Here is a 112,412-nt window from a genome sequence, read left to right as displayed (position 1 = left end):
ACGACCAGGTCCTGCTCGAACACCTCGATCCCGTCGAAGCCCGCCGCCGCGGCGGCGTGCATCTTCTCCTCCAGGGTGCCCGAGAGGCAGACCGTGGCGATCGAGGTGCGCATCAGCGTCCCGCCCCGGAGACGGCCGGCTCCGCGGCGGCCTGCTCCTCGGCGACCGGCTCCGCAGCGGTCCGCCCCGGGCCGCTCCGGCCCCCGGCGCCGAGGGCGCGCAGCTCGGCGGCCTCGGTGCGCGAAGTGTGCAGCGCGTCGATCTCGTCGAGGGACTTCTTCGCCGTCTCCCGGGCCGTCAGCGCGGCGCCGCCGGAGATCAGGCACGCCACCGTGACGAACACGGCCACGCCCAGCCAGTTGTCGCCGGCGGGACCGGCCACGGCGGAGGCGAGGACGGGCGCGAAGCCGCCCGAGACCGCGAAGCCGATCTGCGTGCCCAGGGCCAGGCCGGTGACCCGCACCCGCAGCGGCAGCATCTCGGCGTAGAACGAGGGCCAGATGCTGTTGGCCATCGAGTAGGCGCACCCGGACATGACCGCGCCGAGCCCGAAGATGAGCGGCCAGTTCCCGGCGTGGACCGCCGAGAGATAGGGGTACATCAGCACGGCGGGGCCGAGAACCCCGGCGAGGAAGACGGGCTTGCGGCCGATGCGGTCGGCGAGCACGGCCACGACCGGGATCACGAACAGGGCGACGGCGTTGGCCAGCACGGAGACCCACAGCATGGTGGAGCGCTCGAGGCCGACCACGGAGGTGGCGAACGAGAGCGACCACACCGTGAACACCACGTTGACGGTGTTGATCATGGCGGCCGCGGCGATCCGGAGCACAGGGGCCCGGTGGTGCCTCAGGAGCACCCGCAGCGGGGACTCCGGCTCCTCGGCGGGCCCCTCGGCGCGGGCCTCCCGGAAGGCCGGCGGCTCCTCCAGGTGGCGGCGGATCAGGTAGGCGGCCACCACGACCACGGCGGAGAGCCAGAACGGCACGCGCCAGCCCCAGCTGAACAGCGCCTCCTCCGGCAGCAGGGTGAAGGGAATGAACACCGCGGTGGCCAGGAGGGTCCCGAACTGGGTGCCCTGCAGGGTCCAGCTGGTGGTGTACGCCCGCCGGTCCTCGTCGGCGTGCTCGAGCGACATGGAGATGGCGCTCGCCTGCTCGCCCGCGGCGGACAGGCCCTGGACCACGCGGCACAGCACGAGCAGCGCGGGCGCCAGCATCCCCACCTGGTCGTAGGTCGGGAGGCACCCGACGGCGAAGGTCGCCCCGCCGATCATGAACAGGGTCAGCATGAGCACGAACTTGCGGCCGAACCGGTCCGCCAGGGGGCCCATGACCAGCGCGCCCAGCGGCCGGACGGCGTACGCCACGCCCACGGTGCCCATGGCGAAGAGGATCGCCACGCCGGGGGACGTCTCGGCGGGGAAGAAGAGGTGGTTGAGCACCAGGGCGGCGGCGGTGCCGTAGACCGCGAAGTCGTAGTACTCGAGGGCGCTGCCGATCCAGCCGGCGAGGGCGGCCTTGCGGGGCGTCCTCGCGGACGGCGGCGGGGCCGTGGTCTCGGCGGTCGTCGCTGCTGAGCTCATGGGGATCCTTCGTTCGGAGTCCACAACACATCTAGCTCTCATATTGTGGAAACAACTTCTGTTGTGTGACTATGGTCTCTGTGAGCTGGTCCACATGTCAACCGCACAGCGAACGGAGCACCGCAGTGAGCACACCCGACCGGAACGTCGTCCTTCCTCCCCGGTGCCTCCGGTGACGGCCGCGGAGCAGGCGGGCACCGCCCGTCCGGACATGGTGGGCAAGGCCCTGCGGCTGCTCGAACTGCTGGGGGAGCACCCCGGCGGGCTGACCGCGGCCGAGGCGACCAGGATCTGCGGCTACCCCTTCAGCACCACGTACCGGCTCCTCAACGCGCTCGTCCGGGACGGCTTCGCCGAGCTGCAGGAGGACCGGCGCTACGTCCTGGGGCTGAAGATCTTCCGTGCGGCCCACGGCGTGGCCCAGCGCCTCGGGATCACCGGGACGGTCGTGCCCGTGCTGCGGCGGATGGTGGAGCGCACGGGCGAGTCCTGCCTGTTCGCCGTCCTGGACGGCGACCGGTTCCACACCCTCGCCAAGGAGGACGGCCCGGACTTCCGGGTCACCTCCGACCCCGGCTACCGCGGCGCGCTGCACTCCTCGGCCCTGGGGCTGTGCCTGCTCGCGTTCGCCCCGGACGAGGTGCGCGAGCACCTCCTCGACACGGTCGAGCTCGAGCCGCGCACCCCGAGCACGCTCACGGACCGGGACGAGCTGCGCCGGCGGGTCGAACGGATCCGGCGTGCGGGCTGGGCCACCCAGGACCAGGAGCACGACGTGGGCATGGTCGCCGTCGCGGTGCCCGTCCTGCGGCCGGGCGGGGGGTGCGTCGGCTCGCTCGCGCTGTCCGCACCGGTGTTCCGCCACCGGCTCGAGGACCTCGTGGACATGGTGCCGGCCCTCCAGGAGGCGGCCGGGGAGCTGGGCGCCCGGCTCCCCGGCTGACCGGCCGGCGCGCGCTCAGGGGACGGAGTCGCCGCGCGCCGCCGTGAGCAGGGCGTACCAGTCCTCGTGGTCCAGCCGGGACGCGAGCTCCTCCGCCCCGGCGCACGCGGCGATCCGCTCCGGGTCGGTGGTGCCCAGCACGGGACGGATCCCGCCGGGGTGCCGCATGAGCCACGCGAGGACCACCGCCTCGCCGGAGGCGCCGTGCGCGGCGGCGACCCGGTGGACCGCCGCCGCGGTGGCCGCGGCGTGCTGGTCCTCCGGCGGGATCGGCGCGCCGGTGTACAGGCCGCGGGCCAGGGCGCCCCACGCCTGCACCTCGATGCCGTCCGCCGCGCAGTACTCCAGGAGCCCCTCCGGGAACGAGTGCTCGGCACCCCCGGGGTGGTTGACGAGGATCTGCTGCTCCACGAAGCTGCGGTGCCGCAGGCTCAGCTCGAGCTGCACCGCGGTGACGGGCGTGCTCAGCAGCTGCTGGTAGCGGGACACCTGGCGGGTCGACATGTTGGACAGGCCCACGGAGCGGATCAGCCCCTCCTTGCGCAGCTCGTCCAGTGTCCCCGCGACCTCCTGGAGGTCGGCCAGCGGGTCGGGCCGGTGCAGCATGAGCCGCTCCACCGAGTCCACGCGGAGCCGGCGCAGGGAACCCTCGAGGCTGCTCCGGATCGTGTCCCGGTCCAGCCGGTAGTGGGTCGGCGCGCCGGGCGCGGCGGTGTTGCCGGGCAGGCGCACCCCGCACTTGGTCTGCAGGGTCGTCCTGCGCCCCAGCTCCGGGTCCTCGGCGAGCAGCTCGCCGAAGACCGCCTCGGACTTGCCGTTCGCGTAGATGTCGGCGTGGTCGAAGTCGGTGATGCCCGCGTCCAGCGCGGCGTGCACCGCGGCGCGGGCGCGGTCCACGGTCGCCGCGCTCGCCGGGGCGTCGTCCCAGGACCCGCCGATGGTCATGCAGCCGTAGATCAGGCGGGAGCTCACGGGCGGTCCTCCCCCTCGGGCACCCCGGCGTCCCGGGTGGGGCTCTGCTGCTCCGGGCTCTGCTGCCCGGTGCCGTGCTGCTCGGTGCCCCGCTCCTCCAGGCGCTGCTGCTCCGCGGACCAGCGCAGGCGGGCGGCCGCCCCGTAGGCGGCTCCGGACTCCTGCATCCGGCCCGCGCGCTCGTAGAGCCGGCCCAGCGCGGTGAAGCACTCGGCCTGCTCCGTGGCGGTGGCCTCGGTCTCCTGGTAGAAGTCCAGTGCCCGGTTGTACGCGGTGATGGCCTGGGTGTGCCGCTCGCCCAGTTCGTACACCCGCCCGAGGTTGACGTGGCACTGCGCCTGGTCCTGCGCCTCGTGCGGGGCGTCGAGGTACTGGCCCAGGGCGTCGAGGAGGTGCTCCTCGGCGTCGTGGGCGCGGTCCAGCTCGAGCAGCAGGCTGCCCAGGATCAGGTGCGTGCGGGCCTTGTGCTTGCCGCTGCCCGGGATGCGGCCGAAGAGCCCGAGGGCGTGCTCGTAGGCGGTGAGGGACCGGCCGGGACGGTTCATCCCGAGGTAGAGGTGGCCCAGGTTGTAGTGGCAGGCGGCCTGCTCCTGGAGGGAGTCGCTCTCCTCCTCGAAGAGCGCGATGGCCTGCTGGTAGGCGGTCTCGGCCTCGTCGAGCCGGCCGCGGTCCTCGGCGTCGAGGGCCCGGGTGAAGAACCCGTGCCCGTCCTGGGGATAGCTCATGCGGATTCCTTTCTCGGCCGGGTCTCCCACGGGGTGGCGGGGGCTACGCAGGGTGCGGGTCCCGTGGACGGGGGGTCCGCCGGCCCAGCGCGAACCACAGTCCCGCGCCGGCGACGGGGAACGCGAGGATCACGAGCAGCCACAGCAGGCGCAGCACGGGGTCCGGGGCCGGGCTGCGCAGCAGGGAGACCGAGGCGGCGACCATCAGCGCGACGACGACCGCTCCGGCCGCCGTCGCACCGCTCTCCCACGCTCCCGTCCGCACGGCCTCGGCGCCGCCGGCCGCGAGGACGGTCAAGGTGCTCATGCATCGATACTGGCACCGCGGGGGCGGGTGGACAAGGGCGGGCGCCGGGCCGTGCCGGTGTCCGGTCCCCCGTAGAGTGGGCTCCGTCACCGCTCAGCACGCTGATAAAATATGCAGGACGATCGCAACCCCGAGGAGAGTCCACGATGTCCACCTCCGACGACCGCCCGTACGACCAGGAGTCCGCCCACGAGGAGCCCGCGGCCGGGCGCTCCGGCGGACCGGACACCGACGACACCGGGGTGGAGCGCCACGCGCCCAGCTCGGCGACCGAGCTGTGGGACCACAACGCCTACGGGCGGGAGGACGGCGACATCGGCGGGTCCGCGACCTCGAGCCCGGCCGACACCCGGGACCCGCGCGGCGGGGCCCCCGCCTACAACATCGACGCCGGGGACGACGACGCCGTCCGGCACGGCGACGACTCCGGCCGCGACGACGGCACGGACGTGCGCCGGACCGGCGAGTCGCTGACCGGGGCGGACGCGACCGCCGGTGACGGCCGGGCGAGCGTCGGCGACGAGGGGCCCGAGGCCCGGCGTGCCGGCCGGCCGGACGCACCGTCCGGCACCGGCGACCAGGCCTTCGACCAGGAGGCGGCCGACCGGGAGGGGGCCGTGCAGGAGGCCAGCGCCCGGGACGCCACCGTGCCGGAGGCCGGCGCCCGGGACGCCACCGCCGAGGACACCGGCCGGGGCCCGGCCACCCCGGACACCGGCGGCCGGGGCCCGGCGGGGCGCGGTGCCGGCCGCCACGCCGCCGGGGACGAGGACCCCGGCCCCGGGGACGCGGGCTCCCTGCGCGGTGCGCAGCCGGGGCAGAGCCCCTCCGTGGTCCGGCACGAGGAGCGCCTGCAGGTCGGGACGGAGCGGGTCGAGACCGGGCGGACCCGGCTGCGCAAGTACGTGGTGGAGGAGCCGGTGCGCGCCGAGCAGACCCTGGCGTCCGAGGACGTCGAGGAGATCCGCACCCCCGTCACCGAGGAGGAGCGCGAGGCGTTCCTCGGCGGCGCGGAGCTGCCGGTGGGAGAGGACGAGGTCATCCTCTACCGGGAGGTGCCCGTGGTGCGGACGGTGCGCGTGCCCTACGAGCGGGTGCGCCTGGCGGTGCGCCGCACGGAGCGCACCGAGGCGGTCGAGGAGACCGTGCGCAAGGAGCGGATCGACGTCGAGGAGGACTGATCCCTCCCGGCACGGACGCGGCCCCGCCCCCCGCCCGGGGGGGGGCGGGCCCGGGGGGGGCGCGGGGGGGCCCCCCGCCCCCCCCCCCCCCGCCCCCGCCCCCGCCCGGGGGCGGGCCCGCGTCCGTGCCGGTGCGGATCGGGTGTTCACCCAGCGCGGAGCCGCTCCCGGGGGCTTGTGCCCCGCCTCACGGGAGTGCAGTAATGATCAGTGAGCTGGTCGTTCCGGTCCGTGCGGTCCGGGACCGGCCGGTGCCGACGACGTGACGACGACCGGGAGGTCCACCATGCGCAAGAGGCTGAACAGGATGCGGAAGAGGACCGGGGAGCAGGCGCCCATGGCCCCCGGCGTCCCCGGCAGCGAGACCGCCCCGGTCGCGGAGCCCACGACCCCCCGCCCGCCGCTGCCGCCCAAGCCGGACCAGGGCACGCCCGAGCCCGTGAGCCCCACGGGCCAGGACACCGGGGCCGACCCGACTCTCAACGCCCAGGGCGGGGAGTACCTGACCACCGCCCACGGCGCCCGGCGCAGCGACACCGACCACTCCCTGAAGGCGGGCCGGCGCGGGCCCGTGCTCCTGCAGGACCACCACTTCCGGGAGAAGGTCAGCCACTTCGACCACGAGCGCATCCCGGAGCGCGTGGTGCACGCCCGCGGCGCCGGCGCCCACGGCGTGTTCCGCTCCTACGGCACCGCGAGCAGGATCTCCTCCGCGGCGGTGTTCCAGAAGGACGTCGAGACCCCGGTCTTCGTGCGGTTCTCGACCGTGCTCGGCTCGCGCGGCTCCGCCGACCTCGCCCGCGACACCCGCGGCTTCGCCACGAAGTTCTACACCTCCGAGGGCACCTGGGACCTCGTGGGCAACAACATCCCCGTGTTCTTCATCCAGGACGCCATCAAGTTCCCGGACGTCATCCACGCCGGCAAGCCCCACCCGGACCGGGAGATCCCGCAGGCGCAGTCCGCGCACGACACCTTCTGGGACTTCGTCTCCCTGCACACCGAGGCCCAGCACCACACGATCTGGAACATGTCGGACCGCGGCATCCCCCGCTCCTACCGCACGATGGAGGGCTTCGGCATCCACACCTTCCGGCTCGTGGACGACGCGGGCCGCAGCGTGCTCGTGAAGTTCCACTGGAAGCCGAAGCTGGGCGTGCACTCGGTGCTGTGGGAGGAGGCCCAGATCGCGATGGGCATGGACCCCGACGTGCACCGCCGGGACCTCGCCGACGCCATCGAGGCCGGGGCCCACCCCGAGTGGGAGCTCGGGGTCCAGGTCTTCGAGGACAACGAGGAGCAGACGTTCGAGGGCATCGACCTGCTCGACCCCACGAAGATCGTCCCGGAGGAGCTCGCCCCCGTGGAGCCGGTGGGGCTGATGACGCTCAACCGCAACCCCTCGAACTACTTCGCCGAGACCGAGCAGGTCGCCTTCAACCCCAACAACCTGGTGCGCGGCATCGACGTGACCAACGACCCGCTGCTGCAGGGCCGGCTGTTCTCCTACCTGGACACCCAGCTCAGCCGGCTGGGCGGGCCCAACTGGACCCAGCTGCCGATCAACCGCCCGCACGCCCCCGTCAACGACATGCTCCGGGACGCGATGCACCAGACGGCGGTGCACTCCGGGGTCGCGCCCTACCACCCGAACTCGCTGGACGGGAACAACCCCTTCCCCGCCGACGAGCCGGCCCGTCCCTTCATCGACCACCCGGCCCCGGTCGCGGAGTCGGTCAAGGAGCGCGGGAACCCCGTGTCCTTCGAGGACCACTACACCCAGACGCGGCTGTTCTGGCTGTCGATGAGCGACGTGGAGAAGGAGCACATCGCGCAGGCGTACACGTTCGAGCTCGGCAAGTGCTGGGAGCAGTCCGTCAAGGAGCGCCAGCTGCAGTCGCTCGCCAACATCGACGAGAAGCTGTGCGCCGTGGTCGCGCGGGGACTGGGGCTGCCGGCGCCGAAGCCCACCGTCAAGCACGGGCGGATCACGCCCAGCCCGGCCCTGTCCCAGGTCGGCGGGCAGTGGCCCCTCGACGGCCGCCAGGTGGGCATCGTGGTGGGCCCGGACCCGGACGAGAACGACCTCGCGGCCGTGGTCTCCGCGATCGACGACGCCGGGATGGTGCCGCTGGTCGTCGCCCCGCACGGCGGGCCGGTGGGGCGCGGCGGGAAGCTCGTGGCCCACCGGACCTATCTCACGGCGCGCTCGGTCGAGTTCGACTCGGTGCTCGTGGCCGGCGCCGTCCCCCCGGCCCCGGACGCCCAGCAGGGCCTCGACGCGAAGGCCGGGGCCGTCTCCGCCGGCGGCGTGGACCCGCGCGTGCACCTGCTGCTCGGCGAGGTGTTCCGCCAGGCCAAGGCCATCGGCTCCTGGGGCTCCAAGGGGCAGGTGCTCGCCGCGGCGGGCCTGCCCGAGGGCGCCCCCGGCGTGGTCTCCGGCAAGGACTCCGCCGCCGTGGTCGAGCAGGTGGTCACGCTCATGAAGAGCCACCGCGCCTGGGAGCGGTTCCCGGTCTCCGGCCGCCTCTGACCCGCCCTCCTTCCGCGAAGTCACCGCTTCTGCCCGAGACCGCCGCCGACCTGCGGTGTCCTCGGGCAGGAGCGGTGACCTCGGCGGTCGGGGAGGGGCTCAGAAGCGGCCCAGCTCCTCCCGCAGCGCCGAGCCGAGGTCGGGGTGGCGGAACCGGTAGCCGCGGTCGATGGCCCGGTCCGCCGAGACCCGCTGGTCCGCGAGGGCCATGAGCTCGGCGCCCTCGGACCCGAGCACCAGCTTCGGCCCGAACCCCGGCGTGGGCAGCAGGGCCGGCCGGCCGAGGACCTTCCCGAGGGTCCGGGCGTAGTCGCGGCCCGTCACGGGCATCGGGGCCACGGCGTTGACGGGCCCGTGCAGGCCGGGGGAGAGCACCGCGTGGGCGAACAGGCCCACCACGTCGTCCAGCGAGATCCAGCTCAGCCACTGGTCCCCGGAGCCGAGCCGTCCGCCCAGCCCCGCGAGGAACAGCGGCAGCTGGGCCTTCAGGGCGCCGCCGGCGGGGCTCTGCACCACCCCGGTGCGCATCGTGACCACGCGGGTGCCGATGGCCTCGGCCTCCTGGGCGGCCCCTTCCCACGCGGTGCAGACCTCGGCGAGGAAGTCGTCGCCCGGCGGGGACTTCTCCGTGACGGTCTCCCCGTGCGTGTCCGCCCCGTAGTACCCGATCGCGGAGCCGTTGACCAGCGCGGACGGGGCCTCGTCGCCGAGCGCGGTGAGGGCGCGCACCAGCAGCCGGGTGCCCAGCACCCGCGAGTCGTGGATCTGCTCCTTCGCCGCGTCCGTGAGCCGGCCGCCGATGTTCCGCCCGGCCAGGTTCACCACGACGTCCACGCCCCGCAGCGCGGCGGGGTCCAGCGTCCCGGCCGCCGGGTCCCACGAGATCTCGTCGGGGGTGCGCGCCTCGCGGCGCACGAGGCGCAGGACCGTGTGGCCCCCGGTGCCGAGCAGCGCCGCCAACTGGACGCCGATGGTGCCCGAGGCCCCCGTGACGGCGACGGTCAGGGGCCGGCCGGGATAGCGGCCGTGGAAGTCGAGGTCGGCGGCCAGCCGCCGGGAGCGGGCCTCGAACTGGCGTCCCAGCGCCGGGCTCATCAGCCGGTCCCCGAACGCCCTGCTGCCGGGCAGCGCCGCGTACTCCACCGTGTCGGTGACCAGGGTGCCGCCGTGCCCGTCGTCGTCGAACCGGTGGTGGTGCTCCCACGAGGCGAGCGGGCCCTTCACCATCCGGTCCCGGAACTCCCGGCCCGGGACGAAGCCGTGGTGCTCGGCGGTCCAGGGCACCGAGGCCAGCCCGTAGGAGCCCGGCACGGCGACCCGGAGCCGCGACCGCGTGCCGTCCCGCAGCGGGGGCGAGGACTCCTCCACCACGGACCCCGTCCAGGCGGGGGTCAGCCGTGTGAGCGCCCCCGGGCGGGCGTGCCAGGCGAAGACGTCCTCGACGGGGTGGGGCACGCGGGAGCTGAACGTGAAGGTGGTCATGCGTGCCACTCAACCCGCAATGCCCCGGTTCGTCCAGGACCTGGCGCCGTGGGCCGTCCGTGTCCCGCTCCGGGCCGCGGGGCGGGCGCCCCTGCGCCCGGGCCCCGTGCCGCCCGCTTGCCCCGGGGCGGGCCGTCGCCCAGAGTGGGGACGTGCAGACCCCCGGACGCATCGCGCTCATCCGCCACGGCCAGACCGACTGGAACCTCGAGGAGAGGCTCCAGGGCGCCACGGACGTCCCCCTCAACGACACCGGGCGGGAGCAGGCGCGGGCCGCCGCCCGGCACCTGCGGGCCGAGGCCCTTGGCTGGGACGTGCTGGTGTCCTCGCCGCTGGGCCGGGCCGTGGAGACCGCGCGGATCATCGGCGGGGCCCTGGGCCTCGAGCTCGCGGCGACCTACGACGAGCTCGTGGAGCGCGGCTTCGGCCCGCACGAGGGCTCGCGCCTGGCCGGCCTCGAGGGGGCCGCGCGGGAACGGATCCTCTCCGCGGGGGAGCCGGCGGAGGCGGTCGCACGCCGCGGCCTGGCGGCCCTGCGCCGGATCCGCGACGACCACCCCGGGCGCAGCGTGCTGGTCGTGGCGCACGGCTCGCTCATCCGGCTGACGGTCTCCGAGCTCAACGGGGAGGCCCATCCCCGGGTCCGCAACTGCGAGGTGGTCCCCGTGCGGACGGAGGTCCTCGGCGCCGCGCGCCTGCGAGATGACGTGTCGGAATCCACCGCACCCTGACAGCCCCGGCTTCGTTCAATAAGCTGAGGCCATCAGGGACGGTCCCACGAGGTGCCGTCCACCCCCTGCGGCGGCGACGGTGGCGCACAGAACGCGCCCCCGGCCGCCCACGGCGACGAAGGCGTGATGCGGCTGTGGCCTCTGACCAGTACACGATCCCCGACGAGGACCGGACCGAGGCGATCCGCGTGATCCCGAGGGCCCCCGAGTGGACCGGGGACCGGGAGTGGATCAACGAGTACTACCGCCACGTCCCGCAGGACGACCTGCTGGCCCGCACCGAGGACCAGCTGCGCGAGCGCGCCGAGCACCACCACGACGTGGGCCGGACCCGGGCGCCGCGGGAGATCGCCGTGGGCGTGCGCCAGGAGGACTCGACCTCCGTGGTCTTCGTGGTCACCGAGGACGTCCCCTACCTCGTGAGCACCGTGTCCGCGGAGATCGCCGCCAAGTGGGGCGGCGCCCGCCTGCTCATCCACCCCGTGCTCGTCGCCGCCCGGGACGCGGAGACCCACGAGCTGCGCCGGCTCCAGCAGGTGCCGGACTTCTCGGCGACCTCCAGCGGCGACACCACCGCGCTGCCCAGCCTGGCCGGCTTCCGCTCGGACGGCTCCACCACGCACGTCGTGGAGTCCTGGATCTCCGTGGAGCTGTCCCGGCAGATCTCGGACGACACCGCCCAGGAGCTCGTGGACCGGCTCTCGAGCCTGCTCGAGGACGTCCGGCGGGTCGACGACGACCAGGTGGAGCTCAAGGAGCGCGTCGGGCAGCTCGCGGACGAGCTCGACCGGCTGCGGCAGCTGGACCTGCCGGAGGGCGGGCACCCGCCGCTGGTCGGGCCGTCCCAGGAGTTCCTGCGCTGGCTGCCCCGGGGCAACTTCATCCTCATGGGCTTCAAGGAGTACGACCTCGAGGACACCGGTGACGGGCTCTCCCTGGTCAGCCGCCCCGGGACCGGCCGGGGCCTGCTCGTGGAGCACGACGCCAGGCCGCACCGGCAGGTCCTGACCGGCCTGGGCCGGGAGCACGCGCGCGAGGCCGGCACGCTGTTCATCACGAAGGCCAACCGCCGCTCGTCGATCCACCGCCGGGAGTACCTCGACTACATCGGCGTCGCCAAGTACGACGACGAGGGCCGGATCGTGGGCGAGTACCTGGTGCTGGGGCTCTTCACCCGCCGCGCCTACAACACGCCGGCCCGCGAGACGCCGCTGATCAAGGAGAAGATGGCGGAGGTCGCCGAGCGGTTCGGCTTCCTCGAGGACTCGCACTCCGCCCGGGACCTCATGGGCAACATCGAGGACTACCCGCGCGACGAGCTGTTCCACATGACCGCGGACGAGCTCTACGACATCATGCGCGGCGTCATGGGCCTGGACGAGCGGCGCCAGACCCGCCTGTTCCTGCGCCAGGACCACTTCGGGCGGTTCATGTCCGCGGTCGTCTTCCTCCCCCGCGACCGGTACAACACGTCGGTGCGCCGGCGGATCGAGGAGGAGCTCGAGCGCACCTTCGACGCCGAGTCCATCGACTTCGACGCCCGGCTGTCCTCCTCGACGCTCGCCCGCCTGTTCTTCCGCATCCGGCTGCCGTACACCGGTGAGGTGCAGTCCTTCGACCGGGAGGGCCTGGAGGCGCGGCTGCGGGCCGCGGTGCGCTCCTGGCCGGAGGCGCTGGCCCGGGCGATCCACCGGAACTTCCCGGAGGAGCTCGCGCGCACCCACGCCGAGAACTGGGCGGAGGCGTTCCCGGACGCCTACCGGGCGGACTACGAGATCGAGGAGGCGCTCCTGGACCTCCAGCGCTGCGAGGAGCTGTGGGGACGGGACCCGGACCTGCCCGCGGAGGTGCGCGTCGTCGACGACCCCGCGGGCGTGCGGCTGAACATCTACCTGACCCGTTCGCTGTCCCTCACCGCGCTGCTGCCGATGCTGCAGAACCTCGGCCTGACGGTCCTCGACCAGAAGCCGTACGAGGTCGCCCCCGCCGACGGCCGGCACTTCCAGCTCTACGACTTCGGGGTGCGGCTGCCGGAGGGCGTGGACGCGACCGGCCCGGAGGACGCCAAGACCGAGGACCTCATCGAGGACACCCTGTGCGCGGTGCTGGCCAACCGCTCGGAGTCGGACTCCCTGAACCGGCTGGTGCTGACGGAGCGCATGACGTGGCGGACCGTGGCGGTGCTGCGCTCCTACGTCCGGTACCTCCTGCAGCTGGGGCACCCCAACTCCTTCGACTACATCGCGGACACGCTCCTGGCGTTCCCCGAGGTCACCCGGGCGCTCGTCGAGTTCTTCGACGCGAGCTTCAACCCGGCGCTCGACGACGCCGTGCGCGCCTCCCAGCGCGACGCCGCGCAGGGCCGGCTCACCGAGGCCCTGGACGAGGTGCCGACCCTGGACGCGGACAAGCTGCTGCGGGCCCTGGCCGAGATCATGGCCGCGACCCTGCGCACCAACGTGTACCGGCACCGCCCCACCATGGCGTTCAAGCTGGACCCCCGGCGGATCAGCACGGCCCCGCTGCCGCACCCGATGTTCGAGGTCTGGGTGTGGTCCCCGCGGGTCGAGGGCACGCACCTGCGCTTCGGGCCGGTGGCCCGCGGCGGCCTGCGCTGGTCGGACCGCCGCGAGGACTTCCGCACCGAGGTCCTGGGCCTGGTCAAGGCGCAGATGGTGAAGAACTCCGTGATCGTGCCCAACGGGGCGAAGGGCGGGTTCTACCCCAAGCAGCTGCCGGAGCCGGCCGTGGACCGGGACGCCTGGGTGGCCGAGGGCCGGGAGGCCTACAAGCTGTTCATCGCCTCGCTGCTGGACATCACCGACAACCTCGTCCGGGACGAGTCCGGCCGGGACGTCGCCGTGCACCCGGAGCAGGTGGTGCGCCGCGACGGGCAGGACTCCTACCTGGTGGTGGCCGCGGACAAGGGCACGGCGTCCTTCTCGGACACCGCCAACGCGATCTCCGCGGAGTACGGGTTCTGGCTCGGGGACGCCTTCGCCTCGGGCGGCTCGGTGGGCTACGACCACAAGGCCATGGGCATCACCGCCCGGGGGGCCTGGGAGTCGGTGAAGCGGCACTTCTTCGCCCTCGGCGTCGACACCCAGACCGAGGACTTCACCGTGGTGGGCGTGGGCGACATGTCCGGCGACGTGTTCGGCAACGGCATGCTGCTCTCCGAGCACATCCGGCTGGTCGCCGCGTTCGACCACCGCGACATCTTCCTCGACCCCGACCCGGACCCGGCGGTCTCCTACGCCGAGCGCGAGCGGCTGTTCGGCCGCCCCCGGTCCTCGTGGCAGGACTACGACCCGGAGAAGATCTCGGCCGGCGGCGGCGTGTACTCGCGCACCGTGAAGTCGGTGCCGATCTCCCCGCAGGTCCGCGAGGCCCTCGACCTCGACGACGGCGTCGAGGAGCTCTCCCCGATCGAGCTGATGCGGGCGATCCTGACGGCGCCCGCCGACCTGCTGTACAACGGCGGGATCGGCACGTACGTGAAGTCGGCGCAGGAGACCTCCACGGACGTGGGGGACAAGGCCAACGACGCGATCCGCGTCGACGGCCGGGACCTGCGGGCCAAGGTCGTCGGCGAGGGCGGGAACCTGGGCTGCACCCAGCTCGGCCGGGTGGAGGCCGCCCTGAACGGGGTGCTGATCAACACGGACGCGATCGACAACTCCGGGGGCGTGGAGTCCTCCGACCGCGAGGTCAACATCAAGATCCTCGTGGACCGCATGGTCGTGGCCGGGGAGCTCTCCGCGGACGAGCGCGCGGACTTCATCGAGGCCATGACCGACGAGGTCGCCGGGCTGGTGCTCGAGACCAACGTGGCGCAGAACGTGCTGCTCACCACGGAGCGGGCCCGCGTGCGGTCCCTCAACGAGGCCTACATCCGGTTCATGCACTGGCTCGAGGAGGCGGCCGACCTCGACCGGGAGATCGAGTTCCTGCCCACCGACGAGCAGCTGCGCGAGCGGGTCCGCACGGGCCACGGGCTCACGTCCCCGGAGCTGTCCGTGCTGGCGGCCTACGCCAAGATCCAGCTCTCGGAGGCCCTGGTGGAGGGCGGCCTCGCCGAGGACCCGTGGTTCGTGGAGGTCCTGGAGGCCTACTTCCCGGAGCAGATCACGCGGCGCTTCGGCGAGCTCGTGGGCACCCACCCCCTGCGCGCCGAGATCATCGGCACGGTCGTGGCCAACCAGATGGTCAACTACGGCGGCATCCCCTTCGTCTACCGCGTGATGGAGGAGACCGGGTGCGGGCCCGTGGAGGTGGCCCGCGCCTTCGTGGCCGCGGTGCAGATCTACGAGATCGACCGCTACGCCCACCAGCACCGGGAGCTGCCCGCGGACGTGCCCACCGAGATGTGGGACCGGATGTTCCTGGACATGCGCCGCCTGCTGGACCGCGTGGTGCGCTGGCTCATCAACCGGGAGGAGACCGCCAACCCGGTCGCCGAGGTCATCGACCGCTACAAGCCCACGGTGGACATCCGGTTCCTCGAGGACCGGCTGCTCGGGGAGGACTCCCGGCAGCGGGTCGACTCCCGGGCGGAGGCCGCCGAGCGGCAGGGCGTCCCCGGCCCGCTGGCCACGGAGTGGTCGCAGCTGCTGGACGCGTTCGCGCTGCTGGACGTGGCCCGCCTCGCCCATGCCTCCGGGGAGGCGATCGCCGAGGACGGCAGCCTCGACGAGGAGCAGATCAAGACCATCGCCAAGGTCTACTTCCGGCTCTACGACCGCTACCGCATCGAGAGCCTGCTCAACCGGATCACCGGCCTGCCGCAGACCACGCGCTGGGAGAACCTGGCGCGGATGTCCATGCGGGAGGACGTCTACGCGACCCTGGTGGCCCTCGCCGACCAGGCCCTCGAGGCGCCCGGGCAGGACGCGCGGCAGAAGGTCGAGGCCTGGGAGGCCAGCAACGAGTCCCGGCTGAGCCGGCTGCGGGAGGTGCTGGGGGAGATCGAGGCCGAGGACACGGGCGAGGCCTCCGCCGAGCTCGCGTCCCTGTCCGTGGCGCTGCGGACCATGCGCAGCGCGCTGGCCGGGTAGGACGGCCCGTGCGGGGAACGGCCGCGGTCGTCGGCTCGGGGCCCAACGGGCTGGCTGCGGCCGTGGTGCTGGCCCGTGCGGGGCTCGACGTCACGGTCCACGAGGCGGCGGGCGCGGCCGGGGGCGCGGCCCGCTCCGCCGCCGCCCTCGGCCCCGGCACGGTGGTCGACCTCGGCTCCGCCGTGCACCCCTTCGGCGTGGCCAGCCCGCTGTTCGCCCGGCTGGGCCTGCACCGGCACGGCCTGGAGTGGCTGCACCCGCCGGTCGTCGCGGCGCACCCGCTCGACGACGGCCCGCCGGGCCTGCTGCACCGCTCGCTCGAGCGCACGGCGGCGGGGCTGGGTCCGGACGGCCGGGCGTGGTCCCTGCTGCACCGCGGCGTGGTGGAGCGCTGGGAGGAGACGGTCGAGTCCGTGCTGGGCCCGCTCGTGCGCGTGCCCGAGCACCCGCGGGCCCTGGCGTCCTTCGGCCTGCGCGCGCCGTGGCCCGCCGCGGCCACGGCGCGGGCGCTGTTCCGCACCGAGCAGGCCCGGGGGCTCTTCGCCGGGTCCGCCGCCCACGCGGTGCTGCCCCCGCGGCACGCCCTGACCTCCGCTTTCGGGACGCTGTTCGGCGCCGCCGCCCACGCCACCGGGTGGCCGGTCGCGCGCGGCGGCTCCCAGGCCGTCGTCGACGCCCTCGTGGCCGACCTCGAGGAGCACGGCGGCCGCGTGCTCCTCGGCTCCCCGGTGACGGACCTGGCCCGGGTGCGGCCGGCCGACGTCGTCCTGCTGGACCTCACGCCCCGGCAGGTGCTGGGCCTGCGCGGGCTCGAGCTGCCGGGCCGGTACCGGCGGGCGCTGGCCCGGTGGCGCTACGGCACGGCCTCCTACAAGGTGGACCTGCTGCTGGACGGCCCCGTGCCCTGGCGGGACCCGCGCGTGGCGCAGGCGGGGACCGTGCACGTGGGCGGGACCCTCGCCGAGATCGGCGCCGCGGAGCAGCAGGCCCGGGCCGGCCGGCTGCCGGAGCGCCCGTTCGTGCTCGTGGCGCAGCAGGGGGCGGCCGACCCGTCCCGGGCGCCCGCGGGCCGGGAGGTGCTGTGGGCCTACGCCCACGTCCCGCACGGGTGCGACGACCCCCGCGCGGGGGAGCGGGTGCTCGGCCAGCTCGAGCGCTTCGCCCCCGGGGTCCGCGACCGGGTCCTCGAGCGCGTGGACACCTCACCGGCCCGGCTGGAGGCGTGGAACGCGAACCTCGTGGGCGGGGACATCGGCGGCGGCTCCCTGGACGGGCTGCAGCAGGTGTTCCGCCCGGCCGTGCAGGCCGATCCCTACGCGACCGGGGTGCCGGGGGTCTGGCTGTGCTCGTCGTCGACCCCGCCGGGCGGCGGGGTGCACGGCATGGCCGGCTACCACGCCGCCCGCAGGGCGCTGCGGGGCCTGGCGCGGAGCCGGCGGGCCGCCGGCTGACCGGGGCTCAGGCGCCGATGCCGGCGTACGTCGTGGCCGCGAGCTCGCGGATCTGCGCCACGTAGCCGCGGGTCTCGGCGAACGGCGGGATCCCGCCGTGCCGCAGGACCGCCGTGGGCCCGGCGTTGTAGGCGGCGAGCACCAGGTCGATCTCCTCCTGGGCCGAGGCGGGCGCCAGTCCCCGCACCATGCGCCGCAGGTCCTTGAGATAGACGCCCTGGGCGCGGATGGCGGCCCGCGGGTCGAAGGGGTCGCCGCGCCCGTAGCGCTCCCACGTGTCCGGCATGAACTGGGCGAGACCCTGCGCGCCGGCGTGGCTGACGGCCCGCGGGTCCCACCGGCTCTCGACGTCCAGCTGGGCGGCCACGATCTCGGGCGGGAGCCCCGAGAGCTCGGCGGCGGCCAGGACGTCGTCGCCCCACGGCTCCGGCACGGGGGCGGTGCGGCTCGGCCCCTCGTCCGCGGGCGTCCCGCAGCACCCGGGGGTGTTGGCGTGGAAGAGCCCGCCGGTGCCGATCAGGAGCAGCACCACGGAGGCCAGCAGGAACCACGGGGAACCGCGCGGGGCAGGTTCCGCCGTGCGGGCTCCTCGGCCGCGGGCTTTCTCGGCGCGGGCTTCCTCGGCGCCGGCAGTATCGGCGCCGGTTCCTTCGGCGCCGGGGCGCGCGGGGTCCAGGACGGTGGTGGCCATCCGTTCCAGGCTAGGAGGACCCGGCCGTCCCGGTCTGCGGCCTCTTGGGGGGACAGCACCCGTCCCGCCCGGCGGGCGGGACGGGTCAGCCGGTGACCTCGATCAGGCCGCGGGCTCCCCGCTCGGCCTCCACGAGGGAGTGGTTGACGAAGGGGTAGGTGCCCGGCTCGGTGAACTCCAGCTCCACGAAGCCCCCCTGGGCGGGGGCGAGGTCGAGGGCCTGGGCCCCGCCGGACCCCGCGCCGCCGGGCTCCAGGAGGTAGGCGCCCTCCTTGTGCACGGTGTCGAACTGACCGCCCACCACGTGGAAGCTCAGCCCCGTGGACGGACCGGCCGCGAGGACCCGGATCCGCACCCGCTCGCCGGTGCGGGCGGTCAGCGGCTCGTGCAGGTACTGGGTGGCGTGCCCGTTGAAGACCGTCAGGCTGGGCACCCCGCCCGGGATCCTGGCGGGGTCCACGACCGCGTCCACCCCCACGCCGGTCCCGTCGCCGGCGGTCTCCTCGGGCGGGCCCAGGTACGTCTCGTTCTGCACGAGGAGCCAGTCGTGGTCCACCTCGGGGAGCCCCGGCGGGTCGATCACCACGGCGCCGAACATGCCCGCCGCCACGTGCGTGCTCATCGGGGCGGTGGAGCAGTGGTAGAGCCAGATGCCCGAGCGCACCGCCTCGAAGCGGTAGACGAGGGACTCCCCCGGGGCGACGGTGCGCATGTTCTCGTCGGGCGCCACCGTGCCGGCGTGGAAGTCCACCGAGTGCCCCATCGTGCCGCCGTTGCGCAGCGTGATCTCGAAGACGTCGCCGACCTCCCCGTGCAGCGTGGGGCCCATGTAGCGGCCGTTGTACGTCCACGCCCGCATGCGGACGCCGGGGGCGATCTCGTGCTCGCCCTCGGAGACGTCGAGGTCCACGCGGTGCACCCGCCGGCCGTCCTCCAGCACACCCTCCCCGACGGGCTCGAGCACGGGGGAGCGGACCTCGGCGTCCGCTCCCGGGGCGGCCGCGAGGTCCGCCCCGGCGGCCGGATCGGTGCCGGCCGGGACCGGTCCGGGCGCGCCCTGCTCCGGTCCGGCCGCGGCGCCGGGAGCGCCGTCCGCGCCGACCGCGACCACGTCGAGGGTCATGCCCATGCTGCGGTGCCCGACGATCGAGCACCACCCCTCCAGGGAGCCGTCGACCACGCCGGCCTCCACGGTCACCGTCCGCCCGGGGGCGACGCGCCCGGAGCTCGTGCCGGAGGCCAGGACGAGGTCGTGGACGTTGGTCGGGTCCTCGTTCGTGAGCTCGATCACGAGCTCGTCGCCGAGCGGGACCTCCACCGTGGCGGGCTCGAAGCGCATTCCCTCCCGGGCGCTGACCTGCACGGTGGTCGTCCCGCCCGTGGCCGGGGCCCCGGAGCCGCCGCCTCGCAGGTCGAAGCCTGCCGCGGCGGGGTTCGCGGCGATGCCCGCCGCGACGCCCAGGGCCACCACCAGCACTCCGGCCAGCGCCTCGCGGGCCGGCCGCGGAGGCGCGGCGGGGGCGACGGCCTCCGGTGCGGGCGCCGGCTCCCCGGTCCGGCGGGCCACGGCGGCCCGGCGCCCCGCCACCGAGATCCGGGCGGCGGAGACCATGAGCGGGACGAACGCGAAGAGCGCCGCGGCGCCCAGGAGGGAGACCACGGCCCGGACCCAGGAGGGCACCGTGCCCGGTGGGAGGGCGAAGAGCAGCACGCACAGGTTGACGACCACCACGCGGAACGTCCCGGCGCGGTTGATGGCCCGGTGGGCCGCCCGCACGGTCGCCGGGCCGCCTCCCATGGTCACCGGCAGGAGGTAGCTCATGGCCCCCAGCAGCACCTGGACCAGGAAGCCGGCCACGAACGGGACGGTCAGCTGTCCCAGCGCCGCCGCGTCGAACCCGCGCAGGCCCACGACGAGGGCGGCCGCGACCGTGGTGGCCGCCCACCACAGGACGCCGGCCGCCACGGACCAGCCCGCGTAGTCGGCGGGGCGGGCCCGCCCCGCGGCCTGCGCGAGCACCCCGACCACGGCGCCCAGCCCCGCCGCGTACACGACCAGTCCCGCCGCGGCGAGCGCGGAGGACCCCGCCAGCGCCGCGGTCCCGGTGAGCACCAGCCCGCCGGCCAGCACGGGCAGCGCGGCGGCGCCGACCCGGGTGGAGCGCTCCGGCAGGCGCGTGCGCAGGATCGTGGGCCACAGGGTGAGCACGGTCCCGGCGACGGTCAGGCCCACGAAGCCCAGGACGTTGACGGCCTCGTGGGCGAGGAGCAGGCGCGCGTGCCGGCCGGCGGCGGGGCCGGCGGCCAGGAGCGCGCCGAGGACGGCGCCGACCGGCAGCAGGAAGGCCGCGGTCACGTAGTAGCGCACGGTCACGGCGAACCGGGACGGCAGCGCCGTGCGCAGCTGCCGGAGCAGGGACGCGCCGTGCCAGGCCACCGCGGCGCCCACGGTGGTCGACGCGACGAGCACCAGGCCGTACCAGCCGGTGAGGAGGCCCACGACCAGCAGCGCGGTGCCGGCGTTGAGCAGCCCGATCCGGGCCAGCTGCCGGCCCCGGGCGTCGTCGGGCACCCGGTTCTTCAGCAGGGAGTCGGTGAAGTGCTGGGACCACACCAGGATCGAGTTGGTGACGAGCCCCAGGGTGACCACGTGCACCAGCAGCCACCGCGTCTCCGGGATCCAGCGGTGGAAGAGGACCACGAGCAGCAGGACCGCCATCCACAGGCGGACCGGCCGGCCGGCCCGGCGGTGCCAGGAGGACCGCCCTCCGGGGCGTGCGGATGCGTGCACGGTGCTCACCTGCTCTGCTAATTTGCGGATCAGATACCAGTATAGAGGGCGGTCGCCGCCGGACGTGCCGCCTACGATGGGGGCGTGACTGCCGAGATCATCGCGACCCTCGTCGCCGCCGCCCTGCTCGTCGTCGGGTGCCTCGGCGTCGTGGTGCCGGTGCTGCCGGGGTCGTTCCTGATCGTGGTCGGGCTGCTGGTCTGGGCGCTCACGGTCCAGGCCGTCGAGGGCTGGACCGTCCTGGCCGTGGGCTCCGCGCTGGCGATCGCCGGGATGGCCGCGAGCGCCGTGCTCACGGGGACCCGGCTCAAGCGCCGGCAGATCCCCAACCGCTCCCTCCTGCACGCCGCGGTCGGCGCCGTGGTGGGGCTGTTCGTCATCCCGGTGGTGGGGATCTTCGTGGGGTTCTTCGTGGGCCTGCTCCTGAGCGAGACCGCCCGCCGGCGCGACCTCCGGGCGGCGCTGGACGCCAGCTGGGCGGGCCTCAAGGCGGCCGGCCTGGGGATCGTCGTGGAGTTCGCGTGCGCGCTCGCCGCCTCCACGGTGTTCGTGCTGGGCGCGCTGGTGCTCTTCACGACCGCCTGAGCCCGGGCCGGGTCCGCGGTGCGGGCGGGACGGGCCGAGGGCCCGGACACCACGGGTGTCCGGGCCCTCGGCGTGCCGCGGCGGCTGGGTGCTCTGCGGCGGCTCAGCGCCAGGGCAGGGGGACCACCTCGACGTCCTGGCCGGCGGCCACCCCGCCCGGCGGGACCACGGCGATGACGTCCGCGTGCGCGAGCCCGCGCAGCATGTTCGCGCCGACCCGGTCCCGGGGGGAGACCGTCCCGTCCTGGAGGTAGCCGGGCACCAGAGCGGTGACCTTCTGGCCCGGCAGCTCCTCGGCCGCGGGCAGGGTGCGCGTGGCCGGGGGCTGGTCGCCGTGCAGCTTGGCCAGCAGGGGCTCGGCCACCGTGAAGATGCTGGTCATCGCGGCCAGCGGATTGCCGGGCAGGCCGACGACGAAGGGACCGTCCTCGGGCAGCCGGGCCAGGAACGTGGGGTGCCCGGGGCGCTGGGCGAGGCCGTCGAGCAGGAAGACCGCACCCAGCTCCAGGAGCGCGGAGCGGACGTGGTCGGCGTCGGAGTGCCCGGTCCCCCCGGTGGTGATGACCACCTCGGTGCGGGCGTCGAGCACCGAGGCCATGCCGGAGGGCGCTTCGGTCAGGGCGGAGAGCATCGCCTTGGCGGTGTCCTCGACGCGCCGGAGCTGGTCCACCGACCCGCCGAGCATCTCCACGAACGTGGGCAGCTGGGGGCCGAAGGCGTCCCGGACCTGGCCCGGCTCGGGGATCCCGTCCTCGACGACCTCGCTGCCGGTGAGCAGGATGGTCACGCGCGGACGGCGCCGGACCGGGAGCATGTCGTGGCCGCTGACGGCGGCGAAGGCGATGTGCGCCGGGTTGAGCAGGCACTCGGCGTGCAGGATGACGTCCCCTGCCGCGACCTCCTCGCCCGTGCGGCGGATGTTCTGCCCGTAGGGGATGTCCTCGGCCGAGGGGGCGTGGGCGGCGATCGTGAGCACGGTCCCCTCCTTGGACAGGTGCGCGTACTCGTCCCGCAGCACGGCCCGGGCCCCGGCCGGCACGAGGCCGCCGGTGACGATGCGGGTGGCCTCTCCCGGCTCCAGGTTGAGCACCGGCCGGTAGAGCTCCTTCGGCGGGATGGTCAGCATCTTGCGGGGATCCGTCTCCACGGGCTCGGGGAAGACCACCGTCCACGGCTGGGGGCCCGCCACGGCGTAGCCGTCCATGGCGGAGGAGGCGTAGTGCGGGACCGGGATCGGCGCGGTGACGTCCTCGGCCAGGACCTCGCCGAGCGCCTCGTGCAGGGGCAGCCAGTGGCTGGGCAGCGCGGCGGCGATCTCGTAGGAGAACTGCCGTGCCCGGTGCCACTCGGCGTCGTGGAGGGTCTCCACCTCCTCCGGGGCGCTCTCGGGCGTGCCGCTGTCGTCCTCGATGACGGGCAGCGCGTGCGTGTAGGGGCTGTTGGTGTCGTGGGGCAGGGGCAGTCCGGACATCAGTTCTCCTCGGGGGATCGGCGGGCGGCGGCGACGAGGCCGTCGACGGTCTGCAGGGCGCGGGCCAGGACGTGCTGCTCGTCCTCGCCCGCGGCCGCGGCACGGCCCACGTGGTAGCCGAGCAGGTAGGCGGTGGCCGGGACGGCGGGGCGCACGGTGCCGTGGGCGACCCGGCCGCTGAGGCCGAGCACGGCGTCCAGGGGGAACTCGGTGCCGGGCACGTCCAGGGCTCCGCGCACCGTCGTGATCCACCGCTCCAGGATCTCGTTCTCGGCCGGGCTCAGGTCCTCGGGCATGCGCTGCTCCTCCCGGGCGGTGGGCCGCCCGCTCGTGGTCAGGTCAGGTGGTGCCTCTGCACATCGTCCCACGTATCGACGTCCGCGGTGGCGTCCTCGGGCACGGTGACGTCCCGCAGGGGGAGCTCGCGCACGAAGGAGAACACGGACCGGTCCGCGGCGTCCCGCCCCGCGAACGCTCCGCGCAGCGCGTCGCTGCGGTAGAGGGCGGCGAGGGGCTGGCGGTGGCCGCCGGGCGGGACGCAGACGTGGCCGGCGGCGCCGGGGTCGCTCCGGGCGGCCGCCAGCAGGAGGGGCACCGCCCGCGACACCCCGGGCATGTCGCACGCCAGCGTCATGGTCCAGTCCGCGCCGGGCAGGTCGCCGAGGGCCCGCAGCCCGGCGGCGATGCCGGCCGCCGGTCCGGAGAACGGGGGGTCCTCGCGGGTCAGCAGCACGCCCTCGGGAAGAGCCAGGTCGGGGGGCCCGACGACGACGACGCCCGCCGCCTCCCGGACCGCGTCCAGGGTGAGCTCCAGCAGGGTGCGTCCTTCCCGCCGCAGCCGGGCCTTGGGCCGTCCGCCCAGGCGCGCGGAGCGGCCGCCGGCCAGGACCACGGCGTGGAAGACCGGGGCCGGACCCGGGGCGCTCATCCGGTCACCCGCCGGAGAAGGGCGGGAGGACGTCGAGCACCGCCCCGTCCGGGACGGGGGTCTGCGGGTCGGGGCAGGCCACGCCGTCGAGCAGGTAGCTGGACCGGGCCAGCACCTCGGCCAGCGGCGGCTGCCCCGGCGGAGGCTGCGGGTGCCGCCGCGCCAGCAGCTCCTCCACCTCCCGGCGGGGCCGGGCGGGCCGGTCCAGCGGCACGGTCTCGGCCTCGGTCCCGGCCGCGGCTCGGGCGGCCGCGAAGTAGCGCACCTGCATGTCGCCTCAGCCCCCGATCGCGCTCATGGAGCGCTCCGGCTGGACGTAGTCGGCGGAGTCCAGGCCCACGTGGTCCATCCCGTGGGCGGCCGGCTTGGCCCACATCGCGGCCCGCCAGCGCTCGGCCAGCTCCACGTCGCTCGCCCCGGCGCGCAGCAGCGGGAGCAGGTCGACCTCCTCGTGCGAGAAAAGGCAGGACCGCACCCTGCCCTCGGCGGTGATCCGGGTCCGCTTGCAGTCGGCGCAGAAGGGCTCCGTCACGGACGCGATCACCCCCACGGTGCCCAGCGGCTCGTCCCCGGCACCGGGGTCCCCGCCACCGGGGTCCTGCGCGGGGTCCGCGGCGGAGGCCGCGGGGCGCACGTCCCACAGCTCGGCCGGGGCGCCGTCGCGCCGGCCCGGGTGCGGGGACAGCCGGAACCGCTCGCCGAGCCGGTCGCGGATCTCGGCGGCGGTGACCATGTCCGCCCGGGTCCAGCCGTGGTCGGCGTCCAGGGGCATCTGCTCGATGAAGCGCAGCGCGAAGCCGCGCTCGAGCGCCCACGCGAGCAGGTCGGCGGCCTCGTGGTCGTTGACCCCGCGCATCAGCACCGCGTTGATCTTCACCGGGGACAGCCCCGCGGCGGCCGCGGCCTCGGCCCCGGCCAGGACGTCGGCGAGGCGGTCGCGGCGGGCCAGGGCCCGGAACGTCTCGGCGCTGAGGCTGTCCAGGGAGATGTTGACCCGGGTCAGTCCCGCCTCCGCGAGGCCCCGGGCGCGTCCGGCCAGGCCGATGCCATTGGTCGTCAGCGAGACCGGCAGCGCCGGGTGCGCGGCGCGCACCCCGGCCACGATCTCCTCGAGGTCGCGGCGGACCAGGGGCTCGCCGCCGGTGAGGCGCAGCTCGGCGATCCCGAGCTGCGCCACGCCCACGCCGACGAGCCGGACGATCTCGTCCGCGCTCATCAGCTGCGCGGCGGGCAGCCAGGGCAGGCCGTCGGCGGGCATGCAGTAGGTGCAGCGCAGATTGCACTTGTCGATCACCGACAGCCGCATGTCGGTGGCGCGGCGGCCGTGGCGGTCCACGAGCCCCGCCTCGGCCGGGGCGCCGCTCGGCGCCGGACCGGCACTGCGGACCTGCGGAAGTCCCAGGGAAACGCTCATGTCACCGCCTCGGTGGTTCCGTCCGGCACGCAGGGCTCCGGCGCCGGGATGTCCGCCCAGTGTATGCAGGCCCCGGCACGCCGGGAACGCCCCGTGCCGTCCCGGGCGTCATCTCCGGCGCACGGTCAGCCGTCGTCCCGCTCCGGCGGGGCCAGCGCGTCCAGCTGCCGGAGGGCCGCGGACCACCGGCCCTCCCGCTCGTCCGGCGTCTGCTCCCACCACGGCGTGCCGCGCTCGCCGAGGCCCAGCTTCGCGAGCCCCACCCGGTCCCGGACGGCCCGCAGCTCCTCCTCCGTGCCGTCCCTGCGCACCGTGCGGACGGCCGCGCGGGCCCGGCCCAGGTGGGACCGCAGCCGGGCCGCCGCGTCCGGGGGCAGGGCGGGGTCCTGGCGTCGCCACCGGCGCCCGTCCACCACGACCCACCGGCCGTCCGGCGTGTGCTCCACGTCCCGTCGCGTCATGGCCCCGATCCTGCCAGGCCGGGCTCGGCCCCGGCACCTACCCTGGGGGGATGAGCAGGCACGTGCAGCACCCGGTCCGCAGCGTCGACGAGCACCGCCGTGCGGTCGTGGACGCCCTGCGCGGCCTGCGGCCCCGGACGGAGACCGTCCCGCTGGCGGCCGCGCCGGGCCGGGTCCTGGCCGCGGACCTCGTGGCGCCCCTGAGCCTGCAGCCCTTCGACAACTCCCAGATGGACGGCTTCGCGATCCGTGCCGCCGACAGCCGGGCGGTGCCGGGGGAGGACGGGCGCACGCCGTTCGCCGTCGTCGCCCCCGTGCCCGCCGGCCACGTCCCCGGGCCGCTGGCCCCCGGGGAGGCGGCCCCCGTCATGACCGGCGCGCCGCTGCCGCCCGGTGCGGACGCGGTGGTGCCCGTCGAGGAGTCGCTGCCCGGGGGGTTCCCCGCACCGGGGACGCTCGTGCGGCTCCCGGCGGACCAGCCCGCCGGGCGGTTCGTCCGGCGGGCTGGCGAGGACGTCGCCGAGGGGGCCACCGCGCTGGTCGCGGGGCAGCGGCTCACGCCCGCCCGGATCGGTCTCGCGGCCGCCCTGGGGCTCGCGGAGCTGACCGTGCGCGCCCGCCCCCGGGCCGTGCTCTACACGACGGGCGACGAGGTCGTCGCCCCCGGCGCCGCGCGCGGACCCGCCCAGATCTTCGACGCGAACGCGGCGATCCTGCGCGCCCAGCTCGCCGAAGCGGGCGTCGAGGTGATCGGCGCCCACCTGGTCTCCGACGACGCCGGCGCCTTCGCGGCGCGCCTGACCGAGGACACGGCGGCACGGCCCGACCTCTTCGTCTCCTCGGGCGGGGTCAGCGAGGGCGCCTACGAGGTGGTGCGGCAGGTGCTGGCGCCCCACGGGGAGTTCGTGCACGTCGCGATGCAGCCCGGCGGGCCGCAGGGCCTGGCGGCGCCCGGCGGCGTGCCCTTCGTCTGCCTGCCCGGCAACCCCGTCAGCACCCTCGTGTCCTTCGAGATGTTCCTCCGCCCGGCCCTGACCGAGGTCGTCGGCGCCCCGGCACCGCGGGCCCGCGCCACGGGCCTCCTCGCGGAGGCCGTGCGGCCGCTGCCCGGCCGCACCCAGGTGCGCCGTGCCGTCTGGGACGGCGCCGAGGTGCGGATCGCGGGCGGGCCCGGCTCCCACCTGCTGGCCGCGGCCGCCCGGGCCAACGCCCTCGTGCTCGTGCCGGCCGGCGGGACCGAGCTGCCGGCGGGCACCCGGGTGGAGCTGCTGCTGCTGGACTGATCCGCCGGGGCCGGCCCGCCGCCGGGCGGCCCGGGGCCGGGGGCGCCTTGGTGTGCTGCCGCCGCTCGTTAGACTGGTCCGCGCCCCGACCGGACGATCGCACAGAACAGGTCCCCATGACGTCCCTGCTCGCCCCGCTGCTCCTCGCCGCCACCGCCGTGATCCAGGCGCTCGGCCGCTACGAGTACCACCAGAACGGCATCACCGTGGTGGGCCAGATGCTCTTCCCGATCTTCTTCGCCGTCCTGGCGATGTTCCTCGCCCGCCGCGGCGAGCGGGGCTCCTTCGGCACCGCGCACCTCGGTCTGCTCGTGGCCGGCGCCGTCCTGTTCGTGCTCACCCTGGTCGGGCAGAACGGCACCGTCCCCCAGCTCTACCCCTCCGTGTGGATCTACTACGCGGCCTTCGCGCTGCTGGCGGTCCAGGCCGCGCTGCGCATCGCGGGGACCCCCGGGCGCCGGCGCGGGGACGCCCCGGCCGAGGACCCCGCCCCGCGCGGCTGACCACCGCGGGGCCGGCCACCGCGCGGCTGACCACCGCGGGACCGGCGGCCGCGGGGCGGAGCGCTACCCGGCGGCCGCGGCTCCGCCGACGCGCTCGAGCACCAGTTCCGCCAGCTCCCCGGCCCGGGTCTCCGGCAGCCAGTGGCCGGCGTCGAGCTCCACGAACCGGTAGGGGCCCCGGACCTGCTCGGCCGTGAGCTCGGCGGCCCGCCGGCCCAGGGCGGGGTCCCGGCTGCCCCACGCGTACGTGGTCGGGACGTCGACGGGCCCGGTGCGCAGCCGGGACAGCGGCAGGGCGCGGTACCAGTTCAGGGCCCCGGTGAGCGCGCCGGGCTCCTGCATCCGGGCCGCGTAGCGGGCGGCGTCCGCGGCGGGCAGGCCGGACCGGCGCAGGAGGTCCTCGAGGCGCGGGCCGAGCAGCGCCTCGGGCAGGAGCGGCAGCTGGAAGGCCCCGACGTAAGCCGAGCGCAGCGCCTGCGGCGAGCGCGTCAGGGAGCGTGCCAGGGCCCGGGGGTGCGGCACGGAGACCGCCGTGAGGGACGCCACCCGGTCCGGCCGGCGGGCCGCGAGCGCCCACGCCACGATCCCGCCCCAGTCGTGGCCCACGACGTGCGCGCGCTGCACCCCCGCGGCGTCGAGCAGCGTCACGGCGTCCTGGACGAGCAGCTCGAGCCGGTAGGCGCGGCGGCCCCGCGGCCGTGCGCGCCCGGCACAGCCCCGCTGATCGGGCACGAGCGTGCGCAGCCCCGCGCGCCGCAGCGCGGGCGCCACCCGGGACCAGCACGTGCCGTCCTGCGGGAAGCCGTGCAGCAGCAGCACGGGCGCACCGTCCCGGGGTCCGTCGTCGCGCACGTCGAGGTGGAGGCCGCCGGAGGGGCGGCGGGTCGGCCGGTCCATCCCGTCAGGCTAGCCCGGCGCCGTCCGCGGACGGCGCCGTGGCGATGTGCTCCCCGTTCCGGCGAGGAAAGCAAGGAAATAGAAATTCATGACGGACCATGAATTCTGCGATTGATGCGTCATGAATTCTTTTTCACCGAATAGGCATTCATTGGTGCAGGAAAAAATCTCAATTCCCGATGCCTAATTGGATAGGTTGGCACCATGGTTGCCAGCCAGACACCGCCGGGCACCGACGGCCCCGCGTCCAACGCCCTGCTCAAGCTCGGGAAGTTCTTCACCCGCTGGGAGGAGTCCCCGGACGGCCGGGCCGTCTACCGCGAGGGCGGACGGGCCGGGGACGCCTTCTACCGGAACCGGTGGAGCCACGACAAGGTGGTCCGCTCCACGCACGGCGTGAACTGCACGGGCTCGTGCTCGTGGAAGGTCTACGTCAAGGACGGGATCATCACCTGGGAGGCGCAGGAGACCGACTACCCGTCGGTGGGCCCGGACCGCCCGGAGTACGAGCCCCGCGGCTGCCCCCGCGGCGCGGCCTTCTCCTGGTACACCTACTCGCCCACCCGGGTCCGCTACCCGTACGTCCGCGGGGTGCTCCTGGAGATGTACCGCGCGGCCAAGGAGCAGGTGGGCGGGGACCCCGTGCTCGCCTGGCAGGAGGTCGTGAACGACCCCGCGAAGCGCCGGGCCTTCCAGCAGGCCCGCGGCAAGGGCGGGCTGGTGCGCTCGAGCTGGCAGGAGGCCCTCGAGATGACCGCCGCCGCCCACGTGCACACGGTGAAGACCTACGGCCCGGACCGGTGCACCGGGTTCTCCCCGATCCCGGCGATGTCCATGGTCTCCCACGCCGCGGGGGCCCGGTTCATCAACCTCATCGGCGGCGTGATGAACAGCTTCTACGACTGGTACGCGGACCTGCCCGTGGCCAGTCCCCAGGTCTTCGGCGACCAGACGGACGTCCCCGAGTCCGGCGACTGGTGGGACGCGACCTACCTCATGATGTGGGGCTCCAACGTCCCGGTCACGCGCACCCCGGACGCGCACTGGATGGTCGAGGCCCGCTACCGCGGCACGAAGGTCGTCTCCGTCAGCCCCGACTACGCGGACAACACGAAGTTCGCCGACGAGTGGCTGCCGGCCCAGGCCGGCACGGACGCCGCCCTGGCGATGGCGATGGGCCACGTGATCCTGCGGGAGAACTTCGTGGAGCGGCGGGTGCCGTTCTTCGAGGACTACGTCCTGCAGTACACCGACCTGCCCATGCTGGTCACCCTCGACGAGCGGGAGGACGGCGCCGTGGTGCCCGGCAAGTTCCTCACCGCCGCCGACCTGGGCGGGGACGAGGCGGGAGCCTCCGACGCCGCGTTCAAGACCGTGCTGATCGACCGCGACGCGGGCACCCCGGTGGTCCCCAACGGGTCCATGGGCTTCCGCTACAACGAGCAGGACGAGGGGAAGTGGAACCTCGACCTGCAGGGCGTGCGCCCGGCGCTGTCCGTCACGGACGCCACCGCGGGGGCGGGGGCCACGAGCGTCGTGGACCTGCCCGCGTTCACCGACGCCACGAGGGAGGGCTCGGTGCTGCACCGGGGCGTGCCCGTCACGGAGGTCGCCGGGCGGAAGGTCACCACGGTCTTCGACCTCATGCTCGCCCAGTACGGCGTGGGACGGGAGGGCCTTCCGGGGGACTGGGCGGTCGGGCTCGACGACGTCGCGACCCCCTACACCCCGGCGTGGCAGGAGGAGATCACCTCGGTCCCCGCGCAGGCCGTGATCCGCACCGCCCGCGAGTTCGCGGCCAACGCGGAGAAGTCCGGCGGCCGGTCGATGATCATCCTGGGCGCCGGCATCTGCCAGTGGTACCACGGGGACGTCACCTACCGGGCGATCCTCGCGATGCTCATGCTCTGCGGGTGCCAGGGCCGCAACGGCGGGGGGTGGGCGCACTACGTGGGCCAGGAGAAGGCCCGCCCCATCACGGGCTGGGCCGCGATGGCCGCCGCCACCGACTGGACCCGCCCGCCCCGGTTCATGATCGGCACCGCGTTCTGGTACATGCACACCGACCAGTGGCGCTCCGACGGCTACTCCTCCGACTCCCTCCAGTCCCCCCTCGCCGAGGGGCACCTGAAGGGCATGCACACCGCGGACGTGATCGCGAAGTCCACCCGGCTGGGCTGGATGCCGTTCTACCCGCAGTTCGACGAGAACTCCCTCGACGCCGCGGACCGCGCCGCCGAGGGCGTGGCGCGCGGGGAGGCGCCGGACGAGGCGCAGTGGGTCGCCGACCGGTTGAAGTCGGGGCAGATGCGCTTCGCCGTCGAGGACGTCGACGCCCCCCAGAACTGGGCCCGCACTCTGGTGCTGTGGCGCTCCAACCTGCTGGGGTCCTCCGCGAAGGGCGAGGAGTACTTCCTCCGGCACCTGCTCGGCACCCACCACAACGTCATGGGCCAGGACCACTCCGCGTCCCGGCCGCGGGACGTGACCTGGCACGAGGAGGCGCCCGAGGGCAAGCTCGACCTCCTGGTCTCCGCGGACTTCCGGATGACGAGCTCCACCCTGCTGTCCGACGTCGTCTTCCCGGCGGCCACCTGGTACGAGAAGCACGACCTGTCCTCCACGGACATGCACCCGTACGTGCACGCCTTCACCCCGGCGATCAACCCGCCGTGGGAGGCCAAGACCGACTACGAGCTGTTCCGGCTGCTGTCCGAGGAGTTCTCCCGCCAGGCGCGGACCCACCTGGGGGTGCGCAAGGACCTCGTGGCCACCGCACTGACCCACGACACCCCCGGGGAGATCGCCCAGCCCGGCGGGCACGCGCCCGACTGGAAGAACACCGACCTGCCGGCTGTGCCCGGCCGGAACCTGCCGAACCTCAAGGTCGTGGAGCGGGACTACACGGCGATCGGGGACAAGTTCTCGGCGGTGGGCCCCCTGGCGGAGCAGCTGGGCTTCACCACGAAGTACATCACCTACGACGTCTCCCACCAGGTGGACCAGCTGGCCCGCCTGCACGGGGTCTTCGACTCCGGGGCCGCCGCGGGCCGCCCCGCCGTGGACACCGACGCGCGGATGGCCGAGGCGATCCTGCTGTTCTCCGGCACCACCAACGGGGAACTCGCGGTGCAGGGCTTCGAGACCCTCGAGAAGCGCACCGGGGTGGAGCTCGCGGACCTCGCCCGCGGCTCCGAGGAGAAGCGGATCAGCTTCGCCGACACCCAGGCCGCCCCGGTCCCGGTGATCACGTCCCCGGAGTGGTCCGGCTCGGAGACCGGGGGGCGGCGCTACGCCCCGTTCACGGTCAACATCGAACGGCTCAAGCCCTTCCACACCCTCACCGGGCGGATGCACTTCTTTCTGGACCACGACTGGATGAAGGACATGGGCGAGACCCTGCCGATCTACCGCCCGCCCCTGGACATGCACCGGCTCTTCGGCGAGCCGCCGCTCGGGGAGCGGGGGGAGCTGTCCATCGCGGTGCGGTACCTGACCCCGCACAACAAGTGGTCGATCCACTCGGAGTACCAGGACAACCTGTTCATGCTCTCCCTCTCCCGCGGGGGCACCACGGTGTGGATGAGCCCCCAGGACGCCGCGCTGATCGAGGTCTCCGACAACGAGTGGGTCGAGTGCGTCAACACCAACGGCGTCTACGTGGGCCGGGCGATCGTCAGCCACCGGATGCCGGCCGGCGTGGTCTACGTCCACCACGCCCAGGAGCGCACCATCGACGTGCCGAAGTCCGAGGCGACCGGCCGCCGCGGCGGGATCCACAACTCGGTCACGCGCATCCTCGTCAAACCCACCCACATGATCGGCGGCTACGCGCAGCTGTCCTGGGCCTTCAACTACCTCGGGCCCACCGGCAACCAGCGCGACATCGTCTCCGTGGTCCGCAAGCGCTCCCAGGAGGTCCAGTACTGATGCGAGTCATGGCCCAGGTCGCCATGGTGATGGCGCTCGACAAGTGCATCGGGTGCCACACCTGTTCGGTGACGTGCAAGCAGGCGTGGACGAACCGCGCCGGCACGGAGTACGTGTGGTTCAACAACGTGGAGACCCGTCCCGGGCAGGGCTATCCCCGCCGGTACGAGGACCAGGAGAAGTGGAAGGGCGGCTGGGAGCTCAACCGCCGCGGCAACCTCAAGCTCAAATCGGGCGGGCGCTGGGCGAAGCTCGCCGGGCTGTTCGCCAGCCCCGTCCAGCCCGAGCTCAACGACTACTACGAGCCGTGGACCTACGACTACGAGACCCTGACCAACGCGCCCGCCGGCACCGACTTCCCCGTGGCCCGTCCCAAGTCCCTGATCACGGGGGAGGACACCAAGATCGAGTGGTCCGCCAACTGGGACGACAACCTCGGCGGCGTCACCGAGGCCGGTCACCTGGACCCGATCGTGGAGAAGGTGCGCCGCGAGTCCGAGGACCGGATCAAGTTCGAGTTCGAGCAGACGTTCGCGTTCTACCTCCCGCGCATCTGCGAGCACTGCCTGAACCCGTCCTGCATGGCCTCCTGCCCCTCCGGCGCGATCTACAAGCGCGCCGAGGACGGGATCGTGCTGGTGGACCAGGACCGCTGCCGCGGCTGGCGGCAGTGCGTCACCGGCTGCCCGTACAAGAAGATGTACTACAACCACAAGTCCGGCAAGGCCGAGAAGTGCACCTTCTGCTACCCCCGGATCGAGGTGGGCATCCCCACGGTCTGCGCGGAGACGTGCGTGGGCCGGCTGCGCTACATCGGCATCTTCCTCTACGACGCCGACCGGGTCACCGAGGCCGCCGCGACCCCGGACGAGCGGGACCTCTACGAGGCCCAGCTGGACCTCATGCTCGACCCGCACGACCCGGAGGTGGTCGCCGCCGCCCGCGCCGAGGGCATCCCCGAGGACTGGCTCGACGCCGCGCGCCGGTCCCCGGTCTACACCCTGGCCAAGGAGCTGCGGGTGGCGCTGCCGCTGCACCCGGAGTACCGGACGATGCCCATGGTCTGGTACGTCCCGCCGCTGTCCCCGGTCGTGGACCTGCTCAAGGACCAGGGGCACGACGGCGAGGACGCGGGCAACCTGTTCGGCGCCATCGAGTCGCTGCGCATCCCGGTCGAGTACCTCGCCGAGCTGTTCACGGCGGGGGACACGCAGATCGTCACGGACGTGCTGCGCAAGCTCGCCGCCATGCGCTCCTACATGCGCGACATCGCCCTCGGTGACGCCCCGGACGAGTCGATCGCCGAGGGCGTCGGGATGACCGGCTCCGAGATCCAGAAGATGTACCGGCTCATGGCCATCGCCAAGTACGACGAGCGCTATGTGATCCCCTCCGCCCACCTGGAGGACGCGCACAACCTCGAGGAGATCGGCTGCTCCCTCGACGTGGAGGGCGGGCCAGGGATGGGCCAGACCGGTGTGTTCGGCGAGGCGTCCGGCCGTCCCACGCCCGTGGCCGTGGAGAACTTCAACGCCCTGCAGGCGCGGCAGACCGGGGAGTCCGCCACCGGGGAGCAGCAGATGGCCGGACGCGTCAACCTGCTCAACTGGGACGGCCGGGGGGCGCCCGCGGGACTGTTCCCGCCGCGCCCCGAGGACGGGGACCGGCCATGAGCCTGCTGGAGAAGCTGCTGGGCAGGGCCGGGAAGGGCACGCTCGACCCCGGGACCTGCACGGACCGGCACCCGCGCCGCAGCGCGGTGGCCCGGCAGGCCGCCGCCGTGCTGCTGGGCTACCCCGACCGCGCGCTGCTGGCGACGCTCCCGGTCCTCCGGGAGGCCCTCGAGGAGGTGGGCGCGCCCGTGCCCGAGGACCTCCTCGACTGGCTGCGCGCCCGCCCGCTCGACGAGGTGCAGGCCGACCACGTCCAGGAGTTCGACCTCTCCCGGCGGCACAGCCTGCACCTGACCTACTGGACCGACGGCGACACCCGGCGGCGCGGCGAGGCGCTCGCCGCCTTCAAGGAGGTCTACCGGTCCCACGGGGCGCAGCTGGACGAGACCGAGCTGCCGGACTACCTGCCGCTCGTGCTCGAGTTCGCGGCGAAGGTCTCCCCGGAGGACGGCTACGAGCTGCTCCAGCGCTACCGGCCGTCCCTCGAGCTGCTGCGGCTGGCGCTGCGCGACGACGGCCTGCCCCACCACGGCGTCGTCGCCCTCGTGTGCTCCACGCTGCCCGGGGTCTCCCCGGAGGACCGGGACGCGGCCATGCGGATGGCCGGCTACGGCCCGCCCACGGAGTCCGTGGGCCTCGACCCGTACGACCCCCGCCTGCTGCCCGTCACCGAAAGGAACAGCGCATGACTGCCACCGCCGCGAGCCTGCTCGCGCCCGGGACCTCCCTCCCCCTCGAGGCGGCGGTCCCGGCCGCCGCCGAGGTGGGGGTCGGCGACGTCCTGCTCTGGGGCGTGCTGCCCTACGTCGTGCTGGCGATCGTGATCGGCGGCACCGTCTGGCGGTACAAGTACGACCAGTTCGGCTGGACCACCCGGTCCTCGCAGCTCTACGAGTCGCGCATCCTGCGCATCGCGTCCCCGCTGTTCCACTTCGGGATCCTCGCCGTGCTGGCGGGCCACGTCATGGGCCTGATCATCCCGAAGACCTGGACCGAGGCCGTGGGGGTCACCGAGGGGATGTACCACTTCCTGGCCCTGAGCATCGGGCTCGTGGCCGGCGTGGGCACGCTGCTCGGGATCATCATGCTCATCTGGCGCCGGCGCACCACCGGGCCCGTGTTCATGGCGACCACCAAGAACGACAAGTTCATGTACGTCATGCTCGTGGCCGCCCTGCTCACGGGGCTGGGCACCACCCTCATCTCGGTGTTCGACCACTCCGTGCCCGACTACCGCCAGACGGTCTCCCCGTGGTTCCGCTCGATCTGGGTCCTGCAGCCGGACGTCGCCGCGATGACGGCCGCCGGGATCTCCTTCAAGGTGCACGCCCTGTGGGCCATGGCGCTGTTCGCGATCTGGCCCTTCACCCGCCTGGTGCACGCGTTCACCGCGCCCGTGCACTACCTGTTCCGCCCGTACATCGTCTACCGCTCCCGCGACGGGCGGTCCTCCTCCGGCCTGGTGCCGGTGCGCCGGGGCTGGGAGCCGGTGGGCACCCAGGACCGCGTGCGCGGCTCCTCCCGCCGCCCGGCCGACCGCGGCGGCACCCGCGCCGGCCGCCGCTGACCCCTCCCACCGACCGACCCTGCAGGAGCACCATGTCAGCCGCATCGTCAGCCTCCGCGGACACCGCCGCACCGGACCTGCGCTCGGGACAGCTGCGCAATCTGCTGCTCGCCACGGTGGCCTCCGCCGTCGGCTTCTGGGCCTGGACCATCGTCGGCCCGCTGTCCAGGCGCTACGCCGAGCAGATGGAGCTCGACGCGGGCCGGGTGGCGGTCCTGGTGGCCATGCCCATCTTCGTGGGCTCGATCGCCCGCGTGCCCGTGGGCGCCCTGACCGACCGCTACGGCGGGCGCACCATGTTCACCGTGGTCCTGGGCGTCACCGCGCCGCTGGTGCTGCTGACCGGTCTCGTGGGCCGGACCGGCAGCTTCGGGCTGCTCGTGGTGGTGGCGTTCTTCCTCGGCATCGCCGGCACGGTGTTCGCCGTGGGCATCCCCTTCTGCTCCGCCTGGTACGAGTCCCACCGCAAGGGCTTCGCGACCGGGGTGTTCGGGGCAGGCATGGTCGGCACGGCCGTCTCCGCGTTCTTCACCCCGCGGCTCGTGGCCGGGCTCGGCTACCTGGGCGCGCACATCGCCATCGCCGTCGTGGTCGCTGTCATGGCGGTGCTCTGCGCTGTGGCGCTGCGCGACTCGCCGGTGCACACGGCCAAGACCCCGGAGCCGGTGCTGCCCAAGATGAAGCACGCCTTCACCCTGGTGGTCACCTGGCAGCTGTGCTTCCTCTACGGGGTGGTCTTCGGGGCGTTCGTGGCCTTCTCCAACTACCTGCCCACCTATCTCGACAACGTCTACGGCTGGGACGCCGCCGCCGCCGGTGCCCGCACCGCCGGCTTCGCCCTCGCCGCCGTGGTCGCACGCCCGATCGGCGGGATGCTCGCGGACCGGGTGGGGCCCCGGACGGTCACGGTGGTCTCGCTGGTGGGCACCGCCGTGCTCGCCGTGGTGGTCGCCTTCCAGCCGGGAGCGGAGCGGGTCTACGGGCCCACGTTCCTGGCCATGGCCCTGTTCCTCGGCCTGGGCACCGGCGGCGTGTTCGCCTGGGTGGGGCGGGCCGCCCCGCCCCGGGACGTGGGCACGGTCGGCGGGATCATCGCGGCCGCCGGCGGCCTGGGCGGCTACTTCCCGCCGCTCGTGATGGGCGCCACCTACGACGCCGAGAACAGCAGCTACTTCGTGGGACTGACCCTGCTGGCCGTGTTCGCGGTGGCCGCCCTGGTGCTCGCGTTCACCGTGCGCAACGGGGGGAAGGTCGACGAGCGCGCTCGTGGATGAGCGCCGCCCGGGCACCGGGGACGGTGTCCGGGCGGCGCCCGCTCAGCGGCTCCGCCGCCTCCCGCTCACTCGTCCGGGGAGTGCCGCGCCCCCGACAGCGGGGTGCGCCACACCTCCGGGTCCGCGACCGGGAACCGGCGGCCGGTGACGGGCCCCGGGACGATCCGGACGAAGATGCCCTTGCGGCCCGACTGCCACGGGAACAGCGGCAGGTCGAGGGTGTCCGTGAGCTCCTGGACCTGCTGGATGCGCTCGGCGCGGCCCTTGACCACCACGCTCCACGCCTTCCCGGAGGCCTCGTCGTACCCGTCGATCTCGACCGCCACGGGGACGTCGGTCAGGGCTCCCGCGAGCTTCGTCCCCTCCGCCGAGCGGAAGACGAGGGTCCCGTGGTCCACCACGAAGTTGACCGGGAAGATGTCCGGGTGGTCCTCCACCCACACGGCGAGGCGGCCGACGCCCGCGTCCCGCAGCAGCTCCCAGCAGCTGTTGACCGCCAGCTCCTCCACGTCGTTGCCGTGCGTGTCCGTCATCGTGTCCTCCGTCGTCGTCGCTGTCCCGGCCTGCGGCCGCGTCCTGGTCCCCGTCCCGGTCCTCGTGCCGGTGCGGGGGTCTGCACGGCCCCTCACTCGAAGTCGGCGAGCCAGAGGTCCGGGCCGAACACCTCGTACTGGATGTCCCGGGCCGGGACGCCCCTCGCGACGAGCGCGCTGCGCACGGCCTGCATGAACGGCAGGGGCCCGCACAGGTAGTACTGCGCGTCGTTCGGCAGCTCCGCGGCGCGGAGGTCCATGAACCCCTCGTGCTCGTTCTCGCCGCGCTCGCCGCCCGCCCGGGGCTGCTCGAACCACGCCTGCAAAGAGCCGTCCTCCAGGGCGGCGAGGTCCTCCTCGATCTGCCCGCGCAGCGCGAACGTCTCCGGGGAGGCGTCCGCGTGCAGGAACCGCACCGTGCGCTGCGAGCCGTCCTTCACCAGGTGCGAGAGCATCCCCGCCATGGGCGTGACGCCGATGCCGGCGCTGGCCAGGACCAGGGGCCGGTCGGAGTACTCCAGGACCACGTCGCCGGAGGGCACCGACAGCACCACCTCGTCGCCCACCTGCACCCGGTCGTGCAGCAGGGTGGACATCTCGCCGGCCGGGGTGCCGTTGCCGCGCACCCGCTTGACCGCGAAGCGCCGGTGGTGGCCGTCGTCGGCGCGGGTCAGGCTGTACTGCCGCGGCTGCTGCACCCCGTCGGGCATCTCCATCCGCAGGGTCACGTACTGCCCCGGCAGGGACCGCTTCACCTCGCGCTCGTCGACGCGCTCCACCACGAAGGTCGTGACGTCCTCGGTCTCCGGGATCTTCTCGACCACCCGCCACGTCCGCCAGACGGTCTCGGGGGAGAGCCGGACCGCGTCGTAGAGGCCGCGCTCCTGGTTGATGAGCACGTTGGCCATCAGCCAGTAGACCTCGTCCCACGCCGCGGCGACCTCCGGGGTCACGGCGTCGCCCAGGACGTCCACGATGGCCCACATGAGGTTGTCGTGCACGATCTGGTACTGGTCCGGGTGCAGCCCCAGGGAGACGTGCTTGTGCGCGATGCGGGAGAGCAGGTGGTCCGGGAGCTCGGTCGGCTTGTTCACCAGGTAGCCGGCGAAGGCGGCCACGGACCCGGCCAGCGCCTGCTGCTGCCGCCCGTCGGCCTGGTTGCCGCGGTTGAACAGCCCGTCCAGCAGCTCGGGGTGCTCCCCGAACATGTGCGCGTAGAAGCGCCGGGCGATCTCCTGGATGTTCTCCCCGACCACGGGGAGCGTGGCCTTCACGACGGGGTACGAGGTGTCTGACAGCACGGTGGGCTCCTTCACGAGCACCGACGTCGTCGACGGCGCTCTGGTCGCGTCCCGTCAAGCTAGCACCGCACCGGGCGCGGTACCAGGAGATGACACGGCGGCGCCCGGAGCCGTCGTGGGCCAGAATGGGAGGGACGCACCGACGGCACAGGCGAAGGGGACCGGACCGACATGACCGAGCAGCAGCAGGGACTCACCCACGTGCGGGCGGACGGGTCCGCGCACATGGTGGACGTCTCGGCCAAGGCCGTCACCACCCGCGAGGCCACCGCGACGGCCACGCTGCGCACCCGCCCCGACGTCGTCGAGCAGGTCTTCGCCGCGGACCTGCCCAAGGGGGACGCTCTGCCCGTGGCCCGGGTCGCCGGCATCATGGCGGCGAAGAGGACCCCGGAGCTCGTCCCGCTGTGCCACCCCCTGCCGATCAGCAAGGTGACCGTGGACTTCGAGCGGCTGGCGGACGGCGTGCGGATCAGCGCGACGGTGCGCACCCGCGGGGTGACGGGCGTGGAGATGGAGGCGCTCACCGCGGCGACGGTGGCCGCCCTGACGCTCTACGACATGATCAAGGCCGTGGACAAGCTCGCCGAGATCGAGCAGGTGAAGGTGCTCGCGAAGTCCGGCGGCAAGTCCGGGGACTGGGCGCGGACCGACGGGGACGGGGCATGAGGAGCGCCGCCGTCGTCGTCGCGTCGACCCGCGCCGCCGCCGGGGTCTACCAGGACCGGAGCGGGCGGATCGCCGCGGACTGGTTCGGCTCCCACGGCTTCACCGTGGAGGGCCCGTTCGTGGTGGCCGACGGCGAGGACGTCCGCGCCCAGCTCGAGCGGCTGCTCGTGGCCCGGGCGCCGGAGGACCGGCCCAGCGTGGTGGTGACCAGCGGCGGGACCGGTCTGGCCCCCGACGACCTCACCCCCGAGGTCACCCGGCCCTTCCTCGACCGCGAGCTGCCCGGCATCATGGAGGCACTGTGGGCGGAGGGCCGCAGGACCACCCCCCTGGCCGCGCTCAGCCGCGGGCACGCCGGGGTCAGCGGGCACACGTTCGTGGTCAACCTCCCCGGCTCCACCGGCGGGGTGTGGGACGGGCTGAAGGTGCTGGAGCCGTTGCTCGACCACGTCTGCGACCAGCTGGAGGGCCACCGCGACCGCGGGCACGCCGGCCCCCGCCACGACCCCCGACCGCACGAGGAGACCGACCGTTGAGCACTCCCGGACCCATCCAGGCCGAGACCGCCGTCGTGGCCGCGTTCGTGACCGACGAACCGCTGGACCACGGGCAGGCCGTCGCGGCCGTGCAGGACGAGCGCACCGGCGCCGTGGTCTCCTTCAGCGGCGTCATCCGCGACCACGACGGCGGCCGCCCCGTCACGAGCCTCGACTACACCTGCCACCCCGGCGCCGACCGGGCCGTCCAGGAGGTCGCCCGCCGGGTCGCCGAGGAGTTCCCGGGGGTGCGGATCTGGGCCGCGCACCGGGTCGGCCGGCTCCGGATCGGGGACTCCGCCCTGGAGGCCGCCGTGGCCTCGGCCCACCGCAAGCTCGCGTTCGCCGCGTGCGACGCGCTCGTGGACCGGATCAAGACCGAGGTGCCCATCTGGAAGGAGCAGCTGTTCGCGGACGGCTCCACCGAGTGGGTCGGACTGGACGCCTGAGCGCCGTGGACCTGCCCCCGCTCGTCGAGCCGGCTCCCGAGCTCACCGACGCCGAGCTGCGCCGCTACGCCCGCCACCTGACCGTCCCCGAGATCGGCGAGCAGGGCCAGCGGCGGCTCAAGAACGCCCGCGTGCTGTGCGTGGGCGCGGGCGGGCTCGGCTCCCCGGCCCTGCTCTACCTCGCCGCCGCGGGCGTCGGGACCCTCGGCGTCGTCGACGACGACGTGGTGGAGTCCTCCAACCTGCAGCGCCAGGTCGTCCACGGCGGATCGACGCTGGGCGCGGCCAAGACCGCCTCGGCCGCCGCGCGGATCGCCGACCTCAACCCGCTGGTGCACGTGGTGGAGCACCGCGAGCGGCTCACGGCCGCCAACGCGGAGGAGGTCCTGGCCGGCTACGACCTCGTGCTCGACGGCACGGACAACTTCGGGACCCGCTACCTCGTCTCCGACGCGTGCGAACTGACCGGTCTGCCGCACGTGTGGGGCTCGATCCTGCGCTTCGACGGCCAGTACTCGGTGTTCTGGGGCGCGCACGGGCCCACCTACCGCGACCTCTACCCCGTGCCCCCGGCGCCGGGCACGGTGCCCAGCTGCGCCGAGGCCGGGGTGCTCGGCGTGCTGCCGGGGCTGCTGGGCACCGCCATGGCGGTCGAGGCCGTCAAGCTGGTCACCGGGATCGGCACCACGATGCTCGGCCGGGTCGCCACCTACGACGCCCTCTCGGCACGCTGGTGGGAGATCCCGCTGGCACCGACGCCGGGGCGCGCGCCCGTCACGTCCCTCGCTCCCGGCAGGTCCGGCACCGGGGCCGACGGCGGCGCTCCCGCCTGCCCGGCGCCGGCCCCCGAGCACGTCCCGACCGTGACGGCTCCCGAGCTCGCGGCGCTGCTGGCGGCGCGGGAGCGCGGCGCGGCGGACTTCGAGCTCGTCGACGTCCGGGAGCCCTACGAGGCGCGGCTCGCGGCGATCCCCGGCGCGCGGCTGGTCCCCCTGGGGCAGTTCGAGTCCGGGGAGGCCTTCGCGCGGATCGCCCCGGACCGCCGGGTGCTGCTGCACTGCAAGGCCGGGGCGCGCTCCGAGCGCGCCCTGCGGCTCCTGGTGGCCTCGGGGCACCGCGACGTCGCGCACCTCGAGGGCGGGGTGCTGGCGTGGATCGAGCAGGTGGACCCGTCCCAGCAGCCCTACTGAGCCGGTCCCCCCTGGTCCGGTCCCGGCCCGCGCACGGCAGCGGGCCCGGGGCCCAGGACGTAGGCTGATCATCCCGTGCCGCCGACCGATGGACACCGCATGCCCCCTCCGCACCCCTGCCGCGACTCCCGGCCCGGGCGTGTCCAGGAGGCCGCCGCGGCCCTGCGCGCCGCCGTGCCCGGCGCCCTGGGCGCCGCCCTCGCCGCGGCGAGGGAGCTGGGCGAGGACCTCCCCGCTCCCGGAACGGGCCGCACCGGGCAGCTGTGGCTCCGGCTCGCCGAGCTCGCCCGGCTCGACCTCTCCCTCGCCCGCGTCGTGGAGCCGCACCTGGACGCTCTCGCGATCCTGCGCCAGGCGGGCCTCGACGAGCTCGCCGACCGGCCCGCCGCCTGGGGCGTCTGGGCCGCCGAGGCCGCCGGTCACGAGCTCGTGGCCCGGTACGGGTCCGGCGGCTGGGAGCTCACGGGCACCAAGGCCTGGTGCTCGCTCGCCGCGCACCTGGACCGGGCGGTCGTCACGGCGAGCACCGGCGGGGGGCGCCGCCGGGCCTTCGCCGTGGACCTCGCCCACCCCGGCGTGGTCCCCGGGAGCACCGAGGACTGGCGGCCGGCGGGGCTGCAGGACGTGCCGACCGGCGACGTGCGGTGCACGGCGGTGCCCGCCGTGCCGGTCGGACCGGACGGGTGGTACCTGGAGCGCCCCGGCTTCGCGTGGGGCGGGATCGGGGTGGCCGCGTGCTGGTACGGCGGTGCCGCGGGCGTGGCCGACCTCCTGTGGGAGGACGCCGTGCGGCGCCGCCGCCCGGACGGGCGCCCGCTCGACCAGCTGGGCCACGCCGCGCTCGGCGTCGTCGACACGCACCTGCACGCCGCCCGCACGGCGCTGCGCGCGGCGGCGGAGCAGGTCGACGCCGGCCGGGCCGGCGGGGACCGCGGCGCGGTCCTGGCCCTGCGCACCCGGCGCGTCGTCGCGCGGGCGGCGGAGGCCGTGCTCGGGGAGGTCTCGGCCGCCACCGGCCCGGGACCGCTCACCGGCGCCCCCGAGCACGTCCGCCGGGTGAGCGCCCTGCAGGTCTACGTCCGGCAGGAGCACGCCCAGCGGGACGCCGCCGCACTGGGGCGCGCCCTGCTCGACGGCGCGGCCGGGGACCGCCCGTGGTGAGCTTCGACCACCGGGACCCCGGGACCCCCGAAGCGGTGTGGGCGCGCGCCCCGCGCCTGCGGGCGGCGCGTCCGCTCCTGCTCGGCGGCATCGACCGCCTCGTGGTCCTCGCCGCCCACCCCGACGACGAGAGCCTCGGCGCGGGCGGGCTGATCTCGCTCGCGGCCCGTGCCGGCGCCCGGGTGCGGGTGGTCGTGGCGACCCTGGGCGAGCGCTCCCACCCCGGGTCCCCGACCCGGACGCCGGCCGACCTCGCCCGCGTGCGGCGGGCCGAGGCCGCGGCCGCCACCGACCGTCTCGCGGACGGCGTGGTGCCCGAGCTGCTGGGGCTTCCCGACGGGGCCCTGGACACCGCGGGGGAGGCGCTGCGCGGCCCCGTGGCCGAGGCCGCGGCCTGGGCCGCCGCCGGGCGGCGAGGAGTGCTCGCCGCCCCCTGGGGCGACGACGGGCACGTCGACCACGAGGTGCTGGGCCGGGCGGCACGGGCGGCCGCCGCCGCGCACGGTGTCGAGTGCCTCGAATACCCCGTCTGGCTGTGGCACTGGGGTGGGCCCGACGACCTGCCGGCGCACGGGATCCGGGTCCTCGCCCTGGACGCCGGGGCGCGCGCGGCCAAGGAGCGGGCCCTGACCGCCCACGCCTCGCAGGTCCTGCCGCTGTCCCCGGCCCCGGGGGACGAGGCCCTCCTGGGCCCGCACGTGCTGGCCCGGTTCCGCCGTCCGGCAGAGCACTTCTTCGTGCTCCCGCCCGCCGCGGCGGCACCGGACGCCGCCGACGTGTTCGACGACGTCCACCGCGGCGCCGAGGACCCGTGGGACGTCGACTCCTCCTGGTACGAGCGGCGCAAGCGCGCCGTGACCGTCGCCGCACTGCCCCGCGCCCGGTACCGCCGGGTCCTGGAGGCCGGCTGCTCCGTCGGCGCCCTGACCGCAGAGCTCGCGGGCCGCGCCGACGTCGTGCTGGCCGTGGACGCGAGCGGTGTCGCGGTCGACCGGGCGCGGCACCGGCTGGCGGCGCGGCCCGGCGTGCAGGTGGAGCGGCGCCGGCTGCCCGAGCAGTGGCCGGCCGGCCCGTTCGACCTCGTGGTGCTCTCCGAGACCGGCTACTTCCTCGACGCCTCGCAGCTGAGCACTCTCCTCGACCGCGCGGCCGGAGCGCTCGAGCCGGACGGCCACCTCCTGCTGTGCCACTGGCGCCACCCGATCGAGGGCTGGCCGCTCGACGGGGCCGACGTGCACGCGGCCGTGCACGCGGACGCCCGCTTCCACCGCCTGCTGGAGCACACGGAACGGGACTTCGTGCTGGAGGTCTTCGAGCCCGTGGCGCCCCGGGCAGCCGGCGCCGGACCGTGCTGAGCCCGGTGGAGCGGGTGGTGGTCGTGGTCCCGGCCCGGAACGAGGAGCGGCTGCTCGGCCGGTGCCTGGCCACGGTGGAGCACGCTGCCGCCCGGGCGCGGGCGGTCCGGGCCCCGGTGCGGGTGGACGTCGTCGTGGCACTGGACCGCTGCACCGACGGCAGCGCCCGGATCGCCGCGGCGTCGGGAGCGGACGTCGTCGTCGGCTCGTGGGGCACCCCGGGGGCGGCCCGGGCCGCGGCGGTGCGCGCCGCGGGTGCGGTGGGGGAGCGCACCTGGATCGTGTCGACCGACGCGGACAGCGCGGTGCCCGCCCACTGGCTCACGGGTCACCTGGACGCGGCCGGGCGCGGAGCGGAACTGCTGCTCGGCACCGTGGAACCGGATCCCCGGGACCTGCCCGCGGACGTCCTGGCACGCTGGCACGCCCTGCACCGGCTCGAGGAGGGGCACCCCCACGCGCATGCGGCGAACCTGGGCGTCCGGGCCGACGTCTATGCCGCGTGCGGTGGTTTCCGGTCCCTGCCGCACGGCGAGGACGTCGAGCTGGCGGAGACGGCGCGGACCCACGGGCGCCGCGTGCTCGCCACGGACCGGGTGCGCGTGCTCACCTCGGGGCGCAGCACCGGGCGGGTCGAGCTCGGCTTCGCCGGCTGGCTGCGGGCGCTGGCGGGGGAGCGGCAGCCCCTCGGCGCGGAGCCCGGCTGAGCCGGGGACGGGCTCCGCGCTACGCGGGGAGCGGACAGCCCTGGCCAGGGACCGGTCCCGTCTGCCTACGGTGAGGTCGTACCGCAGACGACGGAAGGACCCACAGCATGACCGAGAACAGCATCTCCGCCAGCCGCGTCATCGACGCCCCCGCCGACGCCATCTTCGACGTCCTCAGCCTGCCCGCGCGCCACCGGCAGATCGACGGCTCCGGCACGGTGGTCTCCGGCGACGACCAGCGCATCCAGCAGGTCGGGCAGGTCTTCGTGATGAACATGAACGGCGAGCACATGGGCGGCGACTACGTCATGGAGAACACCGTCTCCGGCTTCGACGAGAACAAGCTGCTCGCCTGGCGGCCCAAGCCGCAGGGCGCGGAGCTGGAGGGCTGGGAGTGGATCTGGGAGCTCGAGCCCCAGGGCCCCGGCGCCACGCTGGTCACCGAGACCTACTCGTGGGAGCACGCGAGCCCGGAGGCCCGGAAGGCCGTGTCCTTCCCGCTGTTCGAGGAGGGCGCCCTGGAGCACTCCCTCGAGCGGCTCGCCGCGGCCGTCTCCGAGAAGTGAGCGCCTGAGCCGCCCAGGCCCGTGGGTCAGGGCTCCCGGCGGGCGGCGCGCGCCGAGGCCGCCGCCGGGTCGACCCACAGGATCTCCCACTGGTGGCCGTCGGGGTCCCGGAAGCAGCGCGAGCGCAGGAAGCCGTAGTCCTGGGCGTCGCCCTCGGTCCCGCCGGCGCGGACGGCGCGGTCCACGATGGTGTCGATCTCGTCCGGGGAGTCCACGCTGAGCGCGTTGACCACCGAGGCGTCGGCCGGGGTGCCGGGAGTCCCGGGGCCCACCAGGCGCAGGTGGCGGTCCTCGCTCAGGACCATGACGTGCTCGTCCTCGCGGATCTCCACGGTCCCCGCCCCGCTGCCCTCGAACGCCGGGTGCAGCCGCCAGCCCAGGCCGGAGTAGAACCGCTTCGAGCGCTCCAGGTCCGAGACGGGAAGGGTGATGAACTCTGCCGGTGCCATGACGTCCCCCTCGTGCTGCGGCGGTCCCCGCCCTCAGCATGGTCCCCGGCCCGCGGGGGCGCAACGGTGTGACAGGATCCCCGCCCGCATGTCGCGGCGGCATCGTCACGGCATCGTCACGGCATCGGAGCGGGGCCGGAATGGGTTCGCCCGTCCCGGGGTTGGAACGGGCATGCAGGTCATCGGAGTCGAGTCGTTCGGAGGACCCGAGGTCCTCGCCGTCCACGAGCTGCCGGACCCCCACCCGGGGCCCGGGGAGGTGCGGATCCGGGTCAGGGCGGCTGCCGTCAGCCCCACGGACACCGTGCTGCGCGCCGGCGGTCAGCCGCTGGAGCACCTGAGCCCGCCGTACGTGCCGGGGATGGACGCGGCCGGGGTCGTCGACGAGGTCGGGCCGGGCAGCGCCTGGCGGGTGGGGGAGGCGGTCATGGCCATCGCCCTGCCGCGCGGGGAGCACGGGGGCGCCTACGCCGAGCTCCTGGTCGCCCCCGACGACTCGATCGCCCGCCTCCCCGCGGGCACGGACTTCGCCACCGCCTGCACCCTGCCCATGAACGGGCTCACGGCCCTGCAGATCCTCGAGGTGCTGGACCTGCAGCCCGAGCAGACCCTGGCCGTCACCGGGGCCGCGGGAACCCTGGGCAACTACGTGGTGGAGCTCGCCAAGCACGAGGGCCTCACCGTCGTGGCCGACGCGTCGGAGCACGACCTGGAGCTCGTGGAGAGCCTCGGCGCCGACCACGTGGTCGCCCGCGGCGACGACGTCGCGGAGCGGATCCGCGAATTCTTCCCCGACGGGGTCGACGCCCTCGTGGACGCCGCCGTGCTCCACGAGAAGGCGGTCCCCGCCGTCCGGGACGGCGGGGACTTCGCGACCGTGCGGCACTGGACGGGGGACCCGGGGCGCGGGATCACCGTGCACCGGATCAGCGTGCCCCGGGAGTACCACTCGGGCCGGAAGCTCGACCGGCTGCGCCGGCACGTGGAGGAGGGGGTGCTCTCCCTGCGCGTGGCCGCCGTCCTGCCCGCCGCGGACGCCGCCGAGGCGCACCGCCGGCTCGAGGCCGGGGGCGTCCGGGGGCGCCTCGTCCTGGAGTTCTGAGGCCCGGCTCCCGGAGGGCCGGACTCAGAAGTGGGACCGGTACTGGTGGTCGATCCCGACCTGGTCCACCTTCCGGTGGAAGCGCATCCCGGCCAGGCCGCCCAGGACCGCCGCGAGCAGCGGGATCAGGACGGCGACGACCAGGGCGATGATGCCGCCCGTGGTGAGGGCGCCCTCGCCGATCGGGATCCGGGGGAAGCTGTTGAGCTCGCGCAGCACGTTGAACTGCTCGCCCGCCAGCGCACCCAGGAGCGCCAGGACGATCGCGATGAGGATCGCCCACACCCACACGGCCACTCCCTGCTTGGCGCCGTCGAAGCGGGCCATGCGCCCGGCCACGTAGCCCCCGGCGAAGTAGGCGACGAAGAGGATCAGCGCGAGGGCGATCCCGCTGACCAGGCCCACGGTGCCGGCGTCCTGGGCCACCTGCTCCGCGATCTCGCCGGGGTCGGTGCTGGTCGCCACGCCCACTCCCGCGCCGATCGCCCCGAGCAGCGCGGTGAGCAGCACGGCGATGCCCGTGGCGGTCATCCAGCCGAAGAACGCCGAACCGAACTTCACGCCCCCGAACTCCCGCTTCTCCGCCGCGACGACCTCCTGCCGCCGCCCCCGCGGGGTGGACGCGCCCGGGCGGTCCGCCCCGGACGTCCGGGGCTCCTCCGGGACGGTCGATCCTGACTGGTCCTGAGCTGCCACGACTGTCTCCTCACGTCCGACCATCAGCTTGCTTGACATGCTCCTCTCCTCGGCGGTGGTCCGCAACGGGTCCGGAGGAGCAGTCCGGACGAGCTGCCCGGACGACGGCAGGGGGTGTGCCCGGGGTCGCGGCCGGACATAGGCTGAGGCTCCCGAACCGCCCCGCACGGCGGTTCCCGCACCGGACGGACGGAAGGCCACGATCATGGAACGCACTCCAGACTTCGACCCGCGCACGGCCGTGGTGACCGGCTCCGACTCCGGCATCGGGCGCGCGACCGCCGTGGCGCTCGCGGCGGCCGGCATGGACGTGGGCATCACCTGGCACCAGGACGAGGCCGGCGCCGAGCGGACCGCCGAGGAGGTCCGCTCCTACGACCGGCGGGCCGTGGTGGCGCGGCTGGACACCACGGAGCTGGAGAGCTGCGGCGCCGTCGTCGACGGCCTCGTGGAGCGGCTCGGCGGCGTGGACGTCTTCGTGAACAACTCGGGCACGGGGGCGAACATCCCCTTCCTGGAGACGTCCCTGGCCACGTGGCGCAAGGTGCTGGCCACCGATCTCGACGGCGCGTTCCTGTGCCTCCAGGCGGCGGCACGGCACATGGTGGCGGCCGGCCGGGGCGGCCGGCTGATCGCCGTCACCAGCGTGCACGAGCACGTGCCCCGGGTCGGCTCGAGCGCCTACGACGCCGCCAAGCACGGGCTCGGGGGGCTCGTGAAGACCATCGCGCTCGAGCTGGGGGAGCACGGGATCACCGCGAACTCGGTGGCCCCCGGGGAGATCGCGACCCCCATGACGGGCCAGGAGGACGAGAACCCGAGGTCCACCCACCGTCCCGGCGTGCCGCTGGGCCGGCCCGGGGACGCCCGGGAGATCGCCTCGGTCATCGCGTTCCTCGCCTCCCCGGCCTCCGCCTACGTCACCGGGGCGTCCTGGGTCGTGGACGGCGGCATGGTGCAGATGGGGCCGCAGGCGGGATCCCACCTGACGAGCGACGAGTGGCGGAAGGGCTGACTCCGGCCGGTCCGCGGGACGCCCCGGCTCCCGGCCGGCCGGGGCGCCGGCCCACGGGTGCCCGCACGCCGTCCCCGGCGACGCGGACGTGCGCTCAGCGGTCGAAGTGGGTGGTGGCCGGGCCCTGTCCCACGGTGGCGACCAGTTCCGCGGCCAGGTCGCGCAGCTTGACGTTGCGGTGGCTGGAGGCGGCCCGCAGGATCGCGAAGGCCTCCTCCTGCGTGCAGCGGTTCTGGCCCATGACGATGCCCACGGCCAGGTCGATGGTGGTGCGGGAGGCCATGGCCGCCTTGAGGTCCGCCTCGGCGTCCCGGTGCTTCTCCATCCGCACGGCCAGGCGCAGCGCGGTCGAGGCGGAGGCCACCTCGCGCTGGACGACCTCGATCGTCGCCGGGTCGAACTTGTGGGGGCGGTCGGCGTAGACGTCCAGGGCCGCGGAGGCCTCGCCGCCGAGATCCAGGGGCACCCCGAGGGCGGAGCGGATGCCGTTGTCGGCGGCGGCCCTGCCGTACTCGGGCCACCGGGGGTCGGAGCGGGTGTCCGCCACGTGGACCAGCCGGTGCTCGCGGGAGGCCGTCAGGCAGGGACCGTCACCGTAGTGGTACTGGATCTCGTCCAGGGCCTCGGCCGCGGGGCTGGAGGAGGCCACGGTCGAGGACCTCTTCGGCCGCAGCAGGGTGACCGCGCACCACACCTCGTCCCCGTCGGTGGACAGGGCCTGGGCGATGGTGGCCGTGAGCGCGTCGAGGAAGGACGTGATGTCCTCGCTCTCGAGCAGCAGCTCGTGCGGCGCCGTGGGCGATTCGCCCGTCTCGTGCTCCGTCATGGTCTTCCTCCGGTGGTCGCAGCGGGCCCGCGGTGCAGGTGCCGTCGGGCCCGGCCGTAGAGGCCCGGGGCCCGCACGGTCCATCATGCCGTGTTCCCGCGCCCCCTGCGTCCCGCCGCCGCGACGTCCCGGCATCCGCTCGGCGCGCGTGCGGCCCGTGCCGGTCACCGGCGATCCCGGTGCGGAGCCGCGCGCGATTAGAGTGGGGGCCGACCCCGCACGCCGGCGCACGCAGTGCAGCGGCGTTCCGGGCAGCGGCGGACCACGCCGCCGCGCGGCGCCGGCTCCGCCGCCCGCGACATCCTGCCCCGTCCGCGTGCACTCCTGCACGCACCGACCCGAGAACCGAGGCCCTGGTGAGCTCTTCCTCCGCCGCCGTCACGTCCCGCACGGGACGCTCGACGGCGCTGACCGGCCTGGTGTGGCTGCTGCTGGTGGGCGCGCTGGTGCGGTCCGTGTGGCTGACCCTCGACGGCAGCATCGACCTGGACGTCTACCGGCTCGGCGGCATGGCCGTGGTGGACCGGCACGGGTTCGCCGACGAGCTCTACGGGCCCGGGCTGAGCCTGCACGACGACGGCGGACTGCCGTTCACCTACCCACCGTTCGCGGCGCTGCTGTTCGTGCCGCTCGCCTACCTCCCCGAGCAGCTCACCGAGCTCGCCCTGGGGCTCGTCACGATGGGCATCGCCGCGGGTCTGTCCGCCGTCCTCCTGCGCTGGGCCGCGGAGCGCGGCCGGCCGCTGCCGCTGCAGGGCCTGCTGGGCCCGGCGACCGCCGTGGCCGCGGGCACCGCGGTGCTGCTGTGGTCGGGGCCGTGGATGCGCAACGTGGGCCTCGGGCAGATCAACGCCCTGCTCCTCGCCCTCGTGCTCTACGACCTGCTGCGCACCCGGGACGACAGCCTCCTGGGCCGGATCCCGCGGGGGTTCTGGATCGGGCTGGCCGCCGGCGTCAAGCTGACGCCCCTGGCGTTCGGACTGGTGTTCCTGATGCGCGGACAGCTGCGGCCGATCCTCACCACGGGCCTCACGTTCGCCGCGACCGTGCTGGTCGGGTTCCTGGCGCTGCCGCGGGACGCCGCCGTGTTCTGGAGCGAGGCCGTGGTCAGCGACGAGCGCGTGGGTGACACCGGGTACGTCGACAACACCTCGCTGCAGGGGGTGCTCCTGCACCTGGGCGTCCCCGGCGGGGCGGAGCCCCTGCTGCGCTGGGCGCTGGTCCTCGTCATGGTCGTGGGCGTCGCCCTGCTGATCCGGGTCCTCGCGGCCCGGGACATGGTCCTCTCCGCGGTCGCGGTCAACGCCCTCGTCATGCTCTACATGTCCCCGGTCACGTGGTCCCACCACCACCTGTGGTGGGCGCTGGTGTTCACGGCGCTGTGGGTCGAGGCGTGGCCGGCGTTCCTCCGGGACGGCCCGCGCCGGCTCGCCCTGGTGCTGGGCGGGGTCGCCCTCGTGGGCCTGTACGTCGGTCCGATCCGCTGGGACGCGTGGCTGCGCCCGCCGGGCGTGCCCGGGCCGGTGATCGACGCCGTGGCCGCGCTGCCCTACCTCGCCCTGTTCCTGCTCCTGGCCGTGTGGACGGTCACCGGCCTCCGGGCCGGGACCCGGGGCGCCGTCGACGCGGACCGTGGCTGAGCCCGGCGCCTGGACCGGCTACGGCCGCGGCAGCCGGGGCTACCGGAGGGTGCTGCTGGCCCTGCTGTGCGCGGGGGTGGCGACGTTCGCCCAGCTGTACTCCGTGCAGGGCGTGCTGCCGCTCATGGCGGCGGACCTCGGGATCGGCGCCGCGGAGGCGTCCCTGGGCGTCTCCGCGGCCACCCTCGGCCTCGCCGTGGGCGTCCTGCCGTGGTCCGTGGTCTCCGACCGGTGGGGACGGCTGCGGACCATGGTGATGGCCGTGCTCTCGGCCACGGCCCTGGGACTCGTGATGCCCCTGGCACCGGGCTTCGAGACCGTGGTGGCGCTGCGCTTCGCGGAGGGCGTCGCCCTGGGCGGGATCCCCGCCGTGGCGATGGCCTACCTCGCGGAGGAGCTCGACCGCCGGCACGCCGCCGTGGCCGCCGGCACCTACGTGGCGGGGACGAGCCTGGGCGGGCTCGCCGGGCGCATCGTCGCCGCGCCCGTGGGGGACGCGTTCGGCTGGCGCACCGGCACGATCACCGTGAGCGTGCTGGCCGCGCTCGCCGCCGTGGTCTTCGTCCTGATCGCCCCGCGCCAGCGGGGCTTCGTGCGCCAGACCGTCCGGCTCACCGGGCCGGGCGGTCTGCTGGGGCGGCTGCGCGCCAATCTCGCGGACCGCGGCCTGGTGGTGCTCTACCTGCAGGGCTTCCTGCTCATGGGCGGGTTCGTGGCGATCTACAACTACCTCGGCTTCCACCTCGGCGAGGAGCCGTTCGGGGTGTCCCAGACCGTGGTGAGCCTCCTGTTCCTGGCCTACCTCTCGGGCACCTGGTCCTCCGGGACCGCCGGACGCATCGCGGCGGCCCACGGGCGGCGGGTGGTCCTGGCGAGCAGCGGAGCCGTCATGCTCACCGGGCTGCTGGCCACGCTCGTCCCGTCGATCCCCGTGGTCGTGGTGGGGCTGCTGCTGTTCACCGCGGGGTTCTTCGCCGCGCACGCCGTGGCCTCCGGGTGGGTCCCCGTGCGCTCCCGCACCGGCAAGGCGCAGGCCTCGTCCCTCTACACGCTCTTCTACTACGCCGGGTCCTCCGTGCTGGGCACGGCCGGCGGCGTCTTCTACACGGCCACCGGCTGGCCGGGAGCGGTCGGCTTCGTGGCGGGCCTCGTGGTCCTCGCGGTGCTGCTGGTCCTCACGGTCCTCCGGGAGCCCGAGCCCGCCTGACCGCGCCCCGCCGGCGGACCGGCGCTCACTCCTCGGTGCCGCCCCACTGCAGGGGGAGCACCTCGAAGGAGCTCGCGAGCGGCACCCCGAGCCGTTCCCCCACGGCGGTGGCGTTGCCCCGCAGGAAGGCGTCCGGGTCGAAGTCGGCCCAGCCCAGGCCCTCGAGGTAGGCGCCGTGGGCGCGCAGCGACTCCACGCCGGCGCCGAAGGTCTCCGTGACGTCGGCCGCGTGCCGGGCACCGGGCGAGGCGGCCGCCCACACCGCCAGCACGTCCGGCCACGGCTGCAGGCCCGTGCCGATCTGCTCCGGGAAGACCCACCGGTTGCCGGCGTCCCGCACGGCGTCCAGCGTGGCCCGGCCCGTGGCGATGTGGTCGGCCTGGTTGAGGTTGGTGGCGTTGTCCCAGGTGTCACGGAAGTTGTTGGTGATCACCACGTCCGGGCGGTGCCGGCGGACCACCTCGGCGATCCGCCGCCGCAGCGCCACCCCGTACTCGAGCACCCCGTCCGGCTGGTGCAGGAACTCCACCTGCTCCACGCCCACGATCCGGCACGACTCCCGCTGCTCCGCCTCCCGCAGGGGGCCGCACTGCTCCGGCTCGAGCCCGTCGATGCCGGCCTCCCCGCTGGTGACCAGGCAGTACACCACCTCCTTGCCCTGTCCGGTCCAGCGGGCCACGGCCGCGGCGGCGCCGAACTCCATGTCGTCCGGGTGCGCGACCACCACCAGGGCGCGCTGCCAGTTCTCGTCGACGTGCGTGAGCGGGGTCTCGGTCATGGTCCCCATCATGGACCCGCTCCGGGGCACCGGCAACGGCGGCCCGCCCGGTGTCGTCGTTCCGTGGGACGTGCCGGCCACGGGGCGGCGACGGAACGGCCGGGGAGGGCCTCAGCGCCCGGAGGCCGTGGCGGGCACGAGCGGCAGGGCCTCCGTGCGCGCCTCCGCCGGGGACGACTGCTCCCCGTCCGGCCGCGTGAGCTCGCCGCCGCCCTCGCCGCCGCTCTCGCCGGCGCCCTCGTCGGCGGTGGCGTCCGCGGTGTCGTCGGCGCTGTCGTCCGGGCGCCGGTCCCGGACCGCGCCCACGAGCTGCCACAGCGCGTAGCCGAACAGGGCGGCGGCGACCAGCACGATCCCGCCGCGCTTCTGCTCGGCGTCCAGGAGGGTCGCGGCGTAGCCGGCCCAGGGCACGTGGTACTTCACCAGTCCGCGCAGCTGGGTGGCGGTGACCGGCTCCGCGTCCGGGACCGCGTTGGCGTCCCCCCGGGTCGTGAAGCTGCGCCGCCCCTCGCCGTCCACCGCCACGCCCACGATCCGGTGGGTGACGAGGGTGGGGTCGTCCGGGCGGGGCATGAAGGTCACGACGTCCCCGGTGCTCAGCCCGGCGGCGTCGTCCTCGCCCTCGAGGGGGGCGACGACGACCTGGCTGCCGGTCGGGACGGTGGGCTCCATCGAGCCGGACAGCACCGTCAGGGGCACCCAGCCGAGCGCGAGCGGGACGACGACGACGGCGAGCAGCAGCGCGGCCACCGCGGTCAGGAGGGCGACGAGCACGGCGTGGCCGGCGCGGTGGACGGTCGTGGTCACTGCCGGACTCCCATGCACTCGATCTTCCTGCTCTCGCCCGGGGACTTCAGGGCCCACACGATCGGCAGCGTCTCGGGGGCCGCGGTGCCCGGCGCGAAGTGGGCCCGCACGGCGAACTCGTGGACGGTGTTGTGCTTGCCGGCGCCGCCGTTCGGGACGTCGGCCGCGGTCACGGTGACCGCGCGGTCCGGGCTCTCCGGAACGGAGCGCAGGACGGTCCAGTCGCCGCCGGTCAGCTGGGGCCTCCGGAGCAGCTCCCAGCCGACCACGCGGGCGCCGTCGGTCGTGGCGGACCAGGGCCAGCTCAGCACCCCTTCGAGGCCCGGGGTGCAGGTCGCCGCGGGGACGGCCGGCGTCTCCGCCGGGGGCGCCGCCTCGGGCGGCTCCACCGTGAAGGGCGCCGTCCACGAGCGGGTCGTCGACCAGGTGCCCTCGCCGAGGGAGGTGGCCTCCAGCTCGGTGAGCACCTGCAGCTGCCGTCCGGCCAGGGGTCGGAGCTCGTCCTCGGGCACGCCGTCGGTCGAGACCGTCAGGCACAGCGCGGCGGGCCGGTCCCGCTCCAGGGGGGCCGCGGTCCGCTCGAGGACGGCCACCCGCGCGGACCCGCCCGCCGCGACGGCGGTCCACCGTGCCGGGGTCCCGGCAGTGCCGCAGTCCGCGCCGGTGCGGTAGGCGAAGCGCAGGCCCGGCGGCGGGGTCACGGTCTCGCCGTCGGAACCGGTCAGGGAGACCTGCCGGGGCCGGTACTCGACGCCGAACCCGGAGGTGTTGGTCAGGGTCGCCGAGCTCGCGCCGCCCTCGGCGCCGCCGACCTCGAAGCCGACCCGGCCCGTGGCCATGGCGGGCACCTCGGACTGCGCGGTGGCGGACCAGCGTGCGTGCGTCCCACCGTTGGGGGTGGTGAGCACGATGACGGCCAGCAGGACGAGGACGCCGAGCACGTAGGCCGTGGGGGTGCGGTACTGGCTCATGAGAACTCCTGGGGGTCAGTTCTGGAGGAGGGCGACCGTGAGGTGGCCGGGGTCGACGGTCGTGCCCTGGGCCGAGGGGTCGGCGGAGACCTCGTAGGCGACGGTGACGTCGTAGGCCGCGCCGTCGTGGGCCGCGGTCACCGTCCAGGAGGACGGCGCGGGACCGGGATCCGTCGGCGGGGCGCCGAGGACGGGCACCAGCTCCGCGCGCGGGACCACCGCGCCGCCGGCCGGCACGCCGGGGTCGACCGTGAGCGTCGCGGTGAGGTTCGCGCCCTCGACGTCGAGGACCGCGCGGGTCGTGACGACGACGGTGTCGCCGGGGGCCAGCGCGGAGAGGGCGCCGGCGGTGCCGGTGAGGTCGGAGGTCCCGCGAGCGAGCTCACCGGTCGCCGGGTCGACCTCGGTGTCCTGGAGGGCGGCCCGGGCCGGCTCCAGCACCACGCCGAGGCTGCCGGTGCTGACGGCCCGCGTCTCGAGCGGGGCCGTGTCGGACCAGCGGGCGGCCGTCCCGAGGCCGTTGCCGAGCAGCGTCAGGGCCAGCAGCGCGGCTGCGGCGGCGGCCAGGGCGCGGCCGGCGGTCGAGGGGCGGGGGGTGCGGTGGGAGCGCGTCATGGGAGCCTCTGGGGGGACGAGACGGAACGGTGCGGGGCGTGCGAGGGGCGGGTGCACCCCGGTGCGGCGCCGAGGCCGCACCGGGGCGCTCCGGGGCCGGAAGGCCCCGTGCGGTCACTGCTGGGCGAGGACGAGCTTGGTGCCGCTCAACGACTTGGACATGTTCTCGCCGGCGCTGCCGGTGGTCTTGTCCGCCTGCCAGGTGAACGAGGCGACGGCCGTCACGGTGTCCCCGTTGTCGCTCGCGGTGACCGGGAACGAGTTCTGGGTCGACTTTTCGTCGCTGGACAGAGTCACGTCGTAGGACACGTAGCCGGCCTTCTCGAGAGCGTCGATCTCCTGCTGCAGCTGTGCCGGCAGCTGCAGTTCGAGGGACCCCTGCAGGTTGTTGCCCTTAGCGATCACCGTGGTGGACGCGTGGAGCTCGATGGTGTCGCCGGGGACGATCTTGTAGGTGGCCGGGTCGATGTCCTTCCCGGCGCCGTCCGTCCAGAACACGGTGGTGTTCTCCATGGAGAGCTCACCGGCGGTGACGATGTCGTCCGAGGCGACGGCGTGCTCCTCGGACCACTTCGAGAAGGTGCCGCCGCCGGCGGCGAGGAGCCCGACCGCCACGGTGCCGGCCAGGACGGCCTTGCCGGCACGCCGGTTCTTGCCGTCCCGCCCGGGGGACTCGGACTGGGGGGTCTGTGCTGCAGTGTTCATGGTTCCGCCTTCGAGCGAGAGAGGGGTGGGAGGACGGCACGCCCGGGATCGGTGCGCGTGCCGTGCGAGGCATCCGGTGGGGTGTCCGCGGAAGGCGGCGGGTGCCCGTCCCCCCGGATCACGGGGGACGGGGTGCCCGCTGCGCCGGGCGCGCCTCGGCGCGCCGGCCCGGGAGCCGCAGTGGATCGCCCGGGGGAACCGCCGGCAGCCCTGCCGCGGAATCCCCTTGACACGTCAACCCTAGACAAAAGTCTATGAATTCGAACAGGCTTCTCCTGTCCCCACTTCCCCCGACGTTATTGATCAGTAATGTCCCCGCTTCGGCGGTCCCCGGGGCAGCGCGCCTAGGATGCCGGGGGAGGGCCCCCGACCGGAGGGGCCGGGACCGGAGGACCGCCATGACCCGTGCTTCCCAGCGCCGCCGCGTGCACCGGTACACCGCCGACGGCGACGGCTCCGGTCGGGCGGACACCCTGGCCGGCGAGGAGCCCCTGGAGATCCGGCTCGACGGCAGGCCCTTCACCGTCACCATGCGCACGCCAGGCCACGACTTCGACCTCGTGGCGGGGTTCCTCGTCTCCGAGGGCGTGGTGCGCTCGCCGGCCGAGATCCTGCAGATGGACTACCGCAGCGGCGTCGGCCCGGACGGGCGGCGGACCTACAACGTGGTGGAGGTGCGGCTCGCCCCCGGCGTCGCGCTGCCGGACACCTCCATGGAGCGGCACGTCTACACGTCGTCGTCGTGCGGAGTGTGCGGCACGGCGTCCATCGAGGCCGTCACCAAGGTCTCGACCCACGACCCGGCCGGGGACGCGGTCCGCCTGCCGGTGCCCGCGGTCCTGGCTCTGCCGGACCGGCTGCGCACCGGCCAGAGGCTGTTCGCCACGACCGGCGGTGTCCACGCCGCCGGTCTCTTCCGCTTCCCGGACGGTCCCGCCGCGCGCGACGGCGTCGCCGAGCCCGAGCTGCTGTGCGTGCGCGAGGACGTGGGGCGGCACAACGCCGTGGACAAGGCCGTGGGCTGGGCCCTGCGCGAGGGTCTCCTGCCCCTGCGCGGCACCGTCCTGCAGGTCTCCGGCCGCGCCTCGTTCGAACTGGTGCAGAAGGCGTACATGGCCGGGATCCCCGCGCTCGCGGCCGTCTCGGCGCCGTCGGCCCTCGCCGTGGACCTCGCGGACCGCACGGGCGTCACGCTGCTCGGCTTCAGCCGAGGGACGTCGTTCAACGCCTACGCCCACCGGGAGCGCCTCCTCCCCTGAGCCGGCTTCTCCCGAGTGCGCGGGGAGCGCCGAGGCGCTGGCTACGATGGAGTCATGAAGCCCTTCCTGCTGCTCGCGACCCGCGCCGAGGACGACGTGGCGGACGAGGAGTACGAGACCGTCCGCCGCTTCAGCGGCCTGCAGGAGAGCAGCCTCCACCGGGTCCGGCTGGAGGCCGGGCCCATGCCGCCGATCGACCTCGAGCGCTACTCCGGGGTCATCATCGGCGGGTCCCCGTTCAACTCCTCCGACCCGCCGCAGCTGAAGACCGAGGTGCAGCGGCGGGCCGAGTCCGAGATGCGGGACCTGCTCGACGAGGTGGTCGCCCGGGACTTCCCCTTCCTCGGCGCCTGCTACGGGGTCGGCACCCTCGGCACGCACCAGGGCGCGGTCGTGGACCGCACCCGTGGCGAGGAGATCGGCGTCATCGAGGTCACCCTCACCGACGAGGGGCGGCGGGACCCGCTGCTCCGCGGGTTCCCGCCCACGTTCCACGGCTTCGTGGGGCACAAGGAGGGCACGCGGACCCTCGCGCCCGCCGCCGTCCTGCTGGCCACGGGCACGGGCTGCCCCGTCCAGATGTTCCGGATCAAGCAGAACCTCTACGCGACGCAGTTCCACCCCGAGCTCGACGCCCCCGCGCTGCTGAACCGGATCGAGGCGTACAAGGAGCACGGCTACTTCCCGGCGGGCGCGGCCGAGCAGGTCAAGCACCGGATCCGCACGGGCCCGCGCGTGACGGAGCCCGAGAAGATCCTCGCCGCGTTCGTGGACCGCTACGCGCGCTGAGCCCCTCGGGGGCCGGGGATCCCGGCCCCCGAACTGTCGCGTGTCCGGAAGGGCCGGCTGAGGATACCGTGGGAGGTATGACCACGCGCGCCGCCCCCTGGAGGCAGGGGCCCCTCGACGACCTCCGCCCGAGCCCCGGTCCCCGCCTCCTGCCCTACCACCGGCTCGGCCACGCCGACCCCGAGCACCGGTGGTGGAAGCCGCTCGTGGAGCTGCTCCTCTTCGGGGCCTTCTACCTGGTGCTGACGATCGTCTTCGGCATCGTCTGGGCCGTGGGCCTCGTGGTCGTGCGCGGCGAGGAGGCCCTGGACGAGGTCTTCCTCGAGGCCACGGAGCTGGACATCATGGACCCGGCGATCTTCTTCATGCTGTTCTTCTCCCTGGTCCTGATGATCCCGGCGCTCCTCGCGGCCCGGGCCATCATGGGCCCCCGGCCCATCGGGCTGCTGCTGTCGGTGACGGGGCGGCTGCGCTGGGGCTTCCTCGGCCGGTGCCTCCTCGTGGCCCTGGCGGTCTACGCGCTGGGTCACGCGGCCGCCCTCGTGGTGGAGTACCTGCTGGTCGGGACGTCGGCCGCCCCGCGGCCCGTGGCGGGCTTCTGGTGGCTGATCGCGATGATCGTGCTCGTGGTCCCGCTGCAGTGCGCCGCGGAGGAGCTCGTCTTCCGCGGCTACCTGCTGCAGACCGTGGGGCGGTGGCTGCGCCGGCCCGTGTTCGCGATCCTGCTGCCCGTGCCCCTGTTCACCTTCGGGCACCTCTACGACGCCTGGGGGCTGCTGGCGGTCGCGGTCATGGCGGTCGTCGCCGGGTGGCTGACCTGGCGCACCGGCGGGCTCGAGGCCGCGATCGCCCTGCACGTGGTCAACAACGTGGTCGCCACGCTCTTCGGGGCCCTCGGGCTGGCCGACCCCGACGCCGAGGAGTCCTCCTGGGTGGCTCTGGCCGTCTCCGCGGCCATGCAGGTGCTCTTCGCGTGGCTCGTGGTCCGTGCCGCGCGCCGGCACGGCGTCGAGGTGACCCGGACCGTGCACCCGCCGCGGCCGCCCCTCGCGCCCGGTCCCCGGCCCGGCCCCGGAGGGCACGCCGGGGCCGGATCCGGACGGCCCGGCCACGAGCCCGCGGCCTGGGTGTGCCCCGGCCCGCCGGCCTGCCCCGGCCACTGGGCGGAGCCGGCGCCCGGCCCCGCGCCCCGGTCCCTTTCGTAGACTGACCGCATGGAACCCCGCACCGCAGCCGACCCCCGTTCCGCCGTCGAGGACCTCGGCCGCTACGTGATGGAGTCGCCGAGCTCCTTCCACGCCGCGCACGCCGCCGCCGCGCGCCTGACGGAGGCGGGCTTCGTCCGCCTCGACGAGACGGAGGACTGGGCCCGGAACGGGGTCCGCGGGCGGCGCTACGTGCTCCGCGACGGGGCGGTCATCGCGTGGGCCACCCCCGCGGAGGTGCCGCCGGCGGCCGGTTTCCGGATCCTCGGCGCGCACACGGACTCGCCGGGGTTCAAGCTCAAGCCGAGGCCCACGAGCACGGCCCACACCTGGCACCAGGCGGGGGTCGAGACCTACGGCGGGGCACTGCTGAACTCGTGGCTGGACCGCGAGCTGCGCCTCGCGGGCCGGCTCGTGGTGCGGGGCGCGGACGGGGTCCCTGTGGAGCACCTGACCGCGACCGGACCCGTGGCCCGCATCCCGCAGCTCGCCATCCACCTGGACCGCGAGGCCAACAAGGGCCTGCAGCTCGACCGGCAGCAGCACGTGCAGCCCGTCTGGGGCGTGGGGCAGCCGGAGGGCGCGGACGTCCTCGCGCTGCTGGCCGAGCACGCGGACGGCGGTCCCGTGGACCCCGCCCGGATCGTCGGCTACGACGTGGTGCTGGCGGACTCGCAGCGGCCCACCGTGTTCGGGCAGGGCGGGACCCTGTTCGCCTCCGGGCGGCTGGACAACCTGTCCTCCGTGCATGCCGGGCTGGGCGCCCTCGTCCGGGAGGCGGAGGCGGTGGAGCAGGGCCGGCACATCGCGGTGCTCGCCGCGTTCGACCACGAGGAGATCGGCTCCCGCACCCGCTCCGGCGCCGCGGGGCCGTTCCTCGAGGACGTGCTGGTGCGCATCAACGAGGAGCTGGGCCGCACGGCCGCCGAGCACCGGCGCTCCCTGGCCGGCTCGGTGTGCCTGTCCGCGGACGCCGGGCACCTGGTGCACCCCAACTACCAGGGCCACCACGACCCCGTGAACCGGCCGGTGCCCGGGGCGGGTCCGCTGCTGAAGATCAACGCCGACCAGCACTACGCCACGGACGCGGTGGGCGCCGGGATCTGGGCCGAGGCCTGCGCGCGCGCCGGCGTGGGCTACCAGGAGTTCGTCTCCAACAACCGGGTGCCCTGCGGGTCCACGATCGGGCCCATCACCGCCGCCCGGCTGGGGGTGCGCACGATCGACGTCGGCATCGGCCTGCTGTCGATGCACTCCGCCCGGGAGCTGTGCCACGTGGACGACGTCGCGGCCCTGGGGGCCGTCGCGGGGGCCTTCTACACCCCCTGACGGGGCGCGCCGGGCCGCGGGAGGGTCCGGTGCCCGGACACGGAGAGGGGCCGTGGCCCGCCGGCGCTCCGGTGGGACACGGCCCCTCGTGGCCGGACCGGGCTCAGCCGGCGACGGCGCCGACCGCGACCCGCTCGGCCGGGAACTGCGGCATGGCGATGTCGGCCATCCGGGCCAGCACCCGCACGACCTGGCAGGAGTAGCCGAACTCGTTGTCGTACCAGACGTAGAGCACCAGCGAGCTGCCGTTGACGATCGTCGCGAGACCGTCGACGACGCCCGCGCGGCGGGAGCCCACGAAGTCGGTGGACACGATCTCGGGGGAGTCGGTGTAGTCGATCTGCTTGCGCAGGGACGAGTTCAGCGAGATGTCCTTCAGGTACTGGTTGACCGCGTCCTCGGACTCCGGGGCCCGCTCGAGCTGCAGGTTCAGGATGGCCATGGACACGTCCGGGGTGGGGACGCGGATCGCGTTGCCCGTCAGCTTCCCGGCCATCTCCGGCAGGGCCTTGGCCACGGCCTTCGCCGCGCCGGTCTCGGTGATGACCATGTTCAGGGCGGCGGAGCGGCCCCGGCGGTCGCCCTTGTGCCAGTTGTCGATGAGGTTCTGGTCGTTGGTGTAGGAGTGCACCGTCTCGACGTGGCCCTGTGCGATGCCGTACTTGTCGTGGAGCACCTTCACGACCGGGGTGATCGCGTTGGTGGTGCAGGACGCCGCGGAGAGGATGGTGTCCTCCGGAGTGATGACGTCGTCGTTGACCCCGCACACGATGTTCTTCAGGTCGCCCTTGCCCGGAGCCGTGAGCAGCACCTTGGCCACGCCCTTGGACTGCAGGTGCTTGGACAGGCCGGCCTCGTCGCGCCACACGCCCGTGTTGTCCACGACGATCGCGTTGTCGATGCCGTGCGCGGTGTAGTCGATCTCCGTGGGGTCGTTCGCGTAGATGAACTTGATGGCCACCCCGTTGGCCGTGATGACGTCGTTCTCCTCGTCGACGTGGATGGTCCCGTCGAACTTGCCGTGCACCGAGTCGCGGCGCAGCAGGGAGGCGCGCTTGACCAGGTCGTTGCCCGGCTTCTTGCGCACCACGACGGCGCGCAGGTTCAGGCCGGTGCCGTCGTTGCGGTTGATCAGGATGCGGGCGAGCAGGCGGCCGATGCGGCCGAACCCGTAGAGCACCACGTCCTGGGCCTCCGGGGAGTTCTGGGCCCTGCGGTCCACCACGGGGGCGAGCTCCTCGCGCAGGAACGCCTCGAGGTCCTGGTCCGACTCCTGGGCGAGCCGGTTGAGCTTGCCGAGGTCCACCGCGCAGGTGCCCAGGTTCAGCCGGGACAGGGTCTCGAGCAGGCGGGTCGTGTCCTCCAGGGGCAGCTCCTCGCCGTCGATGCGGCGGGCGAAGCGGTGCGCCTTGATGATCTGGGTGACGGACTTGTGCACCAGGGAGCGGCCGTAGACCGTCGGCACGACCTTGTTCTCGCGGTGCAGACGTCCGACCAGGGGGACGATGCTCTCCGCGAGTGCCTCGCGGTCGGCCCAGCTTTCAGGAGTGCTCAAGAATGACTCTCTTCCTCGGCCGGGGACGTCATCGTGTCCGGCCGTGACGTGCCGCGCCTCGTTGCGCGGTCGGATGCTCGCGCCGCTGCGGTTCGCACAGGGCGCCGCCCTCCATTCTAAGCGCACGGGCGCGCGCGCGAGGCCTCTGTGACACGTCCGCCGGGCCGCTCCGGGGCCGGGGCGGCGGGACCGGCGGGTGCTACCGTGAGGGCATGCTGACGGTGATCGGTGAAGCGCTCGTTGACGTGGTCTCGAAGCACGGCCAGGAGCCCCGCGCGCACGCCGGGGGGAGCCCCATGAACGTGGCCGTGGGCCTGGCCCGGCTCGGCCACGAGGTCCAGTTCCTCGGCCGCTACGGCGAGGACGAGTACGGCACGCAGGTCGAGGCGCACCTGCGGGACAACGGCGTCCTGCTGCCCTTCGGCGCCGACGCGCGGCCCACGTCCGTGGCGGAGGCCGTCATCGGGGACGACGGCGCCGCGACCTACGACTTCCAGCTGGACTGGTCCCTGGACCTCTCGGACGAGCAGCTGGGCGAGCTGCTGCGGGACACGACCCTGCTGCACGTGGGGTCGATCGGGGCGATGCTCGAGCCCGGCGCCTCGAAGGTCCTGCACGCCGTGGAGCAGGCCCACCGCTCGGCCCTGATCTCCTACGACCCCAACTGCCGGCCGTCCATCATCCCCGACTCCTCGGAGGCGCGGGCCCGCGCCGAGCAGCTCGTGGCCCTCGCCGACGTCGTGAAGGCCTCGGACGAGGACCTCCTGTGGCTCTACCCGCACCGCAGCGTCGAGGAGAGCGCCGGCGCCTGGCTCAAGGCCGGCGCGGAGCTCGTCGTCGTCACCCGGGGACCCCTGGGGCCCTGGGCCCGCACCCGGGCCACCGGCCCGGCCGGGGCGCAGGTGCCCGCCGCCCGCACCACCGTGGTGGACACGGTGGGAGCCGGCGACTCCTTCATGGCGGCGCTGCTGTCCTGGCTCACCGACCACGGCTACACGGGCGCCCGGGCCCGCGAGCGGATCGACAACCTGGACCAGGAACAGGTCGGCGAGCTGCTGCGCCACGCCGCCTCGGCGGCCGGCGTCACGGTCTCCCGGGCCGGCGCCGACCTGCCCCGCCGGGACGAGCTGCCCGCACCCTGACCGGCCCTCGGCCGACCCCCGACCCGATCCCGACCCCGACCGAAGGAGAGCCCGTGCTCGATCGCGATCCGTACGCAGACCTGCCCGACCTGCCGAGCTTCACCCTCACCTCCGAGGACATCACCGACGGCGGGCCGCTCGCCCCGGCCCAGCTCTCGGGCATCATGGGCGCCGGCGGCGAGGACGTGTCCCCGCAGCTGAGCTGGTCCGGGGCCCCGGAGGGCACCAGGAGCTACGTGGTCACGGTCTTCGACCCGGACGCCCCCACCCCCAGCGGCTTCTGGCACTGGTGCCTGTCCAACATCCCCGCCGATGTCACCTCGCTCGAGCGCGGCGCGGCCTCCCGCCCGCCGGCCGGGGCGGTCAAGCACCGCAACGACGGCGGCACCGACGAGTACGTGGGGGCCGCCCCGCCCCCCGGCCACGGGCCGCACCGCTACGTGGTGTGCGTGACCGCGGTGGGGGAGGAGCGGATCGACGTCGACGAGAGCGCCAGTCCCGCGGTGGTCAACTTCCAGCTGTTCAGCTCCGGGATCGCCCGTGCCTGCCTCACCGGGACGCACGAGGCATAGGTGGCGGAAGAGGTGGCAGCGCACCCGTGAGCCCGACTCCGGAGGTCCCCGGGGCGGCGGCGCCGATCCGGATGATCGCCAGCGACCTCGACGGCACCGTCCTGGGGCACGACTTCCGCTTCCGCCCCCGCACCGTCGACGCGATCCGGGCCGCCCAGGACAGCGGGATCCACGTGGTGTTCGTGACGGGCCGGCCCATGCGCTGGCTCGACCCGCTGCGCGAGCAGCTCGGCCACGAGGGCGTGGTGATCTGCTCGAACGGCGCGGTGGTCTACGACCTGCGGGCCGACCTCGTGGTGGAGTCGAGCCTGTTCCCGGCCCGGGACGCGTTCGCGGTGATGGACGAGGTCGCGGCCCGGCACCCCGGCACGCTGTTCGCGGCGGAGACGCTCGAGGGCGTGTTCACGGACCGCGGCTGGGCCCGCACCGACCGGATGGAGATCGGCGCCCCCCTGGTGGGGGCGCTGCGGGAGCGGGTGCCTGAGGGCCAGGGGCTCGTGAAGTTCCTGGCCAAGCTGGACACCGCCGACCCGCAGGAGTACTTCCGCGCGCTCGCCGGGATCGTGGCGGGCAGGCTGTCCGTGACGCACTCCGTGGCGGCCGCCCCGCTCGTGGAGATGGGGCAGAAGGGGCTCACCAAGGCCCGCACCCTCGAGCAGTACGCGGCCGAGCGCGGGATCGGCCCGCACGAGGTGATGGCCTTCGGCGACATGCCCAACGACCTCGAGATGCTCACGTGGGCCGCCCACGGGTACGCGATGGCCGGCGGGCACCCCGCGGTGGCCCGCGCGGTCGGCCGCACGGCCCCGCCCTTCGAGGAGGACGGGGTGGCCCAGGTGATCGAGGCGCTGCTGCGCCGGGGGCGCCCCGGTGCGTCATGGGCGGGACAAACCGCTACCGCGGGGTAACAATAGGGGGGTGACCCCTCCAGCGCACCGGCGCGGCCGTCCCGCGGCCCTGGCCCACCGCGGCTTCTGCCGCGACGGGGCCGAGAACACCCTCGACGCGTTCCGCGCGGCCCGGGACCTCGGCTACGAGTGGATCGAGACGGACGTCAACACGACGGCCGACGGCGTGGTCCTGTCCTTCCACGACGAGACCCTGGACCGCGTCACCGGCGGCAGCGGGAAGGTCTCCGCGCTGACCTGGGAGCAGATCAGCACCCAGCGCGTGGCCGGCGCCGGGCGCATCCCACGGTTCGCGGACCTGCTGACGGAGTTCCCCGGGCTGAGGTTCAACGTGGACGTCAAGGACGAGGCGTCCGTGATGGCCCTGCCGGCCCTGCTCCACGAGCTCGGGGCGGCGGACCGGGTGCGGGTGACGTCCTTCTCCGAGAGCCGGCGGCGGCGCACGCTGCGGCGGATCCGCGAGCTCGACGGCCGGAGCGTGCCCACGTCCTCCGGCAAGGAGGGGATGCGCCTGCTGCTCGTGTGCTCGTGGCTGGGCGGGCCCAGCTGGCGGCTCGCCCGGCGGGTGGCCGCCCGCTGGATCGAGCCGTTCGACACCGTGCAGATCCCCCGCCGGTACCGGATGCGGGGCGGGGTGGAGGTCCAGCTCGTGACGCCCCGGTTCGTGCGCTTCGCCCACCGGCACGGCATCGACGTGCACGTGTGGACCGTCAACGAGACCGCCGAGATGGCGGAGCTGCTCGAGCTCGGGGTCGACGGGATCGTCACCGACCGGGCGGACCGGCTCGCCGCGCTGCTGGCGGAGCGGGGGCAGTGGCCGCCCACCGGCGTGTGAGCCATGACACGGCGGTCCGGCCCGTGGCAGGGTGGGGACCATGACCGACACCGCCACGGCCGGCACCGCGCCCGGCACCGAGCAGCACGTCCGGACCGAGGTCCGCAACGGCACGGGGCACATCGTGCTCAACCGGCCCCGGCAGCTCAACGCCCTGACCGCGCAGATGTACCGGGACCTCAAGGCCGCGCTCGACGCGTGGCGGGACGACGACGCCGTGCGCCACGTGCTCGTCACGTCGGCCTCGCCGCGGGCGTGGTGCGCCGGCGGCGACATCCGGGAGGTCCGCGACGCCGTGCTCGGCGGGCGGACCGAGGAGGCCACCGGGGTGTTCGCCGTCGAGTACGCCCTCGACTGCCTGATCGCGGACTACCCGAAGCCCTACGTGGCGCTCATGAACGGCATCTGCATGGGCGGCGGCATGGGCATCTCCGTGCACGGCTCCCACCGCGTGGTGGGGCCCTCGACGGTCATGGCGATGCCCGAGACGAAGATCGGGTTCTTCCCCGACATCGGCGCCTCCTGGTTCCTGCCGCGCGTCTCCCGCCCGGACCGCCGCGGCGAGCCGGGCCTGGCCGTGGGCCGCTGGCTCGCGCTCGGCGGGCAGCGGATCAGCGGCGCGGACGCCGTCGCCCTCGGCCTCGCCGACGTCCTCGTGGCCGACGAGGACTTCGAGGCCCTCGCGGGGGCCGTCGTGGAGGAGGGCCCGGAGGACGCGCTGGCCCGCTTCGCACGGGAGCCGGAGCCGTCCTCCGTGGTCGCGCAGTGGGACCGGATCGAGGAGCGCTACGGCGCCCCGACCCTCGAGGAGATCGTCGCCGCCGCGCCGGAGGACCTCGCGGGGATGAGCCCCTCCTCCCTGGTGCGCGCCTTCGAGCTGCTCGAACGAGGGGCGGCCGACGACAGCGTGCGCTCCTGCCTCGAGCGGGAGCTGCGCCTGGCCGCCGACACGATCGTGCGCCCCGACTTCGCCGAGGGCGTGCGGGCGGTCCTCGTGGACAAGGACAACGCGCCGGCCTGGGAGCACGCCTCCGTCGCGGACGTCGACGTCGCGGCCGTGCGGGCCGTGCTCGGCGAGAAGCTCCCCCTGCCCCTGTAGACGGCCCGGCACGGGCCCGCCCCGCTCAGCGGCGGGACGGGTGCTTCCCGTTGTCGCTGACCACCGTCCCGGAGGGGCCCGGGCGGTCGCCGGTCCCGGTGGGCCGGTCCACGAACCGGCGGTAGCCGAGGTACAGCACCACGACCAGTGCCACGGTCACCACGCCGAAGGCGGCGAGGGTGTCCTGCGAGATCATGCTGCGGACCACGCTGTGGAGCAGCGTGAACAGGCCGCCGAGCAGGATGCCGTGGGCGAGGACCGGCCGGCGCCGCTCCACGGCCAGGCTCACCGCCAGGAGCAGGACCGAGGCGACCAGGGCGAGCACGCCGACGTCGCGGCTGTGGCGCATGAACTCGTCCTCCCACGCCCGGCGCTCCAGCTCGTAGCCCACCCACTGCTGCTGCTCCTCCGGGGTGAGCTCCCGCGTCTCCTGCGCCAGGGCGATGGACCGCGGCGGCTCCGGCTCCTCCGGACCCGGGTGGACCGTGGCGATGCCGAGACCCACGAACAGGGCCAGCAGCACCCCCAGGAAGAACGTGTAGACCGTCCGCAGGACCCTGCGGTCCTGCGAGCGGTCCTCCGTGCGGTCCACCATGCGGCGTGCTCCGTCTCCCCCGCTCGTGCGGGACGTCCGTCCAGGGCGCCCGGGACCGCGGCCGGCCGGCGGGGCGTGCTCGCATTATGGGCCGGACCCGCAGGGTTGTCCACGGCCGTCACCTGGCCCGCGGGCCTTCCACCGGCTTCCCCGTCTGCCTACGCTGGACTCATCCGCCCCGGCCCGCGGGACCCGAGGGCCCGGGCGGAGCCGGGGAGCACCGGAGGGGCGGTGGGCCGCGCGCCCGCCGGAGAGGCGGTGGAGGCCATGGCGGTCTTCGAGAACAGGGTCGAGGCCGGACGGCAGCTGGGGAAGCGGCTGAGGTCCCTGCGCGGACAGGATGTGGTAGTGCTGGGCCTGCCCCGCGGCGGGGTGCCCGTGGCCCACGAGGTGGCCCGGATCCTCGACGCCCCGCTGGACGTCATCGTGGTGCGCAAGCTGGGGGTCCCCTCCCAGCCCGAGCTGGCCATGGGCGCTATCGGGGAGGAGGGCGCCCGGGTGCTCGAGGAGCGGACCCTGCAGTACTTCGGGGTGACGGACGCGCAGCTCGAGCAGATCGAGGCGCGGGAGCGGGCCGTGCTCGAGGCACGGACGGAGCGCTTCCGGGCGGGCCGGGAACGGGTCGATCTCACCGGGCGGATCGCCCTGGTCGTCGACGACGGCATCGCCACCGGCTCCACGGCGCGCGTGGCCTGCCGGATCGCCCGCCAGCTGGGCGCCGCACGGGTGGTGCTGGCCGTTCCGGTGGCCCCGCAGGAGGCTTTGTCCCGGGTGGTCGAGGCGGACGAGGTGATCTGCCTCGCGACCCCGCCGTACTTCACGGCCGTCGGCTACCACTACCGGGACTTCTCCGCCACGGAGGACGACGAGGTCGTGGCGCTGCTCGACGCCGCCCGGCACCGCCACCAGGCGGAGCTGCCCGGGCCCGCCCGGGCGGACCGGGAACCGGCCGGCCGGCCGGTCGACGCCGACGTGCGCATCCCGGCGGGGACGGAGCAGCTCGAGGCCCACCTGCACCTGCCGCGGCCCGGCGCCGGGGTGGTGGTCTTCGCCCACGGCAGCGGGAGCAGCCGGCACAGCCCGCGGAACCAGTACGTGGCCTCCGTCCTGCAGCAGGCGGGGCTCGGCACCCTGCTGCTCGACCTGCTCACCCCCGGGGAGGAGTCGGACCGCGGCAACGTCTTCGACATCGGCCTGCTCGCCGAGCGGCTGCTCGTGGCCACGGCGTGGCTGCGCGAGCAGCCCGGCTCCGCGGCCTCCCCGGTCGGGTACTTCGGGGCCAGCACGGGCGCCGGCGCCGCCCTGTGGGCCGCGGCCGAGCCCGGCGCGTCGATCGCCGCCGTGGTCTCCCGCGGGGGCCGCCCCGACCTCGCGGACGAGCGGCTGCGCTCGGTGCGGGCGCCCACCCTGCTGATCGTCGGCAGCGAGGACTTCGAGGTGCTCGGCCTCAACCGGTGGGCGCAGGAGTCGATGCGCTGCCCCACCCGGCTGGCGGTCGTGGACGGCGCCACGCACCTCTTCGAGGAGCCCGGCACGCTCGCCGAGGCCGCCGGACTGGCACGGGACTGGTTCCTCCGCCACCTCCGGCCGGCCGGCGAGCACGGCGACGGGGCGTCCCGGTGAGCGCCCGCGGACGGGGGTCCTCCCGGGAGGCCGAGGTCCTCGCGGAGATCCGCTCCCTCGCCCGGCCGCTGGAGGGGGCCCCGGATCTCGACCGGCTGGTCGAGCGCTGCGCCGGTGCCCGGTTCGTGTGCGTGGGGGAGGCCTCCCACGGCACCCACGAGTACTACCGGTGGCGGGCCCTGCTCAGCCGCCGGCTGATCGAGGAGCACGGCTTCACCTGGATCGGAGTCGAGGGGGACTGGCCGGACTGCCGGCGGATCGACCGGTGGGTGCGCGGCGAGGCGGACCAGGACCTCGACGCCCGCGGCGTCCTCGCGGGCTTCGAGCGCTGGCCCACGTGGATGTGGGCGAACGAGGAGGTCGCCGAGTTCCTCGACTGGCTCCGGGAGGAGAACGCCCGCCGCGCCGGCCACGAGCAGGTGGGCTTCTACGGCCTGGACGTGTACTCGCTGTGGGACTCGCTGCGGGAGATCATCGGCTGGCTCGAGGCCAGCGCCCCCGAGGCCCTGCCCGCCGCGCTGCAGGCGTGGCAGTGCTTCGTGCCCTTCCACGAGGACCCGCACCGGTACGCGTGGCGCACCCGGATCGTGCCCGAGAGCTGCGAGGCCGACGTCGTGGCCCTCCTGGCCGAGGTGCGCCGGCGCACCATGGACCGGACGGCCGGTGACCCCGCCGCGTTCGACGCCGCCCTCAACGCCATGGTGGCGGTCGACGCCGAGCGCTACTACCGGACCATGGTCCGGGGCGACCGGCAGTCCTGGAACGTGCGGGACGAGCACATGGCGGACACCGCCGGCCTGCTCTCCCGCCACCACGGGCCTGGGGCCAAGGGCCTGGTGTGGGAGCACAACTCCCACGTGGGGGACGCCCGGGCCACCGACATGTTCGACGCCGGGCTGGTCAACGTGGGCCAGCTGCTGCGCGAGCGCCACGCCGCGCACGAGGTGGTGCTCGTGGGCCTCGCCTCCTGGGCCGGCACGGTGGTCGCGGCGGAGTCGTGGGGCGCGGCCGAGGAGGTCGTGGCCGTCCCCGAGGCCCGTCCCGGCAGCCACGAGGACCTGCTGCACCGGGCCCTGGCGGACCCCGCGGTGCTGGTCTTCGGCCGCGACCGCTCCGGGCCCTGGCTCTCCGGGCGGTACGGTCACCGGGCCATCGGGGTGGTGTACCACCCGTGGCGCGAGGCCGGCAACTACGTCCCCACCCGGATGGGGGAGCGCTACGACGCCCTGCTCTGGTTCACGGTGACCGCCGCGCTGCGGCCCCTGCACCACGAGGGCCCGCCCGAGGAGCCCGAGCTGGAGACCGAGCCGACGGGCTTCTAGGGGCGTTCCGGCGGAGCGGCCCGGACGTCGGTCCGCTCCGGCCGTCCCTCCTCGGGCGCGTCCTCGGCGGGACGGTCCTGGAAGAAGCGGCGGTGGCCGAGGAACAGCACCACGGCCAGGCCGACGCCCACGGCGATGAACGTCATGGTGGTCTCGCTGGAGGCGAAGCTCCGCCCGATGGCGTAGAGCAGGGTGAAGAGACCGCCGAGCATCACGCCGTTGGTCAGCACCCTGTTGCGCTTCTCGAGCACGAGGCTGAGGCCGAGCAGCACCACGGAGGCGCCGAGGGCGACGACCGCCACGTCGCGGCTGTAGGCCTGCTGCTCCTCCTGCCACTGCCGCCACTGCCGCTCGTTCTCCGCCATCTCCTCGCGCTGCTCCTCGGTGGGGGTGCCGCTCCCCTCGGGGACGAACTCCACCCCCGAGGTCGGCTCCGGCATCTCCGGGCCCGGGTAGAAGGTCTGGATGCCGAGCCCCACGAACAGCGCCAGCAGCGCCCCGAGGAAGAAGGTGTAGACGATCTTCATCACGTTGTTGTCCACGGCGGACACTCCGATCGGTCCCGGTCCCCGGGGCGCTCCGCCGGACGGCGGCGGCACCCGTGGAGGATGCCCTGATTATCGCCCCGCGGCACCTGCGGATCCAGTGCTCCGGGAGCCGGCCGAGCGGGCCCGTCATCATGGCGCCCCGGGCGCCGCGGGTCTTACGCACCCGGTCGGCGGTGTCTACGCTGGAAGGGTCGAGGCGGACCGCGCCGGTTCCCCGGCCGGCCGGGGGCGACACCCCGGTCGGCGCCGTGGAGCGGTGCCACGGGAAGGAGTCAGGTCATGGCCGGATTGATGCGCAGGGAGGGCCTGGAGATGCTCGAGCCCCTCCGGCGCCTCCTGGAGGGGGACGTCGAGGCGTCCTGGCCCCGGGTGGAGGAGTACCGGGACGGCGACACGGTGGTGATCCGGGCGGAGCTGCCCGGCATCGACCCGGAGCAGGACGTGGAGCTCACCGTGGCCGACGACGTGCTCCACCTGCGGGCCGAGCGCCGGGAGCGGACCGAGCACAAGGACAAGGGCAGCTACCGCTCGGAGTTCCGCTACGGCTCGTTCTCCCGCACCCTGCCGCTGCCCGCCGGGTGCCGGGACGAGGACATCAGCGCCGCCTACCGCGACGGCGTGCTGGAGGTCCGCGTGCCCGTCGCCGAGCACGTCGAGCCCCCGGCCACCAAGAAGATCCAGGTGACCCGCGGCTGAGGCCGCGCCGGCCGTGCGGGGGCGGGCGGACCGGCTCGGTGCCGCCCGCCGTCGCACGGGCCCCGCGGACCCGGGGGCCGTTGTGACGGACCTCACCGGGTCCTATCGTGGAGACAGGCGGACCGGCCGGCCCGCCGTGATCGAGGAGGTACAGCATGGACGAGCCGTCGTCCGGTGACCGGATCGTCGTGGGAGTCGACGGGTCCGGCTCGTCCAAGGCCGCGCTCCGGGAGGGGGTGCGGCTCGCCGAGGCCCTGGGCGCGCCGCTCGAGGCCGTCATGTGCTGGGAGGACCCGCTGCTCTACGAGAGCTACCGCGTGGTGGATCCCGAGGAGTTCCGCCGCGGCAGCGAGCAGCTCTTCGAGAGCACGCTCGCCGAGGTGTTCGGGGAGCAGCGCCCCGCGCGCCTCGCCACCCGGCTGCTGCGCGGCCAGGCCGCCGCCCGCCTCATCGAGGAGAGCGAGGGCGCCCGGATGCTCGTGGTGGGCCGGCGGGGCACGGGCGGGGTGCTCGGGATGATCCTCGGCTCGGTCTCCTCGGCCCTCGTCTCCCACGCCAAGTGCCCCGTCCTCGTGGTGCGGCACTGAGCGCTCCGGCAGGAACCTGCCGGACGGAGCGCGCCCCGGGCTCGGACCGTGGGCGCCGGAACGAAGGAGCTCGACCATGGCAGCACCATCGCAGCAGCGGATCCTCGTGGGGATCGACGGATCGGACTCCTCGAAGGAGGCCCTCCGGACGGGGGACCGGATCGCCCGGTCCCTGGGCGCCCCGCTGACCGCCCTCATGTTCTGGCAGGGCCCGCCGGTCTACGAGGGCTGGGAGACCGTCGACCCGAACAATCCGCCGGCCGGCACCGAGGACGTGCTCCGCGCGACGGTCGAGGACGTGTTCGGCGGCGAGGTCCCGGAGCACGTGAGCGCCGAACTCGTGCACGGGCGGCCCGCGGCCCGGCTGGTCGAGGAGAGCGAGAACGCCCTGATGCTGGTCCTCGGCCGCCGCGGCCACGGCGGCATGCGGGGCTCTGCCCTGGGCTCCGTCTCCAACGCGTGCATCGCGCACGCCCACTGCCCGGTGCTGGTCGTCCGGCACTGACCGGCCGGCGCAGGCCGCCCGGCGCGGCCCCCGCGGCACCGACAGGCCGGCTCCCGGGAGCCGGCCCGGACCAGGAGGTTCGACCATGAGTGCACCGACGGACCAGCGGATCCTCGTGGGGATCGACGGCTCGGAGTCCTCGATGGAGGCCCTGCGGCTCGCCGCGGGACTCGCGGAGGCCCTCGATGCCCCGCTCGAGGCGATCGCGTGCGCCGGGGACCCCACCGTGCTGGACGCCGAGCTCCTCGTCGACGAGGAGGCCCTGCGCGCCAACCACGAGCGGATACTCGCGCGCACGGTCGCGGCCGTCTTCGGGGAGGACGTCCCCGGACGGCTGACCACCACGGTGACCCACGGCCGCCCGGCCGGCCGGCTCATCGCGGAGAGCGAGACCGCGCAGCTGCTCGTGCTCGGCCGGCGCGGCCGCGCCCGGCTCCTCGGCTCCGGCCTGGGGTCCGTGTCCCACGCGTGCGTCGCCTACGCGCACTGCCCGGTGCTCGTGGTCCGGCACTGAGCGGACCGGCCCGTCACTTCTCGCCCCGCGGCCCCCGCAGGGCGCGCAGGGCGTTGAGGATGGCCAGGAGGTCCACGACCTCCTGGCTGAGGGCGCCGAAGATCGCCGGGATCGCCCCGGTGGCGGCCACGAGCATGAGCACCACGGACAGGGCGATGCCCAGCCAGATGCTCTGCAGGGCCACCTGCATGGTGCGCCGGCCGATCCGCACCGCGGTCGCCGTCCGGGCGAGGTCCTCGGTGAGGACCACGACGTCGGCGGACTCGCTGGCGGCGGTCGCGCCCCGGGCACCCATCGCGACGCCGACGTCGGCGGCGGCGAGCACGGGTGCGTCGTTGACGCCGTCGCCGACCATGAGCACCGGCCGGTCCCGGGCGTCCCGCACGGTGCGGACCTTGTCCTCGGGCAGGCACTCGGGCAGCACCCGCGTGATGCCCAGCGCCGCGGCGACGTGCTCCACGGTGGCGCGGGCGTCCCCGCTGAGCACCAGGATCTCCCGCACCCCGAGCGCGCTCAGCTGGGCCATCGTGGCCGCCGCGTCCTCGCGCACCCGGTCGCTCATCACCAGGGTGCCGGCGAAACGGCCGTCCACGGCCACGTACACGGCCAGCTCGCCGGGTCCGAGCGCCTGCTCGACCACGTCCGGGGCGGAGCGGGCCACGTGGGCGCGCTTGCCGACCACCACCCGGCGCCCCCCGACGGTGGCGGTGACCCCGTGGGTGGCCTCCTCGTGCGCCTCCTCCGCGGGGACCGGGTCCAGCCCCCGGGCGAGCGCGGCGTCCCGCACCGAGGCCGAGAGCACGTGCGAGGAGTACTGCTCCGCGGAGGCCGTCAGGCGCAGCAGCTCGTCCTCCCGGAACGGGGGACGGGCGTGCACGGCCAGCAGCTCGGGGCGGCCGTAGGTGATCGTGCCGGTCTTGTCGAAGGCGGCGGTGCGCACCGCCGCGAGCCGTTCGAGCGTTCCGGCGTTCTTGATGATGACCCCGTTGCGGGCCGCCCGGCTCATTCCGCCCAGGAACGCCACGGGCGCGGCGATCAGCAGCGGGCAGGGGGTCGCCACCACGAGGACCTCCGCGAAGACCACCGGGTCCCCGTGGTACCACCACGCCAGCCCGGCCACGAGGAGGGCGAACGCGGTGAAGGGCACGGCGTAGCGGTCGGCCAGGCGCACCACCGGCGCGCGGGACGCGGCGGCCTCGCGCACCATCGCCACGATCGTGGCGTACTGGCTGTCCGCCGCGGTCGCCGTGGCCCGCAGGACCACGGCCTGCTGCTCGTTGAGCACCCCGGAGAGCACCGCGTCACCGGCGCGGCGGGTCACGGGCAGGCTCTCCCCGGTGATGGAGGACTCGTCGAAGTCGGCCTCCGCGCCGACCAGCCGGCCGTCCACGGGCACGACCTCGGCGGGGCGGACCAGGATCTCGTCCCCGGGCCGGACCTCCTCGACCGGGACGTCCTGGACGGAGCCGTCCGGGTGCAACCGGTGGGCGAGCACGGGGGCCCGCTCGAGCAGCGCGTTGAGCTCCTTGCGGGCCCGGTTGGCGGCGTAGTCCTCGAGGGCCTGCCCGCCGGTGAGCATGAGGACCACCACGAGGGACGCCAGGTACTCGCCGACCGCCACGGTGGAGCTGATCGCGGTGACGGCCAGCAGGTCCACGCCCCAGTGCCCGGCGAGGACGTCCTCGACCATGCCCCACGCCACCCGGGCGGCCACGGCCAGCGCCCAGCCCGAGCCCAGCCACTGCGCCGGGACCGGCTGCCCGGCGGCCAGCAGCCCGATGACCACGGCGCCCACGGCCAGGGTGGCGGCCACGAGCGGGTAGCGCCGCGGGAAGTCGAGCAGCCGGCCCGCGCGGCCGGGGTCGACGTCGAGGTCGGGGCGTGCGCCCACGGAGAGGCTCATGCGTCCATGGTGCCCCCGGGCCCGGCCCCGAGTCGACGTTCCGTCTCGGCGATCCGCCGTGCGGTGCGCAGGAAGCTGTCCGGGTTCAGGGAGATCGAGTCGATGCCCTCCCGCACCAGGAACTCGGCGAAGTCGGGGTGGTTGCTGGGGCCCTGGCCGCAGATGCCGATGGGGATGCCGGCGGCGTGGGCCTTGCGGATCGCCTCCCCGATCATCCGGGTGACGGCCTCGTCCCGCTCGTCGAAGAGCGCGCGCAGGGCCTCCGCGTCCCGGTCCACGCCCAGGACGAGCTGGGTGAGGTCGTTGGAGCCGATGGAGAAGCCGTCGAACCGCGTGGCGAACTGCTCGGCCAGGACCACGTTGGAGGGGATCTCGCACATCATGTACACCTTCAGGCCGTGCCGTCCCCGCTCCAGGCCGTGCTCGGCCATCGTGGCGAGGACCCGGTCCGCCTCCGCCACGGTGCGGCAGAACGGGACCATGACCACCACGTTGTCGAAGCCGATGCGCTCGCGGACCCGCCGCAGCGCCCGGCACTCCAGGGCGAAGCCCTCGCGGTAGCGCGGGTCGTAGTAGCGCGAGGCGCCCCGGAAGCCGAGCATCGGGTTCTCCTCGGGCTCCTCGAAGGCCGCCCCGCCCACGAGGTGCGCGTACTCGTTGGTCTTGAAGTCGCTGAGCCGCACGATCACGGGCAGCGGGTGGTACGGGGCGGCGAGCTTGGCGATGCCCAGCGCCAGCGTCTGCACGAAGTACTCCTGCCCGTCGGCGAAGCCCGCCGTCAGCTGCGCGATCCGCCACCGGTCCGCCTCGTCCTGCACCCGCTCCGGGTGCACGAGGGCCATGGGGTGGACCTCGACGATGTTGTTGACCACGAACTCCATCCGGGCCAGCCCCACCCCGTCGGCCGGCAGCCGCCACCAGCGGAAGGCCGCGGCGGGGCTCGCCACGTTGACCATGACGGCGGTGCGCGTGTCCGGCAGCTCCCCGAGGTCCACCTCCTCGACGTCGAACGCGAGGGCGCCCTCGTAGACCGTGCCCCGGTCGCCCGACGCGCAGGAGACCGTCAGCTCCTGGCCCTCCGGGATCGTCCGGGAGGCGTCCCCGGTGCCGACGACGGCGGGCAGGCCCAGCTCCCGGCTGACGATCGCGGCGTGGCTGGTGGCCCCGCCGTGGTCGGTGACGATCGCGGCGGCACGCTTCATCACCGGGACCCAGTCCGGGTCCGTCATCTCGGTGACGAGCACCGCCCCGTCCCGGAAGGACTCGATGCCCGCAGCGGTGCGCACCACGCAGGCCGGCCCGGTCGCCACGGCGTCCCCGACCGCGGCGCCCACCGCGAGCACGCGTCCCTCCTCGCGGAGGTGGTGGACCGTGAAGCGGGTCCCGCTGCGCCCGGCCTGGACGGTCTCCGGCCGGGCCTGCAGCAGGAACAGCTCGCCGGTCAGCCCGTCCTTCGCCCACTCCAGGTCCATGGGCCGGCCGTAGTGGTCCTCGACGAGCACGGCCCAGCGGCCGAGCTGCAGGACGTCGGCGTCGCCGAGCACCCACGCCTCCTGCTCCGCGGGGGTGGTCTCCACGAGCCGGGTGGCGGCGGCGCCGGCCGGGGCGTCGTCGTCGTGCACGAGCTTGTGCAGCTTGGCCCCGCGGGTCCGCTCCACGATCGGGGCCTCCGCGACGTCGAGGAGGGGCTTGAAGACGAGGTACTTGTCCGGGTCCACGGTGCCCTGCACGACCGTCTCGCCCAGGCCCCACGCCGCGCTGATCACCGCCACGCGGGGGAAGCCGCTCTCGGTGTCGATCGAGAACATCACCCCGGAGCCGCCGAGGTCCGAGCGCACCATCTCCTGCACGCCGACGGACAGGGCGACCGCGAGGTGGTCGAAGCGCTTGAGCTCCCGGTAGGTGATCGCCCGGTCCGTGAACAGGGACGCGTAGCACCGCCGGCACGCCGCCAGCAGCTCCTCCTCGCCGACCACGTTGAGATAGGTCTCCTGCTGGCCGGCGAAGCTCGCGTCCGGGAGGTCCTCCGCGGTGGCGCTGCTGCGCACGGCCACGGACAGCCGGGCGCGGCCGGTGCGCTCGGAGAGCTCCCGGTAGAACCGCCGGATCTGCCGCGCCGTCTCCTCGGGGAACTCCCCGCGCAGGAACAGCTCCCGCACGGCGGCCCCGGTCTCCCGCAGCGTCGCGCGGCCCGCGCGGTGGTCCTCGAGCCGTTCCCGCAGGGCGGGCCCGATCCCGTTGGCCTCCACGTAGGACCGGTAGGCGTCCGCGCTGGTCGCGAAGCCGCCCGGCACGCGCACGCCCCGGGACGCCAGCTCCCGGACCAGCTCCCCGAGCGAGGCGTTCTTGCCGCCCACGAGGGGGACGTCCGCGATCCCGAGCTCCTCGAACCAGCGGACCTCGGGGGCGGCCACGTCAGCTCCTCCGGGCCAGGAGGGCCGCGCAGGCCTCCTCGCACCGCTCGCAGGCCTCGGCCGCGAGGGCGCAGTGCTCGTAGACCTCGTCGTGCCTGCGGCACGCGTCCCGGCAGATCCGGACCGCGGCCCGGCACGCCTCGAGCAGCGGCACCAGCACGGCCCGGCCGTCCCCGGGCTCCGGGAAGCCGAGACGGGCCAGCACCTGGGCGGTGGCCGAGCAGATCACCGCGCAGTCCTGTTCGGCGCGCAGGCACTCGCGCAGCTCCGCGACGGCGTCCTCCTCGACGCACGCGTCGGCGCTGATCCGGCAGATCTGGGCGGTGTCGAGGCACGCCTCGATGCACTCGGCCTCGGCCGCGCGCTCCTCGTGCGTGAGCTCCGGGGCGGCGGGGTGCGCCATCAGGGCGCGGCTGATCGTGCTCACGGGACGTCCTCCATCGGGTGGGACCGGTACGGGTCGGATCAGCCCGCGAGGCGGGACCTCGGGTCGGTGCGGGGCCGGGCCGCCCGGCGCACGGGCTCGGGGGGCCCGGAGCGGCGGGAGCCCGCCCACCCGGCGAGCTGGGTGACGGTGCCGTGGCCGGGCAGCTCGGCGGGGACCACGAAGTCGACGGCGGGCGTGCCGCGCACCGCGTCCTCGTGCTCCGCGGCCCAGCGCAGCAGGTCCACGGCGGCCGGCTCGACGTGGTGGGCGGTGGTGAGGTCCACGACCACCGCGATGTCCGGTGCCAGGGTGCGGGCGCGGCGGACCAGGGGGCACAGGGCCCGGTGGTTGAGCTCCGTGACGCACCCGCTGACCACGAGCCGGATGTGCCTGCCGTCCAGATCGACCTGGACGAGGACGGACGGTTTGTGGTGCATGCTGTCTCCCCCTGCAGCTCGCGGTGCGTGGCCGGCTGCTCGGCCTTCCCTCAGTCCACGCTAGGCGACGGGAGACCTGGGTCACCACGAAAGGTGGCCTCCCACGGGCACATTTCGTCTACCGACGGGTAGGAGGGGTGCGGCGCTCAGCCCAGCGGAGAGGGCTGCCGCGTGGCGTCGGGGGCGAGCGGGTCGCTGCCCACCGTCCCGCGCACGCGGGCGAGGAAGGCCATGAGGTGGTACACGACGAGCGTGGCCGCGGTGCCGAGGGCGATGCCCGCGAACTGCAGCCCGGAGGCCTCCCACGTGTAGTCGGCGATCCCGATGATCATGGCCACCGCCGCGGTGGTGAGGTTGACCGGGTTCGAGAAGTCCACGCGGTTCTGCACCCAGATCCGTACGCCGAGCATGCCGATCATCCCGTACAGCACGGTCGCGGCCCCGCCCAGGACCCCCGCGGGGACCGTGGCCACGGCGGCGCCGAAGACCGGGAAGACGCTCAGCAGGATCGCCACGACGGCGGCGACCCAGTAGGCCGCCGTCGAGTAGACGCGCGTGGCCGCCATGACGCCGATGTTCTCCGCGTAGGTCGTGGTCCCGGAGCCGCCGCCCGAGCCGGCGATCACGGTGGCGAGCCCGTCGGACATGATGGCCCGGCCGATGTACGGGTCGAGGTCGTCGCCGGTCATGAGCGCCACGGACTTCACGTGCCCGATGTTCTCGGCCACCAGCACGAGGATGACCGGGACGAACAGGCCCATGAGGGGCAGGTGGAACTCGGGGGCCTGGAACGGGGGCAGCCCGAACAGGCCCTGCTGCTGCCACGCCTCGGCGATCCGGGTGAAGTCCACCTCGCCCCGGAGCACCGCCGTCAGGTAGCCGATCAGCACGCCGAGCAGGATCGACAGCCGGCCGGGCAGGCCGCGGAAGAGCACCGAGATGAGGATGATGGAGAACAGCGTCACCAGTGCGGTGACGGGGGCCTCCATGAAGTTCTGCTGCGCGGACGGGGCCAGGTTGAAGCCGATGAGCGCCACGATGGTGCCCGTGACCAGCGGCGGCATGAGCTTCTGGAGCCAGGCCGTGCCCGCGAACTGCACCACCAGGCCGATGAGGAACAGCGCCGCGCCGGCCATCAGGACGCCGCCCAGCGCCCCGCCCGGGCCGTACTGGTTCGTCGAGGCGCCGATGGGGGCGATGAAGGCGAAGGACGAGCCGAGGTAGGAGGGCACCCGGCCGGCGGTGACCACCAGGAAGAGGATCGTGCCCACCCCGGAGAAGAACAGCGTGGTGGAGGGCGGGAATCCCGTGATCAGGGGGACCAGGAACGTGGCGCCGAACATGGCCACCACGTGCTGCGCGCCGATCGTGACCGTGCGGGGCCAGGTGAGCCGCTCCCGCGGCCGCACGACCTCCCCGGCGGTGACGGTGCGGCCGTCGCCGTGGAGGCGCCAGCCGAGGCCGAGGCGGGTGGCGACGCTGCGTCCGGGCACGGGGGAACTCATGGGGTCTCCTCGACGGCGGGGTGGGAGCCCGGATCCGGGCCCCCACCACTGTACTCGGTGCCCCCCCGCCGGGCGGGGCGGGCCCTGCTTCCCGCCCGGAGGTGTCGGAGGCCCTCCATGTGATCAGCACGGTGATGGAAACTATGATGGTGGGCGACCAGCACCACCGCCCGGACAGGAGTCGACACATGCGTCAGCCACAGCCACGAGGGCCGCTCGGCGAGGACCTCCTCGCGGTGCTCCGGGAGGAGCCCGGCACCCCCGCGGCCGAGGAGCGGGCCTCGGCGCTGCCGGCGGCCGCCCGTGCCGCCGTGTCCCGCGCGGAGGACGTCCTCGCGGACGACGACGTCCAGCTCGCCCTCTTCGTCCTGCACGCCCTGCACTACCAGGGCGTCGAGGGGGTCGACGACCGCTGGGAGAGCGACCCCGAGCTGCTGCGGGCGAGGGAAGTGCTCTCCGCCGCGCTCGAGGCACGGCTGCGGGCGGAGCTGCCGGTCGACACGGTGCCCGGCACGCCGCAGTCGGTCGCCGACGCCCTGTTCGCCATGGCCGCCGAGGACGACGGCCCGAGCCTCGCGCGCCACCTCTCCGGCCGGGCGGACGGGGAGCAGGCACGGGAGTTCCTGCAGCTGAAGTCCGTCTACCAGCTCATGGAGGGCGATCCGCACACGTGGGGCATCCCGCGGCTGAGCGGCCGGGCGAAGGCCGGGCTGATCGAGATCCAGGTCGACGAGTACGGGGGCGGCAACGCCGCCCGGATGCACTCGGCCCTGTTCGCCGCCGGGATGCGCGAGGCCGGCCTCGACGACTCCTACGGCAGCGCCGTGGACCGGGTGCCCGCCGAGTGGCTCGCCGGGGTCAACACCGTCACGATGTTCGGTCTGCACCGCCGGCTGCGCGGCGCGGTGGTGGGGCACCTGGCCATGTACGAGATGACCTCCTCCGTGCCCTCCAGGTTCCTGGCCCGGGGCTTCCACCGCCTGGGGCTGCCCGCCGCGGCCGCGTTCTACGACGAGCACGTCGAGGCCGACGCCGCCCACGAGCAGATCGCGGCCCGGGACATGGCCGGGGGCCTCGTGGTCGAGGACCCCGCCGTCGCCGCCGACGTCTTCTTCGGCGCGCGCTGCGTCCTGCACCTGGACGGCCTCGCCGCACGTCAGGCGCTCGCCCGCTGGGAGGCGGGGGAGTCCGCGCTGCGCCCGGCCACGGCGGGGTCCGCACGGCGTGGCGCCGCAGAGCTCGTCCGGTGAGCGGGGAGCCCCGCGCCGGGGACCCCGCGCCGGACCCCGCCCCCGGCCCCACGGCGCTCCCTGATCCCGGCCCCGCTGCGCTCCCCGGTCCCGCCCCGGCCGGCGGTGCCGGTGAGCCGGTGACGATCACCGTGTGCCCCGACGGCCCGCTGCTGGTGCGCGGCGGCTACGAGCTGCTGGACGGCGACGACCGGCCCATCGACCCGGGGCGCGCCACCGTGGCGCTGTGCCGCTGCGGGGCCTCGTCCATCAAGCCGTTCTGCGACGGCTCGCACAAGCGGGCCCGGTTCCGCGCCCGCTGAGCCTCAGCGGCGCGGAGCGGGCTCGCGCAGCAGCCACTGCGCGAGCTGGTCCAGGGCCATGCCCAGCAGGCCGATCACGAGGATCACCACGAGCATCTCGTCGTAGGCCAGCCGGTCCCGGGCGTTGAGGATCTCGTAGCCCAGGCCGCTGCTGACCCCGAGCATCTCCGCCGGGACGATGACCACCCACGAGATCCCCAGGGCCAGCCGCACACCGGTCATGACGAACGGCCGGATGCTGGGCAGCACCACGGTGCGCAGCCGCTCGACCGGGGTGGCCCCGAGGGTCTCGGCGACCCGCAGGTGCAGCGGGTCCAGCGCCTGCACGCCCGCCGCCGTGTTCATGGTGATCGGCCAGACGGCGGCGGCGGCCACGAGGAAGACGACGGGCGCGTTGCCCACCCCCAGCAGGGCCACGGCCACCGGTGCCCAGGACAGCGGGGAGACCATGCGCAGGAACTGCACGACCGGGGCGCTGGTCCACCGGAAGCGGCGGTAGGAGCCGATGAGCAGACCCAGGGGCACGCCGAGCCCGGTGGCCACGGCCAGCCCGCACAGCAGCCGCCACAGGCTCGTCAGGCCGTCCTGGACCACCACGCCCCGCTCGAACAGCGAGGCCACGGCGCCGGGCATGCGCTCGGGCTGGAACGCGGCGATCATCGTGCTGGCGCCCGCCGCGGCGTGGGTGAACGCCCACCACACGGCGACCGTGACGAGCACCCCGAACACGCCCCAGGCGGGCCCGGCCCAGCGGGGCCCGGTGCGCCGGGCCGTCCGCGCCGGAGCGGAGCCGCCCGGGCCGGAGCCGGCCGGCGCGGTGCGGGACGGGCCGGTGCGGGCGACGTCGTCGAGGTCGGTGGGGGTCCCCGAGGCGTCCTGCGGGGTCCGGTGCGGGGCGCTCATGGGGCGATCTCCTCGGTGCGGGTCGTGCCGGTCAGGCCGAAGACGCCCAGCCCGCCGACCTTCTCGATGCTGCGGGTCACGAGCGTGTCGTCGACGAGCTCGCGGTGGGCGGCGGCCGGGTCGAGGCCGTCGAGGAACCCGGCCGGCGCGTCGACGACCGTCTCCTGCATGGCGCGCACCAGCTCCTCGGTGAAGCTCGCGTACGGGTACGGGCGGAAGTCCAGGCGCTCGCCGTTCCAGGCGGGGTGGTGCAGGGCGCCCTGGTGCTCGGCGGCGTGGTAGGTCAGGGCCTGCTGGATCACGGGCCGGGGCTGGGGGAGGTAGTCGGCGGAGAGCAGCGCCGCGGTCTCGGGGCGGTTCTGCCGGGCCCAGGCCTGGGCCCGGACGAGGGCGTCCATGAACCCCTGGGCCTGCGCGGGGCGGTTGCGGATGAGCTCGCCGCGCAGCATCGTCACGCAGCACGCGTGGTCGTGCCACACGTCGCCGAGGAACCGGTGGATGTTCCCGACGTCCTTGGCCTCGGCGGCGGCGTTGAACGGGTCGGCGACCACGTAGCCGCCGATCACCCCGTTGTTCAGCGCCGGGAGCATGTCCGAGGGGGCCATGGGCAGCAGGGCGACGGTGCGGCGCTGCCGGGACGGGGCCTCCCGCATGACCGGGACGAGACCGGCCTCGCGCAGCAGCTTCTGCACGATCACGTTGTGCACGGACCACCACGCCGGGATCGCCACGGACTCCCCGGACAGGTCCTCGAGCCGCTGCACGTCCGGGCGGACCGTGAGCGCGGAGCCGTTGATGTGGTTCCAGGCCGTGATGCGGACGTCGGCCCGCAGGCCGTAGCGCATGTACAGGGCCATGGGCATGAGCATGTGGATCGCGTCCACCTTGCCCGCCACGAACGCCTCGGACAGGGACGCCCAGCTGCGGAAGAGCACCGGGTCCGCGACCGGGACGGCGGCGTCGTCGTAGTAGCCGTTGGCGTGGGCGACCAGCAGGGGGGAGGCGTCCGTGATGGGGAGGTACCCGATCCGCACGGGCCGTGCCGGGCCGTCCGCGCCGCGGGCGTCCTGCTGGCTGCCCGCGTAGAGGCTCCCGGCGCCCCAGCCGAGACCGGTGAGGGCCGCGGCCCCGGCCCCGGCCCGCAGCAGGGTCCGCCGGCTCGGTCCGCCGGTGCTCATATGACCCAGTTCCCGTCGTCGTCCCCGCCGCCGCGGTAGTGGGCGAGGATCTGCTCGGCCGTGGTGCCGTCCTGCGCCGGCACCCACTGCTGCCGGAACCCGCGCGGACCGGCGAAGAAGCCGATCCGGTCGCCGAGGGTGATGGCCTCGTCGACGTCGTGGGTGACGAGGAAGACCGTCAGCTCGAGCTCGGTCGCGAGCCCGCGCAGCCACAGCTGCAGGTCCTTGCGGGTCGCGGGGTCCAGGGCGCTGAAGGGCTCGTCGAGCAGGAGCACGTCGGGGCGCACCGCCAGCGCACGGCCCACGGACACGCGCTGGGCCTGCCCGCCGGAGAGCTCCTGGACCGGGGTGTGCGCCAGCGCGGCCAGGCCGAGGATCCCGAGCAGGTCGTCCACGCGGGCGTCCTCGAAGCGGTCGCGGTTGCGCCGGTACCGGCCGCCGAGGGCGATGTTCTGGCGCACCGACAGCCAAGGGAACAGCCCGGGGTCCTGGAAGACGACGGCGAAGCGCTCGTCGGCGTCGCCGAACTCGATGCTGCCCCCGTCCAGGGGCTCGAGCCCGGCGATGGCCCGCAGCAGGGTCGACTTCCCGGAGCCGCTGGGGCCCAGCACCGCGAGGGTCTCGCCGTTGCGCAGGGTCAGGTCCACCCCGTCGAGGGCGGGGGCGGAGGCCCCCGGGTAGCTCTTGCGCAGCCCGCGGACGGTGAGCGCGGGCCGCGGGGCGGGGCTCAGACCAGGTGCTGCAGGACCCACCGCAGGTGCCCTTCCGTGGGGGACTGGACGGGAAGGAACGCGGCCTCGCGGGCGCGGCGGGCCGTGGCCGACGACATGGCGTAGCCGCGCCCGCCCACGATCTTCCCCTCGAGCCGGGTGGCCCGGCCCGTGAGCAGCGCGGCGTCCAGGCGGAGGGAGAACAGCTCGCGGGGGCCCGCCGCCCGCGGCGTGTCCGCGAGGCGCAGCAGGTCGGCGCGCAGCCGCCGCTGCTCGGCGGTCGCCTCCTCCAGCTCCTCGCGGAAGACCTCGGCGACGCCCTGCAGGGCGTCGTGGGCGGCGGTCAGCGCGGCGGCCGAGAGGCCGAGGCAGAACGCGGTCTGCAGCAGCAGGAAGGGGCCCCGGACGGCGGCGAGGAAGGACGGGACGTCCTCGCTCAGCAGGTCCTCGGCGAGGTCGACGGGCACGTCCTCGAGCACGAGCACGCCGGAGGCCGTCGCGTTGAGCGCCATCAGGTCCTCGAGCAGCCGCACCGTCACGCCGGGCGCCGAGACCCGGGTCCGGAGCACCGCGCGGGAGCCGTCCGACCGCACGGCGGGCAGCACCACGAGGCCCTCGGGGTACAGGTTGGAGGCCCACGGCACGGTGCCGTTGAGGACGGGCCCCGAGGCGCCGTCGGTGAGGGTCACGGGGATCTCCCCGATGCCGGCCGCGTCCTTGAACGCCGGCGCCATCGCCGAGCACCCGGGCACGGCCCCGGACCGGACGTCCGCGGGGATCCCGGTCCCGGTGGCGGCGAGGTACTCGACGGTCGCCCGGTGCGCCCACAGGGAGAACGCCGTGGCGGTGCACTCGGTGGCGAGGTCGAACACGACGGCGGCCTGCGGGGCCAGCGACCCGGTCAGGCCGAGGTCCAGCAGCCCCCGGTCGCCCAGCTCGCGCAGGGTCGTCAGCGGGGACGCGGCGGCCGCGTCGACGTCGCGGGCCCGCGCCGCGGCGGTGCGGCGGACGAACTCGTGGTCCGGGTAGTCGACGAGCGGGGCGAGCAGCGGCTCGGTCCCGGGGACCGGGCCGCCGGCCGTGGACGAGGTGCGCGTGGACTGGGTCATGGTCTTCCGTTCTGCCGGGGAGTGCGGTGCGGGCCCGCCGGCACGGCGGGCGGGAAGCACGACGGCGGCCCCCGGCTCGCGGGGGCCGCCGTGGCGCCGGGTGCTGCGGTCCGCTCAGACGTTGAGCTTGAACATCCGGTCGAACGGGGTGCCCACGGCCTGGCGCGCGCGCTCCACGGACGCCTCGTCGGGGGCGTTGTAGAAGCACAGGCACTTCGCGGTGTCCTCGCGCACGTAGGTGCGCAGGAAGGAGACCTCGGGGACCTCGGCGTACTTGGGGGAGTTGGCCTTCTTGCGGGCCAGGTACTGCTCCATGGTGATCTCCGCAGGGATGTCCCACTCCACCAGGTACTGCGCGTCGCCCTTGAGCTTCTTGATGTCCTCGAGCTCGGCGCCCACGAGGCGGACGGCGTCGGGGCCGGTGACCTCCGCGGCGGCGTCCCCGGCGGCGGAGCGCACCGCCTGGGCGAGGCCCTCGCCGCTGTCGGCCTCGACGATCACGAACACCCGTCCGTGGTCGGCCGTGACCTGGGACTCGATGAACTCGGCGCCGGCCGAGGAGACGGCCTCGGAGACCGTGCCGATCAGCTGGGTCACGGCGTCCTTGGACGCGGAGGCGGGAACGATCTCGAGCAGGTGGAGAGACATGGGATTCCTTCCGGACGAGGGAGGCGGCGGAGCCGCGCCGGCACTGTTTCCAGGCTAGGCTCCTGCCCGCCGGACGTCGCGGAAATCGTCATGGTTCGCAACATCGGGCTCTTCCGCCCGTTTCCCTGGTGCCGGGTGCCTGTCGTGTGCACAATGTCCCCCGCTCCGCCCGCCGGGACGCGGCCGGCCGGCCCGGGCGGGGACCGCACGGCCTCCGCGGGGAGCGGGCCCGGGTCGGGGCGGGCGCCCCCGCGGGGGAGGCGGTCCGGCCCCGGTCCGGGGCGGTCCGGGCCGGACCGCCCCGGACCCGTCAGGAGATGACGCCGTCCACCAGGGCCTTGGCCTCCCGCTGGACCTGCTGCAGGTGCTCCTCGCCGAGGAAGGACTCCGCGTAGATCTTGTAGACGTCCTCCGTGCCGGACGGCCGCGCCGCGAACCACGCGTTCTTCGTGGTGACCTTCAGCCCGCCGATCGCCGCGCCGTTGCCGGGGGCGTTGGTCAGCTTCGCCGTGATCTGCTCGCCGGCCAGGGTGTCCGCCTCCACCTGGGCGGGGGAGAGCTTCTTCAGGGCGGCCTTCTGCTCCCGGCTCGCCGGGGCGTCGATGCGCTGGTAGACGGGGGCGCCGAACTGCTGGGTGAGCTCCGCGTAGCGCTGGGACGGGGTCTTCCCGGTGCGGGCCGTGATCTCCGCGGCCAGCAGCGCCAGGATGATCCCGTCCTTGTCGGTGGACCACACGGAGCCGTCCCGGCGCAGGAAGGACGCGCCCGCGGACTCCTCGCCGCCGAAGCCGATCGAGCCGTCCATCAGCCCGGGCACGAACCACTTGAAGCCCACCGGGACCTCCACGAGCTCACGGCCCAGGGAAGCCGCCACCCGGTCGATGATCGAGGAGGACACGAGCGTCTTGCCGACCCCGGCCTCCGGGGACCAGCCGGTGCGCTCGCGGAAGAGGTAGTCGATGGCCACCGCCAGGTAGTGGTTGGGGTTCATCAGGCCCGCGTCGGGGGTCACGATGCCGTGGCGGTCCGTGTCGGCGTCGTTGCCGGTGGCGATGTCGTACTTGTCCCGGTTGCCGATGAGCGAGGCCATGGCGGAGGGGGAGGAGCAGTCCATCCGGATCTTCTCGTCCCAGTCGAGGGTCATGAACGCCCACTGGGGGTCCACGTCCGGGTTCACCACGGTCATGTTCAGCCCGAAGCGCTGGGCGATCTCGCCCCAGTAGGCCACGGAGGCCGAGCCCATGGGGTCGGCGCCGATGTGCAGGCCGGAGTCACGGATCACGTCGAGGTCGACGACCTCCGGCAGCGTCCGCACGTACTCCTCGAGGAAGTCGTAGCCCCCGGTGGTCTCCGCCGCCCGCGCCTGGGCCAGGGGCATCCTGCGGACCCCCGCCATGCCGTTCTCGAGGAACTGGTTGGCGCGCTGGGCGATCCACTCGGTGGCGTCGCTGTCCGCGGGGCCGCCGTTGGGCGGGTTGTACTTGAAGCCGCCGTCGGAGGGCGGGTTGTGGGACGGGGTGATGACGATGCCGTCGGCCATCCCCTCCGCCCGGCCCGTGTTGTGGGTCAGGATCGCGTGGGACAGCGCCGGGGTGGGCACGTAGCCGTCCCGGGAGTCCAGCAGGACGGTCACGCCGTTGGCGGCCAGCACCTCGAGCGCGGTGTCCTGCGCGGGCCCGGACAGGGCGTGGGTGTCCTTGCCCATGAACAGCGGGCCCGTGATCCGCTGGCCGGTGCGGTACTCCACGATGGCCTGCGTGATCGCCGCGATGTGCGGCTCGTTGAACGAGGCCTTGAGGGACGAGCCCCGGTGCCCGGACGTGCCGAAGGCCACGCGCTGGTCCGGGTCCGACGGGTCGGGCGAGACGTCGGTGTAGGCGTCGAGGAGCTTGCCGAGGTCGACGAGGTCACTGGGTTGGGCGACGGTGCCCGCACGGTTGGTCATGGCGCCCAACCTACCGCCGGGCGGCGGGCGCGTGGGGCTGCCGCGCGATCGGGTCGCCAGGTTTCGCGCTCCCTGCCGCGCGAGCAGGGCCGCGCAGCGGGAGGGCCGGAGGGGGCGGACAAGCAGGGCCGCGCAGCGGGGGGCCGGAGGGAGTGCGCAGGGGCTGGAGGAATCGCGGCGGGTGGGACAGGATGAGGGCACCAGCCACGGCAGGACCCAACGAGGAGGCCGACACCATGAGCGACGCACCCGACGAGACGACCGAGGGCTCGGGCAAGGGCCCGGAGGGCACCGTCCCGGACAACGAGCAGGGCATCGGGCTGACGGCCGACGAGAACGCGACCGGGTTCGAGCCGGAGGAGGACCCCGAGGCGGCCACCGACCCGGACGAGGACCCCGAGGCGGGAGAGGCGGCCCTGGGTCACTCCTGACGTGCCGGGCGAGGACCGGGCAGACCCTGGTCCTCGAGCTGGGCGACGACGGCGAGCAGCTGCGCCTCCGCGCTCGGGCGGCCGACGAGCTGGACGCCCATGGGCACGACCGGACCGTCGTCGTCGCCCGCCGGACGGGTCCACAGCGTGGGCACGGTCACCGCGGGCAGGCCCACCACGTTGACGACCGACGTCCAGGGCGTGTACCCGCACTGGCGCCGGTAGTCCTGGTCCGCGCCCGCGGGGTCCGCGAGGTCGTAGCCCTCCCAGTACCAGCCCAGGGGGCGCGGGGTCATGGCGAGCGCCGGCGTCAGGACCAGGTCCCAGGCGCCGTAGGCCCGCACCACGTCCTGCTCGACGCGGCGCAGGACGGTCACGGCCCGCGCCAGCTCGACCGCCGACCGGCGCAGGGCGCGGGCCCGGAACTCGCCGGCGAGCCCGGTCAGCCTCCCGGCCTGGTCCTCGTCGAGGGGCGCGGTGCCCATCGCCGTGGTCCACACCTCGAAGAACGCGCCCGGGTACTCGGGGTCGTAGGACAGCTCGGCCTCCTCGACCTCGTGCCCGGCCGCCCGCAGCCGGGCGGCGCCGGCCTCGAGGGCGGCGCGCGCCTCCGGGGAGACCTCGATGTCCTGGACGGTGTCGAACGGGGAGGCGGTGCTCACCCCGATCCGCAGCGGCCGGTCCCCCCAGGGGAGGTCGCCCCGCCGGGCCGCGCGCACGCCGTCGAGGAACGACTCCTGCGGGGCGGCGCGGACCGCCCGCCGCACCACGTTGCCGTGCGCCGGTCCCGGCGCGGGGGAGCACAGGACGTCGAGCAGCAGCGCCGCGTCCTCCGCCGTGCGGGCGAGGGGGCCGTTCACCACGAGCTGTGCGGCGTCCGACTGCGCGTCCGCGGTGGGCACCCGGCCGCGGTTGGGCTTGAGCCCGACCAGCCCGCACGCCGCCGCCGGGATCCGCACCGAGCCGCCGCCGTCGGAGCCCGGCGCCACCGGGAGCATCCCCGCCGCCACGGCCGCCGCCTGGCCGCCCGAGGACCCGCCGGCCCCCGCCGACAGGTCGTGCGGGTTCCGGGCGGGCGGGGCCACGAGGTTCTCGGAGTAGCAGTTCAGGCCGAACTCGGGGACCTGGGTCTTGCCCAGGCACACGGCGCCGGAGGCGCGCAGCACGGCCGCGAGGTCGTCGTCGGCCTCCGCCACGGGCGCGCCCCCGGGCCGGCCGGCCACGGCGGCGGAGCCGTAGCCGGTGGGCATCCCCGCGACGTCGTGCAGGTCCTTCAGCGCGAGCGGCACGCCGTGCAGGGGCCCGCGCGCGGTCCCGGCCGGCAGGTCGTCGAGCGCGCGGGCCCGGGCGAGCGCGAGGTCCGCGGCCACGTGGACGAACGCCCCCACGGCCGGGTTGCGCTCCTCGATCCTGGCCAGGAAGTGCTCGGCGGTCTCGGCCGCGCGCAGTTCTCCGCGCGCCAGCGCGTCCCGCAGCTGCACGGCGCTGAGGTCTCCGATCGAGGTCACGGCTGCTCCTGTCCGACGGTGGTGCGCTGCCCTCCGGGGTCCGCGGGGCGCTGGGCCCAGGCTAGTAGGCTGGCGGCTGCCGGGGCGTGCCCGCCCCCCTCGTGTACCTCGACCCCGCAGGAGATCCCCGTGCCGACAGCCCCTGCGCCCCGTTCCGCGGTGACCCGCGCGGCGACGGCGGCCGTCCTGGTCCTGGCCCTCACCGGCTGCTCCGCCGCCGGTCCCTCCGCTCCCTCCGCCGAGCGGGAGGCCGCGGAGGTTCCCGGGCAGGACGGGCGCACGCCCACCGCCACGAGCGCCGCCGCGGCCTCGGGCGACGCCTCGGTCGCCACCGTGCGGCAGACGTGCGACCGCGTGCTCGAGACCGTCCGCACCGCCCCGCAGCAGCTGCGGGAGGATCCCGCGGGACTGTTCGCCGAGGTCGACGAGCTCGCCGCCACCGCCCCGGACGAGCTGACCGGGCAGCTGACCTCGGTCCGCGAGGCCGTCTCCGGCTTCCGGCAGGGCGAACGCTCCTTCATCGACGTGGTGCAGGAGGTCAGGGGCCTGCAGGAGCGCTGCTCCGGCTGACGCCGCACCGGGGGCGTCCGTGACCGGGCACGCGCGAGGGGCCCCTCCGTCCGCCGGCTGACTCGCCAGGCGGACGGGGGAGCCCCTCGGGAGGTGCCGGTGCTACCGGGCCGCGGTGCGGACGGCCTGTGCGAGCACCCGCAGTCCGTCGCGCAGCAGCTCCTCGCCGATGACGAGCGGGGGCAGCAGGCGCACGACGTTGCCGAAGGTCCCGCAGGTCAGGATGATGACGCCCTGGGCGAGGCACTCCGCGGCGATCGCCCTGGCCGCGTCGGCGTCGGGCTCCGTGCCGCCGGGGCGGACGAACTCGAGCGCCATCATGGCCCCGCGGCCGCGGATCTCGCCCACGATGCCGGTCTCCTCGGCCACCGGGGCCAGCTCCTCGCGGATGACCTCCTCGATCCGGCGGGCGCGGGCGACGAGGTCCCACTCCTCGACGGTCTGCAGCGCGCCCAGGGCGGCGGCGCAGGCCACGGGGTTGCCGCCGTAGGTGCCGCCGAGGCCGCCGGCGTGCACGGAGTCCATGATCTTGGCGCGGCCGACCACGCCGGACAGCGGCATGCCGCCGGCCACGCCCTTGGCCACGGTGATCAGGTCCGGGACGACGCCCTCGTGGTCCACGGCGAACCACTCGCCGGTGCGCGCGATGCCGGACTGCACCTCGTCGACGACGAACACGGCGCCGTGGCCGGTGCACCACTCGGACAGCGCGGGCAGGAAGCCCTCGGCCGGCACGATGAACCCGCCCTCGCCCTGGACGGGCTCGATCACGACGGCGGCGACGTTCTCGGCGCCCACCTGCTTCTCCACCTGGAGCAGCGCGCGGCGGGCGGCCTCGGCGCCGCTCATGCCCTCCGGGTCCCGGAACGGGTAGGACACGGGCACGCGGTAGACCTCACCGGCGAACGGGCCGAAGCCCTGCTTGTAGGGCATGACCTTGGCCGTCATGGCCAGGGTCATGTTCGTGCGGCCGTGGTAGGCGTGGTCGAACACGACGACGGCCTGGCGGCCGGTGTGCACGCGGGCGATCTTCACGGCGTTCTCGACGGCCTCGGAGCCGGAGTTGAACAGCGCCGCCTTCTTCGGGTGGTCGCCGGGGGAGAGCTCGGCGAGCTTCTCCGCGACGGCCACGTAGCCCTCGTACGGGGTGACCATGAAACAGGTGTGCGTGAAGTGCGCCACGGCCTCCTGCACCTTGGCGACCACGGCGGGGGCGGAGCCGCCCACGGTGGTCACGGCGATGCCGGAGCCGAGGTCGACGAGCTGGTTGCCGTCGACGTCGAGCACGATCCCGCCGTCGACGTCCGCGGCGTAGGCGGGCACGGACGAGGCGACTCCGGAGGCGACGGCCGCGGCACGCCGCTCGGTGAGCTCGCGGGACCTCGGGCCGGGGAGGGCCCCGTCGACACGGCGGACCTGCTCGAGGCGGTACTGGATCTCGGTCACGGCGAGATCTCCTTTCGGTGGGGAGGGGGTGGGGACAGGGACGTCGAGCGGGCGTGCGCCGACGCGGGGCGGCGGTCGCCGCAGCTGACTGCGACGACCGCCGCCCCGGGGCAGGGAGCGCGGGTCAGGACCTCAGGCGGGGGTGCCGGTGCCGGGGGTCGGGACGGTGGCCCAGGGGTTCTCCACGCCGATGTACTGGGTGGTGGTGTACTCGTGCAGGCCCTCGGCCCCGCCCTCGCGGCCCAGACCGGACTGCTTGACCCCGCCGAAGGGGGCGGCGGCGTTGGAGATCACCCCGACGTTGAGGCCCATCAGGCCGAACTCGATGCGGTCGCCGATGCGCAGGCCGCGGGAGATGTTCTCGGTGAACACGTAGGAGGCCAGCCCGTACTCGGTGGCGTTGGCCAGGGCCACGGCCTCGTCCTCGTCGGCGAAGGTGACGACCGGGGCGACGGGGCCGAAGATCTCCTCGGTCACCGCCCTCGCGTCCCGCGGGACGTCGCGCAGCAGGGTGGGCTGGAAGAAGTAGCCGGGCCCGTCCACGCGGGAACCGCCCACGACGACCTTCGCCCCGCGCTCAACGGCGTCGGTGACGAACTCCTCCACGGAGTCCCTCGCCTTGGCCTCGACCATCGGGCCCACGGTGACCCCGTCCTCCACACCGTTGCCCACGGTGAGTGCGGCCATCTTCTCGGCCAGCTTCGCCACGAACTCCTCGACGACGTCCTCGTGCACGAGCAGCCGGTTGGCGGCGGTGCAGGCCTCGCCCATGTTGCGCATCTTCGCGGCCATCGCCCCGGCCACGGCCTTGTCGATGTCGGCGTCCTCGAAGACGATCAGCGGCCCGTTGCCGCCGAGCTCCATGGAGGTGCGCAGCACGTTGTCGGTGGCCAGCTTCATGAGCTGCTTGCCCACCGGGGTGGAGCCGGTGAAGGAGACCTTCCGCAGCCGCGGGTCGGCCATGATCGGCTCGGACACCGCCGAGGCGGACTTGGAGGAGACGACGTTGAGCACCCCGGCCGGCAGCCCGGCGTCCAGCATGAGCTGGGCGAAGTACTGGGAGGTCAGCGGGGTCAGCCGGGCGGGCTTGAGCACCATGGTGCAGCCGGCGGCCACGGCCGGGGCGACCTTGCGGGTGGCCATCGCCAGCGGGAAGTTCCACGGGGTGATCAGCAGGCACGGGCCCACCGGCTTGTGCGTGACCAGCATCCGCAGGTTGCCCTCGGGGGTGTCGAGGTAGCGGCCGTAGTCGCGCACGGCCTCCTCGGCGAACCAGCGCAGGAACTCGCCCCCGTACTTGACCTCCCCGGCCGCCTCGGCCAGGGGCTTGCCCATCTCCAGGGTCATCAGCAGCGCGAGGTCCTCGGCGCGCTCCTGCACGAGGTCGAAGGCCCGCCGCAGGATCTCCGAGCGCTCCCGGGCCGGGGTGCGGGCCCAGGACTCCTGGGCGTCGGCGGCGGCGTCCATGGCGGCCTGGGCGTCCTCGCGGGTGGCCGAGGCCATCGTGGCCAGGACCTCGCCGGTGGCGGGGTTCTCGACCTCGAACGTCCCCCCGTCCGAGGCCTCGCGCCACTGGCCGCCGATCAGCAGCCCCGTGGGGGTGGCGGCCAGGACCGCCTCGATGCGCTCCTTCATGCCGGTGGCCGTGCGGGCCTTCTCCGTGATGCTCATGTGTTCAGCCTCTCTGGTCGACGCGCACCGCACCACCGGGCGCCGGTGGTGCCTGCGCTGCGTCAAGGGGTTCGTCGGACGGGCGGGCGACAGCACTGGGCCCGCCCGTCCATCGTAGGACTCCGGCCGGGCTCCTCCGCGGGGACGTCGTCACGGTGTGACGACGGGCCGGGACGGGACCGGCGCCGGGCGGCCGCTCGACTGCTCCCAGGCTAACGCCTGACCGGTCCAGCAAGCTGCTGAATCATCGCCCGAAATCTGTGCACAATGCACACTGACGTGGAGCGCGGCGACCGGCTACGGCGCCGAGGGGTCCGGCCGGTCGGCGAGACGCAGGGCGAGCCACAGCTCCGCGCGCAGCTGCGGGTCGTCCACGGACCGGCCGAGCGCCTCCTCGATCTCCTGCAGCCGCTGCTGCAGGGTGTTGCGGTGGATGCCCAGGGCGTCGGCCGCTGCGCTGCGGTTGCCGTTGTGCGCGAGGAACGTGCGCAGCAGACCCGCCCGCCCGGCCCGTTCCAGGGGCTGCAGCAGCAGCTGCGCCCAGGCCCGGGCGGTCTCGGGCGGCAGGAGGTCGGCGACGCCGCCCGCCACGAGGTCGTCCCACGTGCCGACGGGCCGGCGGTCCGTGGTGCGCTCCAGGGCCTCGCGGGCCCCCCGGTCGCTCGCGTCCGTCCCGTGGACGGTCGACGGTCCGCCGATGCCCGCCCGCAGGCCCGAGGCCTCCACGGCGGCACGCACCTCGGCCAGCCGCTCGGGGAGGTCCTCCAGCAGCAGCGCGGCCGTCTGCTCGCCGGAGGGCCCGGTGGCCGGTGCGCCGACGAGCACGGGCCGCTCGCCCGGTCCGGTGGCCGCCTCGAGGCGGCGCACGCCGTCCCGGAGCGCCTCGGCGCCGCCGCGCAGGCGGGCCACCCGCACCCGGGGCGCCGCCGACCACGTCGTGTCGTCCGCCACCCCCAGCAGCGCGTCCGCCGATCGCACCTCGCCGTTGAGCAGGAGGGCGAGGGCCCCCGCACGGACCCGGCGGCGGAACAGTGCCTGCTCCGCGGCACGCTCCGCGTGCAGGGAGAGCAGGGCCACGGCGGTGGCGATGACGCCCGTCCGGACGGGGTCCGCCGGACCGGGCAGGACCACCACGAGGTAGCTCTGGGGGACGCCGTCCACCCCGAGGGGGTGGACGACCACCGCGCCCTCCGGGCCGGACTCGCTCAGGGACCCGCGGAGCCCGGCCGGACGCAGCCGGTCGAGGAGCTCGGGGAGCGTCCGGCCCGAGGGGAGCGCGGGCAGGCCGGGCCCGGAGCGCTCCACGACCCGGGCGTCGGCCGCGCAGACGCCCGCCCATCCGCCGCCGAGCACCGCCACCAGCGTGCGCACCACGCGGGCCGGGCCGTTGCGCCCCACGGCCGCCCGCGTCAGGCTCCGCTGCTCGGAGAGCATCGCCTCGAGCGCGGTGCGGGCCTCGGCCGCGCGCATCTCGGCCGTGGCGCTGATGATGCCCAGGAAGGGAGTGCGCTCCGGCACCCGGAACAGGGTCAGCCCGGCGCCCCGGCACGCGGCGGCGAGCGCGTCCGGCACGTCGGGGTAGGACAGCCGCTCGCCCACGCCCAGCCCCAGCGCCACGACGCCACGGTCCGTGAGCCGACGGACGTACTCCGTCCAGGAGTGCGCCCGGGCGGAGGTGTGGATGCCGGTCAGCAGGAGGACCTCGCCGCCCTCCAGGTACGGGGTGGGGTCGGCGAGCTCGCTGGTCACCACCCAGCTCACCGGCAGGTCGGTGGCCGCCCCGACCACGGGCTCCAGTCCGAGTCCGGGCAGGGCGAGCACCTGGGCGACCGTGACCATGGGCAGTCCTCCTCCTCGTCGGCGCGCCGGGGACAGCCTAGGGCAGCCGTGCCCGGCGCGCGGCGGTCTCAGGCCTGCTGCCGGCGGCGCTCGACCTCGGCGACGAGCCGGTGCTCGGCGTCGGGCCCCGGCCGGATCCCGGTGGGGATGCGCAGCAGGAAGACGAGCCCGAGCAGCCACCACAGCCCGAAGATGGTCCAGGCGGGCGCGCTCAGGAACGCGGGCATGCCGGGCAGGTACAGGCTGATCAGCGCGAGGCACAGGACCACGGAGAGCACGCCGATCGCCGTGCCGCCGTGGCGGCGGCCGCCGATCCGGAAGGGGCGCTCCATGCCGGGCTCGCGCCGGCGCAGGATCACGAAGACCACGGAGACCAGGGCGTAGGCGATCACGATGGACGGGGAGCCGGAGTCCACGAGCCAGCCGAGCATCTCCGCGCCGAAGAACGGCGCCACGAAGGACACGGCGCCCACGAAGAGCAGGGCGTTGGCCGGGGTGCCGTACTTCGGGTGCAGGCGGCCGAACCACCGCGGCACCATCCGGGAGTTGCCGAGCGCCCACAGCAGCCGGGACGCGCCCATGAGCAGGGAGTTCCAGGAGGTGAGGATGCCGGCGAGACCGCCGGCGATGAGCAGGTTGGCCACGACCGGGCTGTCGAAGGCGGAGCCCATGGCGTCGGCCACCGCGATGTCCGCGCCGGAGAGGTCCTCGGCGGACATGGACGCGGAGGTGGTGAGCACGACCATCACGTACCAGGCGGCGGCGAGCAGCACGGAGACGATGATGGTGCCGCCGAGCTTCTTCGGCGGGAGGTGCATCTCCTCGGAGACCTGGGGGATGACGTCGAAGCCGACGAACAGGAACGGGACGGTCACGAGCACGAGGAAGAAGCCGGCCGTCCCGGGCGTGAAGAACGGTTCCATGGTGGCGGCGGAGCCCTCGGTGAACGCGCCGAAGAGCATCATGAGGCCCACGATCAGCAGGAAGAGGATCACGAAGATCTGCACCACGGAGGCGTGCTTGACGCCGCGGATGTTGATCCCGGTGATGAGCACGGCGGTCAGCGCCCCCACCAGCGCCCAGGTCAGGTTCACCTCGAAGCCGGCCACCGTCCACAGCGGGATCTGACTCAGGCCCGGGAAGATGTACTGCGCGGTGCGCGGCACCGCGACGGCCTCGAAGGCCACGATGGTGATGTAGCCGCCCGTGATGGCCCAGGAGCCCACGAACGCCCAGCGCGCGCCCATGCCGCGCAGCAGGTAGTTGTGCTCCCCGCCCGCGTACGGCATGGCGGCGACGAGCTCGCCGTAGACGAGCCCCACGACGGCCATGATCAGCCCCCCGGTGACCAGGGCCAGCACGGCGCCCATGGTCCCGGCCTCGGCGAGCCACTCGCCGGTGAGGATGACCCAGCCGAAGCCGATCATCGCGCCGAAGCCGAGCGCGATCGCGTCGAGGCGGCCGAGGACCTTCTTGAAGCCGTGGTCCTCGCGGTCCGGGGCGAGCGGTGTCGCGCCCCGGGGTTCGGTGGTGCTCATGGGCGTCGTTCCTTCTGTCGAGGGCGCCGGGCAGGGATGCCCGGTCGGACCTGCCGCGCGGCACTCCCGGCGGCGAGGGCACAATTTATACAGGCAATGTTTCGACTCTGTGTGCTCCCTGACAGGAACGGGCCGCCCGCGGCGTCCGCGGCGACCCGTCCCGGCACCTGCGCGCCCCGCTCGCCGCCCGCCCGGGGCACCACGACCGGGTGCCGGGCCGCCCCGGCCCGGCGGCGCCGGCGCGGTGCGCACTAGGCTGGTGCCGAGAGAACCGCCGGTCGCAGGACGGCCGCAAGCACACCTGCAAGAGAGAGGACCCGGACGATGGAGAACCTGGACAGCCTGCCCAGCGCCTCGGTGGAGGAGATCCCCGAGGGCGCCCGCATCCTGGACGTGCGCGAGGACGAGGAGTGGGACGCCGGGCACATCGACGGCGCCCAGCACATCCCGCTCCGGCAGCTCCCGGAGCGCTACGGCGAGGTGCCGGTGGACGAGGACGTGTACGTGATCTGCCGCTCGGGCGGCCGCTCGCTGAAGGCGACGGCGTACCTCCAGCAGTACGGCTTCGACCCCGTCAACGTCCTGGGCGGCATGGGGGCGTGGATGGACGCCGAGAAGCCCATGGTGTCCGAGACGGGCGAGACCCCGACCGTCCGTTGAGGTACGCCTACCTGGGTCCCGCCGGAACCTTCACCGAGGCCGCGCTGCTGGGCGTGGAGGGCGCCCGGGACGCGGAGCGCGTCCCCGTGTCCTCCGTGCCCGTCGCCCTCGCGGCCGTCCGCGCCGGCGAGGTCGACGCGGCCATGGTGCCCATCGAGAACTCCGTGGAGGGCGGGGTGACCGCGACCCTCGACACCGTGGCCACCGGCAGCGAGCTGCGCATCGTCCGGGAGGCGCTGGTGCCCATCAGCTTCGTCCTGGTGGCCCCGCCCGGCACGGCGCTCGCCGACGTCCGCACCGTCTCCACGCACTCCCACGCCTGGGCGCAGGTGCGCGGCTGGATGGACGCGCGGCTGCCGGACGTCGACTACGTCCCGGCGTCCTCCACGGCGGCGGCGGCCCTCGCGCTGCTCCCCGGCGGCCCGGGGCGCGGGGCGCCCGCCCGGGACGCCGGCTTCGACGCCGCCGTCTGCTCGCCCGTGGTCGTCGAGCAGCACCCCGAGCTCGAGGTGCTGGCGGAGGACATCGGGGACAACCGGGCCGCCGTCACCCGGTTCGTGCTCGTGGCCCGGCCCGGGGCGCCGCTGCCGCCGCGCACGGGCGCGGACCGGACCACGCTCGTCATCCCGCTGTGGGAGGACCGGGCCGGGGCCCTGATGGAGATCCTCGAGCAGTTCGCGACCCGGGGGGTCAACCTCTCCCGGATCGAGTCCCGCCCCACGGGCAACTTCCTCGGCGAGTACTTCTTCAGCGTGGACGTGGACGGCCACATCCTCGACGCCCGGGTGGCCGAGGCCCTCGAGGGGCTGCGCCGGGTCTGTCCCAGCACGCGCTTCCTCGGGTCCTATCCGCGGGCCGACCACAAGGTCGCGACCGTCGCCCGGCAGCACTCCGACGGCGCCTTCCGCGAGGCGGAGGCCTGGGTCGCGGCCCTGCAGGGGCGCGCGCACCGGGCCCCGGGCGCCCCGTCCGCCCCCTCCGCGCCGGGCTCCGCGTAACGGGAGGACGCGCACCGCACCCCCGCTTGTTCGCAGTTGCAAATACATGCACCATGGGGAGTGCGGGCGCGTCCGTGCCCGCGATCTTCAGCCGGTGTCGATCGACCCCCCGGGTCGGGACCGAGCCCGACCGGAGGTGCCACCATGCCCGTCCCCGCCGCCCGCCGACTCGCCCTCGCCGCGGCCCCCGCCCTCCTGGCCTGCGCGCTCGCCGCGCCGCCCGCGGCGGCGTCCGCGCCGCCCGGGCCCACCGAGGTGGTCCGCGTCGAGGCGGGCCCCGGTCCCGTCGTCGGCGACCCGACGGCCGCCGACGCGCTCGAGCTCGTGCCGGCCTCCCGGGTGGTCCCGGAGCCGGGCGCCTCCCTTCCGGACCGCGGCCGGGGCCCGCTCGTGGCCACGGGCCTGGCCGTGCTCGCCCTCGTGGGCGCGTTCGTGGCGGGCCTGAGCCGCAGGCCCGACCCGGCCGGCTGACCCGCGCCGGCAGCGGCGCGGGCGTCAGTCGCCCTGCGTGGGCGGCACCCGCACGGAGAGCGCGCCCGGGAGGATCTCGGACTCGAACCCGGTGATCACCCCGGTGCCGTCCCCGTCCATCTGGGACTCGATGGGCTCGTGGAACTCCACGCGCACCTTCTTCGCGGCGAAGAACTCGATCACGGGCAGGTCCCGCCGCTGCCGGAACACGACCTTGGCGGCCATCAGCGCCCACTCGAGCGTGCTGCGCGGGGACATCACCACGAGGTCCAGCAGGCCGTCGTTGATCTTCGCCTGCGGGACCAGGATCAGGCCCGCGGTCAGGATCCCGCAGTTGGCCGCCATCACGGAGCGGACCCGGCGGCTCTGCCACTCGCCCTCGTCGATCCGGAAGCGGGCCCACCGCGGGGGCGCGATCAGGTGCCGGACCCCGGCCTCCCCGTAGGCCGCCCAGCCGACCAGCTTCTTCAGCTCGTCCCGGGTGTCCGTCATGATCTGGGCGTCGAAGCCGGCCCCGCCCATGACGCAGAACGCGTGGTCCCGCACCGTCCCGTCCTGGAGCTCCACGCGGAACGAGGCCATGTCGATGGCGCGCTCCGCGCCGAAGAGCGCGATGTCCACGTTGCGGTGCGGATCGCCGAGGTCGGCCCCCAGGTTGCGGGCCAGCAGGTTGCCGGTGCCCAGCGGGATCAGGCCCAGCGGGGTGTCGTGGCCGATCAGGGCCTCCGCGACGGCCCGGACCGTGCCGTCGCCCCCGGCGGCGACGATCAGGTCGGCGTCCTGCTCGAGCGCCCGCCGGGTCATGGCGGCGCCCGGGTCGTCCTCCGCCGTCTCGAAGAACACGGGGTCCGGGAACCCGCCCTTGCGGCAGCCGATGATGATCGCGTCGCGGGCGACGTCCGCGTCGGCCTTGATGGGGTTGATGACGACGGCGACCCGTTTGCGGGCCACTGGGGTGGCGGTCACGGAAGGACTCCTCGGTTCTGCGGCGCCGGGGGACCGGTGCCGCCGTGCGATGGGGGCGGTGGGCCGCGGCGCGGTGCCGCGGGCCCGGGGCGCCGGGCGGATCGCGGCGGGCCTCCACCCTAACCCGGTCGCGCCCCGGAGGACTTGGGTACCCTGTCAGGGTGATCGACATCAACCAGCTCCGTGAGAACCCCGACGTCTTCCGCGCCTCCCAGCGTGCCCGCGGGGCGGACGTCTCCCTGATCGACCGGATCCTGGAGGCCGACGTCGAGCGCCGCCGGCTGATCACCGAGTACGAGTCGCTGCGGGCCGAGCAGAACGCCTTCGGCAAGCAGGTGGCCCGCGCCCGGGGCGAGGAGAAGCAGGCCCTGCTCGCCGAGGTGAAGGACCTGGCGGCCCGGGTCAAGGAGGCGCAGGCGGCGTCGGAGGCCGCCCGGGCCCGGCAGGACGAGCTCGTCGCGGTCGTGGACAACCTCGTCCTCGAGGGCGTCCCCGCCGGCGGCGAGGACGACTTCGTCCTGCTCCGGACGGTCGGGCAGCCCCGCGACTTCGCCGCCGAGGGGCTCGAGCCGAAGGACCACCTCGAGATCGGCGAGCTCGTGGACGGCATCGACATGGAGCGGGGGTCCAAGGTCTCGGGCGCCCGGTTCTACTTCCTCAAGCGGGACGTCGCCCGGCTCGAGACCGCGCTGCTGCTCATGGGCCAGGACCAGGCCGTGGACAACGGGTTCGTCCCCATGACCACCCCGAACCTCGTGCGCCCCGAGATCATGAGCGGCACGGGCTTCGACGTCGCGCACTCCGACGAGATCTACCACGTGGGCAAGGACGAGCTCTACCTCGTGGGCACCTCGGAGGTGCCCCTGGCCGGGTTCCACGCCGACGAGATCCTCGACCTCTCGGAGGGGCCGCTGCGCTACGCCGGCTGGTCCTCCTGCTACCGCCGCGAGGCCGGCTCCGGGGGCAGGGACACGCGGGGCATCATCCGCGTGCACCAGTTCAACAAGCTCGAGATGTTCGTCTACTGCTCCCCGGAGGACGCGGAGGCCGAGCACGCGCGGATGCTCGCCTGGGAGGAGGAGATGCTCGCCAAGTGCGAGCTCGCCTACCGGGTGATCGACACCGCCGCCGGGGACCTCGGCACCTCCGCCGCCCGCAAGTTCGACTGCGAGGCGTGGGTGCCCACCCAGGGCAAGTACCGGGAGCTGACCTCGACGTCGAACTGCACCACCTACCAGGCGCGGCGGCTCAACATCCGGGAGCGGCTGCCGGAGACCACGGACGCCGCCGGCGCGGTCCGCAAGGGCGGCACCCGCACCGTGGCCACCCTCAACGGGACGCTGGCCACCACCCGGTGGCTGGCGGCCATCCTCGAGACCCACCAGCAGGTCGACGGCTCGGTGCGCGTGCCCGAGGCGCTGCGGCCCTACCTGCGCGGCCAGGAGGTCATCCCGGTCCGTCGCTGAGCCGCCGGACGGCGTTCGGCTCCCGTTCAGCTCACGTCGAAATCCCGGCCATCCTGTCGGTGTGATGTGGCACCATGTCCCGCATGACAAAAGAAAAGACAGCTGGCACCGAGGACCAGCACGAACTCGTCGGCATCAACTCCACCGTCCCGCTGAAGGTCGATCACTCGGAGGACCTCAGCGACTCCGCCGGCGGCACCACCGCGCCCGCGCGCTCCGCCGCCGACGTCCGGATCCCCCTCAAGGTCCAGCCTCCCCGCTCGAACGGGTGGAAGAAGGAGGCCGGCGTCCAGTACCTGGTGGCCCTCGACGTCGACGGGACGCTCGTCGACCACGACGGCCACATGTCCCGGCCGGTGCGCGAGGCGGCCCAAGCCGTGCTCGAGGCCGGCCACCACGTGGTCATCTCCACCGGCCGCTCCAAGGGGGCGACCCTGCCCGTGGTCGAGCTGATCGGCCAGGAGCGCGGCTACGCCGTGTGCTCCAACGGGGGCATGACGCTCGAGCTGGACCCGGAGCTGCCGGAGTACCACCGGGTGCTCGAGTGCGTCTCCTTCGACCCCGGCCAGGCCCTCGAGGCCCTCGAGCAGCGCCTGCCCACCGCGAAGTTCGCCCTCGAGACCGAGGACGGGTCCTTCTACTCCACGGAGCGCTTCCAGGACGCGTCCTTCGGCATCGAGGCGATCGGCGTGGACCTGCACGAGCTGGCGCGGATGAAGGCCGTGCGCATGGTGGTGTACAGCACCGAGCACACCCCGGAGGAGTTCGCCCTGGCGATCGACGAGGCCGGGCTGCACGGCGTCACCTACTCGGTCGGCTGGAGCGCCTGGCTCGACATCGCCGCCAACGGCGTCTCCAAGGCCAGTGCCCTGGAGCAGGTCCGCCGCCGGCTCGGCGTGGACCCGTCCCACACGGTCGCGGTCGGCGACGGCCGCAACGACATCGAGATGCTCGACTGGGCGGCCCGCGGCGTGGCCATGGGCCAGTCCCCGGACGAGGTCGCGGCCGCGTGCCACGAGGTGACGCACACGGTCTACGAGGACGGTGTCGCCCGCATCCTGCGCTCGCTGCTCTGAGGCCGCACGGCCGTCGCACACGCCCCTTCCTGTGATCTGGATCACATCCATGCGGATGGAATGATAGGGTTTCGGCAGACCGGGTGACGACGTCATCGACGACGACCGAGAGGTGAGCCGTGATCGAGTACGTGTCCGACCGGTGGGAGCAGATCCTCTTCTCCAGCTGGCAGCACTTCTCCCTGGTGGTCCAGTGCCTGATCCTGGCCACCGTCCTCGCCGTGGGCATCGCGGCGCTGTGCTACCGCTCGCCGCGGCTCACGACCGTGGCCAACAACGTCTCCGCCGTGGGGCTGACCATCCCGTCCTTCGCGCTCATCGGCCTGCTGATCGCCCCGCTCGGCTTCGGGGTGACGCCCGCGGTCGTGGTCGTCACCTTCTTCGCCGCCCTCCCCGTGCTGCGCAACGCGGTCGTCGGGCTGGCCGGCGTCCCGCAGGCCACCGTCGAGGCCGCGCGCGGGCTCGGCATGGGGAGGGCGGCGACCTTCCTGCGGGTGGAGCTGCCGATGGCCTGGCCGGTCATCCAGGCCGGCATGCGGGTATCGGCGCAGATGGTGATGGGCGTGGCCGCCATCGCCGCCTACGTGCTCGGCCCCGGTCTGGGCGGGTTCATCTTCTCGGGCCTCTCGCGGCTCGGGGGCGCCAACTCCTTCGCGTCGGTCGTCACCGGCGTCGTCGCCGTCATCGTCGTCGCACTCATCCTGGACGGGCTGCTCGTGCTGCTCGGCCGACTCACCACATCGCGAGGTATCCGTGTCTGACTCCGTGACCACCACCAGCAACGACTCCTCCGTCACCGGGGCCCGGATCCTCCTGGAGAACGTCTCCAAGCGCTATCCCGGGCAGGCCAAGGCCGCGGTCGACGGCCTCACCCTGGAGATCCCCGCCGGCAGCATCGTCATGCTGGTGGGCCCCTCCGGGTGCGGGAAGACCACCACGCTGAAGATGATCAACCGGCTCATCGAACCCACCGACGGGCGGATCGTCATCGACGGCCAGGACGTGACCTCGATGAACGGCGACGAGCTGCGCCGCGGCATCGGCTACGTGATCCAGGCCGGCGGGCTGTTCCCGCACATGAGCGTGGCCACCAACATCGGGATGGTCCCGAAGATGCTCGGCTGGGACCGGAAGCGCATCGCCGCGCGGGTGGACGAGCTCCTCGAGCTCGTCTCCCTCGACCCCGCCGTCTACCGCGACCGGTATCCCCGGGAGCTCTCCGGCGGGCAGCAGCAGCGCGTCGGCGTGGCCCGGGCCCTGGCCGCGGACCCGCCCGTGCTGCTCATGGACGAGCCGTTCGGCGCCGTGGACCCCATCACCCGCCAGCGGCTCCAGGACGAGCTCATCAACATCCAGCACGAGCTGCAGAAGACCATCGTGTGCGTGACCCACGACTTCGACGAGGCGGTCAAGCTCGGCGACTGGATCGCGGTCTTCGACGAGGGCGCCCGGATCGTCCAGTACGACGCCCCCGAACGGATCCTGGCCGAGCCGGCCGACGAGTTCGTGGAGGACTTCATCGGCTCCGGTGCGGGCCTCAAGCAGCTCACCCTCACCCGGGTCCGGGAGGTCGACCTCGTCCCCGCGGTGACCACCCGTCCCGGCGAGGACGTCCGGGCCGTGCTCGGACGGATCGACGAGGCGGGCACCCGGGACGTCGTCGTCGTCGACGACCGGGACAGGCCGCTGTCCTGGGCCTCCCGCCGGCAGCTGGAGCGCTTCGACACCGTCCCCGGGGAGCGCAACGAGCGCCTGCCCCTGGTCGGCACCAGCTCCACGCTCAACGACGCGCTGGACACGATGCTCGTCTCCAGCACGGGGGCCGCCCTCGTGGTGGGGGCGCGGGACCGGTTCGAGGGCGTCATCTACGTGGAGACCGTCATGGCCGCGATCACCGAGGCCCGCCGGGCCGTGGCCGCGGAGGACGCCCCGCTCGGCCACAACACGGGCGAGATGCCCGCGGTGAGCACCACCTCGGAGGGCGGGGACCGATGAGCACGCAGACCGAGCGCCCCGCCGCCGCGGAGCAGGACCCCGGGGACGCCCCGGAGTCCCGCCCGTCCCCGGTGGACCCGGACCAGCGCACCTGGAAGGGCCTGCTGCTGCAGCCGCTCGCGATCCTCGTGGCGCTGGGCCTGCTCGTGCTGTGGCTGTCCACGGCGGAGCTGACGGAGACGGAGGCCGTGACCCTGAGCCCCGGGTCGCTGTGGAGCTACACCGTGGAGCACCTGCAGCTCACGGTCGTGGCCACGGTGGTGGTCCTGCTCATCGCGATCCCCGTGGGCGTCCTCCTGACCCGCAAGCCGCTGCGCTTCCTCACCGGCCCCGTGATCGCGCTGGCGAACATCGGCCAGGCCGCACCGGCGGTGGGCCTCATCGTCCTGTTCGCCTTCTGGTTCGGCTTCGGCTTCCAAGCGGCCGTGGTGGCGCTGATCGTCTACGCGATCCTGCCCGTCCTGAAGAACACCATGGTCGGCCTCGACGGCGTGGACCGCAGCCTCGTCGAGGCCGGGCGCGGCATGGGGATGAGCGCCGCCTCGGTCCTGTTCCGCGTCGAGCTGCCCCTGGCCGTGCCCGTCATGCTGGCCGGCGTGCGCACCGCCCTGATCCTGGTGGTCGGCACCGCGACCCTGGCCACGTTCGTCAACGGCGGCGGACTCGGTCTGCTGATCACCACCGGGGTCAACCTCAACCTCGTGCGGGTGCTGATCGCCGGCTCGATCCTCGTGGCGCTGCTCGCGCTCGCCATCGACTGGATCGGCCGCGTGGTGGAGCACGTCGCACGCCCGAAGGGACTGCGATGAGAACCTCCCGTGCCGCCGGCGGCGCCCTGCTGCTCTCCTGCGCCGGCCTGCTCCTGACCGGGTGCGGGCTCGAGCCCTCCACCGCCTACGTCCCCGCCGCCGAGCCCGGTTCCATCGAGCCCGTCGAGGGCGCCGAGGACACGGAGGTGCGGGTCACGTCCAAGAACTTCACCGAGCAGCTGATCCTCGGCAAGATCGCCGTGCTGGCCATGGAGGCCGCGGGCTTCGAGACCGAGGACATCACCAACGTGCCCGGCTCCCAGCCGGTGCGCGAGCTCATGCTCAGCGGGGACGCGGACCTCACCTACGAGTACACCGGCACGGCGTGGCTGACGTACCTGGGCAACGAGAGCGGCATCCCCGACCAGCAGGAGCAGTGGGAGGCCGTGCGGGAGGCGGACCTCGACAACGGGCTGACGTGGGGCGAGCCGGCCGCGCTGAACAACACCTACGCCATGGCCGTGCGCTCCGAGTACGCGCAGGCCAACGGACTGGAGACCATCTCGGACATCGCGAGCCTGCCGCGGGCGGAGCGCACGTTCTGCGTCGAGTCCGAGTTCAACTCCCGCAGCGACGGGCTCACGCCCCTGCTCGCCCACTACGGCCTGGACCGCGGCAGCGAGGTGCCGGAGGACAACATCGGCATCTACGACACGGGCGCCATCTACTCGGCCACGGACGACGGGGAGTGCAACTTCGGGGAGGTCTTCTCGACGGACGGCCGGATCCCCGCCCTGGACCTGACCGTGCTCGAGGACGACCGGCAGTTCTTCCCCGCCTACAACGCCGCACCGGTGTACAACACCGAGCTGCTGGAGGAGTTCCCCGGGATGACGGAGGTCATGGAGCCCATCTCCGCGGCGCTCACCGACGACGTGATGCAGGAGCTCAACCGGCAGGTGGACGTCGAGGGGCGGGACCCGGCCGACGTCGCCTACGAGTGGATGATCTCCGAGGAGTTCATCGTCGAGCCCTGAGCCCCGCCGCCGGCCGGTCCGTCCCGGGCCGGCTCGCACAGGCCCAGCAGCCGGGCCGCCGCGGGGCGGGCGTCCCACTCCTCCTGCCACAGCGAGCGCGCCACCGCCTTGGAGACGGCCTGCGGGGAGATGCCGAGCTCCGCGGCCACGACCTTCTGCTGGCCGCGGGCCCCGGGCACGAGCAGGTCCACCACGCGCCACTCGGCGTCGCTGCGCTCCGCCACGATCCGGCCCAGCAGCCGCAGCACGGCCTGTGCCTGCGCCGCGGCCGGACCGTCGTCGGCGGCCACGTGCACGGGCACCCGCCCGCCGGGACCCCCGGCGGCCTCCGCGGCGCGGCGGCCGTGCACGGTCCCGGGGCCGTCGGCGCGCAGGCCCGTCCGGCCCTCCGGGTCGGTCGCGGTCTCGAGGCGGACCGGCCCCACCCCGATCCCCGCGCTCCAGGCCCCGCCGCGCAGCCCGGCGAGCACGGCCTCGACCGCGGCGCCGGGATCGGCGGTGATGCCCTGGACCGCGTGCGCCCGGGCACGCTGGAACGGCACCACGGTCCCGAGGTCCGCCAAACGGCGCAGGAGGCCCGGCACGAGGTCGCCCGCCTCGCGGCGGCGCTGCTCCAGGGTCACGACGTACACGGTCCCAGTATCGGGCACGGAGGCCGCCGGGGAGCGGGGGCGCGGCCGGGACTCACTCCCAGAACCGCGGTTCGATGTCGACGCCCTGCACGATGAGCTCGTCCTCCAGGGGCTCCCGGCACACCACCGGCAGGCGCAGGCAGCCGATCCGGTCGTCCGGGCCGAAGTAGGCGGTGAGCCGGTCGAAGCCCTGCCGGAACCCCGCCAGCTCCTTGGCCGTGGCGGCGACCTCGGCCAGGTCGGCGTCGGAGCCGAGCACCCAGAAGGAGTCCGGGTCGGTCAGCTGGAGCAGTCCCACGGGCGCCCCGGCGTCGTTGTTCTCGGTGCCCGCCCAGCCCGGCGCCCGCAGCCACCCGCCCGGGGCCGCCGCGCCCAGCGCCGGCGCCACGGGATCGTACTCCCACGCCCGGGCCCGCTGCAGCCACCCCGGCGGGACCGGGAGGTAGAGCGGGCCGTCGAGGTCCACGGGCCACCGGGCGGCGGCGAACGCCCCGGCGTCCACGCGGTCCCAGAACTGCTCGGCGGTGAGGTCGGTGCCCACGCTGTTGAGCGCCGCCCCGGGATCCTCCGCCCGCATGCCGTGCCAGTAGGTGGGGCGGGTCGGGACGTCGGCGCGGCGCAGCAGGGCGTCCAGCTCCTCCAGGTGGGCCGGTTCCCCGAGCACCACCGTCCTGGACTCGAAGTGCAGGACGTAGGGCACGCGCTCGGGGCTCACGGCAGCCCCGCGGACCGTCCGCGGCGGCACAGCCGCGTGAAGCGGCCGAGCACCTGCAGCGCCTCCGGGGTGGCGGGCAGGTAGTCCGTCAGGGCGGGGGAGCGCACCAGGACGGCGCACCACTGTCCCCGGGAGACCGCCACGTTGAGCCGGTTGGGGGAGAGCAGGAACTCCATGCCGCGCGGGCCGTCGGCGGCGGAGGCGGCCATCGACACGATCACCACGGGGGCCTCCTGGCCCTGGAACCGGTCGACGGTGCCCACGCGGACCCCGCCGCCCTCCTCGTCCCGCAGCCCCGCGTCGGCGAGCGCGCGGCCGATCAGCTCGACCTGGGCGTTGTACGCGGCCACCACGAGGACGTCCTCGGGCGTCAGCGCCGCGGGGAGGGCGTCCGGGCCGGAGCGCCACGGGGTGCCGACGAACTCGTGGGCCAGCTCCACGACGCGCCGGGCCTCCTCGGGCGAGGCCGTGCGGTTGCCGGTGTGCTCGACGTAGCAGGTGCGCAGGCCCGGGGCCACGCCGGTGAGCTCGCGCCGGCCGGCGGCCGGCGCGGAGCCGAGCCGGCCCGCGTAGGACAGCTCGGAGACCGGCTCGCACAGGGCCGGGTGCATCCGCCAGGTGCGGTCCAGGAAGTAGCCGTGCTCGGCGGGCAGGGTGGGCGATCCGCGGGAGAGCCAGCCCAGCGCCGACTCGTCCACGGGCAGGGGGTGGGTGCCCTGCGAGACCTGCGGCAGCTGCTGGGGGTCGCCCAGCAGCAGCAGGCGCCGCGCGGCGCGGGACACGGCCAGGGTGTTGGCCAGCGAGTACTGCCCGGCCTCGTCGACGACGAGCAGGTCCAGGGCCTCGTCCTCGAGGTTCCGGGCACTGGAGAAGTCCCACGCGGTGCCGCCCAGCACGGCGCCGCCGTCCGCGAGGAACGCGGCGAAGTCCTTGCCCTGCACCTCGCGCCACGGGACCTCCCGGTCCGCGGGCCGGGCGGCGGACGGCTTCTTGCCGACGCGCTCCGGGGCGACCCCGCCCTTCTCGAGCACCCCGGTGAGGAGGTTCTCGACGACGGCGTGGGACTGCGCCACCACGCCGATCCGCCAGCCGGCCGCCACGAGCCGGCCGATGACGTGGGAGCCGAGGAACGTCTTGCCGCTGCCCGGCGGGCCCTGCACGGCCAGGAAGCTGCGGTCGAGGGAGCGCAGGGCCCGCACCACCGCGTCGATCGTGCCGTCGGGGCCCTCGTGCGGGCGCGGCAGGGGGCCGCCGTCCGCCGGCCGCGGCGCCCGGCGCCGGAGCAGCTCGAGGCCCGGCTGCCCGGGCAGGTCCGGCAGGGCGTCGGCCGTGCGCGCGGCGAGGTCCTGCAGCGACTCCTCGAGGGAGCGCGTGGCGATCGGCTGGGCCGGGCCCAGCGCCATCGGCAGCTCCGCCCAGGGCTCGGGGGCCGGGCCGTCCCTGGGCTTCCTCAGCCGCTCCCGCACCGTGAGCACGGCCGTGCCGTCCTCGTGCTCGTCGAGCTCCTCGAGCGCGGCCGTCCAGTCCCCGGCGCGGCCGCTGCCGCGCGCTCCGGCGTCCTCGGCCAGGTGCGCGGGGACGGGCGCCCCGTACATCAGGAACAGCCCGGCGGCACCCGGTCTCGCCGTCGAGCCCTCCCCGAAGCGGCCCGCGAGGCGCAGGAGGCGGGTGGGGGCGGTGCCGCGGCGCTTGGCCGGGTCCTGCGCCCAGTCCTCGAGCACCTCCGCGCGCTGGACCACGAACACGTCGCGGGTGTCCTCCCAGTCCTCGACGGGGCCCCCCAGGCGGTCGAAGTGGGACCACCAGTACTGCTTGCGCTCGCGCCGGTGGTAGCCGGTGGCCGAGGCGACCATCGCGACGGCCGTGCGCTCCTCCTCCGTCAGGGCGTCCCGGGTCCCCGGGTCCGCCAGGTGCTCGTGCAGGCGCTGCTCGGCGCCGGTCGCCGCCGCGCCCGGCAGCTCCTCGGCCGGCCCGAGCCGGCCCTGGGCGGGGCGCGGCGGGTGGTCCGCCGGGTCCGGGGAGATCCCGGCGAGGCCCAGCAGCCAGTCCCGCAGCCGCAGGGTCGAGAGGCAGTCGTACTCGTTGTAGTCGGCGATCCCGGCCAGCAGCCGCTGCGCGGCGTCCTCCCGCCCGGCCTCCCGGGCCGCGCACCAGTCGGCGTAGGCCACCACCGACGCCCCGGCGTCCACGACGTCCCCGGTGCGCAGGTGCTCGCCCATGTAGAGCGGCTCCAGCTTCTTGATGGAGTACGAGCTCTCGGACAGCCGCAGGCTGCCCCGCACGGTGTCGTAGAGGTCCACCAGGACGTTCTCGCGCAGCAGCTCGTCCACGGCGTCCTCGCCCACCGCGTGCACGAGCGAGAGCCGGCGCAGGGCGGCCTTCTCGTAGTCGGCGTAGTGGTACACGTGCATGCCGGGGAAGCGGGCGCGGCGCTCGGCCACGTAGTCCAGGAACGCCCGCAGCGCCTCCCGCTCCTCGGCCCGGGAGTGCGCCCAGAACGGCCGGAAGACGGGGGCGGCGCCGGGGGAGGGCGGCTGCTCGACGACGCCGAAGAGGTACTCGAGCCCCCAGGACGTCGGGTCCTCGGGGTCCTGCCACAGCGGGTCGCCCTCGAAGTCGAAGAACACGTCCCCGGGGTCGGGGGCGGGCAGCCGCCGCACCGGCTCGGTGGCCGTGACCCGGTAGGCGACCCGGCGGGTGCCCCCGTCCTTCGGGTACTCGACCGCGCCGTCCTCCCCGCCCCGGCCGGTCTGCATGGCGGCCTGGTCCCGCAGCCGCCGCACCGCGGCGGGGAGCCCCCGGTCCGGCAGCGCCGCGAGCTCGTCGACGGTGCGCACCCCGTGCCGGTCGCGCAGCGTGCGGCGCATCCGCACGGACAGGCCCGCCGTCAGCAGCAGGTCCCGGTGCCCGGCCACGGCCCGGGCGCAGTGCTCGCACCGGCCGCAGCGGGCGACGCCGTCGTCCTGCCAGTCCACGGGGCCCGTCCGCGCCCGGTGCGCGGCGGCGGCCGCGACGAACCGCTCCCGGCGCTCGCGGTAGACCGCCAGGTGCTCGGAGACGGGGAAGACCGCCTCCCGCTGGTCGCCGAGGACCAGGGTGACCTCGGGGGCCACGTCCACCCCGGCCCGTTCGAGCTGGTCGGCGTAGGCGGCGAGCTGGAGCAGGGCGGTGACCTTGGCGTGCCGGGCGAGCTTCGTGTCGTGCACCGCGTACGTGCCGTCCGGGCGGCGGACGAGGAAGTCGGCGCGGCCGTGGAAGGCGCCGTCGAAGAAGGAGGCCTGGAAGACCACGTCGGCGCCGGCGCGCAGGGCGCCCAGGGACTCGGCGTGCTTGGCCGTCAGCTCGTCCCGGTCCATGCGCCGGGCCGGCTCGACCTCGTGCACGCCCCGTCCGGTCGCCCCGTCCCAGGGGCCGAACGTCTCCAGGTGGCGGGCCAGGACCCGGAGCTCGTGGGCGTCGCCCAGCTCGGCCGTGCGGGCGAGCATCGCGTCCCGCTCCGGGGTCCGCCGGGGCGCCCGGCCCAGCTTCTCGTCCAGGACGCACAGGCTCGCGTAGGGGCACTCGGCCGCGCGCACCAGGTCGCTCGCGGAGAAGACGAGGTCCGCCTCGGGGCCCAGCAGGAACATGCGCATCCTTCCGACGGCGCCGGGTCCGTCCCGGCTCCGGGTCCATCGAACCACAGGGACCGGACGTCACAAGGAGGAGGACGAGGAGGAGCGCGAGGGCGGGGACGGAGGGGGAACGGGGATCGGCCGGCAGGTCCGAGGGACCTGCCGGCCGACTCCCGGCGGACCGGCTGCCGGCCCGCCGGGATGGACCGGGAGAGATCGATGGGATGCGGCGCGGGTGGGGGGACCCCCGCCGCCACCGGGCACCTCGCGGGTGCGCTCCGGCGACCTCGATCCCGGTCGGCGGCCCGGATGCCGATGGGGGGATGCATCCCGGGGCCGTCGGGCCGGCTGAGCCGGCCGCCTCCAATATAACGAAAATCATGGATTCTCTGTAGGGTGCCCGTCACGTCCGCGCGCGCCGGGCACGCGCGGGGGCCGGGGACCGCCCGGTCCCCGGCCCCCGCCGTCGCGGCCGTCCGCTCAGTCGGTGGAGGGCGCCTTCTCCTCGGCCTCGGCGGCCGACTCGTACTGGGACTGCTCGAAGCGCTCACGGGCCTCCTCGACGAGGCGCTCCGCGGTCTCCCGGCCCTCCCAGCCCTCGCCCTTGACCCACTTGTTGGGCTCCAGGTCCTTGTAGCGCTCGAAGAAGTGCTGGATCTCCTTGAGCTTGAACTCGTCGATGTCGTCCAGGCCCTGGATGTGGTCGTAGCGCTTGTCCGTGGACACGCAGAGGATCTTCGCGTCCCCCCCGGCCTCGTCGTTCATGTTGAACACGGCGATGGGGCGGGACTCCACGAGCACGCCCGGGACGATCTCGAAGTCCAGGAGCACGAGCGCGTCCAGCGGGTCGCCGTCCTCGCCCAGGCTGTCCTCGAAGTAGCCGTAGTGCGCGGGGTACTGCATCGACGTGAACAGGACGCGGTCCAGGCGGAGGCGGCCGGTCTCGTGGTCGATCTCGTACTTGACGCGCGATCCCCGGGGGATCTCGATGGTGACGTCCAACTCCATGGTGTTTCTCCTCGTGCTGGGAAGGCCTGGAAGGGCCGGAAAGGGCTGACAGCGGCCGAGCACGGCCGCACCACCCGGTGGGGTGGGCAGATCCGACACCTACGATAGCGGCGGCCCCGCGGGCGGCGGTACCCGCCCGGGCCGGGGCGGCCCCGGCCCGGGTCCCGTGCAGGGGCGGCCGCGGGACCCGCGCGGCGCCCGCCGCCGGGGCCGCCACCGGGCCGCCACTGGGCCGCCACTGGACGGCCGCTGCGCCGCCGCCGGGCCGGCGCGGGCCACAATGGGGGCGTGAAGAGTCCCCGACGCCACGGTCCCCCCGCCGGGCAGCGGCGGCCGCGGTCCCGCGGCGACCGCGGCCGGCGCGCCCTGACGGCGCTGCTCGCCGCCGGCTGCGTGGGCGTGGCGGGCTGGCTGCACCCCCACTGGGTCCCCGCGCCGGGGCCGGGCGGCGACGACCTCCCGGCCGCCCGCGTCCTCCCGGCGGAGGCGCCCGCCCCG

The 112,412-nt window shown here is 74.6% G+C and carries 104 protein-coding genes (1 of these 104 running past the window's edge); 55 read left to right on the top strand and 49 right to left on the bottom strand.

Features of this window, described 5'->3' with window-relative positions; genetic code table 11:
* Both ACPYN7_RS08930 and ACPYN7_RS08925 read right to left on the bottom strand, forming a co-directional pair.
* Positions 1–113, bottom strand: partial view of a bifunctional sugar phosphate isomerase/epimerase/4-hydroxyphenylpyruvate dioxygenase family protein gene (locus tag ACPYN7_RS08930; protein WP_424347410.1) — the beginning only. The gene continues 1,753 nt to the left of window position 1, outside the view; the window shows 113 of its 1,866 coding nt (coding positions 1–113); its start codon is at positions 111–113; its stop codon lies off the left edge, out of view.
* Positions 113–1,585, bottom strand: a complete 1,473-nt coding sequence (locus ACPYN7_RS08925) for an MFS transporter (protein ID WP_424347409.1) — start codon at positions 1,583–1,585, stop codon at positions 113–115. Before ACPYN7_RS08925 ends, ACPYN7_RS08930 begins: the two co-directional genes overlap by 1 nt.
* 172 nt (positions 1,586–1,757) lie before the next feature.
* Between ACPYN7_RS08925 and ACPYN7_RS08920 the strand changes: the two genes are divergently transcribed.
* Positions 1,758–2,528 (top strand): IclR family transcriptional regulator, encoded by a 771-nt coding sequence (locus ACPYN7_RS08920; protein WP_424347408.1) that lies wholly within the window; start codon positions 1,758–1,760, stop codon positions 2,526–2,528.
* Between the two features lie 15 nt (positions 2,529–2,543).
* Here the strand turns inward: ACPYN7_RS08920 and ACPYN7_RS08915 are convergent, their stop codons facing one another.
* Genes ACPYN7_RS08915 through ACPYN7_RS08905 form a run of 3 tightly spaced genes read right to left on the bottom strand, consistent with a single transcriptional unit; the run spans position 2,544 to position 4,532 of the window.
* Entirely contained in the window at positions 2,544–3,500 is a 957-nt protein-coding gene (locus ACPYN7_RS08915; RefSeq protein WP_424347407.1) for an aldo/keto reductase, read from the bottom strand.
* Positions 3,497–4,225, bottom strand: a complete 729-nt coding sequence (locus tag ACPYN7_RS08910) for a tetratricopeptide repeat protein (RefSeq protein WP_058875191.1) — start codon at positions 4,223–4,225, stop codon at positions 3,497–3,499. The genes ACPYN7_RS08915 and ACPYN7_RS08910 overlap by 4 nt, the downstream gene beginning before the upstream one ends.
* Positions 4,226–4,268: 43 nt before the next feature.
* A complete protein-coding gene (locus tag ACPYN7_RS08905) occupies positions 4,269–4,532 on the bottom strand; it encodes a PLDc N-terminal domain-containing protein (RefSeq protein ID WP_082697224.1) in 264 nt (87 codons plus the stop codon).
* Positions 4,533–4,678: 146 nt separating this feature from the next.
* On the opposite strand from ACPYN7_RS08905, the gene ACPYN7_RS08900 reads away from it, so the two are divergent.
* A complete protein-coding gene (locus ACPYN7_RS08900) occupies positions 4,679–5,713 on the top strand; it encodes a YsnF/AvaK domain-containing protein (protein ID WP_424347406.1) in 1,035 nt (344 codons plus the stop codon).
* A gap of 307 nt (positions 5,714–6,020) precedes the next feature.
* Entirely contained in the window at positions 6,021–8,246 is a 2,226-nt protein-coding gene (locus ACPYN7_RS08895; protein ID WP_424347405.1) for a catalase, read from the top strand.
* Between the two features lie 99 nt (positions 8,247–8,345).
* Here ACPYN7_RS08895 and ACPYN7_RS08890 read toward each other — a convergent pair whose 3' ends face one another.
* Positions 8,346–9,728, bottom strand: coding sequence for a TIGR01777 family oxidoreductase (locus tag ACPYN7_RS08890; RefSeq protein WP_058875194.1), 1,383 nt, complete (start codon positions 9,726–9,728; stop codon positions 8,346–8,348).
* A 152-nt stretch (positions 9,729–9,880) separates the two neighbouring features.
* Between ACPYN7_RS08890 and ACPYN7_RS08885 the strand changes: the two genes are divergently transcribed.
* From ACPYN7_RS08885 to ACPYN7_RS08875, 3 genes are all read left to right on the top strand, one after another.
* On the top strand, positions 9,881–10,459 hold the full coding sequence (locus tag ACPYN7_RS08885; protein WP_424347404.1) for a histidine phosphatase family protein: 579 nt from the start codon (positions 9,881–9,883) through the stop codon (positions 10,457–10,459).
* Between the two features lie 134 nt (positions 10,460–10,593).
* Positions 10,594–15,516, top strand: a complete 4,923-nt coding sequence (locus ACPYN7_RS08880) for an NAD-glutamate dehydrogenase (RefSeq protein WP_424347403.1) — start codon at positions 10,594–10,596, stop codon at positions 15,514–15,516.
* Between the two features lie 8 nt (positions 15,517–15,524).
* Positions 15,525–16,967 (top strand): phytoene desaturase family protein, encoded by a 1,443-nt coding sequence (locus tag ACPYN7_RS08875; RefSeq protein ID WP_058875196.1) that lies wholly within the window; start codon positions 15,525–15,527, stop codon positions 16,965–16,967.
* Positions 16,968–16,974: 7 nt separating this feature from the next.
* Here ACPYN7_RS08875 and ACPYN7_RS08870 read toward each other — a convergent pair whose 3' ends face one another.
* Together ACPYN7_RS08870 and ACPYN7_RS08865 are read right to left on the bottom strand one after the other, a co-directional pair.
* Positions 16,975–17,658, bottom strand: a complete 684-nt coding sequence (locus tag ACPYN7_RS08870; RefSeq protein ID WP_082697226.1) for a lytic transglycosylase domain-containing protein — start codon at positions 17,656–17,658, stop codon at positions 16,975–16,977.
* An 85-nt stretch (positions 17,659–17,743) separates the two neighbouring features.
* Positions 17,744–20,449 (bottom strand): multicopper oxidase domain-containing protein, encoded by a 2,706-nt coding sequence (locus ACPYN7_RS08865; RefSeq protein ID WP_424347402.1) that lies wholly within the window; start codon positions 20,447–20,449, stop codon positions 17,744–17,746.
* A gap of 84 nt (positions 20,450–20,533) precedes the next feature.
* Between ACPYN7_RS08865 and ACPYN7_RS08860 the strand changes: the two genes are divergently transcribed.
* On the top strand, positions 20,534–21,034 hold the full coding sequence (locus tag ACPYN7_RS08860) for a DUF456 domain-containing protein (RefSeq protein WP_424347401.1): 501 nt from the start codon (positions 20,534–20,536) through the stop codon (positions 21,032–21,034).
* 103 nt (positions 21,035–21,137) lie between these two features.
* On the opposite strand, the gene ACPYN7_RS08855 is transcribed toward ACPYN7_RS08860, so the two are convergent.
* From ACPYN7_RS08855 to ACPYN7_RS08830, 6 genes are all read right to left on the bottom strand, one after another.
* Entirely contained in the window at positions 21,138–22,505 is a 1,368-nt protein-coding gene (locus ACPYN7_RS08855) for a molybdopterin molybdotransferase MoeA (protein ID WP_424347400.1), read from the bottom strand.
* Positions 22,505–22,801: a DUF6457 domain-containing protein gene (locus ACPYN7_RS08850; protein ID WP_424347399.1), complete on the bottom strand. Its 297-nt coding sequence runs from the start codon at positions 22,799–22,801 to the stop codon at positions 22,505–22,507. Before ACPYN7_RS08850 ends, ACPYN7_RS08855 begins: the two co-directional genes overlap by 1 nt.
* A 38-nt stretch (positions 22,802–22,839) precedes the next feature.
* On the bottom strand, positions 22,840–23,433 hold the full coding sequence (gene mobA / locus ACPYN7_RS08845; protein WP_424347398.1) for a molybdenum cofactor guanylyltransferase: 594 nt from the start codon (positions 23,431–23,433) through the stop codon (positions 22,840–22,842).
* A gap of 4 nt (positions 23,434–23,437) precedes the next feature.
* Entirely contained in the window at positions 23,438–23,704 is a 267-nt protein-coding gene (locus ACPYN7_RS08840) for a MoaD/ThiS family protein (RefSeq protein WP_424347397.1), read from the bottom strand.
* A 6-nt stretch (positions 23,705–23,710) separates the two neighbouring features.
* Positions 23,711–24,847: a GTP 3',8-cyclase MoaA gene (moaA, locus tag ACPYN7_RS08835; protein WP_058875201.1), complete on the bottom strand. Its 1,137-nt coding sequence runs from the start codon at positions 24,845–24,847 to the stop codon at positions 23,711–23,713.
* Between the two features lie 125 nt (positions 24,848–24,972).
* Positions 24,973–25,308, bottom strand: a complete 336-nt coding sequence (locus ACPYN7_RS08830) for a biopolymer transporter Tol (protein ID WP_424347396.1) — start codon at positions 25,306–25,308, stop codon at positions 24,973–24,975.
* Between the two features lie 50 nt (positions 25,309–25,358).
* Between ACPYN7_RS08830 and glp the strand changes: the two genes are divergently transcribed.
* Both glp and ACPYN7_RS08820 read left to right on the top strand, forming a co-directional pair.
* Positions 25,359–26,591: a gephyrin-like molybdotransferase Glp gene (gene glp, locus ACPYN7_RS08825; protein ID WP_424347395.1), complete on the top strand. Its 1,233-nt coding sequence runs from the start codon at positions 25,359–25,361 to the stop codon at positions 26,589–26,591.
* Positions 26,592–26,707: 116 nt separating this feature from the next.
* Positions 26,708–27,094: a hypothetical protein gene (locus ACPYN7_RS08820; RefSeq protein ID WP_058875204.1), complete on the top strand. Its 387-nt coding sequence runs from the start codon at positions 26,708–26,710 to the stop codon at positions 27,092–27,094.
* 63 nt (positions 27,095–27,157) lie between these two features.
* Here the strand turns inward: ACPYN7_RS08820 and ACPYN7_RS08815 are convergent, their stop codons facing one another.
* Positions 27,158–27,991 carry an alpha/beta fold hydrolase gene (locus ACPYN7_RS08815; protein ID WP_058875205.1) on the bottom strand — a complete coding sequence of 278 codons (834 nt, stop codon included), beginning with the start codon at positions 27,989–27,991 and terminating at the stop codon, positions 27,158–27,160.
* Between the two features lie 204 nt (positions 27,992–28,195).
* Between ACPYN7_RS08815 and ACPYN7_RS08810 the strand changes: the two genes are divergently transcribed.
* From ACPYN7_RS08810 to ACPYN7_RS08790, 5 genes are read left to right on the top strand one after another with little or no spacing between them, the layout of a single operon-like run.
* Complete coding sequence (locus ACPYN7_RS08810) at positions 28,196–31,921, top strand: nitrate reductase subunit alpha (RefSeq protein ID WP_424347394.1); 3,726 nt, start codon at positions 28,196–28,198, stop codon at positions 31,919–31,921.
* Positions 31,921–33,594: a nitrate reductase subunit beta gene (gene narH, locus ACPYN7_RS08805; protein WP_424347393.1), complete on the top strand. Its 1,674-nt coding sequence runs from the start codon at positions 31,921–31,923 to the stop codon at positions 33,592–33,594. Before ACPYN7_RS08810 ends, narH begins: the two co-directional genes overlap by 1 nt.
* Complete coding sequence (narJ, locus tag ACPYN7_RS08800) at positions 33,591–34,283, top strand: nitrate reductase molybdenum cofactor assembly chaperone (RefSeq protein WP_424347392.1); 693 nt, start codon at positions 33,591–33,593, stop codon at positions 34,281–34,283. Before narH ends, narJ begins: the two co-directional genes overlap by 4 nt.
* Complete coding sequence (gene narI, locus ACPYN7_RS08795) at positions 34,280–35,161, top strand: respiratory nitrate reductase subunit gamma (RefSeq protein WP_424347391.1); 882 nt, start codon at positions 34,280–34,282, stop codon at positions 35,159–35,161. The genes narJ and narI overlap by 4 nt, the downstream gene beginning before the upstream one ends.
* A 32-nt stretch (positions 35,162–35,193) precedes the next feature.
* On the top strand, positions 35,194–36,435 hold the full coding sequence (locus tag ACPYN7_RS08790) for an MFS transporter (protein WP_058875213.1): 1,242 nt from the start codon (positions 35,194–35,196) through the stop codon (positions 36,433–36,435).
* Positions 36,436–36,500: 65 nt separating this feature from the next.
* Here ACPYN7_RS08790 and ACPYN7_RS08785 read toward each other — a convergent pair whose 3' ends face one another.
* Positions 36,501–36,968: a pyridoxamine 5'-phosphate oxidase family protein gene (locus ACPYN7_RS08785; protein WP_424347390.1), complete on the bottom strand. Its 468-nt coding sequence runs from the start codon at positions 36,966–36,968 to the stop codon at positions 36,501–36,503.
* A 92-nt stretch (positions 36,969–37,060) separates the two neighbouring features.
* Positions 37,061–38,269, bottom strand: coding sequence for a globin domain-containing protein (locus ACPYN7_RS08780; RefSeq protein WP_058875359.1), 1,209 nt, complete (start codon positions 38,267–38,269; stop codon positions 37,061–37,063).
* A 171-nt stretch (positions 38,270–38,440) separates the two neighbouring features.
* Between ACPYN7_RS08780 and moaC the strand changes: the two genes are divergently transcribed.
* The 8 genes from moaC to ACPYN7_RS08740 all read left to right on the top strand — a co-directional run bounded on the left by moaC (position 38,441) and on the right by ACPYN7_RS08740 (position 44,902).
* Entirely contained in the window at positions 38,441–38,938 is a 498-nt protein-coding gene (gene moaC / locus ACPYN7_RS08775) for a cyclic pyranopterin monophosphate synthase MoaC (RefSeq protein WP_058875215.1), read from the top strand.
* Entirely contained in the window at positions 38,935–39,474 is a 540-nt protein-coding gene (locus tag ACPYN7_RS08770; RefSeq protein ID WP_058875216.1) for a MogA/MoaB family molybdenum cofactor biosynthesis protein, read from the top strand. The genes moaC and ACPYN7_RS08770 overlap by 4 nt, the downstream gene beginning before the upstream one ends.
* Positions 39,471–39,923 carry a molybdenum cofactor biosynthesis protein MoaE gene (locus ACPYN7_RS08765; RefSeq protein ID WP_424347389.1) on the top strand — a complete coding sequence of 151 codons (453 nt, stop codon included), beginning with the start codon at positions 39,471–39,473 and terminating at the stop codon, positions 39,921–39,923. Before ACPYN7_RS08770 ends, ACPYN7_RS08765 begins: the two co-directional genes overlap by 4 nt.
* A 5-nt stretch (positions 39,924–39,928) precedes the next feature.
* On the top strand, positions 39,929–41,113 hold the full coding sequence (gene moeB, locus ACPYN7_RS08760) for a molybdopterin-synthase adenylyltransferase MoeB (RefSeq protein WP_424347388.1): 1,185 nt from the start codon (positions 39,929–39,931) through the stop codon (positions 41,111–41,113).
* Positions 41,114–41,212: 99 nt separating this feature from the next.
* Positions 41,213–42,274, top strand: a complete 1,062-nt coding sequence (locus tag ACPYN7_RS08755) for an acyl-CoA dehydrogenase family protein (RefSeq protein ID WP_424347387.1) — start codon at positions 41,213–41,215, stop codon at positions 42,272–42,274.
* Positions 42,271–43,629 (top strand): PIG-L family deacetylase, encoded by a 1,359-nt coding sequence (locus ACPYN7_RS08750; protein ID WP_424347386.1) that lies wholly within the window; start codon positions 42,271–42,273, stop codon positions 43,627–43,629. Before ACPYN7_RS08755 ends, ACPYN7_RS08750 begins: the two co-directional genes overlap by 4 nt.
* Complete coding sequence (locus ACPYN7_RS08745; RefSeq protein WP_424347385.1) at positions 43,623–44,336, top strand: glycosyltransferase; 714 nt, start codon at positions 43,623–43,625, stop codon at positions 44,334–44,336. The genes ACPYN7_RS08750 and ACPYN7_RS08745 overlap by 7 nt, the downstream gene beginning before the upstream one ends.
* A gap of 107 nt (positions 44,337–44,443) precedes the next feature.
* Complete coding sequence (locus ACPYN7_RS08740) at positions 44,444–44,902, top strand: SRPBCC family protein (protein WP_058875221.1); 459 nt, start codon at positions 44,444–44,446, stop codon at positions 44,900–44,902.
* A 26-nt stretch (positions 44,903–44,928) separates the two neighbouring features.
* Here ACPYN7_RS08740 and ACPYN7_RS08735 read toward each other — a convergent pair whose 3' ends face one another.
* A complete protein-coding gene (locus ACPYN7_RS08735; RefSeq protein WP_058875222.1) occupies positions 44,929–45,351 on the bottom strand; it encodes a VOC family protein in 423 nt (140 codons plus the stop codon).
* 172 nt (positions 45,352–45,523) lie between these two features.
* Here ACPYN7_RS08735 and ACPYN7_RS08730 point away from each other — a divergent pair, with 172 nt between their 5' ends.
* Complete coding sequence (locus tag ACPYN7_RS08730) at positions 45,524–46,453, top strand: NADP-dependent oxidoreductase (RefSeq protein ID WP_058875223.1); 930 nt, start codon at positions 45,524–45,526, stop codon at positions 46,451–46,453.
* A 24-nt stretch (positions 46,454–46,477) separates the two neighbouring features.
* On the opposite strand, the gene ACPYN7_RS08725 is transcribed toward ACPYN7_RS08730, so the two are convergent.
* The gene (locus ACPYN7_RS08725; RefSeq protein ID WP_424347384.1) at positions 46,478–47,188 is read right to left on the bottom strand and encodes a hypothetical protein; all 711 of its coding nucleotides are present in this window, start codon (positions 47,186–47,188) and stop codon (positions 46,478–46,480) included.
* 166 nt (positions 47,189–47,354) lie between these two features.
* Between ACPYN7_RS08725 and ACPYN7_RS08720 the strand changes: the two genes are divergently transcribed.
* A complete protein-coding gene (locus ACPYN7_RS08720; protein ID WP_424347383.1) occupies positions 47,355–48,164 on the top strand; it encodes an SDR family oxidoreductase in 810 nt (269 codons plus the stop codon).
* Between the two features lie 94 nt (positions 48,165–48,258).
* Here ACPYN7_RS08720 and ACPYN7_RS08715 read toward each other — a convergent pair whose 3' ends face one another.
* Positions 48,259–48,990 (bottom strand): GAF and ANTAR domain-containing protein, encoded by a 732-nt coding sequence (locus ACPYN7_RS08715; RefSeq protein ID WP_424347382.1) that lies wholly within the window; start codon positions 48,988–48,990, stop codon positions 48,259–48,261.
* A 356-nt stretch (positions 48,991–49,346) separates the two neighbouring features.
* On the opposite strand from ACPYN7_RS08715, the gene ACPYN7_RS08710 reads away from it, so the two are divergent.
* A complete protein-coding gene (locus ACPYN7_RS08710) occupies positions 49,347–50,630 on the top strand; it encodes a glycosyltransferase 87 family protein (protein ID WP_424347381.1) in 1,284 nt (427 codons plus the stop codon).
* Positions 50,623–51,837, top strand: a complete 1,215-nt coding sequence (locus tag ACPYN7_RS08705) for an MFS transporter (RefSeq protein ID WP_058875228.1) — start codon at positions 50,623–50,625, stop codon at positions 51,835–51,837. Before ACPYN7_RS08710 ends, ACPYN7_RS08705 begins: the two co-directional genes overlap by 8 nt.
* 25 nt (positions 51,838–51,862) lie before the next feature.
* Here ACPYN7_RS08705 and ACPYN7_RS08700 read toward each other — a convergent pair whose 3' ends face one another.
* The 5 genes from ACPYN7_RS08700 to ACPYN7_RS08680 form a co-directional block, all read right to left on the bottom strand.
* Positions 51,863–52,615, bottom strand: coding sequence for a PIG-L deacetylase family protein (locus ACPYN7_RS08700; RefSeq protein ID WP_424347380.1), 753 nt, complete (start codon positions 52,613–52,615; stop codon positions 51,863–51,865).
* Positions 52,616–52,726: 111 nt separating this feature from the next.
* Positions 52,727–53,422, bottom strand: a complete 696-nt coding sequence (locus ACPYN7_RS08695; RefSeq protein WP_424347379.1) for a signal peptidase I — start codon at positions 53,420–53,422, stop codon at positions 52,727–52,729.
* Complete coding sequence (locus ACPYN7_RS08690) at positions 53,419–54,393, bottom strand: hypothetical protein (RefSeq protein WP_424347378.1); 975 nt, start codon at positions 54,391–54,393, stop codon at positions 53,419–53,421. The genes ACPYN7_RS08695 and ACPYN7_RS08690 overlap by 4 nt, the downstream gene beginning before the upstream one ends.
* Before the next feature lie 15 nt (positions 54,394–54,408).
* The gene (locus ACPYN7_RS08685; protein ID WP_424347377.1) at positions 54,409–55,008 is read right to left on the bottom strand and encodes a hypothetical protein; all 600 of its coding nucleotides are present in this window, start codon (positions 55,006–55,008) and stop codon (positions 54,409–54,411) included.
* A 114-nt stretch (positions 55,009–55,122) separates the two neighbouring features.
* Positions 55,123–55,713 (bottom strand): alternate-type signal peptide domain-containing protein, encoded by a 591-nt coding sequence (locus ACPYN7_RS08680; RefSeq protein ID WP_424347376.1) that lies wholly within the window; start codon positions 55,711–55,713, stop codon positions 55,123–55,125.
* Positions 55,714–56,111: 398 nt separating this feature from the next.
* Between ACPYN7_RS08680 and fdhD the strand changes: the two genes are divergently transcribed.
* The 4 genes from fdhD to ACPYN7_RS08660 all read left to right on the top strand — a co-directional run bounded on the left by fdhD (position 56,112) and on the right by ACPYN7_RS08660 (position 60,295).
* On the top strand, positions 56,112–56,972 hold the full coding sequence (fdhD, locus tag ACPYN7_RS08675; RefSeq protein WP_424347375.1) for a formate dehydrogenase accessory sulfurtransferase FdhD: 861 nt from the start codon (positions 56,112–56,114) through the stop codon (positions 56,970–56,972).
* A 54-nt stretch (positions 56,973–57,026) separates the two neighbouring features.
* Entirely contained in the window at positions 57,027–57,761 is a 735-nt protein-coding gene (locus ACPYN7_RS08670) for a glutamine amidotransferase (protein WP_058875234.1), read from the top strand.
* Positions 57,762–57,838: 77 nt separating this feature from the next.
* Positions 57,839–58,966, top strand: a complete 1,128-nt coding sequence (locus ACPYN7_RS08665) for a lysostaphin resistance A-like protein (RefSeq protein ID WP_424347374.1) — start codon at positions 57,839–57,841, stop codon at positions 58,964–58,966.
* 9 nt (positions 58,967–58,975) lie between these two features.
* The gene (locus ACPYN7_RS08660; protein ID WP_424347373.1) at positions 58,976–60,295 is read left to right on the top strand and encodes a M18 family aminopeptidase; all 1,320 of its coding nucleotides are present in this window, start codon (positions 58,976–58,978) and stop codon (positions 60,293–60,295) included.
* A gap of 103 nt (positions 60,296–60,398) precedes the next feature.
* Here ACPYN7_RS08660 and ACPYN7_RS08655 read toward each other — a convergent pair whose 3' ends face one another.
* Positions 60,399–61,850, bottom strand: coding sequence for a glyceraldehyde-3-phosphate dehydrogenase (locus tag ACPYN7_RS08655; protein ID WP_058875237.1), 1,452 nt, complete (start codon positions 61,848–61,850; stop codon positions 60,399–60,401).
* Positions 61,851–62,062: 212 nt separating this feature from the next.
* On the opposite strand from ACPYN7_RS08655, the gene ACPYN7_RS08650 reads away from it, so the two are divergent.
* From ACPYN7_RS08650 to ACPYN7_RS08630, 5 genes are read left to right on the top strand one after another with little or no spacing between them, the layout of a single operon-like run.
* Positions 62,063–62,992: a carbohydrate kinase family protein gene (locus tag ACPYN7_RS08650; protein WP_424347372.1), complete on the top strand. Its 930-nt coding sequence runs from the start codon at positions 62,063–62,065 to the stop codon at positions 62,990–62,992.
* Between the two features lie 53 nt (positions 62,993–63,045).
* Positions 63,046–63,564, top strand: coding sequence for a YbhB/YbcL family Raf kinase inhibitor-like protein (locus ACPYN7_RS08645; RefSeq protein ID WP_058875239.1), 519 nt, complete (start codon positions 63,046–63,048; stop codon positions 63,562–63,564).
* A gap of 26 nt (positions 63,565–63,590) precedes the next feature.
* On the top strand, positions 63,591–64,472 hold the full coding sequence (locus ACPYN7_RS08640) for an HAD family hydrolase (protein ID WP_424347371.1): 882 nt from the start codon (positions 63,591–63,593) through the stop codon (positions 64,470–64,472).
* A gap of 10 nt (positions 64,473–64,482) precedes the next feature.
* A complete protein-coding gene (locus ACPYN7_RS08635) occupies positions 64,483–65,307 on the top strand; it encodes a glycerophosphodiester phosphodiesterase (RefSeq protein WP_424347370.1) in 825 nt (274 codons plus the stop codon).
* 40 nt (positions 65,308–65,347) lie between these two features.
* Entirely contained in the window at positions 65,348–66,406 is a 1,059-nt protein-coding gene (locus ACPYN7_RS08630; protein ID WP_058875242.1) for an enoyl-CoA hydratase/isomerase family protein, read from the top strand.
* 25 nt (positions 66,407–66,431) lie between these two features.
* Here ACPYN7_RS08630 and ACPYN7_RS08625 read toward each other — a convergent pair whose 3' ends face one another.
* Complete coding sequence (locus ACPYN7_RS08625; RefSeq protein WP_058875243.1) at positions 66,432–67,001, bottom strand: hypothetical protein; 570 nt, start codon at positions 66,999–67,001, stop codon at positions 66,432–66,434.
* 267 nt (positions 67,002–67,268) lie between these two features.
* Between ACPYN7_RS08625 and ACPYN7_RS08620 the strand changes: the two genes are divergently transcribed.
* Complete coding sequence (locus ACPYN7_RS08620; protein WP_424347369.1) at positions 67,269–68,624, top strand: phosphoribosyltransferase family protein; 1,356 nt, start codon at positions 67,269–67,271, stop codon at positions 68,622–68,624.
* The gene (locus ACPYN7_RS08615) at positions 68,621–69,946 is read left to right on the top strand and encodes an erythromycin esterase family protein (RefSeq protein ID WP_424347368.1); all 1,326 of its coding nucleotides are present in this window, start codon (positions 68,621–68,623) and stop codon (positions 69,944–69,946) included. Before ACPYN7_RS08620 ends, ACPYN7_RS08615 begins: the two co-directional genes overlap by 4 nt.
* On the opposite strand, the gene ACPYN7_RS08610 is transcribed toward ACPYN7_RS08615, so the two are convergent.
* A complete protein-coding gene (locus ACPYN7_RS08610; protein ID WP_157571464.1) occupies positions 69,943–70,488 on the bottom strand; it encodes a hypothetical protein in 546 nt (181 codons plus the stop codon). The two genes, ACPYN7_RS08615 and ACPYN7_RS08610, sit on opposite strands and share 4 nt — an antisense overlap.
* 285 nt (positions 70,489–70,773) lie before the next feature.
* Between ACPYN7_RS08610 and ACPYN7_RS08605 the strand changes: the two genes are divergently transcribed.
* The 4 genes from ACPYN7_RS08605 to ACPYN7_RS08590 all read left to right on the top strand — a co-directional run bounded on the left by ACPYN7_RS08605 (position 70,774) and on the right by ACPYN7_RS08590 (position 72,796).
* On the top strand, positions 70,774–71,190 hold the full coding sequence (locus tag ACPYN7_RS08605) for an Hsp20/alpha crystallin family protein (protein WP_058875246.1): 417 nt from the start codon (positions 70,774–70,776) through the stop codon (positions 71,188–71,190).
* A 155-nt stretch (positions 71,191–71,345) separates the two neighbouring features.
* On the top strand, positions 71,346–71,777 hold the full coding sequence (locus tag ACPYN7_RS08600; RefSeq protein ID WP_424347367.1) for a universal stress protein: 432 nt from the start codon (positions 71,346–71,348) through the stop codon (positions 71,775–71,777).
* 76 nt (positions 71,778–71,853) lie between these two features.
* Entirely contained in the window at positions 71,854–72,282 is a 429-nt protein-coding gene (locus ACPYN7_RS08595) for a universal stress protein (protein WP_058875248.1), read from the top strand.
* Positions 72,283–72,367: 85 nt separating this feature from the next.
* Entirely contained in the window at positions 72,368–72,796 is a 429-nt protein-coding gene (locus ACPYN7_RS08590; protein WP_424347366.1) for a universal stress protein, read from the top strand.
* Positions 72,797–72,809: 13 nt separating this feature from the next.
* Here ACPYN7_RS08590 and ACPYN7_RS08585 read toward each other — a convergent pair whose 3' ends face one another.
* The 5 genes from ACPYN7_RS08585 to ACPYN7_RS08565 form a co-directional block, all read right to left on the bottom strand.
* The gene (locus ACPYN7_RS08585) at positions 72,810–74,699 is read right to left on the bottom strand and encodes a heavy metal translocating P-type ATPase (RefSeq protein ID WP_424347365.1); all 1,890 of its coding nucleotides are present in this window, start codon (positions 74,697–74,699) and stop codon (positions 72,810–72,812) included.
* Entirely contained in the window at positions 74,696–77,113 is a 2,418-nt protein-coding gene (ppsA, locus tag ACPYN7_RS08580; protein ID WP_424347364.1) for a phosphoenolpyruvate synthase, read from the bottom strand. The genes ACPYN7_RS08585 and ppsA overlap by 4 nt, the downstream gene beginning before the upstream one ends.
* 1 nt (position 77,114) lies before the next feature.
* On the bottom strand, positions 77,115–77,540 hold the full coding sequence (locus ACPYN7_RS08575; protein WP_082697230.1) for a four-helix bundle copper-binding protein: 426 nt from the start codon (positions 77,538–77,540) through the stop codon (positions 77,115–77,117).
* Positions 77,541–77,578: 38 nt separating this feature from the next.
* Positions 77,579–77,977, bottom strand: coding sequence for a hypothetical protein (locus ACPYN7_RS08570; RefSeq protein ID WP_058875252.1), 399 nt, complete (start codon positions 77,975–77,977; stop codon positions 77,579–77,581).
* A gap of 146 nt (positions 77,978–78,123) precedes the next feature.
* Positions 78,124–79,482, bottom strand: coding sequence for a uracil-xanthine permease family protein (locus tag ACPYN7_RS08565; RefSeq protein ID WP_424347363.1), 1,359 nt, complete (start codon positions 79,480–79,482; stop codon positions 78,124–78,126).
* A gap of 188 nt (positions 79,483–79,670) precedes the next feature.
* On the opposite strand from ACPYN7_RS08565, the gene ACPYN7_RS08560 reads away from it, so the two are divergent.
* Positions 79,671–80,732, top strand: coding sequence for an iron-containing redox enzyme family protein (locus ACPYN7_RS08560; protein ID WP_058875254.1), 1,062 nt, complete (start codon positions 79,671–79,673; stop codon positions 80,730–80,732).
* 119 nt (positions 80,733–80,851) lie between these two features.
* The gene (locus ACPYN7_RS08555; RefSeq protein ID WP_058875364.1) at positions 80,852–81,034 is read left to right on the top strand and encodes a CDGSH iron-sulfur domain-containing protein; all 183 of its coding nucleotides are present in this window, start codon (positions 80,852–80,854) and stop codon (positions 81,032–81,034) included.
* Between the two features lie 3 nt (positions 81,035–81,037).
* On the opposite strand, the gene ACPYN7_RS08550 is transcribed toward ACPYN7_RS08555, so the two are convergent.
* The 6 genes from ACPYN7_RS08550 to pgm all read right to left on the bottom strand — a co-directional run bounded on the left by ACPYN7_RS08550 (position 81,038) and on the right by pgm (position 87,527).
* A complete protein-coding gene (locus ACPYN7_RS08550; RefSeq protein ID WP_231738450.1) occupies positions 81,038–81,937 on the bottom strand; it encodes an ABC transporter permease in 900 nt (299 codons plus the stop codon).
* On the bottom strand, positions 81,934–83,115 hold the full coding sequence (locus ACPYN7_RS08545) for an ABC transporter substrate-binding protein (protein WP_058875255.1): 1,182 nt from the start codon (positions 83,113–83,115) through the stop codon (positions 81,934–81,936). The genes ACPYN7_RS08550 and ACPYN7_RS08545 overlap by 4 nt, the downstream gene beginning before the upstream one ends.
* A complete protein-coding gene (locus ACPYN7_RS08540; RefSeq protein WP_424347362.1) occupies positions 83,112–83,867 on the bottom strand; it encodes an ABC transporter ATP-binding protein in 756 nt (251 codons plus the stop codon). The genes ACPYN7_RS08545 and ACPYN7_RS08540 overlap by 4 nt, the downstream gene beginning before the upstream one ends.
* Complete coding sequence (locus tag ACPYN7_RS08535; RefSeq protein ID WP_424347361.1) at positions 83,843–84,934, bottom strand: acyl-CoA dehydrogenase; 1,092 nt, start codon at positions 84,932–84,934, stop codon at positions 83,843–83,845. Before ACPYN7_RS08535 ends, ACPYN7_RS08540 begins: the two co-directional genes overlap by 25 nt.
* Before the next feature lie 114 nt (positions 84,935–85,048).
* Positions 85,049–85,582, bottom strand: a complete 534-nt coding sequence (locus ACPYN7_RS08530) for a DUF4242 domain-containing protein (RefSeq protein ID WP_058875257.1) — start codon at positions 85,580–85,582, stop codon at positions 85,049–85,051.
* Between the two features lie 310 nt (positions 85,583–85,892).
* Positions 85,893–87,527: a phosphoglucomutase (alpha-D-glucose-1,6-bisphosphate-dependent) gene (pgm, locus tag ACPYN7_RS08525; protein ID WP_058875258.1), complete on the bottom strand. Its 1,635-nt coding sequence runs from the start codon at positions 87,525–87,527 to the stop codon at positions 85,893–85,895.
* 236 nt (positions 87,528–87,763) lie between these two features.
* On the opposite strand from pgm, the gene ACPYN7_RS08520 reads away from it, so the two are divergent.
* A complete protein-coding gene (locus tag ACPYN7_RS08520; protein WP_058875259.1) occupies positions 87,764–87,958 on the top strand; it encodes a hypothetical protein in 195 nt (64 codons plus the stop codon).
* Here the strand turns inward: ACPYN7_RS08520 and ACPYN7_RS08515 are convergent.
* On the bottom strand, positions 87,949–89,466 hold the full coding sequence (locus ACPYN7_RS08515; protein ID WP_058875260.1) for an amidase: 1,518 nt from the start codon (positions 89,464–89,466) through the stop codon (positions 87,949–87,951). The two genes, ACPYN7_RS08520 and ACPYN7_RS08515, sit on opposite strands and share 10 nt — an antisense overlap.
* 129 nt (positions 89,467–89,595) lie before the next feature.
* Here ACPYN7_RS08515 and ACPYN7_RS08510 point away from each other — a divergent pair, with 129 nt between their 5' ends.
* A complete protein-coding gene (locus ACPYN7_RS08510) occupies positions 89,596–90,036 on the top strand; it encodes a hypothetical protein (protein WP_157571465.1) in 441 nt (146 codons plus the stop codon).
* 102 nt (positions 90,037–90,138) lie between these two features.
* Here the strand turns inward: ACPYN7_RS08510 and gabT are convergent, their stop codons facing one another.
* From gabT to ACPYN7_RS08490, 4 genes are all read right to left on the bottom strand, one after another.
* A complete protein-coding gene (gene gabT, locus ACPYN7_RS08505) occupies positions 90,139–91,482 on the bottom strand; it encodes a 4-aminobutyrate--2-oxoglutarate transaminase (RefSeq protein ID WP_424347360.1) in 1,344 nt (447 codons plus the stop codon).
* 132 nt (positions 91,483–91,614) lie between these two features.
* Positions 91,615–93,153, bottom strand: coding sequence for an NAD-dependent succinate-semialdehyde dehydrogenase (locus tag ACPYN7_RS08500; protein ID WP_197412737.1), 1,539 nt, complete (start codon positions 93,151–93,153; stop codon positions 91,615–91,617).
* A 297-nt stretch (positions 93,154–93,450) separates the two neighbouring features.
* On the bottom strand, positions 93,451–94,992 hold the full coding sequence (locus ACPYN7_RS08495) for a PucR family transcriptional regulator (RefSeq protein WP_424347359.1): 1,542 nt from the start codon (positions 94,990–94,992) through the stop codon (positions 93,451–93,453).
* 68 nt (positions 94,993–95,060) lie between these two features.
* Entirely contained in the window at positions 95,061–96,530 is a 1,470-nt protein-coding gene (locus ACPYN7_RS08490; protein WP_424347358.1) for an APC family permease, read from the bottom strand.
* 324 nt (positions 96,531–96,854) lie between these two features.
* On the opposite strand from ACPYN7_RS08490, the gene ACPYN7_RS08485 reads away from it, so the two are divergent.
* From ACPYN7_RS08485 to ACPYN7_RS08475, 3 genes are all read left to right on the top strand, one after another.
* Entirely contained in the window at positions 96,855–97,190 is a 336-nt protein-coding gene (locus ACPYN7_RS08485) for a rhodanese-like domain-containing protein (RefSeq protein ID WP_058875265.1), read from the top strand.
* Entirely contained in the window at positions 97,187–98,188 is a 1,002-nt protein-coding gene (pheA, locus tag ACPYN7_RS08480) for a prephenate dehydratase (RefSeq protein WP_424347357.1), read from the top strand. Before ACPYN7_RS08485 ends, pheA begins: the two co-directional genes overlap by 4 nt.
* Positions 98,189–98,332: 144 nt before the next feature.
* A complete protein-coding gene (locus ACPYN7_RS08475; protein WP_424347356.1) occupies positions 98,333–98,659 on the top strand; it encodes a hypothetical protein in 327 nt (108 codons plus the stop codon).
* Positions 98,660–98,683: 24 nt separating this feature from the next.
* On the opposite strand, the gene ACPYN7_RS08470 is transcribed toward ACPYN7_RS08475, so the two are convergent.
* Complete coding sequence (locus ACPYN7_RS08470; protein WP_058875268.1) at positions 98,684–99,625, bottom strand: diacylglycerol/lipid kinase family protein; 942 nt, start codon at positions 99,623–99,625, stop codon at positions 98,684–98,686.
* 161 nt (positions 99,626–99,786) lie between these two features.
* Between ACPYN7_RS08470 and serS the strand changes: the two genes are divergently transcribed.
* The 6 genes from serS (at position 99,787) to ACPYN7_RS08440 (ending at position 105,948) form a co-directional block, all read left to right on the top strand.
* Complete coding sequence (gene serS, locus ACPYN7_RS08465; protein ID WP_058875269.1) at positions 99,787–101,091, top strand: serine--tRNA ligase; 1,305 nt, start codon at positions 99,787–99,789, stop codon at positions 101,089–101,091.
* Positions 101,092–101,165: 74 nt separating this feature from the next.
* Positions 101,166–102,167, top strand: coding sequence for an HAD family hydrolase (locus tag ACPYN7_RS08460; RefSeq protein ID WP_058875270.1), 1,002 nt, complete (start codon positions 101,166–101,168; stop codon positions 102,165–102,167).
* 119 nt (positions 102,168–102,286) lie between these two features.
* Positions 102,287–102,928 (top strand): ABC transporter permease, encoded by a 642-nt coding sequence (locus ACPYN7_RS08455; RefSeq protein WP_058875271.1) that lies wholly within the window; start codon positions 102,287–102,289, stop codon positions 102,926–102,928.
* Entirely contained in the window at positions 102,921–104,162 is a 1,242-nt protein-coding gene (locus ACPYN7_RS08450; protein WP_231738452.1) for an ABC transporter ATP-binding protein, read from the top strand. The genes ACPYN7_RS08455 and ACPYN7_RS08450 overlap by 8 nt, the downstream gene beginning before the upstream one ends.
* The gene (locus ACPYN7_RS08445; RefSeq protein ID WP_231738453.1) at positions 104,159–104,971 is read left to right on the top strand and encodes an ABC transporter permease; all 813 of its coding nucleotides are present in this window, start codon (positions 104,159–104,161) and stop codon (positions 104,969–104,971) included. Before ACPYN7_RS08450 ends, ACPYN7_RS08445 begins: the two co-directional genes overlap by 4 nt.
* Positions 104,968–105,948 carry a glycine betaine ABC transporter substrate-binding protein gene (locus ACPYN7_RS08440; protein WP_424347355.1) on the top strand — a complete coding sequence of 327 codons (981 nt, stop codon included), beginning with the start codon at positions 104,968–104,970 and terminating at the stop codon, positions 105,946–105,948. Before ACPYN7_RS08445 ends, ACPYN7_RS08440 begins: the two co-directional genes overlap by 4 nt.
* Here ACPYN7_RS08440 and ACPYN7_RS08435 read toward each other — a convergent pair.
* From ACPYN7_RS08435 to ACPYN7_RS08420, 4 genes are all read right to left on the bottom strand, one after another.
* Positions 105,906–106,580 (bottom strand): hypothetical protein, encoded by a 675-nt coding sequence (locus ACPYN7_RS08435; RefSeq protein ID WP_424347354.1) that lies wholly within the window; start codon positions 106,578–106,580, stop codon positions 105,906–105,908. The two genes, ACPYN7_RS08440 and ACPYN7_RS08435, sit on opposite strands and share 43 nt — an antisense overlap.
* A gap of 52 nt (positions 106,581–106,632) precedes the next feature.
* Complete coding sequence (locus ACPYN7_RS08430) at positions 106,633–107,295, bottom strand: hypothetical protein (protein ID WP_424347353.1); 663 nt, start codon at positions 107,293–107,295, stop codon at positions 106,633–106,635.
* Positions 107,292–110,921 carry a TM0106 family RecB-like putative nuclease gene (locus tag ACPYN7_RS08425; protein ID WP_424347352.1) on the bottom strand — a complete coding sequence of 1,210 codons (3,630 nt, stop codon included), beginning with the start codon at positions 110,919–110,921 and terminating at the stop codon, positions 107,292–107,294. Before ACPYN7_RS08425 ends, ACPYN7_RS08430 begins: the two co-directional genes overlap by 4 nt.
* A 465-nt stretch (positions 110,922–111,386) precedes the next feature.
* Complete coding sequence (locus ACPYN7_RS08420) at positions 111,387–111,914, bottom strand: inorganic diphosphatase (RefSeq protein WP_058875276.1); 528 nt, start codon at positions 111,912–111,914, stop codon at positions 111,387–111,389.
* 288 nt (positions 111,915–112,202) lie between these two features.
* Between ACPYN7_RS08420 and ACPYN7_RS08415 the strand changes: the two genes are divergently transcribed.
* A partial coding sequence (locus tag ACPYN7_RS08415) for a hypothetical protein (protein ID WP_424347351.1) occupies positions 112,203–112,412 on the top strand: 210 nt, incomplete at its 3' end.

The sequence above is a fragment of the Kocuria sp. CH-021 genome (assembly GCF_049716185.1).
In the GTDB taxonomy this organism is placed as follows: Bacteria; Actinomycetota; Actinomycetes; order Actinomycetales; family Micrococcaceae; genus Kocuria; species Kocuria cellulosilytica.
This window is presented reverse-complemented; position numbering and strand designations above follow the sequence as displayed.

Coding starts and splice junctions, on each gene's coding strand:
- ACPYN7_RS08910 (WP_058875191.1), bottom strand. CDS start 4,225: ATGAGCTATCCCCAGGACGGGCACGGGTTCTTCACCCGGGCCCTCGAC.
- ACPYN7_RS08650 (WP_424347372.1), top strand. CDS start 62,063: ATGCTGACGGTGATCGGTGAAGCGCTCGTTGACGTGGTCTCGAAGCAC.
- ACPYN7_RS08585 (WP_424347365.1), bottom strand. CDS start 74,699: ATGAGCCTCTCCGTGGGCGCACGCCCCGACCTCGACGTCGACCCCGGC.
- ACPYN7_RS08785 (WP_424347390.1), bottom strand. CDS start 36,968: ATGACGGACACGCACGGCAACGACGTGGAGGAGCTGGCGGTCAACAGC.
- ACPYN7_RS08680 (WP_424347376.1), bottom strand. CDS start 55,713: ATGAACACTGCAGCACAGACCCCCCAGTCCGAGTCCCCCGGGCGGGAC.
- ACPYN7_RS08755 (WP_424347387.1), top strand. CDS start 41,213: ATGCCCCCTCCGCACCCCTGCCGCGACTCCCGGCCCGGGCGTGTCCAG.
- ACPYN7_RS08560 (WP_058875254.1), top strand. CDS start 79,671: ATGCGTCAGCCACAGCCACGAGGGCCGCTCGGCGAGGACCTCCTCGCG.
- ACPYN7_RS08740 (WP_058875221.1), top strand. CDS start 44,444: ATGACCGAGAACAGCATCTCCGCCAGCCGCGTCATCGACGCCCCCGCC.
- ACPYN7_RS08720 (WP_424347383.1), top strand. CDS start 47,355: ATGGAACGCACTCCAGACTTCGACCCGCGCACGGCCGTGGTGACCGGC.
- ACPYN7_RS08690 (WP_424347378.1), bottom strand. CDS start 54,393: ATGAGCCAGTACCGCACCCCCACGGCCTACGTGCTCGGCGTCCTCGTC.
- ACPYN7_RS08605 (WP_058875246.1), top strand. CDS start 70,774: ATGGCCGGATTGATGCGCAGGGAGGGCCTGGAGATGCTCGAGCCCCTC.
- ACPYN7_RS08830 (WP_424347396.1), bottom strand. CDS start 25,308: ATGACGCGACGGGACGTGGAGCACACGCCGGACGGCCGGTGGGTCGTG.
- ACPYN7_RS08420 (WP_058875276.1), bottom strand. CDS start 111,914: ATGGAGTTGGACGTCACCATCGAGATCCCCCGGGGATCGCGCGTCAAG.
- ACPYN7_RS08850 (WP_424347399.1), bottom strand. CDS start 22,801: ATGCCCGAGGACCTGAGCCCGGCCGAGAACGAGATCCTGGAGCGGTGG.
- fdhD (WP_424347375.1), top strand. CDS start 56,112: ATGACCCGTGCTTCCCAGCGCCGCCGCGTGCACCGGTACACCGCCGAC.
- ACPYN7_RS08905 (WP_082697224.1), bottom strand. CDS start 4,532: ATGAGCACCTTGACCGTCCTCGCGGCCGGCGGCGCCGAGGCCGTGCGG.
- ACPYN7_RS08550 (WP_231738450.1), bottom strand. CDS start 81,937: ATGAGCGCCCCGCACCGGACCCCGCAGGACGCCTCGGGGACCCCCACC.
- ACPYN7_RS08460 (WP_058875270.1), top strand. CDS start 101,166: ATGTCCCGCATGACAAAAGAAAAGACAGCTGGCACCGAGGACCAGCAC.
- glp (WP_424347395.1), top strand. CDS start 25,359: ATGAGCAGGCACGTGCAGCACCCGGTCCGCAGCGTCGACGAGCACCGC.
- ACPYN7_RS08495 (WP_424347359.1), bottom strand. CDS start 94,992: ATGGTCACGGTCGCCCAGGTGCTCGCCCTGCCCGGACTCGGACTGGAG.
- ACPYN7_RS08770 (WP_058875216.1), top strand. CDS start 38,935: ATGAGGAGCGCCGCCGTCGTCGTCGCGTCGACCCGCGCCGCCGCCGGG.
- ACPYN7_RS08475 (WP_424347356.1), top strand. CDS start 98,333: ATGCCCGTCCCCGCCGCCCGCCGACTCGCCCTCGCCGCGGCCCCCGCC.
- ACPYN7_RS08545 (WP_058875255.1), bottom strand. CDS start 83,115: ATGAGCACCGGCGGACCGAGCCGGCGGACCCTGCTGCGGGCCGGGGCC.
- ACPYN7_RS08815 (WP_058875205.1), bottom strand. CDS start 27,991: ATGGACCGGCCGACCCGCCGCCCCTCCGGCGGCCTCCACCTCGACGTG.
- ACPYN7_RS08425 (WP_424347352.1), bottom strand. CDS start 110,921: ATGTTCCTGCTGGGCCCCGAGGCGGACCTCGTCTTCTCCGCGAGCGAC.
- ACPYN7_RS08570 (WP_058875252.1), bottom strand. CDS start 77,977: ATGCACCACAAACCGTCCGTCCTCGTCCAGGTCGATCTGGACGGCAGG.
- ACPYN7_RS08595 (WP_058875248.1), top strand. CDS start 71,854: ATGGCAGCACCATCGCAGCAGCGGATCCTCGTGGGGATCGACGGATCG.
- mobA (WP_424347398.1), bottom strand. CDS start 23,433: ATGAGCGCCCCGGGTCCGGCCCCGGTCTTCCACGCCGTGGTCCTGGCC.
- pgm (WP_058875258.1), bottom strand. CDS start 87,527: ATGACCAACCGTGCGGGCACCGTCGCCCAACCCAGTGACCTCGTCGAC.
- ACPYN7_RS08490 (WP_424347358.1), bottom strand. CDS start 96,530: ATGAGCACCACCGAACCCCGGGGCGCGACACCGCTCGCCCCGGACCGC.
- ACPYN7_RS08925 (WP_424347409.1), bottom strand. CDS start 1,585: ATGAGCTCAGCAGCGACGACCGCCGAGACCACGGCCCCGCCGCCGTCC.
- ACPYN7_RS08685 (WP_424347377.1), bottom strand. CDS start 55,008: ATGACGCGCTCCCACCGCACCCCCCGCCCCTCGACCGCCGGCCGCGCC.
- ACPYN7_RS08530 (WP_058875257.1), bottom strand. CDS start 85,582: ATGTCTCTCCACCTGCTCGAGATCGTTCCCGCCTCCGCGTCCAAGGAC.
- ACPYN7_RS08485 (WP_058875265.1), top strand. CDS start 96,855: ATGGAGAACCTGGACAGCCTGCCCAGCGCCTCGGTGGAGGAGATCCCC.
- ACPYN7_RS08630 (WP_058875242.1), top strand. CDS start 65,348: ATGACCGACACCGCCACGGCCGGCACCGCGCCCGGCACCGAGCAGCAC.
- ACPYN7_RS08840 (WP_424347397.1), bottom strand. CDS start 23,704: ATGCAGGTGCGCTACTTCGCGGCCGCCCGAGCCGCGGCCGGGACCGAG.
- ACPYN7_RS08600 (WP_424347367.1), top strand. CDS start 71,346: ATGGACGAGCCGTCGTCCGGTGACCGGATCGTCGTGGGAGTCGACGGG.
- ACPYN7_RS08730 (WP_058875223.1), top strand. CDS start 45,524: ATGCAGGTCATCGGAGTCGAGTCGTTCGGAGGACCCGAGGTCCTCGCC.
- moaA (WP_058875201.1), bottom strand. CDS start 24,847: ATGAGCGTTTCCCTGGGACTTCCGCAGGTCCGCAGTGCCGGTCCGGCG.
- ACPYN7_RS08725 (WP_424347384.1), bottom strand. CDS start 47,188: ATGTCAAGCAAGCTGATGGTCGGACGTGAGGAGACAGTCGTGGCAGCT.
- ACPYN7_RS08715 (WP_424347382.1), bottom strand. CDS start 48,990: ATGACGGAGCACGAGACGGGCGAATCGCCCACGGCGCCGCACGAGCTG.
- ACPYN7_RS08440 (WP_424347355.1), top strand. CDS start 104,968: ATGAGAACCTCCCGTGCCGCCGGCGGCGCCCTGCTGCTCTCCTGCGCC.
- ACPYN7_RS08620 (WP_424347369.1), top strand. CDS start 67,269: ATGGCGGTCTTCGAGAACAGGGTCGAGGCCGGACGGCAGCTGGGGAAG.
- ACPYN7_RS08870 (WP_082697226.1), bottom strand. CDS start 17,658: ATGGCCACCACCGTCCTGGACCCCGCGCGCCCCGGCGCCGAAGGAACC.
- ACPYN7_RS08665 (WP_424347374.1), top strand. CDS start 57,839: ATGACCACGCGCGCCGCCCCCTGGAGGCAGGGGCCCCTCGACGACCTC.
- ACPYN7_RS08820 (WP_058875204.1), top strand. CDS start 26,708: ATGACGTCCCTGCTCGCCCCGCTGCTCCTCGCCGCCACCGCCGTGATC.
- narJ (WP_424347392.1), top strand. CDS start 33,591: ATGAGCCTGCTGGAGAAGCTGCTGGGCAGGGCCGGGAAGGGCACGCTC.
- ACPYN7_RS08895 (WP_424347405.1), top strand. CDS start 6,021: ATGCGGAAGAGGACCGGGGAGCAGGCGCCCATGGCCCCCGGCGTCCCC.
- ACPYN7_RS08445 (WP_231738453.1), top strand. CDS start 104,159: ATGAGCACGCAGACCGAGCGCCCCGCCGCCGCGGAGCAGGACCCCGGG.
- narH (WP_424347393.1), top strand. CDS start 31,921: ATGCGAGTCATGGCCCAGGTCGCCATGGTGATGGCGCTCGACAAGTGC.
- narI (WP_424347391.1), top strand. CDS start 34,280: ATGACTGCCACCGCCGCGAGCCTGCTCGCGCCCGGGACCTCCCTCCCC.
- ACPYN7_RS08810 (WP_424347394.1), top strand. CDS start 28,196: ATGGTTGCCAGCCAGACACCGCCGGGCACCGACGGCCCCGCGTCCAAC.
- ACPYN7_RS08670 (WP_058875234.1), top strand. CDS start 57,027: ATGAAGCCCTTCCTGCTGCTCGCGACCCGCGCCGAGGACGACGTGGCG.
- ACPYN7_RS08500 (WP_197412737.1), bottom strand. CDS start 93,153: ATGAGCATCACGGAGAAGGCCCGCACGGCCACCGGCATGAAGGAGCGC.
- ACPYN7_RS08590 (WP_424347366.1), top strand. CDS start 72,368: ATGAGTGCACCGACGGACCAGCGGATCCTCGTGGGGATCGACGGCTCG.
- ACPYN7_RS08900 (WP_424347406.1), top strand. CDS start 4,679: ATGTCCACCTCCGACGACCGCCCGTACGACCAGGAGTCCGCCCACGAG.
- moaC (WP_058875215.1), top strand. CDS start 38,441: ATGACCGAGCAGCAGCAGGGACTCACCCACGTGCGGGCGGACGGGTCC.
- ACPYN7_RS08700 (WP_424347380.1), bottom strand. CDS start 52,615: ATGACCGAGACCCCGCTCACGCACGTCGACGAGAACTGGCAGCGCGCC.
- ACPYN7_RS08565 (WP_424347363.1), bottom strand. CDS start 79,482: ATGAGTTCCCCCGTGCCCGGACGCAGCGTCGCCACCCGCCTCGGCCTC.
- ACPYN7_RS08520 (WP_058875259.1), top strand. CDS start 87,764: ATGAGCGACGCACCCGACGAGACGACCGAGGGCTCGGGCAAGGGCCCG.
- ACPYN7_RS08660 (WP_424347373.1), top strand. CDS start 58,976: ATGGAACCCCGCACCGCAGCCGACCCCCGTTCCGCCGTCGAGGACCTC.
- ACPYN7_RS08790 (WP_058875213.1), top strand. CDS start 35,194: ATGTCAGCCGCATCGTCAGCCTCCGCGGACACCGCCGCACCGGACCTG.
- ACPYN7_RS08535 (WP_424347361.1), bottom strand. CDS start 84,934: ATGACCCAGTCCACGCGCACCTCGTCCACGGCCGGCGGCCCGGTCCCC.
- ACPYN7_RS08735 (WP_058875222.1), bottom strand. CDS start 45,351: ATGGCACCGGCAGAGTTCATCACCCTTCCCGTCTCGGACCTGGAGCGC.
- ACPYN7_RS08855 (WP_424347400.1), bottom strand. CDS start 22,505: ATGTCCGGACTGCCCCTGCCCCACGACACCAACAGCCCCTACACGCAC.
- ACPYN7_RS08625 (WP_058875243.1), bottom strand. CDS start 67,001: ATGGTGGACCGCACGGAGGACCGCTCGCAGGACCGCAGGGTCCTGCGG.
- ACPYN7_RS08890 (WP_058875194.1), bottom strand. CDS start 9,728: ATGACCACCTTCACGTTCAGCTCCCGCGTGCCCCACCCCGTCGAGGAC.